The organism is Mycobacterium sp. IDUB_28, assembly GCF_055419285.1.
The window spans coordinates 554277-667137 of sequence record NZ_JBVAXK010000001.1 but is presented as its reverse complement, the minus strand read 5'-3'; the positions used below and the strand labels follow the sequence as shown (position 1 = coordinate 667137).

Below are 112861 nucleotides of genomic sequence, written 5' to 3'. Positions count from 1 at the left end.
GTGACCGCGATCATTTCCGTTGCCGTGCCGTTTGCCGCGGGTCTGGCGCTGTTGGGCACTGTGCCCACCGGCCTGCTGGCCTACCGGTACCGATTGCGGGTGTTGCTCACCGCGACGGTCGCCGCGTCCATCATCGCTTTCCTGATCGCCGGCGGCGGTGGGCTGGGCGCGGTGGTGCAGAGTGCGTACATCGGCGGGCTCACCGGGGTGATCAAACGCCGGAACCGGGGCACGCCGACGGTGGTCGTGGCCTCGCTGATCGCCGGGGTGATCTTCGCGGCCGGCAACGTCGGGCTGCTGATGATCCTGACCCGGCTGCGGCACCTGATGCGCGACGCCATCACCGCCAATGTGGACGGTCTCGCGTCCTTCCTGAACGGCGTGCATGGTGAGCGCCTCGGTGCCTGGCTGAAATCTGCCTACGCCTTCTCGTTGCATTACTGGCAGCTGGTGCTGCTCGGCATCGTGACGATCGGGATCGTGTTCATGTCGCTGATCGGCTGGTGGGCGCTGTCGCGGCTGCTGGAACGCATGCGCGGCGTGCCCGACGTGCACAAGCTCGACGCGGCCGTCGGCGACGCGCAGGATGCCGCCGTCGGGCCGGTCCCGGTGCGCTTGGACAAGGTGCGCTACCGCTATCCCGGTGCAGACCAGGACGCGCTGCCCGAGATCAGCATGGAACTCCGCGAAGGCGAACACGTCGCCATCACCGGGGCCAACGGTTCCGGAAAGACCACGCTGATGCTGATCCTGGCCGGCCGGGAGCCCACGTCGGGCACTGTGCACCGGCCCGGCGCGGTGGGTCTGGGCAAGTTGGGTGGGACGGCGATCGTGCTGCAGCACCCGGAAAGCCAAGTGCTGGGCACCCGCGTCGCCGACGACGTGGTGTGGGGGCTGCCGCCGGGCACCAAGATCGATGTCGAAAAGTTGCTCCGCGAAGTGGGACTGGACGACCTCGCTGAACGGGACACCGGCAGCCTGTCCGGCGGTGAGCTGCAGCGCCTCGCGCTGGCGGCGGCACTGGCCCGCGAGCCGGCGATGCTGATCGCCGACGAGGTCACCACGATGGTCGACCATCAGGGCCGCGAGGGTCTGCTCAACGTGCTGTCTGGTCTGACCAAACGGCACCGCATGTCGCTGGTGCACATCACGCACTACAGCAACGAAGCCGAATCCGCCGACCGCACAATCAAACTCAGCGACTCGCCGGACAACACCGGCATGGGCCAGGCGACCGAGGCCCCGGCGCCGGACGTGGGTGACACCCGCCATGCGCCAGCCCTGGAACTCGTCAACGTCGGGCACGAGTACGGCGTCGGCACGCCGTGGGCCAAGACCGCGCTGCGCGATGTTTCGTTCGTGGTCGAGCAGGGCGACGGCGTGCTGATCCACGGCGGCAACGGCTCGGGGAAGTCGACGCTGGCGTGGATCATGGCCGGGTTGACCACACCCACCAGCGGCGCCTGCCTGCTGGACGGGCGGCCCACCCACGAGCAGGTCGGCGCGGTCGCGTTGTCGTTCCAGGCGGCCAGGTTGCAGTTGATGCGCAACCGGGTGGACCTGGAAGTCGCCTCTGCCGCCGGCTTTTCGCACAAGGACGAAGACCGCGTGGTGGCCGCGCTCGGCGTGGTCGGGCTGGATCCGGCGCTGGCCAAGCGCAGCATCGACCAGCTCAGCGGCGGCCAGATGCGCCGGGTGGTGCTGGCCGGGTTGCTCGCGTGCTCGCCGAAGGCGCTGATCCTCGACGAGCCGCTGGCCGGTTTGGACATCGCCAGCCAGACCGGCCTGCTGCGCCTCTTGGAAGACCTGCGCCGCGACACCGGGCTGACCGTGGTGGTCATTTCGCACGACGCCGTCGGGATGGAGACGTTGTGTCCCCGGACGCTGCATCTGCGGGACGGCGTGCTGGAATCGGCGTCGGCGTCCAGTTCGGCAGGGGGTGCGTCGTGACGGTGGCGTCGTCTCCGGCGGGGCGGGAGAAGCGCAAACCCGGCCGTCCGGTCGTGCTGCTGGTGCCGATACCGGGCGGCTCGCCCATCCACGATCTGTGGGCCGGAACGAAGCTGCTGGTGGTCTTCGGGATTTCGGCGTTGCTGGCGTTCTACCCCGGCTGGGTGACGATCGGGTGCATGGCGGCGCTGGTACTGGCGGCGATCCGGATTGCCCGCATTCCCCGCGGGGCGCTGCCGTCGATACCCCGCTGGTTGTGGATTGTGTTGGCAATCGGCGGTATTACCGCCGCCCTGGCTGGCGGCGATCCGGAAATCCCGGTCGCCGGTGTCGAACTCGGACTCGGCGGAACGCTGAACTTCCTGCGCATCACCGCGCTGACACTGGTACTGCTGGCGACCGGTGGGCTGGTCTCCTACACCACCAATGTGGCCGAAATCGGTCCTGCGGTAGCCACTTTGGGCCGCCCGCTACGGCTGTTGCGGCTGCCGGTCGACGAGTGGGCGGTGGCGCTGGCGCTGGCGCTGCGCGCCTTCCCGATGCTGATCGACGAATTCCAGGTCCTCTACGCCGCGCGTCGATTGCGGCCCAAGCAGACCCCGAAGAGTCGCAAGGAGAAACGTCAGCAGCGCCGGCTGGAGATGATCGACCTGCTGGCCGCCGCCATCACGGTGACGCTGCGGCGCGCCGACGAGATGGGCGATGCGATCACCGCCCGCGGTGGCACCGGTCAGCTGTCGGCCAATCCGCGGGGGCCCAAGCTGGCCGACTGGGTGACGCTGGCGATCGCCGTCGTGGTGGGTGGCGCGGGCGTCGCAATCCAGACCATCCTCACCGCGGCCTGACGAGTTGGCGGCTACTTCGATCGGTCTCAAACAGCAGATGCTGCGTCGCCGGCCGGTGGGTGGTGCCCCAGTCGCTGTGGGCGCCGACTCCGGTCTGAAGCGAAGTTTCGGCACCTTCCAGCTGACCCTGTTCGGGGTCGGATCGACGATCGGGACCGGGATCTTCTTCGTGCTGTCCCAGGCGGTGCCCGAGGCCGGCCCCGGGGTGATCGTGTCGTTTCTGGTAGCTGGTGTCGCAGCCGGGCTGGCCGCCTTCTGTTACGCCGAATTGGCTTCGGCGGTACCGGTTTCGGGCTCGTCGTACTCGTATGCGTACACGACCATGGGCGAGGTGGTCGCGATCGTGGTGGCGGCGTGCCTGCTGCTGGAGTACGGGGTGGCCACCGCCGCGGTGGCGGTCGGGTGGAGCGGGTATTTGAACAAACTGCTGCACAACCTGTTCGGATTCGAATTGCCGCATGCACTGTCCGCGGCGCCGTGGGACAAGCCGCCGGACGGCGTCGCGCACGGTTGGGTGAATCTGCCGGCGGTAATTCTGATCGTGATGTGCGCCCTGCTGTTGATCCGCGGCGCCAGTGAATCCGCGAAAGTCAACACGGTGATGGTGTTGGTCAAGTTGGGCGTGCTGGGCATGTTCGTGGTCATCGCGTTCACCGGGTTCGACGACGGAAACCTCAAGGACTTCGCCCCGTTCGGGGTGGCGGGCATCGGCTCGGCGGCGGGCACCATCTTCTTCTCTTACATCGGCCTGGACGCGGTCTCGACCGCCGGCGATGAGGTGAAGGACCCGCAAAAGACGATGCCGCGGGCGTTGGTGTCGGCGTTGTTCATCGTGACCGGGGTGTACGTGCTGGTCGCGCTGGCCGCGTTGGGCACCCAGCCGTGGCAGAACTTCGGGGCGCAGGAAAACGCCGGGCTGGCAACCATTCTCGACAACGTCACCCGGGGCACCTGGGCCGGCACAGTGCTGGCCGGTGGCGCGGTGATCTCGATCTTCACCGTCACGCTGGTCACCCTGTACGGGATGACCCGGATCCTGTTCGCGATGGGCCGCGACGGGCTGCTGCCGGCGCGGTTCGCGAGGGTGAATCCGCGCACCATGACGCCGGTGAACAACACCGTGATCGTGGCGATCGTCGCGTCGGCGTTGGCGGCGTTCGTGCCGCTGGACAAGCTGGCCGACATGGTGTCCATCGGCACGTTGACCGCGTTCATCGTGGTCTCCACCGGGGTGATCATCCTGCGGGTGCGGAATCCTGACCTGCCCCGCGGCTTCCGGGTGCCGGGTTATCCCGTGACTCCGGCACTTTCGGTGCTGGCCTGCGGCTACATCCTGTTCAGCCTGCACTGGTACACCTGGCTGGCGTTCTGCGGCTGGATTGTGGTGGCGTTGGTCTACTACCTGGCCTGGGGCCGGCACCACAGCGCGCTCAACAAGGACGCACCGTGACCGTCGTCGTGGGGTACCGGGCCGGCAAAGTCGGCTTGTCCGGGCTGAACTTGGCCGCCGGCGCCGCTCGCACGCTCCAGACGTCGCTGACCGTGGCCACCATCGTGCCCAGGCCGTGGCTGACGCCGTCGCTGGCCCGGGTGGACGCTGAATACGAGCAGTGGGCGGATTCGTTGGCCGAGAATTCGGCTCGGGAAGCCGAGCGGATTCTGTTCCCGTTGGCTGAGGGGATCGACATCAGCTACCTGCATCGGGCGCATCGGTCGGTGTCGGGCGGACTGCTGGAAGTCGTCGCGGACGTCGACGCCGAGATGCTGGTGCTGGGGTCGCTGCCCAGCGGCGGGCGCGCACTGGTGGTGGTCGGCACCACCGCGGATTGGCTGCTGCACTCCTCACCGGTGCCGGTCGCGATCAGCCCGCCCGAATATCGTTCTCATGCAGCGGGTTTGACGCGACTTACCTGTGCGTATTCGGCTACCCCGCAGTCAACGGAGGTGGTGCGCCGCTGCGTGGAGTACTCGGAGCGGTTCTCGGTGCCGCTGCGGGTGATCACCTTCGCGGTGCGGGGTCGGACCATGTATCCGCCGGAGGTGGGGCTGGACGCCGAGGACGCCGTGCTGGAGGCGTGGGCGTCACAGGCGCGCGAGATCCAGTCTCAGCTGAGCGTCCCCGACGACGTCGACTTCGAGGTCGTCACCGCGCACAGTTGGGCGGAGGCACTGTCGAGCACCGTATGGGTGGACGGGGAGATCCTGGTGATGGGCACCTCGCCGCGCGGCGACATCCGGCGGGTGTTCCTGGGGGCGCGCAGCGGCAAGATCATTCGGCACAGCCCGGTGCCGGTGTTGGTGCTGCCGGGTTAGCGTTTCTGGCCGCTCTGTTGCGTTTTGCGGGCGTTGGCTGCGTCGAGCGTCACGCCAGCGTGGCTGCGGGCGTCGAGCGTCACGCCAGCGTGACGAGCCGGGGGCTGGCTGCGTCGAGCGTCACGCCAGCGTGGCTGCGGGCGTCGAGCGTCACGTCAGCGTGGCGAGCCGGGGGCTGGCTGCGTCGAGCGTCACGTCAGCGTGGCTGCGGGCGCCGAGCGTCACGCCAGCGTGGCGAGCCGGGGGCGGCGTTGCGTCGAGCGTCACGCCAGCGTGGCTGCGGGCGTCGAGCGTCACGCCAGCGTGACGAGCCGGGGGCGGCGTTGCGTCGAGCGTCACGTCAGTGTGGCTGCGGGCGTCGAGCGTCACGCCAGTGAGACGAGCCGGGGGCGGCGTTGCGTCGAGCGTCACGTCAGCGTGGCTGCGGGCGTCGAGCGTCACGTCAGCGTGGCGAGCCGGGGGCTGCTGCGTCGAGCGTCACGCCAGCGTGGCTGCGGGCGTCGAGCGTCACGCCAGCGTGACGAGCCGGGGGCGGCTGCGTCGAGCGTCACGCCAGCGTGGCTGCGGGCGTCGAGCGTCACGCCAGTGTGACGAGCCGGGGGCGCTGCCCGGGTGCGGTGTCCGTTGACGACGGTCCCCCGTCCGGCGGCCGATGTTTCCGTGCCCGGCTCGTAGCGACTTTCTCACCTACGCGCGACTTTCCTTGCCGCAGCGATGTTCTGCAGCATCCGTCTCGGCTAGCACCCTCTACAACGCTGCCCTGCCGGCTCGGTCAAAAGTCGCGCACGGTGAGAAAGTCGCTCGGAGGCGGGCTTTCAAGTAACCATTCCGGGCTCGTGACGGATGAGGCGCATGTGGTCCCGCCCGCCGTTCTTGGCCTCTTTGTGCCCGGCGTCGACGCACAGTCAGGTGCGGCGGAGTTAACGCCGGGCTGCGGCATTAGCCGCCACCTGCGCCTGCTGCAACGTCGTCGCGATATCGCCGCGGCCCAAGTACATGTCGTCGAAGTACGGCTGGAGCGCCTCGTTGCCGGCAGCGAACCCGGCCCCGCCGGGGGCCGGGATGCGCGGCCCGTCGAGCACCGTGAAGAACGGCGCCACGTCCACGCCCCTGGCTTTCCAGTAGGCGAAGTAGCCCGGCTGGGCCGACAGCACCGCCGGGATGGCCGCACCCTCGCGTCCCAGGTACGCATTCCCCTCGGCGCTACCCATCCAGGCCAGCACCTGACGTACGGCATCGGGATGCTTGGACGCCGAATTACCGGCTGCGGCAATGCCATTGGTGACACTCACCCGGCCGCGCGGACCGGTCGGCAGCAGCGCGATACCCCACCGGAAGGTGGCGTCGCGGGACACCGCGGCCAGGCTGTAGGTGCCGGACTGGAACAGCGCCATCTTGCCGGCCAGGAACTGGTTGAGCGAGAAGTCGCCGTTGTCGTTGGTGTCCGACGCCGGTGGCGCGACGTGGTCGTGGTTGATCAGGCCGACGAGGTAACCGAATGCTGCCGAGGCTTCGGGATTGTCGAACGCGAACTCGTTGCCGCGCTGGAACACCCCGCCGTTGGATCCGATGTAGTTGAGGTAAATGCCCTGCGGGTCGTTGGCGGCGTTGTACCCCCACTGGCGGACCCGGCGGAACTCGAAATCCGGTGCGTCGGCGCGATGCCCGTCGGCGTCGATGGTGAGCCGGGCCAGTAGCGGCCGCAGCGTGTCGTCACTACCGGGACTCCAGCGCATGTCGGAAAGTTCCGCGGGATCGACACCGGCGGCGGCCAGCAGGTCGGCGTTGTAGAACACCGCGATTCCCGCGTCGGTCAGCTGCGGCACCGCCCACAACGACCCGCTGTGGGTGAACTGGGTGACCACCGAGCGTTCCCAGTCCGCAGCAGGCTCGCCGATCCGGATCAGCCGACCGCTGTCGGCGTAGGCGTCGAGGTAGGCGTTGGAGATCCAGAAGATGTCGTCGGCACTACCGCCGGCCACGTCCGTGCGCAGGGTGTCGAAGTAGTTGGAGAACGCCACCATGTCCAGGCGCACCTCGATGTCGGGGTGGGCCCGGCTGAACGCGGCGAACGAATCCCGATACGCCCGCGCGATCGGCTCGGCCCACAATCGCACGGTGACCACGATCTTGCCGTCGTCGCTCGAGCGCCCCATCATCACCGCCGTCGTCAACAGCAGCGCCACCACCAACAGCAACGAACCGGCGAACAGAGTGGAGAACCGCAGCCGCTTCACTTCAGACCCGACACCAGGATCGACGAGACAATGTGACGCTGGAATACCACGAACAGCGCGATCAGCGGCACGATCGCCACCGTCGTCGCCGCCATCACCAGCGTCCACTGCGAGTTGTACCGGGACTGCAGATCCGCGGTGGCCACCGTCAGCACCCGCCACTTGCGCCCGCTGGTGATCACCAACGGCCACATGAAGTTGTTCCACTGGGAGACCACGGTGATCATCGTCAACGCGGCCAGCACCGGCTTGGAAGACGGCAGGATCACGTGCACCAGCACGTCCAGAGTGTTGGCACCGTCCAACGACGCGGCGTTGATCAGATCGTCGGGGATCAGCCGAAAGTGCTCGCGCAGCAGGAAGATGGCATACGGCGAGCCGAACATGAACGGAATCACCAACGCCCAGAACGTGTTCCGCAACCCGAGCTGGGCCATCATCAAATACAGCGGCACCACCGTCACGGTGCCCGGCACCATCAGCGTCGCGACGTACACCCAGAACAACCCGTCGCGGCCGGGGAAGTGCAACCGTGCGAACGCGTAGCCGGCCAGCACCGAGAAACTCAACTGTCCCAACAGGATCAGCGCCGTCATCAACGCGGTCACTGCCGCCGCCCGGCCGAACCCGCTGCCCACCAGGTCGGTGTAGTTGGACACCGTGAACGGCTCCGGCCACTGCAGCGGCGATCCGGTCGCGAACTGGTGTGCCGAGGTGAACGACGTCAGCAAGCCCAGGGCGAACGGCGCCAAAGTGATCACCGCGCCGAAAATCAGGCCGACGTAGATCAGCGCGTTACGTGAGTTCATAGGTGATCCGCTTGCGGAAATACATGTGCTGGACAAACGTGACGCCGACCAGGATGACGAACAGCACGACCGCCATCACCGCGGCCCGCCCGATCGCGGCCGCACCGAACGCCTCAGCGTAGATCTGATGCGCGACCAGGTCGGTGCTGCCTTCCGGCCCACCGCCGGTCAGCGCATAGACGGTGTCGAAAACCTGTGCGGTGCTGACGATCCCGGTCACCAGCACGAAGAACGTGGTGGGTCGCAGCATCGGCAGCGTGATGCGCCAGAACCGCTGCCAGGCGTTGGCGCCGTCGGTGCGCGCCGCACGGTGAATGTCCTCCGGGATCGCCAGCAGGCCGGCCAGGAACGACAACGAGACGTAGCCGACGTTGGTCCAGATAACCACCGCCGACACCACCGGCAGCGCCAGGTCGGGGTTGGTCAGCCATTCGATGCGCCGGCCCAGCAGGGTGCTGACCGCGCCGTCGGTCGGTGCCAGGATCCAGCGCCACATCACCGCGATCGCCAACGGCGCGCAGATCCACGGCAGCACATACAGGGTGCGGAACAGCCCGGTGCCGGGCAATTCCCGGGCCAGCATCATCGCGGCGATCAGCCCCAACACCGTCTGTGCCGGCACCACGATCGCCACGAAGATGGCGGTGACCACCAGCGAGTCGGCGAAGTCGCCGTCGTGCAGCACCGAACGCCAGTTGGCGAAGCCCACATAATGCAGTGGCCCCAGCAGGTCCCACCGGTACAGACTGAGCCACACCACCACCAGGATCGGCAGCAGCAGGAAGGCGATCACGCCGAACAGGCTGGGCGCCAACAGGGCGTACGCCAGCGCGGTGGAACGGCGCGGCGAGTCTGACATGAATGTATTAAAGCCGGTCGATACGGTGGACCCGTGACACCGAACCGGGGGATCGATGCCGACTTCCTGGACCTGCCGCGCCACCAGTTGGCGGACGCCGCGTTGTCGGCGGCCCGAGCGGCCGGGGCCAGTTATGCAGACCTGCGGATACACCGCATCAGCACCGAAAGCATCCAGCTGCGCGACGGCGAGTTGGAGACGGCGGTGCTCAGCCGCGAGGTCGGGCTGGCGGTGCGGGTGATCGTGGCCGGCACCTGGGGGTTCGCCTCGCATTCCGAGCTGGTGCCCGACGCGGCGGCCCGCACCGCACGGCACGCGGTGCAGGTGGCGACGGTACTGGCTGCGCTGAACACCGAGCAGGTCCGGTTGGCGGCGGAGCCGGTGTACGCCGACGTCAGCTGGACGTCGGACTATCAGATCGACCCGTTCGGCGTGCCCTCGTCGGAGAAGATCGGGGTGTTGCAGGACTACTCGGGACGGTTGCTGGACGCCGACGGTGTCGACCACGTGTCGGCCAGCCTGACCGCGGTCAAGGAGCAGACCTTCTACGCCGACACGTTCGGCTCCTCGATCACCCAGCAGCGGGTGCGGCTGCAGCCGTCGCTGGAGGCGGTCAGCATCGACGCGAAGGCGGGCGGGTTCGACTCGATGCGTACCTTGGCACCGCCGACGGCGCGCGGCTGGGAGGCCGTCGCCACCGACGAGGTGTTCAATTGGAGCGCCGAGCTCGCCGAGCTGCCCGACCTGCTTTATGAGAAGGTGCACGCGCCGTCGGTGATGCCCGGGCCCACCGATCTCGTGATCGATCCGACCAACCTGTGGCTCACCATCCACGAATCCATCGGGCACGCAACCGAATACGACCGGGCTATCGGCTACGAGGCCGCCTACGCCGGTACCTCGTTCGCCACCCCCGACAAACTCGGCAGCATGCAGTACGGCTCGTCAGTGATGAATGTGACCGCCGACCGTACCGTCGAACACGGCTTGGCCACTGTCGGTTTCGACGACGAAGGCGTGGCCGCGCAGAGCTGGGATCTGGTGCGCGACGGGGTGTTCGTGGGCTACCAGCTGGACCGGGTGTTCGCTCCGCGGCTGGGCGAGCAGCGCTCCAACGGCTGCTCGTACGCCGACTCCGCACACCACGTGCCGATCCAGCGGATGGCCAACGTGTCGTTGCAGCCTGGCCCGGAGGATCTGTCCACCGCAGACCTGATCTCCCGCATCGACGACGGGATCTACATCGTCGGCGACAAATCCTGGTCAATCGACATGCAGCGCTACAACTTTCAGTTCACCGGGCAGCGTTTCTACCGGATTCGCGACGGTGCCCTGTACGGGCAGCTGCGCGACGTCGCGTACCAGGCGACCACCACTGACTTCTGGAACTCGATGGAAGCAGTCGGTGGCCGCTCGACCTGGCGGCTCGGTGGCGCGCTCAACTGCGGCAAGGCTCAGCCCGGTCAGATCGCCGCGGTCAGCCACGGATGTCCGTCGGCGCTGTTCCGCGGCATCAATGTGCTCAACACCCGGACCGAGGGCGGCCGATGATCACACCTCAGCACGTCGTGAACATCGTCCTGGACGAGGCCGCCAAGAACGGCCGGGCCGACGAGACCATGGTGTTGGTGACCGACAAGGTCGAGGCAAACCTGCGCTGGGCGAATAACACGATGACCACCAACGGCGTCGCCGTTCAGCGCAGCGTGACGGTGATTTCGATTGTGCGCAAAGGAGACAGCGCCTACGTCGGCTCCGTGGTCTCCGGGGAGGCGGACCCGTCGGTGCTGCCCGGGCTGGTGGTGTCCTCGCAGGACGCCGCGCGTTCGGCGCCGGAGGCCGGGGACGCCGCGCCGCTGCTCGCCGACACCGGGGAACCCGCGGATTGGGATGCGCCGGTGCCCGGCACCGGGGTGGGGGTGTTCACCGGGATCGCCGGCCCGTTGAGCAAGGTGTTCCGGGGCCGCGACAAGCTGTACGGCTATGCGCACCACAGTCTTTCGACGACGTTCCTGGCGTCCTCGACGGGACTGCGGCGGCGCTACACGCTGCCGACCGGGGCGATCGAACTCAACGCCAAGCGGGGCGATGCCAGCGCCTGGGCGGGCGTCGGAACCCCGGATTTCGTTGACGTGCCTATTGATTCGCTACTGTCCGATCTGTCGACGCGGCTGGATTGGTCGTCGCGAACCGTGGAGCTGCCCGCCGGCCGGTACGAGACGTTGATGCCGCCGTCGACGGTGGCCGACATGATGATCTATCTGGCCTGGACGATGGCCGGGCGTGGCGCGCAGGAAGGGCGCACCGCGTTGTCGGCGCCCGGCGGTGGGACGCGGGTGGGGGAGCGGCTCACCTCGCTGCCGCTGACGTTGTTCTCCGATCCGATGGCCCCGGGCCTGGTGTGCACGCCGTTCGTGGCGGTGAGCAGTTCCTCGGAGACAGCGTCGGTGTTCGACAACGGCATGGAGATCGGGCAGGTCGACTGGATTCGCGACGGCGTGATCAACGCGCTGGCCTATCCGCGGGCGACCGCCGCCCGCTACGACGCCCCGGTGGCGGTGGCCGCCGACAACCTGGTCATGACCGGTGGCACCAACGAGTTGGCCGACATGATCGCGTCCACCGAGCGCGGGTTGCTGCTGACCACGCTGTGGTATATCCGCGAGGTCGACCCGACGTTGTTGCTGTTGACGGGCCTGACCCGGGACGGGGTGTATCTGATCGAGGACGGCGAGGTGACCGGCGCGGTCAACAATTTCCGGTTCAACGAGAGCCCGCTGGACCTGTTGCGGCGCGCGACCGAGGCCGGGGTCAGCGAGAAGACGTTGCCGCGGGAATGGGGTGACTGGGCGACGCGGGCGGCGATGCCGTCGTTGCGGATCCCGGACTTTCATATGTCGTCGGTGAGTCGGGCGCAGTAGCGTTGGGCTATGACCGGCCTGGATGCTGACTTTTTGGCGCGGTTCGTCGCGCTGTCGGCCGGGGACGGGCGCCTGGCCGGGATGGTGCGACGGGTGTGCGCGCAGGCGTTGGGTTTGCCGCCGCTGCCGTCGGGCCCGGATGATGACGGAGTCTCCGAGGCGGACGCGGTGGTCGCGGCGTTCGCCGAGCAATTCAGCGTCGACGTCTCGGTGATCACCGTTGAACAACGCTCGCAGTTGCTGAAGAACCTGGGGGACAGGGCTTTTCGAACCGTTGTCTCGATCTTCATTGCCGACTTCGTGCCGCGGGTGCGGGCCGGGTTGGAAGCGTTGGACGTCGGGTCGGAGTATCTGGGCTGGGTCGGTCAGCCGGTGGTGTGGGACCACGACAGCGACCCGTCCGCGGTGTTGCTGGGCGAGTTCGCGCCGGCGGTGGCGCGGCTGCGGGCGCTGGATCCGGTGACTTCGGAGCTGGTGCGGTTGCGGGTGGCTGGTGCGCACAACTGCCGGCTGTGCAAGTCGTTGCGCGAGGGCAACGCCCTGGATGCCGGCGGTTCGGAGACGCTGTACGACGAGCTTGCGCGGTTCGAGAAGTCCGCGGTGCTGGACGCACGCACAAAAGCAGCGCTGCGCTATACGGATGCGTTAATTTGGACCCCTGCGCACCTCGCCGTCGACGATGCCGCCGAGGTGCGCTCTTGGTTTAGCGAGGCCGAGGCTGTGGAGTTGACCTTCGACATCATGCGCAACTCGAGCAACAAGATTGCGGTGTCGTTGGGCGCGGACGCGGCGCGGGTGGAGTCCGGCACCGAGCGGTACCTGATCGATGTTGATGGCCAAACGGTGTTCAGCTGAGATCGTGGTGAGGCGGACGGTTTTCGCGCTGGCGCTGGTATGCGTGGTGAGCGGCTGTTCCGGCGGGGGCACGTCGGCCCGGCCTCCAGTTGCGCCGCACGACACCGCGACGTCTCATCTCGAGCCGATCTATCCGGGCACGACGGTGTCGATCCCGCCGTCGTCGTCGGGCACGTCGACGTCTTCGACGACCACGACGACGACGCCCGCCGGTCGCAGTCTGCCGGGGGACGGCACCTTCCGGATGGGCGTCGATCTGCAGGCCGGGACGTATCGGTCGCCGGGTGGCGAGTCCTGCTATTGGGAGCGGCTGCGCGGGTTCGGGGGACAGACCGCCGACATCATCGTCAACGGTGCGGGAATTCTGCCGCAAACGGTGAAGATCGCGCCGACGGACGCGGGGTTCCGGACGCAGGGATGTGGGCGGTGGACGCTGGATGAGGGGGCTTCGCCTTCGCCGGTTGCGTTGCCGCCCGGGGCGACGGCGTGCCCGTCGACGTCCGGGCCGGCCGGCGGGTTCGCGCACTCCGCGGTCGGGTCCGGTGACACCACGTGTCCGTTCGCCGAGGCGGTGCGGGCGGCGTATGGCGCGGGTGGTCCTGCCGGTTCGGCTCCCAGGCAGGTCGAGGCGGTCAGCCCGGTGACCGGCCAGCGCTACACGATGACGTGTGCGGCGAACGGGTCGCTGGTGGTGTGCAACGGTGGAAATGGGGCGGTTGTCTATGTCTACTGATGGGAGCGTGGGGTGATCGGGGAGATCCTGGAAACCGGGCACAGCTATTGCCTGCGGTGCCGTGCCGACGCCGAGTATCAGGTCATCGATGTATCCGGTAACGGCGACCGGATGGACCGGCAGTGGATGTGTCCTGGCGAGCACCGCGATACCCATGTGCAGGACGAATATCCGCAGCACACGTGGGAAGCGCGGCGCGAGCGTGCGAAGAAGGAGCAAGGTTGATGGCGGCGTTCCTGGGTACGGTCTAGCCGTGTCTTTTCGGCGAGAGAGTCGGGTTCGCGGGCGGCGGTTGCGCTTCCATGAGGCGCTCGGCGAGCGCCTGGCGATGAGTGCTGTGGGTTATCAGCTCGCGGTGCATCTGGCGCCGCATATCGACAAGGTGCTGATTCCCCGGACCAACGGCCGGCTGAGCTCGGCGGGGTTGGACCGGGCGGGGCTAGTGGTTTCTGTTGGCGCCAAGACCGGGCAGCGGCGGGCGACGCCGCTGGTGCTGGTCGAGGATGCGGACGGCCTGCTGGCGATCGGCTCGAACTATGGCGGACCGAAGCATCCGGGGTGGAGTGCCAATCTGAAGGCGAATCCCGAGTGCACGGTCGAGTACAAGGGGCCGCCGCGGCGGTATCGCGCTGAGTTGCTGACGGGTGCCGAGCGGGAAGCCGCGTGGGAGACCGCGGTGGACTTCTACGCCGGGTACGAGGCGTACCGGGAGAAGGCGGCGCCGCGGGAGATTCGGGTGTTCCGGCTGCGGCCTCTGGAGTGACTGGCTGTTGCTTGGTGGGGGCTGTTGCCGCGCTAGGGTGGTCGTGCTTCGCAGGGGCGGTAGCTCAGTCGGTTAGAGCCGCGGACTCATAATCCGTTGGTCGTGGGTTCGAGCCCCACCCGCCCCACCGCAAAAGACCTGCTAGACGCATACCAGCGAACACACGCGGGTACTTCACCCCGGCGTCACCCCGGCGCGGAGGTGAAAAGCACGCCCCGGGCGAGGCACTTCGTGCGTCAGTAGCCACACTGGCCTCGTGAGCCACTCGCGTCACACGGGGTCATCTATCAAAGCAGATTTTGCGCCAGAATCTGGGACGCGACCGGCGTGTCGCAGCAGGGAGTTGTCGGTGGGCGGAGTCATACTGGGATCGACCCGATCGAACATGTGATCGAGTCCGGTAGCGCCTGCACGCACTACCCACGCTCAACCGAACATCAGAAGGAAACTGATCAGATTGTTCCCTGCAACTGTACTGAAGGTGTTGATCGCCACGCCGGGAGATACCGGCGAAGAGGTCGATGCGATCACGAAGAGCATCCACAGCTGGAACGGGCGGCGCGCCGAAACGGTAGGCGTGATCCTGCTTCCGCGTCATTGGAAATCGGACGCTGTGCCGCTGGTCAACGCCACGGGCGCACAGAGCGTCATCGACTCCCAACTGGTGGACAGCGCCGACATCGTCATCGCCGTGTTCGATAGCCGCCTGGGCCAGGCGACCGAGGATGCGGTGAGCGGCACCGCGCATGAGATCGAGCGGACCACCGAGGCTGGCAAGCCCGTGCATGTCTACTTTTCGGACGAGCCGATAAGCCGAAACACCGACCCCAAAGAGCTTGCGCGGCTTAACAAGTTTCGCAAGGAGATGGAATCGAAAGGGTTGTTGGGCGTGTACGCCGACCCAATCGACCTCGGCCACCAGGTCCGCGAAGCCATTGAGCACGACCTCACTCAGATGGACCTCGGGGTAACACCGCTGCCCATCTCAGCCCCGGAGGAGCACGCCATGCCTCGGCTGACATACGACAAGGGAAACAAACAGCTGGTGGCCGAGAACAAGAGTGCAGCCGTAGGCGCAGATCAGCTCGTGTTGGAGGTCGAGGGTGCCCGGGGCGATGGCAGCGATCCATATCTCCTCGACTATGACGGCGAGCCCGTGAACCTGCTTCCGCTGTCGGAAGCGCAGTGGCCGTTGATTTTGTTCTGGCAATCGCCCAGGCAAGCCAACATCACAATGCGATGGATCGAAGGGAACACACCACGCCAAGAGAAGCAGACCGTGTACTTCTACTGACGGGGTTCTTGTGCACGCCGTGCACAACTACCGGCCGCGCTTCTTCTTGGGCGCAGCCTTGCTCTTCGCCCGGCGGCCGACCTTCGTTGCACCCTTGGCGCGGGCCTGCTTGGCGAACTTCGCGCGGGCGGCGGATTGCTTCTTCGTGGCCATCGTCGTGGTCCTCTCGGGTGGGGCAGCCGGTCGCGGGCCGGAAGGACGTCCCGCCCGCGACCGGGCCGACTAGGGGGTGTGCCGCCGTACGGCCTCGTTTGGCCGTAGGCACATGCGGGTGGTCATTCGGGCTCCCGCTTACCGCGCTACCCGGTCGCCGGGGTAGCCGCGTGCCTCGGTGCGCGAGCGCGGGTGTGGTCGGGGAGCGCCGACGCCGCTGGGCGGTGGGTCGACGCGTGGAGCCCTAGGCCGGTAGATCCCACCCTCTGACGGTGGCCGGCCGTTGAGATGCGGGGCGACCGGTCCCGGCCCGAACCCGAACTCACTACTGAGGTCGCCGCCTTGGTCACGGGCGAGCAGCAGTGGGTCTTGTGACCGGCGTTGATTCAGCGGTGGGTAGGGCGGTGGGTCCCGGTAGGGCTCAGGGTTGCGAATGTATTGGCTCACGGCGCAGTCCCTACGGCAAATCGAAGGTCGGCGGGGTGTAGGAACTGCTGGCGGTGATCTGCGCGACGACCGCTGCGGCCCGGTGGCGAACGCCGACGCCGAATGACCGGATGTAAAAGGAATCTTGCAGCGGATACGGGCCGCGACCCGGAATATGAAGTAACCCTTGATAATCCGGGTCGACATGTTCCCGAAATCCGACTGGGTTGAGGGTGCTGTTGGGTCCGCCGGTCGCAATGACCGCCACGTAACCCGCTGGAACGTACAGGCTTTTGATGACCAGGGCATTGCCGTAGCTGCCCCACACGTCCAAGTTGTTGAATTTGGGTTCGGGGACGCTGCCGTGCACAGTTTCGTCACTGATCCATGCCGGCATCAGCGTGCTCGGAATGAAGTCCCACTTCGGTTCCGGCCCGCTGGTGCGGTATTGCTCCCCGGCGCGCCACGCGGAGATCCGCGAGAGCTCAAAGTCCACATCGTTGAGCAAGATCAACATCGTTGTGCCGTAACGCCGCCCGTAGCCGTGCTCAGTCACGTGATTAATCAACGCTTCGATGTGTGTGCTGTCGAGAGTTGTTGAGGCTGAGGCCAAAAAATGGGTGTGATCGCCTGCGAAGGTTTTCCCCATAAACGGCGGTGGGATCATCGAGTCAGCGTTCCACAAGCCGTACACGGTGTTTCCCCAGTCGTTTACGCGTGTCTGGGGGTTGAAAATTCGATTCATGACGCTGTTGGTGCACAGCGACACGTCTGCTTCGAGGGCGCGGGTCACATGGGCAGTAACCTGCTCGGCCGTGGCATTTCTCAAGAATTTCCAAGTGAACGAGGTTCGCAAATCGTGGTCGTGGAATGGGTATCCGAGTCTCAAATAATCGGCGGGCGGCCTAATGGCACGTGGCAAGCCTATTTCAGTCGCGAGCTCGAATTTGTCTGTGGTCCAACTCTGCGGAACGACGTCCGCAACATGGACCGTGCGGAACGTCAATAGGTCGGTGATCTGCTTGCGCTCGGTGTTCCAGAGCCGCAACACATCTTGAATCTCCGCCCAGATTTCATTCAGGTCTACGCCGTCGGCTGTCTTGTTGACGAGCACGTCGCCGCTCGTGCTGATTCCGCCTTTACCGCCAGCGCCGCCCCATATGCGGAAAAGCTGCTTCGTGCCCATATTGCCTTGCCTCCTGTGCTCGCACTTACCGGCGAGGGTACGGAGGAAAGCCTTTGTTGGAGAAACAATTAGGGATGCGCTGGCATAATCGCGGCGGCTCGTGGTTAAGCAGAATCTAAAGCTTGGCGGATCGAGTCGACTAAAGACTAAAATCGGTCGTACGGCGAAATATGCTGCCAGTAAACTGATTAGAGAGATGCTGCAATGGCTAGATTGATACCACTAACCCATGAACCACCGCCCGGCGTGGTCTTGTCGGATGTGCCGACGATCCGGGGCCGCGCCGCTGCGCACCGGTGGCTCAACGACGTGCTCGGGGTGCCGGTGCGGTTGAACTACGTGCGGACCGCTGTCGCCAAAGGCGAGGTTCCCTGTACGATGTCTGGAGCGCTCTTCTTCTCAACGCAAAGCCTGTTCGACTGGATCATGCGGCTATCTGACGAGGCGACATCATGATCGGCGATGCGTTCCGCTGGCAACCAGAGGACAACCTGCACCCGATGGACCCCCGCGTCAGCACGCAGGTCCGCGCGATCAACCGGGCCGAGGACTTGGCGCAGCGGGCTTGGCCAGAAGCGGCGAAGGTTGCAGCGGTCCTATTCGATCCGGCGCGGGTACCGGCCCTGGCCCAGCGAGCCGACGAGGCAGTCGCAGAGTTCTATGCCCGGTTCGGCGAGGGCGGCGACCTGCACGCCGACGCCCATGACGACGATTGGGACCCTCAAGCCTCGCATGAGCAAGGTGTTGTCCGTGTGTGGGCTGTCGGAACGAACCACGTTGAGGTGATCCGGGACCGCTGGCTCGATAACCTCAACCGCGAAGGCAGGCCGGTCGGCTACTTCGTGCGCATGTACGGTAACCGCCTGCCCGACTACTTCGACTGCGCGAACCACGGCTGCACCGGCGACTGTGACCGGGCGTGCTCGGTGCGGTTGGCGAAGGCGTGCGCTGGGCCGACCCGAGCGATGCCGGCTACGCGGGGCACGCTGGTCCTGCTGTTCCGTTGCTGCCGGGAGTGTGAGGCCCTGGCCGGCAAGATCGCCGCCAACAACTACAAGACCGCCATCATCAACGCTCGCGCCGACCTACCTCGTCGATCGGTGATCATGCCTAACCCTGAGCCCCACGTGAACCCTGCCGCCTGGGTGTAGGTGCGCCGAGAATTTGTTGCGTGGACTTTTGGCCCGGTCTGACCCACCAAGCAGGCGCGTGGTCAGAAAGGCATTTGGTCCATAGGTTGTCTAAAGGTTTTGGTTCGGTTGCCACCGAACTATTTGCGGCGCAACGAAATTGTCGTAAGAAGTGCGTCGTAAATGCGTCGGCGCGACGGCGGAAGTTCGGGTAAGCTCCCTAATCGTGTAGGGCCGTGAGGTCCGACCCGCCCCCCGGAAGCCGCGCTTCTATTTAAACCGGGGATTGGACGTGGGCGCTCAAACCAAACCATTGATTGTCGTCGTTGGGATGCGTCCATGGAAGAGTTCGAAAAGCCGACCATGACCGAGCAAGAGCTCTGGGAATGGCTTCACTATGACGAGGGAATTCCCGTTACTCGTCGCGCTGTCAAGCATGCTGTCCTGCGTCGTGAGATTGAGCCGACGCGGCTCGGCAATTCCAACCTGTATTCGAGACAGGATGGCTGGGACTGGATCAAGTCGCGCAAGCAGGCCGGTGCGTATCGCGTGCCGAAAACTGCCGCCGCAAGCCAATAAACGTTGAATGCCGCTAGCCGATCTGGCGGGTGACTAGCGGCGACTTCAACACCTGACGACGAAGAACAGGAGCGATAGTGACTATACCCGCCGAGCGCCCTTTTGGAGGTGCTGCCGAGAAGTACCGTGCACGTGGACTTCTCGGGACACTGCCGCTTCCCAACGGCCAGAAGGCCTCACCGCCAGCGGGTTTCACAGGAGGGGGCAGACCCCACCCAACCGACGACCAGGTTGCCGAATGGGTCGGTCAGCGACCGCGCGGCAATATTGCGCTGCGCCTGGCGGAGGTGCCGCGCGAGTTCTTGAACAATCGGGACGATCGGACGCCGATCTACGCGGGTAACAATGTCGACGGGTGGGAACTGGTCGGCATCGACGTCGACAACTACTCCAAAGGTGACTGCGAGAAGCGCGGCGCGGAGCAGTTGTGCGAGTTGGAACTGCAGCTAGGCCAATTGCCCGCGACCGTGTTGAGCGGGGCCAGATTCGGCACCGGCAGCAGCATCGCCGTCTACTTGGTGCCGCAGGGATATCGGTTCGCCGGAAAAGCCGCTGACTCGATTGAGGTGATCCAGAAGCGCCACCGGTACATGGTGGTTCACCCCAGCACCAACCCGGATGCGCCGGGCGTCGGCGGCCAGCCGGCCATGTACGAGTGGGGTTGGGGTGCCCCGTCGAAGTTCGCGGACGCGGGACCGGACTCGTTGGAACGGTTCGAGGACGGGATGCCGAGTGTGGACCGGATAGCGGTATTGCCGGAGGCGTGGTTCACCCATCTCACGCACGGCGGGATGGGCGAAAGCGATGACCCGATCAGCGGGCTGACCGACGGCGAGTTGTGGGAGTGGTTGGAGGCACGTCCCGGTTACGGCGACGAGATGTGCTCGGTGATGCGAGCCGCCGCCGATGAGTTGGTAGCGGGAATCGAAACCAGTTCGAGTAGTCACGATGTGCTGACACAAGCCCACTGGCGACTACTGAAGTTGGCCGCCGAGGGTCACGCGGGCGTCGAAGCCGCGCTCGATGAGGTCACAGCAGCCGGTTGGCCCGCTGCGGCGGGGAAGCGCGACGTGGAGACGCTGAGCGCGGAGATGGGCCGCAGCATCGCCGGAGCGCTCGACAAGATCCAACCCGCCTACCGGGACTACGTGCCCGACGATTCGTGCGCAGTCGACCCTCGCAAGTTCGACTGCGACGGTTGGGCGGCACGGCTAGACACCCAGGGTGATACCGGCGTGACCGTTGACGATTTGACGGCGTTCTGGGCGGCGCGGCCGGAACTCACACGGCTGCAGCAATTTGCCCGATCGCGGTTGACGGGGCCGTGGTCGACGCTGGGCGCCGTCTTGGCGCGGGTGATCGCGACGATGCCGCCGAATGTGGTCCTGCCGCCGACGGTGGGAGACCACGCGAGCTTCAATCTGTTTGTCGCACTGGTGGCCCCGTCGGGTTATGGCAAGGGAGCATCCGAGGCCGTCGCCGAGGCATTTCTGGACATGGCGACGAATGTGTGGGAGGCGACGCCGGGGAGCGGCGAGGGCCTGCTGAAGCAGTATGCGTATAAGCGTCGCCCCGGTAAAGGCCAACCGCCGGAACAGGTCAACGTCCGCAACGCCGTCCTCTTCACCATCGCAGAAGTCGACACCCTCAACGCGCTCGCGGGCCGGAACGGGGCGACGTTGATCCCCGAACTCCGCAAGGCGTGGATGGGGGAGCGGTTGGGCTTCGGGTATGCCGACGCTGAGAAGGCGGTCGCGATCATGGCACACCGCTACCGGATGACGATGGTCGTCGGTGTGCAACCGGGCCGAGGAGCATCACTGTTGAGTGACGCGGACGGCGGCACGCCGCAACGGTTTCTTTGGCTGCCCACGACGGACCCTGATGCGACTGATGACTTGGTCGAAGCACCCGAGCCCTTTTCGTTGCCCGCGTGGCCGACGGCCAGACCCGCTGAGAACTCGTCGGCGGATGGGATCAGAGACGACGAATTTGCCGAACCCGCCGAACATGATGAACCCGCCGAAGATGATCAAGGTGAGCAGCCGCGTTTGAAGTTCGCGGTCGTGCGCGATGGCTTTCGGCTGGACGAGCCTGCCCAGCGGAGCGCCTTTCACGTTCTGGATCTGCCGCCGAGCGTGGTGGAGGAGATTCGCGCGGAGCACTTGGCGAAGCGGCGCGGCGACATGAGCATCAATCCGCTGGACTCGCACGCGATGCTGGCGCGGTTGAAGGTCGCGGCGGGGCTCATGTGGCTCAACGGTCGCACCGACGAAATCAACGAGGACGACTGGAAACTCGCGGGAACTGTGCTCGCGGTGTCGAATTCGACGCGGGCGACTGTGCTGGCGGCGATGCGCTCGAACGAGACCAAGGTTGCCGAAGCGCGTGGGCGAAGTGATGCCGTGCGTGAGGTCGTGAAAGAGGACGTGCTGCGCGACCGGAAGATCGCACGTCTGGCCGAAGGCATCCGCGAGAAGCTGCGCGTGGAGAACGACCAACCATTCAATCGGTTGAGCAAGAGGTTCCGAAGTCAAGATCGCAGCGTTGTGCGTCCCGCGCTAGACCTTCTGGTGAGCGTCGGAGATGTGGCGTTAAGGGCGATTGAGCACCACGGAAACGCGGGCGAGGTGGCGCATTTGAGGGAGGGTCGATGAACCCGCGCGAGACGGGGACGCGGGGACGATGGTCCCCGCCTGGCGTTCGACGCCACGAAAACGGCGAACCTAAAACCCCTGGTCGTCGGAAAAAGAAGAATCGCGGGGTACGCGCGAGGCGGCGGGTTCCGCGGCGCAGCCGGGGACGCGCGTCCCCGCGTCCCCGCCTGAAGGAGTCGAACGGCGATTTTGGATCGGAGAACCGTAACTATCTGAAACACCAAGGAGGAATGCAGAAAATGGACGCAAATTGGAGGCCGCCCGAGCCTTTGGAGTGGTACCGGCTGATACACGTAGCCGAGACTGTCCGTGCGTGGTGGCCATTAGGTCTGGCGAGTGTTTGGGCCCACATCAACGGCGGCGACTACGAGGCCGCGAAGCGTGAGATCCACCGGGTGTTAGTGGATGTCGAGCGCGGCGTTCATGGCCCGCCACATTCGACGCCGAAAGTAGAAGGCCTCGCAGTCACCCCGCAACATTGGCGGGAAGTCATCGCATACGCGCCAGAAGTGAAGCGCAACAATACTTTTGTGTGCATTAAGCAGGACTGCGGTAACACGCTGACTGTCGGCAGATCCAATGGTGACGGTCGATGTGTGGCGCGTGAGTGCGGTTGGTCGGTCGGCTCAGAAGACATTGGCGACGAAAGCGTTTGCCCGATGCACCGCGCGGAATGGGGCCGATGAGCACAGTCTTTACGCCGGTCGACCCGCCGTATTGGTGGTCGCCCCAAAAGCGCACCCGCCGTGGGCATCCCACGCGACCCCGACGAAACCCACGGGCCGGGTTACCAGCGCCACCAGAGGCGAGTTGGCGGCCGGGACAACGATGAAATTGCAAAGGAGACAACATGACCGACCCTACGAACAGCGAACCTATCGAACGGCCCTGGAAGCGGGGCGATCCGACGAGGCGGTGCGTTGCGCATAAGAAATCGGGCGAGCAGTGCCGACGATGGGCGATACGCGGCGGAGTCGTTTGCCGATACCACGGCGGCTCGGCTCCACAGGTGATCGCGAAAGCGCGCGAGAACATGGCCCTCGCCGCCAACCACAACCGCTCTAACGTCCAGCGATTGGCGGATGCTGCTGAGAGCGAACAGGTTCGGCTGCAAGCGAGCAACAGTCTGATCGACCGCGTTCTCGGCAGACCCACTACAACATTGGAACTTGGCCCAAAACAGCGCCAACCTTGGGAAGACGTTATCGAACACTCCACCGTCGAGGTCGCTCGCCTGACCAAGGCGCAGCACGACGCGATGAAGCGCGGGGAGCCGTTGCCGCTCGCCCCGGCGGCACTGGCCCCCGCCGACGACATAGGCATCCTCGACGCCGAGGTGGTCGACCCCGCCGACGACCCCGCGCGGGCCGCTCCGGTGGACGACGGCACATGCGAGGGTGCCGGCGGGGCCGGGAGCCCGCCCCCGGCGTCCGCGCACCCTACCGGCCCATCTAGCACCGCGCTCGTGACCCTAGAGGAAGCGAACGCTGATATAAACGACACCAACCGGCGCGCCAAGGTCGTGCCGATACGGCGCGGGCATTAGCCAGATAACCCAAAACCGTTGTCACACAGGCAGACGAAGTGTGCTAGCTGGCGTAGCGTAAACGCCGAACCGACCGGTTCGACGATTACCGAATGAACAGGAGGGAGCCCGTGACCGAAACGGGCAAGGCGCTGCGGGTGATTGGCTACGTGCGGGTCAGCACCGCCAAGCAGGGCGAGAATGGGCACGGGCTGGGTGCGCAAACCCAAGCGCTCCAACAGTTTTGCTCAGTGCGAGGCTATGAGCTGTTGACGATTACGAGCGATGTCGTGAGCGGCGGCGCATCAGATCGCATGTACGGCAGGGCAACTGCCATCGCCGCCTTGGAAGCGGGCATCGCCGACGCACTCCTGGTCCGCGCGTTGGACCGGGCGACCCGCGACCAGTTGGACGGGGCCAAGCTGTTCAAGCGCGCCGAGCAGAATGGTTGGCGGTTGCTCGACTGCGAAGGCGCGGACAGCGGGAACCACGACCAGCGACTCACCGCCGATGTGCGGATTGCGGTCGCCGCCGAAGAGAAACGAAAGATCAGTGCCCGCACCAAAGAAGGGCTCGCCAAGGCCCGCAGACAGGGCACCAAAAGCGGCAAGGCCATTGGTCGGCCAGTAGCCGTGGATGCGAAGTTGGCCGAGCGAATCGCCATAATGCATACGCGAGAGTTGTTGAGCGCCTATGCAATCGCGCGCCGTCTCACTGAGGCAGGCGTGCCCACCCCACGCGGCGGCATCCGTTGGCACCAGACGACAGTCCGCGACATCCTCGCCCGCGAGACGCGGCGGGAGCTGGAGGACGCATCGTGACCCTTCACCCACAGACGCGCGTGCTCATCACGAAGCCAAACGATCCGCCCTATACCGGCGAGGTCGGCACGGTCCAGCGGGTCACGGGCGACCGCGACGGGCTCGTGTACGTGGTGCGGTTCTGCGAAGGCCACCCGGGCGCACGCTGCCACACGGCCTACTTCCGGCGTGACGAATTGGCGGAGACCGCATGACCTTTCAGCGGCGGCCACTCGTGCGCCGTGCGCCCGACGGCAGGCCCTACATCGCCGCGAGCGACGTGCTGCCCCGGCCTCGGTACACGGCGGCGGTAAAGCCCGCGCAACTCGCGAGCGCGCCAGCGGCAACCTCGGAACCGGCGGCGAAAAGCAAGTACGCCAACCGGCTCACCGACGCCGACGCCGACGCGATCCGCGCGGACTATGCGACGGGCCGGTGGACCCAGGCGGACCTGGCCTACATCTATAGCGTCAGCAAGAACGCCATCAGTCAAATTGTCCGCGGCCTCAACCACGCGCGCGCCAAAACTCAACCACCCGAACAGGAGTCATGACATGGCGTACATACGCAGCTACGACACGAAGCAGAAGCGCAAGGGCAAGCCGGTAAAGCGGTACGAGGTGGTCTGGCGCGAACCAGCAACGGACGCAACTACAGGCCTGCCCACGGGCAAGATGCGGTCACGGCAGGAGAGCTACCCGACCCGAGAGACGGCGGAAGCTCGCCGCGACGAACTCAACAACGCGAAGCATACGACGGGTACGGCGACGCTGGGCGACCAACGAAAGGCCGGCAAGGAGACCTTCGGCTACTACGCTGCTGCGTGGCTAGCATCGCAGCGGACCAAGGCCGCTGCCAGCGACAAGCTGCGTGCTGAGACGGTGGACGGCTACGGGCGGCGACTGGCGGTGTACGCGCTACCGGCGTTCGGTGCGCGGCCCATCGCGTCGATCACGACCACCGACTGTGAAACGTACCTCGCGGAGTTGGTTGCGCGGGGGATGAGCCCGGCGACGCTTAAGCACCACTGGTCAGTGTTCAGCCATCTGTTCGCCTACGCCCGCCGTAGGCACGCGTTGGTGTCAAATCCCATTGAGGGTGTGGACTTCAGGGGCAAGAGCGCCGCACGGCGAAACAAGCGGCATCACCCGCTGACGGCGGAACAGGTTGCAGCCGTGGCGAAGAGCATCGGGGAGCGATACCCGGTGTACGAGTTGTTCACGTTGTTCGCCGCGTACACGGGACTGCGCGCTGAGGAACTGGCGGGCTGCGAAATACGGGACTTGGTGTTGAAGCCAGGCATCAACGGCGCCAGCGCCGAAATCTGCGTGCGCCGTTCCAAGAAGCGCTCAGGCGGCCAGTGGGTCGAAGACAAGCTCAAGAGCGCGACCAGCGCTCGCACGGTACCGCTGCCAGGATGGTTGGCGGGCCGGATGGCCGACTACCTGGCGGACGACCACGAACGTGCCGACGAGCCGACCGCGCCACTATGGCCCAACCGCGCACTCGGCGGGGCACGCAGGCGGGGTTGCCGTGCGGTCGCTCCGCTCGACTACTCGGAGTCGGTCGACACCGGAGCCTTCTACAAGAACCTGTTCCGGCCTGCCCTGGAGGCGGTAGGGCTGCCTGCGAGTCACCCCGCAACAGCCGATAACCCTGCCGTGCTCGGCATCCGTGTGCACGACCTCCGGCACACGGCGGCGACCCTGTGGTTGTCGGCGGGCGTTCACTTTATGCAGGCGTCGAAGTGGTTGGGACACAGCACTTTCACGCTCACGTTGGATGTCTACGGCGACTTCATCCCCGAGACTGACGGCGGTGCAATTAATCCGCTCCCCGAACCAACCGCCCCGGCAACGCAAGCCGACCTACCGAGGAACGTGGTGCCGTTATTTGGTCGGCAGGCGAACTAGGCCGAATTGTCACCCAACACACCAATTTCCCTGAAACCTTCGACCCATTCGTCATAGTAGTGCTGGACGCTCTGCATCTGCCGGACCCCCTCTCGAAGGTCTGCAGATGGCGTCTTTAAAGCCCTGCTGAGTTTTGCCAGGTCCTGGAATTCTTGACTCATCGTGGTTGCCGCGCCGACCGCTCCGATGCTTGCGTCGCGCATCTCCCGGATCGCCTCGGCCAGTATTAGAAACTCTTTCTGACCGTCTATCGACATGTCCTCGTAAGGTTGCAGGTTAATGAGCGCATCAATCCCGCCGTTCAGGTCAACCACCTGACCAACGTAGTCCGCCGCCAACTTTCGGAACTTCTGTGCTGGAGGCTTGAGCTCATTTGCGAACGTTTGCACGACTGCTAAGCGTGCAGACATGGTCGGCAAATTTCCAGCGGCAGCAACCTTCGGTGCATACGAATCGGTGATTTCTCCGAACTGTTCGAGGCAGACTGCCATCGCGTTGATCGTCGCATTCAGCTCCGGTAACCCGTCTTCGGTCGCCGCGATTAGATCGAGGGAACCTGGCTTGCCATCACCACCACCGCCATCCTCATCCCACTCCCCGCTATCGTCCGGCTCGGAGGGTTGAAGGACTAGTTGTTCCTCTGCCCGATCCAGGACTCGCATCAGCAGGCTCGCAACGGCGAGCATCTCAGCGGCTTCGTCCTCCGGAGTGTCGAGATGACCCCCGTGCCCCCGCGGATTTCGAAGTCCTTGCGCCGCGCCCATGAACAAGAATTTGTATCCCTCTCGCTCGTCCGCCTTTTGATCTTTGTCGGCGTTGGGCGAGGTAACGTCGAGCGTTGGCGCATTTTCGTTGAACACATAGGTCATTAACCGCTTACCGATTTCCGACTTGCCCGATAGCCGCTTTACGCGGTCTTCGACGGCCTTGAAAGCGTTGAAAACGGCATCGTCGTAGAGGCCGTTCGTAAACTGCCGACTGCTCGAAGCATCTATTAAGCGATGAAGGCGCGGCGCGCCTACAGGGTTTGGTCCATCGGGTGACTGCACCGTCGCCTTGCGGTTGGCCGCCATGTCGATGCGTTCCTTTCCCTGGGCCGATAGCACAAACGTTCGGGTTACCAGTGTAGGTCCTACCCCCGACAGGGTCCTCACGGTTTTGGCACCGTTGGCAGTCGCAACGAGCCTTAGTCTCGGCGGTCTACCCCGGCCTCACCCCGGCGACTGGGGGCGATTTGTAGCCGTACCGCGCTCGTACTCGACCCGTACCGGGCGACACCTAAAACACCGTCTAGCAGCCAATTTGGTGGCTCGCGGCTTTCCATTTGCGCAGGTCACAGCGCCGTTGAAAAGCGACTCATAATCCGTTGGTCGTGGGTTCGAGCCCCACCCGCCCCACACTGTGGTTGACCTGCGATGTTCGGTGCGTTGTTGCTTCGGGTGCCAAGTGACAGTATTTCGGCGGATGCTCGACAGTTGTTTCGGCTGATCCCTCACACTCCTTCGTATGAAGGGACGGAGTATGGCCGAGGTCGTGATGTTTGTCCGATTCCGGTTATCTGCTCGTCCTGTCCAAGCCGGTCAGCTCACTCCTCGAGGGCAGCCTGCTCGACGGTGGGCTTGGAACGCACCGGCGGCCGCGTCGACCGCCGCCTGGGAATGCGCTCGGTGATGCCACTGAGCGAGTTGACCATCCTGTTGAGGGTATCGACGGCAGACTCAAGGGTGTCCGCGGTGGGCGTCATCCTATCCATGGCGGGCTGTAGCCGGCTCAGGATTTCAGCGGCTTCGGTGAGTTGTTCAAGCGGTCCGTTCTTGGCGAGCAGCTTGTCGACGATGCCGTCCTCGGCAAACATCCGCTCGATGATGCCGTCCTCGGCGAGCATGCGCTCTATCGGTCCGTCCTCTGCGAGCAGCCGTTCTACGAGCCCGCCAGGCGCGAGGATCCGCTCCAGCGAGGCGCTACCTCCGACAGATGTCCGATCGAGTAACCCGCCGGGCGCGGTCAACAAATCGACCACCCCCCCGGGACGCATCAGCTTGTCCGCCGGCCCGCCGCGGACCAGAGCGCGCCCCATCGCCCTATCTTTTTCGGTGAATTCGGCGACTCGGTTCGCGCCTACGAGTGCGCCGCGTATTGGTAGTAGATCGGTAATCGGGTCTACCGATTTCGGGCCGTCCTCGCCCATCGATTGCTTCACGGCCCCGAGCGCCATGGTCGCAGCGGCGAGTCCCGCGTCGGCCACTTTGACGCCGGCCCGGACGGGGGCTATCACTACACCGACAAGGAGCTCGTTGATGTTCACTCGGCAACTTTATAGCTCAGTATTGTCACCGAGGAATGGCCCATTTTTTCGGTGACGTGACCCATGGGCAAAGAGCGGAACTCGGCTCGCGGGGAAGAAGGCGCGGTCAACCGATAGGGCGGGAACGGTGGGCAAGTACGGCGGGGGTGCAGCTGTCCGCGCCCCTGGCCTGGCGCGTCAGCGGGACAGGTTGGAATCCGCGAAGTCAACGGCAAAATCTTCGCGCAACCAGGGGCGACACGCTGTGGACTGCATTGCACCTAGATCCGCATTGCCCGAAGACAACCAAGCTGATCCCGCTGCACAAATGTCGGGGCCGCCACCCGCACGCCCCGCCCGAGCTTCCACCCGCACGTCGCCAACCAGCGCAAACCCCGGCGGATTTACCTCCCACAAGCACTTCACGCTAACGTCGCATGCGCGGCGCGCTGCCGCGTTTGCTCGGAGGGATTCACATATGCGCCTGTTCAACGTCGCCGTACTCGTCACGGCTGGCACCATCTTCAGTTCTCCTGCCCTCGCGGTAGCCGCACCAAAGGATTACTGCGCCGACCTCAAGGGCAACAGCACCGGCAGCTCGTGTGAGATCCAGGTCACCGACCCCGCGTACACCGTCGACATCAGCATCCCGCTCGATTACCCCAACCAGCAGCCGATTGCTGACTACATCTCCCAGACCCGCGAGACGTTCATTAACGCGGCCAAAGGCGCGCCCCAAGGCCAACCCGCCGAGCTGAAGATCAAGCCGTCGGAATACAGCTCGGCAATTCCGCCGCGCGGCACGCAGGCTGTGGTGTTCAAGGTGTACCAAAACGTGGGCGCACAACCGCGGACCACGTTCAAGGCGTTCAATTACGACCAGACCTATCGCAAGGAAATCCTCTACACGGCCAAGCCGGACGACAAGAAAAATACGCCGTTGTGGCGGGTCGACGATCCGCTGAGGGTCGTAGCGCCCGTCGTCCAAGCGGAACTGCAGAAGCAGCAAGCACCGCCCGCACCGCCCGCGCAACCGGGACAACCGGCCACGACCGCACCGGCGCCGGCATTGCCGATCTCACAAGCCGCGTTGAACGACCCCGCCAACTACCAGAATTTCGCGGTGGTCAACGAAGGGGTGATCTTCTTCTTCGACCAGGGCACCCTGCTGCCCGACGCGGTGCAGGTGTTGGTGCCCCGGTCGGCGATCGACCCGATGCTTGCTTGACGACCCACCTCGCACCCGCAGCACCTCAGTCCCGCTCGAACAAACTGAGGTAGCCAACTACTCAATCCCACCGCGATTCCCCTGGATACGGTCGAAATCTCGACGTCGTCCAGGTCGGCGAAGTAACCCCGGACACCGTCCCGGGCCGATACGCGGTAGGAGAACAGCAGTGTCGTACGTATTTGCTGTGCTGGATTGGGTGGGCTCGGCGGCCGCGGACATGGCGCGCATCGGATCGTCTCTGCAAACCGCGAATGCGTCCGCGGCGGTCTCGACCAGCACCGTCCTCAGTGCGGCCGGGGACGAGGTCTCCGCCGCAATCGCCGCCATGTTCTCCGATTATGGGCAGGAGTATCAGGCGCTCAGCGCCCGGTTGTCGACATTCCACGATCAGTTCGCGGCCGCTCTGTCCGGGGCAGGAACTGCCTACGCTGCGGCCGAGGCGGCCAGCGTAAACCCGCTGGAAGCCCTTGCGCAGGGCGTGCTGAACGTGATCAACGCGCCCACCAACGCTTTGCTGGGCCGTCCGCTGATCGGTAACGGCGCCGACGGCGCGGCCGGGACCGGTCAGAACGGTGGCGCAGGCGGATTGTTGGTCGGCAATGGCGGCGCCGGCGGCTCAGGAGTTGCCGGTGCTGGCACCGGCGGGCGAGGCGGCGATGCCGGGTTGTTCGGCGACGGCGGCCGCGGAGGGGCCGGTGGAATCGGGTCGACCGGAATCCAGGGCGCCGACACCGTCACGCGCAACGGAGGCATCGGCGGCACCGGTGGCCGGGGCGGGGCCGGCGGCACCGGCGGATTGCTGTGGGGCAACGGCGGTGCCGGTGGCACCGGAGGTGCCGGTGGCTGGGGAGGCTACGGCGCCACGGCCCCGAACGCCGGGGTTGCCGGGGGCACCGGGGGCAACGGCGGCACCGGAGGTATGGGCGGACCCGGCGGCGCCCACCTGTCCCTGCTCGGCCACGACGGCGCCGCGGGACAACTGGGCGACGGCGGCCGCGGCGGCAACGGCGGCAGTGGCTCCATCTACGGTGGCACCGGCGGCCTCGGCGGTGACGGAGGCATGGGTGCCAACGGTGGCCGCGGCGGCGACGGCGGCAGTGTCTCGGCCGAAGCGAGCGGCACGAATAGCACCGACATCACCGGCGGTATCGGCGGCAAAGGTGGCACCGGCATCGCCGGAGTTGGCGGAGACGGCGGCAACGGAGGCAGCGCGTACATCCGGGCCGGCAGCGGATCCGGAAACGCCGTCGGCGGCCAAGGCGGGATGGGCGGCACCGGGACCACCGTCGGCGGAGACGGCGGTGACGGGGGACCCGGCTCGCTCATGGGTTACGACTATGGCCCAGGCGGGGGAAGCGGTTATGCGATCGGCGGTGCCGGCGGCATGGGTGGAACCGGCCCTACCGGCGGCCGCGGCGGCGACGCCGCTTACGCCTTGAACTGGGGAAGCGGCACCGCCACCGGCGGCCACGGCGGCTACGGCGGTACGGGCAATCCTGGTCACGGAGGTAGCGGCGGAGAGGGCGGCGACGCCATGGCGACCACGCTGGCAAAAGCCTCCGCAGGCTCTGGTGGCATGCCCGGAACCGGGGGAGGCGGCTCAGTCGGCGAGTGGGGAACGGCCAGCAAGCTGTAGGTCCCGGACAACAGACGCGATTTACGTCATCGAAAACAGCTGCTGCATCACGATCACGCTCGCCACCCGCTGCAGGCCGCCTTCTACTGCGATCCGCTGATCGTCGGGCGACTCGAGCAATTGATCGAGCGCCGTGGAAACTCTGTTCATGTCGTAGATCGGCTGGTCTTTCGCCGCTTTCGAAGCAAAAGTATCCCGGTAGAAAGCGAGCATCGGGTCGTTCGGGTCGCGCGTCGGCGGCGTGGTGAACGGATGCTTCTGTCGGTCGTACACCTCGGGTATCAGCACGTCTTTCGCCGCTTCGCGCAGCACATGCTTTTCGCGAATTCCCTTGATTTTCATGCTGACTGGCACGCGGGCCGCGGCCTCGGCGACACGGTGGTCCAGGAACGGCACCCGCCCTTCGATGGAGTGCGCCATCTCCATCCGATCGGCCAGGTAATTCAGGATGAAGTTCGGCAGGACCGTTTTGGCGTTGATGTACAGCACCTGATTCAGGTGATCGCGTGCAGTGACGCGCTGTGCAATCGGCAACCGATCCAGCGACGACACCAGCGGCTGGTACGCCCGGACCCAGTCCGGCAGGTCGTCGCGCAATAATGGCGCCACGCTATTGGTCTGCGCCGCACCGACATTCAGCGTTGCCGGCAGCCAGCCGAGTCTGCGCTCCACCGCCTGCATCTCGGGGCTGCTCACCTGTTCGGGCATCATCAGCGCACGCGTTGCAGCATTGGCGCCGAGCATCTCATCGAGGAGTTTCAATCTCTGGTCGGCGCGCAATGTCTTGTCGTCGTTCAGCGCATCGACGCGGTAGTAGGGATACCCGCCCAGCATCTCGTCGGCGCCCTCACCGGTGAACACCACCTTGATGCCGGCGGCCCGGACGGCACGGCTCAGCAGATACTTGGCCACGCCGTGGCCGTTGAACATCTGCGTCTCGGCATGCCAGATCGCATCCGCGAAGGACTCGGCGATCTCACGCCCGGTGATCGGAATCGGGTGATACGTCGCACCGACCCGCTTGGCCTGTTCTTCGGCGACCCGGGCCTCGTCGTAAAGCGGATTCTCGAAGGTGAGGGTGAACGCGCGAATGGGCCGGTTCAGTTCCTGCTGCGCCAGCCCCAGGACGGCACACGAGTCGATGCCACCGCTGAGATACGACGCGACCTCGACATCGGCGACCAGCCGCTCCCGCACCGCGTCCTGCAGCGCGTGACGGAAGTCGGCGACGACCTCTGCTTCACTTCGTGTGTCTGCGCGCATCTGATCAGCCGTCGGGATCTCCCAATCCCAGTACGCATAGATGCGGACAACGCCATCTCGCGCAATCGCATAACACCCCGGCGGCACGGTGCTGATTCCGGCGAACTCGGTCTTCTCGTGGGATCTGCCGAACCCTCCGGTAGCACCCTCGAGGTCCCATCGGGCCGGCACGCCCAACGCCAGCAACGCCTTGATCTCCGACGCGAAGTACACGTCGCCGTCCACCGCCGCGTAGTAAAGCGGTTTGACGCCGAACCGATCCCGGATCGCATACATGGCGCGCTGCCGTTCGTCAGCGATGATCACCGCGAACTCGCCGCGCAGCTGCGTCGCCGCCTGGATACCCTGCTCGGCGTAGAGGTGCAGCGCGATCTCGCTGTCGCTGGCGGTGGAGAACGAATACCCGTTGGCACGAAGGCGCTCGCGAATCTCGCGGTAACCGTAGAACTCACCGTTGACGACCAGGTGCACCACGCCATCCGGGCTTGTCATCGGCTGAGTCCCGTTGTGCAGACCGATGATTGACAACCGTGTGTGTCCGAGCGTCCACTGCCCGTCGCGCGAGGTCCAGGTGCCACAGCCATCGGGCCCGCGGTGCTCCAACAGCTTGAGCGCGGCGTCACGCCGCTCGGTCGCAAGGCCGCGGCGCGTCATCGCAGCGAAGATTCCGCACATCGGTGTGCCCTTTCAAGACGTCCACGGTCACGCGCCAACTGGGCACGAACACACGTCACCGAGTCGGCAACGCTGCTGTTGGAGCCTAACGCCGCGGGCCTTCCGGCCAGCACATCAGTCGTGTTTCGCTGCGTACCGCAGCAGGACCGTGCCACCCGGAAAGGTGCGATTCTCCAACAGCCGCAACGAGATCCACGACGGCAGTGTCGGGAAGAACGGGATGCCGCCGCCCACCGCGGTGGGCGCCACCACCAGCCGGTATTCATCCACCAGTCCGGCCGCAACGATCGGTGCGGCCAGCGTCGCGCCGGCCACCTCCAGGGTGCCGTCGGTGTCGGCCTTCAGCTTGCGCACCACCTCGACCGGGTCGCCGCGTTCCAGCCGGGAGTTCCAGTCGACGGACTCCAGGGTGCGCGAAAACACGACCTTGGGCATATCGCGCCAGGTGCGGGCGTAGTCGACGATGAATGGGGTGGCGTCCGGGTCCTGGTCGGCGGTCGGCCAGTACGCGGACATCAGTTCGTAGAGTCGCCGCCCGTAGAACGACAGGGCGGTCTCCCGCTCGAAGTCGTTCCAGTACTGGTGCAGTTCGTCGCTTGGTGCAGACCAGTCGATGTTGCCCTGCGCGTCGGCGATGTACCCGTCCACCGACACGTTGAAGCCATAGATGAGTTTGCCCATGCAGATCAGACTGCACCGCAGGACCACATTCATCGCGGCGCCACGCGAGCGGGCAAGACTGCACGCAACGGGCAACTCCATTTACTCCGTCACTGTGCTATAGCAAATTGAGGAGCTCACACGTCATCAGGGAGGACTCGGCGTCATGTCAATCTCACGAGGCATCGTCACACTCGCCCTGCTTGCCGGGTGGGGGACCGTCGGGTCCGCCGGAACCGCGTGGGCGGCACCCGTAATGAGCGGACACTACCTGTCGACCGTGATTTCGGATTCGGGTGAGATCACCACGAGCGATTGGTATTTCACCCCGTGCGGGGAAGGGTGCGCGTCGGTCGCCAACACACCCGGCGCCCCAGCCTTCGGCAACGCGCGCATGGTCAACGGTCAGTGGACACTGGTCTGGCATTCGGACGCGTTCTGTCCGGGCGGATCGCGGGTTCCCGACGTGTACGTCAGCTACGCCACCTGGGATCCGATCACCCTGGAAGGCAAAGACGACTCAGGCATCGCCACCCCGATCTGCGGGTCGGGTGGTAGGCCGCCGCGCGTGACGCAGCATCTGCAACTCACTGCAGTCGGGTGAGCGGCTTGGGTTAGCCGTCGAGCCCGTACTTCGGCGGCACCTCGATGAGCTGGCCGGCGGCCAACAGGTCTTTCACCCTGGTGTTGCCGAGAAAGTACTGGTAGCCACCGCCCGGCTGGCCGGCGAAGTCTTTGATTTTCCCGTACTGGACCGTCAGCTCTTTCACGACGCAGTAAACGTGATAGTTGGCTTCGGGGGAGCCCTTGTAAGTGTTGAGGGATTGCGGCGGCAAACCCCGAGACGCGAACGGGGTGTGCTTCTCGTTGGCGAGGAAGTTCGCTTCGTCGGGTTTCCCGAACCGGTCGAACAAGTGACCCTTCTTCATGGTGAACGGCTTAGCTTCACCGGCGAACCCGAAGTTGGTCGGCCATTTCCACCCGTTGGTTTGGTCGTAGTACTTGTCCAGAAAAGCTTTGGGTTCCAGCGGCGGCGTGCCGAGTCGTTGGTAACCGACCAGCAGTCGCTTCACCGGCCCGGTGGGCAGAGTGTTGGGTCCCAGGATGTTGCCGGAATACGGGGCCGGGACGGGGAAAGGCTGGGAGTCTGCCGCTGCGGGTTCTCCGGTCCCGGCTTCCGGGCACTGCTGGTCCGCCTTCGCGGTAGCGGGAGATACGAGAGAAAGGCACACTGCGATCAACGCGCCGATGACCAGAGATTGGCTCCGCATCCAAAGCTCCTTCAGATTTGCTGTCTAGGCCCGAATATGGACCCTAGCGGATCGCTGCGTTGTCGTCCTCCGGTTCGCCCGGCCCCTACTTCTCCTCTTCCGCAATCCGCGGAATCAACCCACCGGCCAACACATCTTTCACCTGGCGCGGTGAAAGTCGGTGTCGCACAGTAAAAGTCGAGTCTCTATCGACGATCGAGACCTCGAAAGACTCCTCTTTCTCCAGCTGATCGAGCCCCTCGATGCGCAGTTTGTCGTCCTGGTCGACAGCGTCGTAGTCATCCGGATCGTCGAACTCGAGTGCCAAAATCCCGTAGTTGGCCAGGTTTTGCCAGTGGATGCGCGCGAACGACTTGGCGATCACCACCCGCAGCCCCAGATAGCGCGGTGCGATCGCGGCATGCTCGCGAGACGAGCCCTGCCCGTAATTCTCGCCGGCCACGATGATGTGCCCTGTCTCCTCAGCCTCCTGCGCCCGCTTCGGGTAGGAGTCGTCGACCCGCATGAAACTGAACTCCGCCAGCTTCGGGATGTTGGAGCGGTAGGGCAGCGCCTGCACGCCGGCCGGGGAGATCTCATCTGTCGAGATGTTGTCCCCGACTTTCAGTAGCACCGGCGCCTCCACCTCGTCGGGCAAGGGCGACAGTTCCGGCAGGCTGGAGATGTTCGGTCCCTTCACCGGCTCCACCTTGGCCGCCTCGTCGGGATCCAATGGGGGTACGAGCATGGCGGTATTCACCGAATTCTCTTCGGGCAGATCAAGTTTCGGGTAGTCCATGCCGACATCAGCAGCCCAGTCCCGCGGATCAGTGATCCGTCCCGTCAACGCCGACGCCGCAGCGGTTTCCGGCGAGCACAACCAGACCGCGTCTTCCTTCGTGCCCGACCGGCCCGGGAAGTTGCGCGGCATGGTGCGCAATGAGTTGCGACCCACCGCCGGCGCCTGGCCCATGCCAATGCACCCCATGCAGCCGGCCTGGTGGATGCGGGCGCCGCCCATGACGAGTTCCAGCGTCGCGCCCATCTTCGTCAGGTCCGCCAGGATCTCTCGGGACGTCGGGTTGATGTCGAAGCTGACCTCCGGGGCGGTTTGGCGCCCAGCGACCATCGCCGCCGCGATCGCGAAATCGCGCAACCCCGGGTTGGCGCTGGACCCGATCACCGCCTGTGCAATCTCCTCGCCGGCCACCTCCCGCACCGGCACCACATTGCCGGGCGAGGACGGCTTTGCGATCAGCGGCTCGATCTCGGACAAATCGATGGTGTCCTCGACGTCGTACTCCGCCCCGTCGTCGGCCAGCAACTCGACCCAGTCGTCTTCGCGTCCCTCGGCGCGCAGGAACGCCTTGACGGCGTCGTCACTGGGGAACACCGTCGTCGTCGCACCGAGCTCGGCCCCCATGTTCGCGATCACGTGCCGGTCCATCGCAGTCAGGTTCGCCAACCCCGGACCGTAGTACTCGATGATCCGATTCACCCCACCCTTGACGTCATGTCGGCGCAGCATCTCCAGGATCACGTCCTTGGCCGAGCACCACTGCGGAAGTTCGCCCTCCAACCGGATGCCCCACACCTCGGGCATGCGGATATGCAGCGGTCGTCCGCTGATGGCTAGCGCCACCTCGAGTCCGCCGACGCCGATCGCAAGCATGCCCAACGATCCGGCGGCCGGGGTGTGCGAGTCCGACCCCACCATGGTCTTGCCGGGGATGCCGAAGCGCTGCATGTGCGTGGGATGCGAAACGCCGTTGCCCGGTTTGGAGAACCACAGCCCGAACCGCTGGGCTGCGGTGCGCAGGTACTCGTGATCCTCGGCGTTCTTCTCGTCGCCCTGCAGCAGGTTGTGATCGACATACTGCACGCTCACATCGGTCTGCGCCCGGTCGAGTTTGAGTGCTTCGAGTTCCTGCATCACCAGCGTGCCGGTTGCATCCTGGGTCAATGTCTGGTCGATATGGATCGCGATCTCTTCGCCCGGTGTCATCTCGCCGTCTTCTAGGTGCGAATCAATCAGTTTCTGGGCGACATTCATGGACATGGTGGCTCCCTCCAGATGCGCGACAGTGCATTCAAAAGCGGAATACCCTCGAATGGCCGCGTCTAGCTCACCCGACGAAATCCTTCGTCACGTACAGGTAGTGGATGATCGTGGCCTGCGCGACGAGCATGGCCAGCGCGATGGTCACTACCACCACCCGCGCTGGTCGGTACTTCGCGTATATCAAAGCCAGGACAAGGTAAATACTCAAACATGGCAGCGCATAGCGGTGGACGGCCACCAAACTGCTGTTGATCGAAAAGAAGACGATCGAGCACAGGCCGAAAATACCGAGCGGAATGCCCTTGCCCCGGTACCCCCATAACAGGTAGATGGAGCAGGCGAAGAGCACGGTGAGACACAACAGGGGAATGGCGAAATTCACGGTGATGTCATTGTCGAAACCGCGCGGGCCGAAGACAGCTTTGCCGGCTTCCCGGAAGTTCCGGTAGAGGGTAAAGACGACGTTCGGTTCGAACGTCAGGTAATTCCACGATTTGTCCGTCTTGTAGGCACTGAACATGGCGAAAAAGTCTCGGCGCACATCCAGCAAATAAAAGCCGTACAGTAGAAATCCTGCAGGTGCCAGCAGAAAGTAGGCAAGGTTGCGATTGATCGCCGCGCGGACACGCCACCGGTAGGCGCGAAGGTATTCCAGTCCGCACAGCCCGACAAAGAGGAGCGACGGCAGCCGCGTTGCCGTCAGAAATGCCAGCATGACCGCCATCGGGAGCCAGCGTCGTTGCAGTGCAAAGGCATACGCCCAGAATGCGAGTGCGACAAAGACAGCCTCGGTATAGAACTGGTGCATGAAGATCGCGGCCGGTGCCGCGAGGAACATCACCACACTGACGAAGCGGTATTTCGTCAACCCGAATTCGCGGCAGATGGTCAGCAGCGCCGCAATGGCGAAGCCGAGAGCAACAGTATTGACCAGCAAACAGAGCTGAGGATACGGAATGCTGTGAAACGTGACGGCCGACAGGGCGCCGACGATCGAAGGGAACAGCGGATAGAAAGCGGGCGACATCGGATTCTGGGTGTAATGCTCGTGGAGGATATTCAGATACCAGACCGCATCCCACTTCATGATGTGCTCGAGGAAGCCAGTCCTATCCGGGAGCAGCAGGGCGCCGAGCAGCGTGGCGAACGTTTGCCACCCCAGCGCCACAATGAATGCGATCGCAATATCGGAAGCCAGGACCGCTTTCAGCCATCGGTTGCTCGCGGTGGGCGTGGGCGTCGGCGCAGCCGCTGAATCGGCCGCGTGCTGAGCGACCGAACGCTCAGCCACGACTTCTTGCGTCACCCGATCCTGCTTGCGCTCGGCCCGTACGTCATGCGCCCTCCTCGACAGGCGTCGCTGCAATGTGCCTGCGCCGCCGATTCGTGTTTACCTACCCACTTGCGCAGAAATTTCCACGCTGAGGTGGAAGCGCGCTATCGACGCTCAGGAAGCTTGCCCGGTCAGGCGCCTACGAGCAAAACGTGTAGCCGATGAACTGCCGGTCAGCGGTACCGGAGGGGTAGTTCGTATAGTGCGCCGCGGGCATTCCGTTGTACTGGGCGTTCATCTGCTGTACCGCTGGCGGGGGAACACCCTTACCGAAGGCCAGAATCAGATCCGCGAATATCTTGAGGCCCTCGCGGCAACCGGAGTTCGCCCGCGGCGGCTGCGGGTTCCACGCATGCACGACGACCTCATGGGTGACCTGGTAGCCGGCGGCGCAATTGGGATCGCAGATCTTGAAGACGGCCACGCCGGTCCCGTCGGCACCCTGGGACCCCCAGGAACTCCACACGACGTCCTGCAGTGCGACGGCGACGCTGGCGCACCCCACGATCTTGAGCTTGCCCGGCCGTTCGTCCGGCGGGACCGTGCGGCTGTAACAGCCGGGAATGGCGAAGGTCGTCGCCGGGGTCGCGGTGTGCACGGGCGTCCTATCCGGGTGGCGCGTCACCTGTGTGGCAACGACCCCGACACCACCGATCATCGCGACTACCAAAGCGAAGAAGACCGCTGCTCGGGTGCCGCGGGGTGCCGCACGCCCCCGGCTCGACCAACGGTCGGTGGATTTGACGCTCACGGCCAACAGGTTTACCGCGTTAGGCCACAATCACACCCGATTGCGCGGGACTGTTAACCGAGTCGTCATGCCGCGCGGGCCGTGCGACACCCACCACCGGGGCCCGGCATGCGCAGGAATCCCAGATCTTCTACTAACCTGGGGCATCAGCACGAGCCATCATCAAGGCGTGACGCGTTGATTCGCCGGCCGGTGGGATGGCGATAAGAAAGTCAGCGATCGAGCGGGGGGCTCGGTCGTCGATCAGACACCCGCCAGCAGTGCGGCGGAGATGTCTACTCAGCACAGGGGGACAAACCATGGCGATTACGGATGTGCCGGCCTTCGCCCACTTGACCGATGCCGACATCGAGAACCTGTCGGTCGAACTCGACTCCATCCGCCAAGACGTCGAAGACTCCCTGGGCGCGCGCGACGCCCGCTACATCCGCCGTACCATTGCCGCCCAGCGCGCACTGGAAGTCGCCGGCCGGGTGCTGCTGGCCGCCAGCGCGAAACGCGCTGGATGGTGGGCCGGAACGGTGACGCTTGGTCTGGCCAAGATCATCGAGAACATGGAACTGGGCCACAACGTCATGCACGGCCAGTGGAACTGGATGAACGATCCCGAGATCCACTCCACCACGTGGGAATGGGACATGAGCGCGGCCTCCAAACACTGGGTCGCCGCCCACAACTTCCAGCACCACAAGTTCACCAACATCCTCGGCATGGACGACGACGTCGGTTACTTCGTCCTCCGGGTCACCCGCGACCAACCGTGGCAGCGCTACCACCTGGGCAACATCCTGTTCAATGTGCTGCTATCGATCGCGTTCGAGTGGGGAATCGGCTTGCAGACCGTCGATGTGGAGAAGCTCTTGCGGTCCGGCCCGGAACGCGACACCACCTGGCAGCAGACCCGCGAGTTCACCACCAAAGCGTTCAGGCAGCTGGTCAAGGACTACGTTGCGTTCCCCGCGGTCACATCGTTGTCGCCGCGTGCGACGTACGCATCGACGCTGAAAGCCAACGCGGTGGCCAACGTCATCCGCAACGTCTGGGCCAACGCGGTGATCTTCTGCGGCCATTTTCCCGACGGCGCAGAGAAGTTCGCGAAAACCGACATGGTGGGCGAGACCAGGGGCGAATGGTATCTGCGCCAGATGCTGGGCAGTGCCAATTTCGAAGCCGGGCCGCTGCTGCGTCTGCTCAGCGGCAACCTGTGCCACCAGATCGAGCACCACCTGTTCCCCGACTTGCCGAGCAACCGGTTGCATGAGGTGTCGATCCGAGTGCGCGCATTGTGCGACAAGTACGACTTGCCTTACACCACAGGACCATTCGCGATGCAGTACGCCAAGACGTGGCGTACCATCGCCAAATTGTCGTTGCCGGACGAGTACCTACGCGACACCGCCGACGACGCTCCGGAAACCCGCAGCGAGCGGATGTTCGACGATCTGGAGCCCGGCTTCGGCGCCACCGATCATCGGACGGGGCGCCGCCGCGGACTGCGAACAGCGATTCAGCGTCGCCGGGGAGCCAAAGCTCAGATCTTCAGATAGCCCTTCTCGGCGGGAATCTGCGCTGCGGTGACCAGCGACGAGGCGTCACCGGCCAGCCAGACCACGATGTCGGACACCAGGTTCGGGTCGGCCAGCGCATCCGTCGGCAACGCGCCCGGCGAGAAGCTGTGGATGAAGGTCGGATGGTCCTGGAACAGCTGATACATCGACAGGTCGTTGCCCATCGGAGTATCGGTGCCGTACGGGTGCACCGAGTTGACCCGGATACCGAACTCGCCGAGTTCGACGGCCAGCGAATTGGTCAGACCGACCACGCCGAACTTGCTGGCGCAATAATGCCCGCAACCGGGCACGGCCTTGATCCCGGCCGCCGAGCTGATGGTAATGATTGATCCGCCATTTCCCGCTGAGATCATCGGCGGCACAACTGATTTGATGGTATTCCACAGGCCGGTCAGGTTGATGTCGATAATGTCCTGCCACTGCTGAGCCGAGATCTCCCACAGCCGGCCCCAATTGAGCACCGCCGCATTGGCCACCACGATGTCGAGCCGGCCGAACTGCTCGATCGCCTTGGACACCAGGCGTTGCTGGCCTGCCAGATCACGGACGTCGACTTCTTCGGCCAGGATCTTGCGGCCTTCGCCTTCGACCAGGCCCACGGTCTCAGCGAGATCCTCCGGGCTGGCCGGGGGATACCCGTTGTGCTCGGCCACCGGGGAACACGCATCGAGGGCGACGATGTCTGCACCGGCCCGGGCGAGGCGCACACAGTGCGACCGGCCCTGGCCGCGCGCGGCGCCAGTCACGTACGCGACCCGGCCCGCTAATGGGTATCCGCTCATCCCGGCAGCTCCTTTGCTTACGGCCTGTCAGCTGGCCGAAAGTGAATGGTAGCCGCCTGCCGCGCCGCGCCGCATGCAGCGACCTGCCGCGGAAATCACCGGGATGGCGCCAAGGCGGATCAAAGGTGTTGCAGCCCGTACGCTTTCAGAGGTCCGTCACCGACCGTGCGGGCCGCCGCCGACCTACCGCGACGGGGAGTTGCGGCTGTCCTTCGTCGTGACCAACATTCAGCAGAATGGCTCCATTCCGAATCTGATGTTCGTCAATGAGGACGGCAACTGCGGGTTGTCCAGTCCATCCGCGACACCGCTAGCGGGGAAGCACCTCCTCGATAGCGCTGATGACCTCGGGCGCGTCCGGTTCGGTACGGGGCCGAAACCGCTTGACCACTTCACCGTCCGGTGCGATCAGAAATTTTTCGAAGTTCCACTGAATGTCGCCGGCGTTGCCTTCGGAGTCGGCGGTCTTGGTCAGCTCGGAGTAGAGCGGGTGGCGGTTCGCGCCGTTGACGTCTGTCTTTTCCAGCAATGGGAACGTGACCCCGTAGGTCGTCGAGCAGAACGTCTGAATTTCTTCGGCCGTTCCCGGCTCCTGGCCCATGAACTGATTGCAGGGCACGCCGACGACGGTGAGCCCCCGGTCGCGGTAGTCCTTGGCCAGCTTCTCCAACGCCGCATACTGGGGGGTGAGTCCGCACTTGGAGGCGACATTCACGACAAGTGTTGCGCCGTCGGACAATTCGGTGAGCGTGGCCGGCTTGCCATCCAGGGTGGTCAGGGCGATATCTTTGAGGGTCACGTCGACGACGCTAACACCTGGCCCGCGGGCTAGATTGCCCGTATGCGCATTGTTCGCCTGTTCGCTGTCGTCCTGTCGATCCTCACCACAGGGTTGTTGCTGAGCACACCGGCCGGCGCGCAACCGCCGTCCAGGCTGGCCGATCACATCACCGACAACACCGGAGCGCTGACAGACTCCGATCGCGCGGCGGTCAGCGCCGCGATCGACCGGCTCTATCGTGATCGGCACATTCAGTTGTGGGTCGTTTACGTCGACAACTACTCCCGGTTCAAACCCGAGAACTGGGCCGACCAAACCCGCGGCGCCAGCGGCATGGGCCGCAATGACGCACTGCTGGCCGTCGCCACCAACACCAAGCTGTACTCGTTCACCGCGCCGAGCCTCTCGGCCGGTGAATTGAACAGCCTGCAGAGCGACCGGATCCAACCGGCAGTGATCGCGAAGAACTGGAGCGGCGCCGCGCTCGCCGCCGCTGACGGGTTGAGTAGATCCGCAAGTCCGGCGCAGCGGAACTGGCTGCCGTGGGTGATCGGTGCCGGCGTCGCCGTGGTTCTACTTCTGTTGGTATTGGTGATTATTCGGGCGCGACGGCACCGGCGGTCGGTTACCGCGGGCGGGCAGATGCCGGTGGACGGTTCACTGGGGCAGGCGCTGTCCACCGCCGACGCTCGTTTGCGTCAGATCTCGGACTACGTCGCCAAGCACCGCGCGCACATCGGCGCCGAAGCCCAGGGCCGATTCGAAGAGGCGAAGCGTTGCCTTTCCGCCGCGCACGACAAGCAGGCGAGCAACGAGCAAGAAGCAATTGCCTACGCCAACCGCGCGTCGACACTGGCCGCTCAGGCGCAGACGCTGGCCAACTCCGACGTGCTGGGGGCGCCCGGCAAGCGACGTCGAACTAAATAGCCGCCGGGCGTCACGGCGCGCTCGGCATCCCGAACGCCTGCTCGGCTGGTTCGAGCGGGACCTGAACTGACCGAAGGAGTTGGCATGCTTGAACTCTCGCTGCACCACGATCCGCTTCTCGTTCTCGGCGCCGAATGAGTGAGCGCGGAGTGTCGCACCCGCCGAAGCCTTTCGAAGTGTACGAATCCGGGGCGCTCCTGCACGGCACCAAAGCCGATCTCGCGGTCGGTGATCTGCTGGTGCCCGGACGTCGGTCGAACTACGACCCGAATCGAATCATGAATCACGTCTACGTGACCCGAACGTTGGACGCCGCGGTGTGGGGTGCCGAACTGGCGCAGGGGGAGGGGCCGGGCCGTATCTACCTGGTAGCGGCCCAAGGCGCTCTCGAAGACGATCCGAACGTCACGGACAAGAAGTTGCCCGGCAACCCGACTCACTCTTACCGCACCCGTGAGCCCGTGAAAATCATTGGCGAACTTACGGATTGGGTGGGGCATCCCCCCGAACAGCTGCAAGCCATGCGCGACGTCTTGGCCGACCTGCGCCGGCGCGGGCTTGACGTCATCTACGACTGACTCTGTCTGACGTCGGCTGTGCTGCCCGACCGGAGTCGCGCGGTTGGGGACCGAACAGATCAGTGCCCACCTCAGCGCGACTTTCCCACGCAAGCGCGACATTTGCACGTCGCCGCGCTCGGCTTCGCTGCGACGATCAATTGTCGCGCTTGCGTGGGAAAGTCGCTGTGAGGTGGGCTGCGGGGTGGGTATCTCCGCACTGTTACGCCTGGTGCGGATGTGACCCGTGGTACCTAGCGAAGCCACGTACGTTCTACGTGCCGGCACCGAAACCCCTGGCCACACGGTTTCGTCCCGCGCGCAGCTGGAGCCTGCGGGGAATAAATGGGCGGCCTTGGTGGGCTGCACACTCAGAATCGAGTGACAGGAGTAGCAATGAAGTTCGGGATCGCCACGTTCGTCAACGACGACAGCATCGACACGGTGTCACTGGCGCGCGGCATCGAAGAGCGCGGATTCGAGTCGCTGGTGGTCGCTGAACACACGCATATCCCGGCCAGTCGCCAATCGCCCTACCCGCTCGGGGGTGACTTGCCGTCGATCTACTACCGCACGCTCGACCCGTTCGTCACGCTGGCCGCAGCCGCGGCGGTGACGTCGAAGATCGAACTGTTCACCGGCATTGCGCTGCTGATTCAACGTGACCCGATCATCACGGCCAAGGAAGCTGCGAGCATCGACCTCATTTCCAACGGCCGCTTCGTGTTTGGCGTCGGCGCCGGCTGGAATCTCGAGGAAATGCGCGACCACGGCACCGACCCGAAGACCCGCGGTGCTCTGCTGGACGAACGCATCGAGGCGATCAAGGCGCTGTGGACCGAGGAACCCGCCGAGTATCACGGCAAATATGTGGATTTCGAACCGTCGTACAGTCGCCCCAAGCCCGTGCAGCAACCCCACCCGCCCATCTTCATCGGCGGCGACTCGGATGCCACTGTAAAGCGCGTGGTGCGGCATCAAGCGGGCTGGATTTCCAATCCCTTCCCGATCGACCGCATCAGCCGACGGGTCGACCAATTGCGCGACGCAGCCTCGCACGACGTTCCACTGGCGATGTTCGGTGCGCCGCAGGATCCCGAATATTGGCGCGCTGCAGAAGAATTGGGATTCGGGCAACTGGCGCTGTTGTTGCCGACAAAACCGACCGACAAGTCGCTGCGCCTGCTCGACGAATACGCCGAACGGGTGGCGCAATACCGCGCCTAGACGCGTGTGCCACGCCGAACCTTGGAGCGAGTGACGGGATTCGAACCCGTGTATACGGCTTTGCAGGCCGCTGCCTAGCCGCTCAGCCACACCCGCGCACCCCATGACCGTGCCAGACTGCTCGCCAACTGCCCAGGGTTTGACTCGCCCGAATCATTTCGGTCTAGCCTGCCCTTGTGAAGTCATTCGCGGCCGGCCCGGTCATCCGCCGCCAACTGAACATCTACGACTTCCGGGGCTGGCGCGGCTGGGCCGCTTTCTTGATGGATTACACCTGGGGCGCCGCGGGCACCGCGCTGGGATATGGCCTGCAACTGGTCAACGAGGTCATGCCGGATTCCGGATACGATGCCGTGCTCAGCCGGCGCGCCGGCGCTCATGTCTACCGCGGTGGCATCGGCATCCCCGGCTTCGTCACCACGTTGGGCAATGTCACCACCAGCCTGGGCACCGGTCCGGAGGCAGACAGTCTGATGCTCGATCACGAAATGGTGCATGTCTGGCAGAGCAGGCTCTTTGGCCCGTTGTTCCCGCTCAGCTACGCCGGCTGGATGGCCGCCGGATTCGTCGTCGCTACCGGGTACTGGCTGTTCCACCGAAACCAGAACTGGTCCAGCCTGGTCCAGGCAGCGGGCTATTACGACAATCCGTGGGAGGTGTGGGCCTACGCCAACCACCGCAACTGGCCACCGCCGGGCGCTGACCCGACGCTGCTCTGGTGCACAACAGGCGCACTCGAGCGCCGGTGAGGAGGACATTCGATGCGCCTCGGACTGATGGTCGGTTCCGACAAAGAGCGGACCCGCGCCGACCGCCTGGCGGGCCTGCTGGCTGATGCCTCAGCCGCCGAGGCGGACGGCTTCGCCTCATTCTGGATGCCGCAGGTCCCCGGCTATCTGGATGCGATGACCGCTGTGGCACTGATCGGTCAAGTGACTGCACGCATCGAACTGGGCACGGCAGTCGTCCCGATCCAGACGCGGCATCCGATGATCATGGCGCAGCAGGCGTTGACCACCGACGCCGCCTGCAACGGCAGATTCACCCTCGGTCTGGGCCCGTCGCACCACTGGATCATCAGCGACCAACTCGGGCTGCCCTACGACCGGCCGGCCCGTCTGGTGCGCGACTACCTCGACGTGCTGCACGCGTCATTCGCGGGACCCGGACCCGTGCAGATCGTCAACGACACCTACCGGGTCAACGCTTCTATCGACGTCGCGGACACACCTGGGATGACGGTTCTGCTTGCCGCACTGGGTCCGACGATGCTGCGGCTGGCTGGCGAACGAGCTGGCGGCACCATCCTGTGGATGGCCGACGAACGTGCCATCGGCGACTATGTCGCCCCCCGAATCACTGCCGCCGCCGAAGGACGTCAACCGCCGCGCATCGTGGCCGGCATCCCGGTCGCCGTGTGTGAGAACAGCCGCGTCGACGATGCCCGCGCTTACGCCAGTGAGATCCTCGGACACGCGGATTTCTCCCCGAACTACGTTCGACTGCTCGAGCAGGGCGACGCCCAGGACGTCGGCGACACGATGGCCGCAGGCGACGAAGCGGCCGTCGTCAAACGGCTGAACAGCTATCGGGACGCCGGCGTTACCGACCTGGCCGCCCGGATCGTCCCGCTCGGTGACGATCCCGCATCCAGGACCGAATCCCGGCTACGAACCCAACGGTTCCTCGCGTCCCTGTGCCCCGAACTCTAGATCGCGGCTGCGGGCGATGTTCTCGGTGATGATTTGGCAGGCCGTGTCGTAGAACGCGCTGATCAGGGTGGAGAACGACAGCTCGAACGGGTAGATCATGTGCACCGGCAGCGGGTCCAACGTCCACTGCGGCAGGATCGGCACAAGGCTGCCCTCGCGCAGTTCCGCGGTGCAGATGATCTGGGTGGGCATGGCGCCGACGCCGAGGCCCTGCCGAATGTACTGCTTGCACACCTGAAAGTTGTTGGCCCGGGCGCGAACTGGCGGGGACAGTTCGCAGCGCTGCTCGTCCCTGACCACGGTGAGCTTGCGCGGTCCGCCGAAGCCGAAGTCGATGAAGGGCAACTCGTTCAGCTGGGCCGGGTCGGTGATGGGCGCACCGAGTTCAGCCACGAAGGCGGGTGCTGCGCACAGAAACAGTTCAAGGTCGAACACCTTGCGTGCGATCAGTGTCGAATCCTGCAGTGGCCCAGGGCCGAACACCACGTCGAAACCGTCTCTGACCGGGTCGACCATGGTGTCGACCAGCCGAATGTCCAACCGCGACTGCGGATAACGCTGCAGAAAGCTGGCGCCCACCCGGGATGCGTAGTCGATGCCGACGAACACCGGTATCGCGACGCGCAGCTCACCCTGTGGTTCCTGCCTGCTCGCTTCGACCAGGGCGCGTACGCCGTTGGCTTCGCCAAGAATGTTCGTCGCATGGGCGTAGATCTGCTCGCCGAGGTCGGTGACGGTGAGTTGATGGGTGTTCTTGCGCAGCAGCTTGATGCCGAGGTCGGATTCCAGCTTGGTCAACTTGCGGCTCACGGTCGACTTCGGCATACCCAATAAGGCGGCTGCCTTCGACAGGCTGCGACTCTCCACGACCCTGCCGAAAATCAGCAGGGCATCGAGGTCGAAGGTCAGGTTCTGCTCCATGGGTTCGTTCCAACTATGCAACAGGGTGTTGCGCTTTTGCATCTGTTTGGAGCATTTCGACAGCTGTTACCGTCGGCGCGAGGAGGGCCTCATGAGTCACAACAGCCTGGTGACCAAACCCGCAAGCGGACACTGGACCGACGCCTACCCCGAACTCGGGCGCGGTCCGGTCTCGCTGGAAGACTGCGTGTCGACAGAGTTCTACGAAAAAGAACGCGAACACATCTTCAAGAAAACGTGGCTCTACATGGGCCGCGTCGAGCGCGTCCCGCGTTCGGGCAGCTACTTCACCCGCGAGCTCAGATTTCTGAACACCTCGATCATCATCGTGCGGGGCAAGGACGGCGTGGTCCGCGCTTTCCACAACATCTGCCCGCACCGTGGCAACAAAATGCTGTGGGAGGACGATCCCTTCCAAGAGGTGTCCGGCCGCGCGCCGTTGCTGTACTGCCGCTTCCACGGATGGCGTTATAAGTTGGACGGCACGCTGCACGCGGCCACCCGCAAGGATCTGCTGCTGGACTTCGACGCCGACAGTTGCCGGGTGCCGGCGGTCCAGTGCGAGGTATGGGAAGGCTTCATCTTCATCAATCTCAACCCCGATAACACCGAGTCCCTGCGCTCCTACCTCGGTGAGCTCGCCCACGGCATCGAGGGCTACCCCTTCGAAGGTCCGCACCAGGTCTACAAGTTCACCGCCGAATTGCAGTGCAACTGGAAGATATTCGTCGATGGCTTCGCGGAAAGCTACCACGGCCCGTATCTGCACGCGACCTCATTCGGCAGCGTCACCGCGGAGGCCAGAGACGCCCTGGACAAGCCCAACCCGTTTACCGACGCGCTGGCCTATCAACTGAACGGCCCGCACCGGATGTTCTCCTTCTCCGGTGAGCCGTCGCGAAAGACGGAGTACTCCAAGCCAATCGAATGTGTGATGGAAGCCAGCGCGGCTGGGCCGTGGAACAAGAAACTCGATCGGGGTCCGATGCCGGAGGGCATCAACCCCACCAAATCCGAGAAATACGGCTTCGATTCGTTCCAGTTCTTCCCCAACTTCGTGATCATCTTCGGGTCGTCGGGATTCAGCACCCATGCACACTGGCCGACGGGTCCGCACTCGCACATCTTCGAGGCCGAGATGTACTACCAGCCACCGACATCGCACAAGGAGCGACTCGGCCAGGAACTCACCGTGACCTACCTCAACGACATCATCCTGGAAGACGCCAGTCCTTCCGAAGGGTTGCAGGCGATGCTCAACAGCGGTGTCCTCACGCATTTCACGATGAACGACGAGGAGATCTTGTTGCGGCATCTGCACAAAGTGGTCGGCGACTATGTCGAGGCCGGCGAAAAGGCAAAGATCAAGTGAAAAGCATCCTGCCGGAGGGATTCTCACATCTGGAACATCTGGTGCCGGAGTGGGCGATCGAAGACGGGCACCAGCGCTACGTCAAACGGGTGAGCAGCTCGATGGATCAGATCCGGACGTTCTATGACGAAATCTTCCCGTATGCCGAAGAGGCGGTCGCCTACGTCGACAAGTTCGACTACGCCGAGGAGTTGCCCGAAGACGTCGCGAACCTGCGCAACCTGCTCTATTCGCTGATCACCGTCTCGCTGGCCGTCGAGTTGTGGAAGCAGCCGCGGGTCAAGCATTCGGCCACCACGATCCTCACGAGAGTGAGCTGAAGCTCATGGGCCTCAGCTCCGCGCAGCTTGAAATCGTCGACGCGACAACGACGATCGGCAGCGAGATCAGAACCGACCTCGACACGCTGCTCAGCGGCCGCGAGGCCGCCTCGATCCGCGAGATCCTCGAACAACGCGGCGTGGTGTTCTTCCGCGGGCTGGACATCGGCGACGAGCAGCAAGTGGCTATCGCCAACACACTCGGCACTGTGGTCGCCAACGAAGGTCAGGGCGGCATCAACAAGATCTCACTCGACGAGAAGGTGAACCAGCGGGCCAAATACCTGAAGGGATCCATGTTTTGGCACTTCGACGGTTCCCTGCAGCCGCTGCCGAATCTGGCCACGCTACTGCGGGCGGTCACGCTCTCCGACACCGGCGGCCAAACCGAATTCTGCAACACCTACGCGGCCTACGACGACCTGCCGGAGACAGACAAGCAACAGATCGCGCAACTGCGCGTCGTGCACAGCGCGGAACGCTCGCAGTACTACGTGACGCCGGAGATGAGCTACACCGAAGTGGCATTCTGGCAACAGTCGTCCACCAAGACCTGTCCGCTGGTGTGGACCCATCAATCTGGCCGCAAGTCACTGCTGCTGGGCGCAACCGCCGATTACGTCCTCGGATTGTCGGTCGAGGACAGCCGCGCGTTGCTTGCGCGCCTTCGTGATTGGGCCACCCAGCCCCAGTATGTCTACCAACACCAGTGGCAGCCCGGCGATCTGCTGATCTGGGACAACACCGGCACCATGCACCGGGTGCTGCCCTACCCGGAGGACAGCGGTCGCCTGATGCACCGCACCATCCTGGCGGGCGAAGAGCCGTTGCGGTGAAACTCGGCATCGCCACCCCGGTCGTCACCAATGTCGGTGGGGCGCCGCTGCAGTGGGAGAAGGACGCAGGTATCCAGGAAATCGGACGGGTCGCAGAGGTCGCCGACCGACTCGGCTACCACCACATGACGTGCAGCGAGCACATCGGGCTGCCCTCGACCGAGACGGCGCGACGCGGCGCGCGCTACTGGGATCCGCTCGCCACGTTCGGCTACGTTGCGGCGCGCACCACGCGGATCCGCTTCGCCACCATGACCCTGGTGCTCGGCTATCACCACCCGCTGGAAATCGTCAAGCGTTACGGCACACTCGATCACGTCAGCGCGGGACGGGTGATCCTCGGGCTGGGCGTCGGGTCCCTGAAAGAGGAGTTCGACCTGCTGGGCGCCCCGTTCGAAGACCGCGGCGCCCGCGGCGACGACGCTTTGCGCGCACTGCGAGTCGCGCTGCCGAGCAACGAACCCACCTATGCAGGCGACTACTACTCATTCCGCGGACTGACGGTCGACCCGTGTGCGCTGCAGCAGCACCTGCCGCTGTGGATCGGCGGCCGCACCCGACGCTCCCTGCGGCGGGCGGTCACCCTCGCCGACGGCTGGTGCCCGTTCAACGTCTCCATCGAGACAGCAGCCCAGTGGCTGCCGAGGTACGAACTACCCGCCGGCTTCGAGGTCGTCATGCCTGCCGAGCATCCCCTCGATCCCGTCGCGAAACCGGACGCGACAGCGGAGACACTGCTGGCCCTGGCCGCCGGTGGCACCACCACAGTGTCGGCGCGCTTCGTCCATCACTCGCTGGAGCACTACCTCGAGCAGCTGCATGCGCTGCGCGAAGTGCAGCGGGCGGCGTTCGGCGCCGACGACGGGTAAGCAACCCGAGTAGTCGATTACTCACCCGCTGCGGCTCGGCTCGGGGCCCCGCGCGCCACGACGATTCCAGCGTTGAGCAAGAACCACCCACCCAGGGTTTAGGTTGTTTCTATGACCAACCACCGGGGAGAAGCTGCTCTCGCCTGGCTGGGACGGCGTGACCTGGTTACCCGCATGCATGAACAGCTCGATGAGCTGGTGGCGGCACGGGACCAGATGGAACAACTGGTCCGGGTCATCGTCGAGATCGGTTCGGATCTTGACCTGAACGTGACGTTGCACCGGATCGTCAACGCGGCGATGGAACTGACCGGCGCCCCGTACGGGACCCTCGCTATCCGCGCATCGGATGAAGCGCTGACAACGTTCGTGCACAACGGCCTCGACGACACCACCGCGCGGCAGCTGGGCGCCCTGCCGGTGGGCGAGGGTATCCGCATCGACGACCTGGGCACTCACCCGCAGGCCGGTGCCCTAACCGCCTGCGACCCGCCACTGCGGGCACTGCTCGCAATACCCATCACAGTGCGGGGCGTCGACTTCGGCAGCCTCTACCTCGCCGACGACCGGCCCGGCCGGGTGTTCAATGACTCCCACGAAGGTGCCGTGTGGGCCTTGGCCTCCGCCGCGGCCGCCGCCATCGATAACGCGCGACTCTTCGAAGGGGAACGTGAGTCGGCGAAATGGACGAAGGCCAGCCGCGAAATCACCACCGCGCTGTTATCCGGCGACCCGCAGACGGGCCCGTTGCAGCTCATCGTGAACAGAGCGCTGGAGCTGGCCGACGCCGAGCAGGCGATTCTGCTGGTCCCGGGGGAGCCCGACCTGCCGGCCGACGAGGTGGACACGCTGGTCGTGGCCGCTACCGCCGGCCGGTACGCGTCGGAGGTGATCGGTCGGCAGGTCCCGATGGAAGGCTCCACCACCGGTGGCGTGGCGCGGCGCGGCCTGCCGTTGATCACGGATTCCTTCGCCTACCCGATCGAGGGGTTCACCGACGTCGGCGAACGCCCGGCGATCGTCATGCCGTTGATCGCCCAGGATGCCGTGCTGGGCGTGATCGCGGTCGCCCGGCACCCGCAGCAGCCGCAGTTCGGCGCCGACTATCTCGACCTGGTGAGTGACTTCGCCCGCCACGCGGCCATCGCCTTGGCCCTGGCAGCCGGCCGCGAACATGCGCTCAACCAGGAACTCGCGCAAGCAGACACCCTCGACGACGCACTTCGCGCCGCGGCTGAGGAGTTGCGCCGGCAGTGGCGCGCCCGTCGTGTCCTGGCGGTCACCTTTCCCGCCGGCAGCTCCCAGCCAAACCCCGGCTACACCCCTCAGGTCGTGGCGGTCGGTGAGTCCGTGCAGTGGGCCGATCTTCCGGCGCGCACCCGCCAACTGCTGAACGCGTTACGCGAGGGCGACCTGCTCACGCCGAACACCACCGAGCCGGGTACCGCAGGCATCGCTCTGCAGCATCCCGAGGGCGTGCTGGTCGTCTGGATCGATCTGGACGACCGTCGACGGTTCACCCTCGAGGACCAGACGCTGCTCACGGTGCTGGCCGGCCGTCTCGGACAGGGCCTGCAGCGGGTGTACCAGGTCGACCAGCAGCGCGAGACGGCCCTGGCGCTGCAGCACGCGATTCTCGGACCGGCCCACCTGCCGGGCGGATTCGTGGTGCGATACCAGGCCGCCAGCCGGCCCCTGCAGGTCGGTGGCGACTGGTACGACGTCGTCGAGCTGGACGATGGTCGCATCGCGATGGTGGTTGGCGACTGCGTGGGCCACGATCTGACCGCCGCGACGGTGATGGGTCAGGTGCGCAGCGCGTGTCGCGCGCTGCTCTTCGACAACCCCAGTCCCGCCGCCGCCCTGTCCGGGATGGACCGCTTCGCTGCGCGGCTGCCCGGCGCCCAGTGCACCACCGCCGTGTGTGTGGTGCTCAACCCCGGGACCGGTGAGTTGGTGTATTCCAGCGCCGGCCATCCGCCGCCGATCCTCGTCCATGCCGATGGCACCGTCCAGATCCTCGACGATGGGCACACCATTGCGTTAGGGGTGCGACGCGACTGGTCTCGTCCCGAAGCGTCAGTGATCATGCCGGTCCGTTCCACACTGGTGCTCTACACCGACGGTCTGGTTGAGCGCCGCCGCGTCCCGCTGGAGCACGGTATCGCCGAGGTCGCCGCCGTCGTGCAAGGCGCCCAAACCGCCGAGCTGGATCAGCTGGCCAATGAGATCATGTCCCGCGTCGAACCGACGGGTGGTTATCAGGACGACGTCGTCCTGCTGCTCCACCGCCACCCGGCCCCGCTGGAATTGAAGTTCCCCCCCGATGCCAGCCACCTGGCTCCGACGCGTAGCGCTCTGCGCCGCTGGTTGACCAGTACCCGCATGCGTCCAGAGCAGACCACGAACGTGCTGATCGCCGCCGGCGAAGCCGTCTCCAACGCCATCGAGCACGGCCACCGCAACGATTCGCCGGGCACCATCTGTCTGGATGCGGTCGCGCTGGTCGACGAAGTGCAATTGACCATCACCGACACCGGTTCCTGGAAACCCGCCACCGAGCCGTCGGTCAAATCCGAGCGCGGACGCGGAATCGCACTGATGCGACGCCTGATGCAAGAGGTGACCATCGACACCGACAACGCCGGAACCATCGTCCGCCTATCTGCGAGGATTGCCTGATGTCCACCCTGCTGACCCTCGATACGGCGCGTACCGACGGCGGAAGGCTGGTGCTGCTTGCGGTGGGGGAGATCGATCTGAGCAATATCGATGCTTTCAACCAGGCTTTGGCCAATGCAACCGGCCAAGCCGCGGAGGAAAAGCTGACCGTCGATCTCAGTGCCGTGGAGTACCTGGACAGTGCCGCGATCAACGCGTTGTTCGCCCATGCCGACGACATTCATCTCATCGCCCACCCCCTGCTGATGTCGGCCCTCACCATGAGCGGTCTGGCCGAACTGGTCAGCATCGACACCGCTTCTCCGGCAGCGGAAATCTGACGCATTGTGGATCACCATCCTGGTGATGGCCCTGGCCGTCAGCCTGGAACCGTTCCGGATCGGCATGACGGTGCTCATGCTCAACAGACCGAAACCGACCCTGCAGTTGCTCGCGTTCCTGTGCGGCGGCTTCGCCATGGGAGTCACCGTGGGTCTGGTCGTGATCTTCGTGCTGCGACGACGGGTAATTGCCGTTGGCCATCTCTCCTTGCCCAACGTCCAGGTCTTTCTCGGCGCATTGGCCGTGCTGGCCGCCGCTGTGCTGGCCGCGACCGTTCTCTGGCGTCGCGTCCGTGGCCCGGCCGCAGATGCTGACCGGCGTGAGTCCATCGTCCAAAGACTGCCGGCGCGGGTTCGGCAGCTCCTGAACGGCGAAGCGCTGTGGGTCGCGACGGTGGCCGGGCTGGGGATCGCCCTGCCGTCGGTGGACTACCTGGCGGCGCTGGCCGTCATCCTGGCCTCCGGCGCCGCCGCGATGACCCAGGTGGGTGCGTTGTTGTTGTTCAACGTCGTTGCTGCTGCGGCGGTGGAGATCTCGCTCGTCGCCTGCTTGCTGGCGCCGGATGCCACCCGCCGAACGATGACCGCAGTGAACAACTGGGTGGGCTCGCGTCGGCGCCTGGAAGTCGCCGGTCTGCTTGCTGCGGTGGGGTGCGTCCTGCTCGCCGTGGGCGTCGCAGGGCGCTGATCAACGGCCAAACTTCCGATGTTTCGAACAGGTGTGCGACGGCTATCCCTCCCGGCGGAGGTGGGATGACATGAACGAAGAGAGCCGACAGGCGCCGCTGGAGAACGCGGAGAAGGATACGTCCGAGTGGGTCACCGGAGATGAGCCGATGACCGGAGCCCAGCGCAGTTATCTGGACACGCTCGCCCGGGAAGCCGACTACGACGTACCAGATGAGCTGACCAAGGCGAAAGCCTCGGACCTCATCGACGAATTGCAGCAGCAGACGGGCCGCGGCTCACGCTGACGAATCCGGTTGATTCGCAACGATGTTCACGAGGTCGACCTGAGCAGTTCGGCAATTTTCTTGAGGCGCTTGGCGACCAGTGCCTCGAGGTCCACGGATCGGTCGGGGGAGCAGCCGACGATCTCCGAAATCACATCGGCTTTGGCGATCACGGCGAATTCGCAAGTCCATTGCTGCCCGGCCAGGTTGGTGATCCACTGTGCAACATCGGGCGGACTCTGCATCAACGGCGTCGGGTTGACGGTGCTCTTGCGTCCGCTGTCACCCCAGGCGGTGACGGGGTGATGGCAGTCGGTCACGGTTTTGCGCACCGAGTTCAGGAAATCGGCGGCGTTGAAGGTGGCCGGATAGGTGGCCGAAACCTCCAGCAGCTGATGCTGGTCTAAGCGTCGGTCCTGCTGGGTGCGGGCTTCGCGTCCGGTGTACGTCGCCGGGAACAGGGGATAGCGGCCGAAGCCGACCACCCCATGACATGCCGCTGGATCAGCGCCGATGAACAGCGCCGATTGCATGTCCTCCTCAGAAAGCGGATTGCCGGGCACCACGGAAAACGACCCCGACGGCGTCAACAGGTCGTCCAGTTGCGACGGCTGGATGGGTCCGCTCGACGATGTCGAGCCCCGCTCGGCGACCTTCGCAGTGCCCGGTACGACGTGGCTGCACCGGCTAGGGCGACACTGCACACGAGCGCCAATCGGACAAGACCCGGCGCTGTCCGCCGTGGGTGGCGTCGGGCGGGCGAATCGCGACCGTCGGCAGCAGGCACGATCGGCTCTCCTTCGCAGAACATGAATGGCCTTCCTAGCATCCACCATGCGAACCGGAAATTCGCGACCTGAGCACCAACATTGACAGTGTAATGCTAACAGTGTCACTATCGACTTATGCCCGACAGTCCGTCGTGGACCCTGGATGAGCTGGTCGGCCGGGTGGCCGCCGCGCTGGACAGTCCTGCATACCCGGGTGCGCGCAACGGGCGGGTCCGCGACCTGCCTGATCGACGCGTCGTGCGCTGGTACACCACCACCGGGCTGGTGGACCGGCCGGCCATGCAGGGGCGTAACGCGGTCTACACCACCCGCCAACTACTCCAGATCGTCGCCGTGAAAAGACTGCAGGCACAGGGATTTTCGCTGGCAGACATCCAGGCCGAGCTGGCCGGGGCCGGCGAGGACAAGCTGCGGGCCATCGCCGGCGTGCCCGACCACCTGCTGGGCGTGCAGGCAGTATCGACACCCACGCCGGAGCCCGCCCGCAGAGCCCGGTTCTGGGCCGAACCGCCCACCGAGGCCGCAACCAACGGCACAAGCGATGCCGACGTCACCACGCTGACCGCGGTGAGTCTGCCCGGTGGCACGCTGCTGCTCGTCCCCGGTCAGCCTGACCACGACGACATCCACGCGATCCGGGCGGCCGCCGCGCCGCTGATGCAACTGCTGGCCGATCGCGGTCTGCTGGCCCTTGATGAACGGAGCTCACCATGACCGTCCCCAACGTCACATCAGCGACCGCGGCGCAGCACGCCGACAGCCCCTCCGGGTTGGGCGCGCTGCGCACCGAGCGAGGCAACCTCCCGCTCGATCGCATCGACGTGCGGGTCGAGATCACCGGGCTCACCAGCCAAATCGAGGTGCGCCAGGAATTCGTAAACACCTTCGACATTGCGCTGGAGGCCAGCTACGTCTTCCCACTGCCCGCACACGCCGCGGTCACCCGGATGCAGGTGACGGTCGACGGCCGGCCCGTCGCCGCCGAGTTACGTGAGCGGGAGGCTGCTCGCCGGGCCTACGACGACGCGGTCGCGGCGGGCCGGGTGGCCGCCGTCACCGAGGAGGAGCGACCGGACATCTTCACCATGCGGGTCGCCAACTTGAAGCCGGGTGAGCGGATCGGCGTCGCGATCACGCTGGTCAACCCGCTGAGCTACCGGGACGGCGAGGCAACGCTGCGCATTCCACTCGTCGTTGCGCCGCGATACGTGCCCGGCAAGCCGCGCACCGGCCTCCCGGTCGGCGACGGCTACGCCGACGACACCGACGCGGTTCCCGACGCGTCGCGCATCACCCCGCCGGTGCTCTTGCCCGGATTTCCCCATCCGGTTGCACTGAGCATCGAGGTCGGGATCGATCCCGCCGGTCTGGATCTGTCCGAGGTGCGCTCCAACCTGCCCACCGTGGCCTGCGACGATGGACGCTTACGGGTGCAGCCCGGCGAACGAGCTGACCGGGACTTCATCCTGCGGTTGCGTTATGGCACCGACGACCACACCGCGACGCTCGTCCTGGTTCCCGACGCCGACGGTGACGAGGGCACCTACCAGCTCACCGTGTTGCCGCCGGACGACGGCACACCGCGGCGTCCGCTCGATCTGGTGCTGGTGCTGGACCGCTCCGCCGGCATGGCCGGATGGAAGATGCCTGCCGCGCGGCGGGCCGCTGCACGCATCATCGACTCCCTCCGCAGCGACGACCGGTTCGCGGTGCTCACCTTCGCCGACCGCTTCGACCACCCGCAGGGCTTCCCCGACGAACTGGTCGAGGCCAGCGACCGCAACCGGTACCGCGCCGTCGAGCATTTCGCCCGCGTTGATGCCGCCGGCGGCAAGGACCTCCTCGCGCCCCTGCGCCATGCACTCGAACTGCTATGCGGGACTGCGGATGCGCGTGACGCCGTCGTCGTCCTGGTCACCGATGGACACGTGGGCAACGAGGACCAGATCCTGCGCGGCGTCGCCGATGACCTGAGCGCGGTACGGGTGCATGCGGTCGGCATCGATCAGGTTGCCAACGGGGGATTCCTCGGCCGGCTGGCCGGAATGGGCGGCGGCAGCGCCGAATTCGTCGAAAGTGAAGACCGCCTCGACGAAGCGATGGAATCGATTCACCGCCGCGTCCAAACGCCCGTCGCGTACGCGCTCACCCTGAGCGCCGAGGGGTTGGCGACCATCGACGACACCGCCAGCCCGGCCCGGCTACCCGATCTCTATCCGGGCATCCCGCTGGTGGTGGCCGGCCGGTACCGCGGGGATGCGACGGGGTCGCTGACGGTCAGTGGTGTCAGCGGTTCGGGCGAGGCGTGGTCCAGGACTGTGACGGCAGAGCGCTGTGACGCCGTCGGGGTCACCGCCCGCTGGGCGCGGGCGCATCTGCGCGACCTCGAGGATCTGTACGTCTCAGCATTCGCCGGCAACGGTCACGGCTCGCGCCTCGAACTGGCACAACGGATCGTCGACACCTCGGTGCGGTTCGGCGTGCTGTGCCGGTTCACCGCCTACGTCGCCAGCCGAGAAGGCCGGGTGATAGCCGAGGGGCAGATCCCGCACCGCGTGCTGCAACCCGTCGAAGCGCCGGCCGGTTGGGACCGGGTCGCCGACTCAGGTCTTCCCGTCGCGATCACGTCCAGGTCCGCACGCGAGCCCCGAACAGTCAAGCTGCGCAACGTCATTGCGGTGGCGGTGGCGGGCCTGCTGGTGCTGGCTACCGGATGGGTCTGGTCGCTCGGCCGTGAGGACTCCGCCGCCGCCACGCGCAATGGCGCGGTGGCAGGCAAACCCGCGCCGTCCACGATGGCGGGCCGGCCGGCGATAAGAGGTGGAATAGCGGAAAACACCGTCGTCCCAGCACCTTTGGGGTCACCAGAAGCCCCGCAAGATTTCTCCACACCCCGCGATGTCGTCACCAACGGATCGCTGCGGCTGCGGGTGGCCGAACCCGCGGCGGCCGCCGACCGGCTGGTGTCGTCCGTCAGCGATGCCGGTGGACGGGTCGACTCCCGAGCCGAGCACTCGACGTCGTCGTCACCGATGGTTGATCTGGTGTTGCGCATCCCGGCAGACAAGGTGGATGCCATCTTGGCTGACGCCAAGAAACTCGGTGCAGTGCAATCGATGTCGATCCGCTACACCGATGTCACCACGCAGCGGGTGGACCTGGATGCGCGCATCGACGCGTTGCAAACCTCCGTCACCCGGCTGCTGGAACTGATGGCGAAGGCAACCAACACCGCCGACCTGCTCTCCGCCGAGTCCTCACTGACGCAGCGGCAGGCCGAACTCGACTCACTCAAGGCTCAGCGCACCGCGCTGCACGACGACGTCGCCTACGCCACCATTACCGTCAACCTCTCGGCCGAGCCGACGGTGGACCGTGCCGGTTTCCTCGGCTCGCTCGAACGTGGTTGGCATTCCTTGCTATCGACCGCTCACCGCGCTGTGTTGATGGTCGGATTCCTCATCCCGTGGCTGGCCGTGCTGGCGGTGCCGGTCTTGCTCGGGGTAGTGGTGGTGGTGCGCCGCAGGTATTCCCGCCCGCCAGGCTGAGCGTGTTTCAATTGTTTAAATTAGCGGCGGTTCGGATAGGATGGGTCGCATGTCTCCGATGAGCACGCTCGTCAGCCAGGTCGAGGAAAGAGTTCGGCGCGATCCCGGTTTCGCCAAGCTGCTCGACGCCATGCTGGGCGCGCCGACCTCGCCCATGGGGGAGCTGGAACGTGCCGCCGCCCGCACGCTGAACAACGAACGCCGCCAGGGACTGATGGACGACTTTCGGGCCGGGGCCATCTCCACGCGCGAAGTCCAGTCGCGCCTGGGTTACGAGACGCCGCAGGCGGTGCACGAGTTGCGCCGACGCGGCAAAGTGCTCGGCGCGACGGTCGGCAACAACACCTGGTTCCCGTCCTGGCAGTTCGCCGATGGCCGGTTGCGCACCGACCTGCCCCAGATCCTGGAATTGCTCGCGCGATTCACCTCCGACGCGGTGGCTGCTGACCGCGTCATGCGCATCAGACGCGACGAGTTGGCGGGCGCGTCGATCTCCGAAGGTTTGCGCCGCAAGAAGACCGCCGCCACGGCATGGCAGCTGCTCGCCGCCGTCGGTGCCTAGCGTTGCGGCCGGGTATCGCGGCCCGTTGCCCTGGCAGCGACCGGCCGGACTGGCCAGTCGCACCCTGTCCGCCGGCGTCGTGTTGTGGCGGGTCGAGGCCGCCGAACCTGCGCAGTGGACCTGGGGCGGATTTCCCCAGCCGCGCTTCAGGTTCGACCCGTCGTCGGGAGGATTCCGTACCCGCTACGCCGCGACCGCCCACGAAGGCGCCTTCCGCGAGCGCTACCGCGACACCGGACGGGTGATTCCCGCCGACCACGTCGATCAGCACGTGGTCCGTCTGGTCTCGAATCGACCGTTGCGGATTCTCGACCTGCGGACCCAACGCAACCTGGATGCCCTGGACGTCGACGACCAGATCAGCACGGGGCAGCAGGCCCGCGTCTGGCAACAGTGCCATCAGCTCGCCGACGCCGCCCGACGCTGGTGGCACGATCTGGACGCCATCGTGTACCGCTCGCGAACCACGCCCGAAACATCCACCAATTACGCCTTTTTTGCGCACGACGCGTTCACGATCGAGTCATGGTTACTCGCGGATCGCACCGATATCCTGGTCGACTTGGTGCTTCGGCATGACTTCACTGTCGACTGGGAGCTTTGAATCGTGACCGCAACCGCGTCGCGGCTGCGCACTGCGTTGCGGGCGATCGTGCGCGCTTCGGCGTCTCGCCCTTATGCGGCCCGACGCGCCGCGCGGGACTTCACCAAACCGCTGTTGCCGGCGGTGTGGGCCGAGATCCGCTGGGCGTTCCAGCCGCCGTGGACCTGGTTGTCCGGCGTGGTCGCCAACCTCGTCCTGGCTGCGGTCTGGTTGCTGGTGCAACCGCTGACCACCGTCTACGACCACCACTCCACCCGTCACTTCCATCACCATCAGCTCGACTGGGTGGTCCTGGTCAGCACCTACTTCTCCTCGTTCGTTCTCGCCGATGTCACCACCACGAATCTTCTTGGTGCCGACCACTTTCGGGTCACGAAAGGGTTGTCCGACGGGGTTGCGCTGTGGCGGGTCCTGGTGATCAAGAATCTGGCGCTGATAGCGATCGTCGGGATACCGACCCTTGCGGCGGCGGCGGCGTTGACGGTGTGGAAGGAGGGAATACCCCAACTGGCGATGACGATTCCGAACGTCGCGGTGCCCATCATGTCTTGGATTGGCGTGGGCAACGTCATCTCGGTGCTGCATCCGGTCTCCGTCGAGCCCCTGTTGCGGCGCTGGCGGCAACGCCACAATCTGCGCCGCAGCATCGGCTGGCTGACGGCGATCACCCTTCCCTACGCCCTCTACTACGTCGCCGACCCGATGGACGGCGTCGAGCACCGCTTCCTGTGGACCCAGATTCCGGCCGCGATCGGACCGGTGTTCGGGCGCGACACGAAAAGCTTTGTCCATCTCGGCATGGCGCTGCTGGTGTGGGTGATCGGGACTTCGGCCGCGGTGGTCTGGGCGCGCAAGCGCGGCCTGCGATTCGGGTGAGGTGAGAAACCGTCCGGTACCGCCTCTTCCCTCGAAGGTCCCGGTAGGAGGACAATCGCTCGTTACCGGTTGGCATACAGGAGGTGGGTGATGAACCGTTCTGTGCGGCGTTTCGCACTCGGCGCTGTCGCCCTGACGACAACGATGGTTCCCGTGGTGATCACTCCGGCGCCAAGCCGCGCCGACGACTGCGCACCCGGTTGGGCGTGGAGCGTGGAACTGAATGAATGCGTGTTCGTGCTGCCCGCAGTGAACGGCCCAGGAGGGCCGGGTGGTCCCGGTGGACCGGGCGGACCGGGTGGACCCGGCGGGCCCGGGGGCCCAGGAGGTCCCGGCGGCCCGGGGCGACGCTGACGCTGCACCTCCGCGCCGGCCGCTTATTAACCTAGCTAAGTGTTATACTGGCTAAGTATCACCGGTTGGATGAGGGGAATGCTTCGTGCCACGTACCGACAACGACACCTGGGACCTGGCCACCAGCGTGGGCGCCACCGCCACCATGGTGGCCGCGGCCCGCGCGATCGCGACCAATGCCGACAGCCCGGTGATCGACGACCAGTTCGCGGAACCGCTGGTCCGCGCCGTGGGCGTCGACTTCTTCACGCGCTGGGTGTCCGGCGACCTGGCCGCCGCTGACGTCGACGACGACGAATCGAGCTGGAAGCTCGAGCACATGCCGGACGCCATGGCCGCCCGCACCCGATTCTTCGACGGGTTCTTCCAGGACGCGGTGCAGGCCGGTGTCCGGCAGGCGGTCATCCTGGCCTCCGGGTTGGATGCCCGCGCCTATCGGCTGGACTGGCCGGCGGACATGACCGTGTTCGAGATCGACCAGCCAGAGGTGATCGCGTTCAAGACCACCACCCTGGCAGGCCTGGGCGCTGCTCCCAAAGTCGACTTGCGCACCGTCGCCATCGATCTGCGACAGGACTGGCCCACCGCGTTGCGCGAGGCAGGCCTGGACACGAACCGGCCGACGGCCTGGATCGCCGAAGGACTGCTCGGATACCTTCCGCCGGAAGCGCAGGACCGCCTGATGGACAACATCACCGCGCTCAGTGCGTCGGGCAGCCGGTTGGCGGTCGAAGCCATCCCGGACCGGCCCGAGCGCGACGTCGAGCAGGCGCGCGAGATGATGCGCCGGTCCACCGCCAAGTGGCGTGCGCACGGCTTCGAGTTGGACTGGGAGAACCTCGGCTTCGAAGGCGAGCGCAAGGATGTCGCCGAATACCTGCAACGCCTGGGTTGGCAGTCCAGCGGCACCCAGATGAGTGAGTTGCTGGCCGAGCACGGGCTGGACCTGGTTCCGCAGGCCCACGACTCGGTGACGATGGCCGACACCATCTACTACACCTCGGTCCTGACTAGGTGAGCGCACCGCGCTGGCGTCAAAAGCTGAGCTGACCGGCCCTTCGGTGCCCGGTCGGTGATCGAAACCGTCGGGTCACGCCCTAAAGCACTGGGGGACTGATCACATCAGGTGTATCCGCCCCACCTATGGGGTAGCCCACAGCCCGTGAGCGGTACGACGTCCAGCGATCAGGTCGGTTTCAGTGAAGCCGACCAGCTCTGGCTTTCGCACACCGGGACCGCTGACCCGCACACCGTGGCGATGTTCCGGCGCGACCTGAACGACTGGCTGAGCCGCAACCTGGAACTCGACGAGGACCGCTCGGCCGACATCGTGCTCGCCGCGGACGAAGCCCTGTCCAATTGCGCCGATCACGCGTACCAGGTCGTCGAGCAGGTCGGCAGCATGACGCTGCAGATCACCTACAGCCCGGTGACCACCGAACTCAAGGTCTGCATCAGCGACTACGGCCGGTGGATCGAACCCAATCCCGCGGCCATCAACGCGGTACGCGGTCGCGGCATCATGTTGATGCGCTCGTTGGCTGACGAGTGCTTTATCGACGGCGGGCAGGCTGGCACGACAGTCTGTCTGCGTTTTCGCGGCTGTCCGCCTAATAGCTACGTGCTGAGCCAAGCCAGCTGACATGCGGCGTGAACCCGGGCAGATGCCCACCCTGTCTGCACGGAATGGAGGAGCGCAGCATGAGCCTGGCCGTCACTGAAGTGTTTGCCGCGCCGGTGCGGTTGACGCCCCGCCTGGTTGCCGAACTCGGAGCTGAACACAGCACGCTGCGTGCGGCCGTGCAGGGCTTCGACGCGGCGGTGATCGTCTACGTCGGCGGCGAGATCGACGCCAACAACGACGAGACCTGGCGTCAACTGCTCGCCGAAGCCTCGGCGTTCGCGACTGCGCCGCAGCTTTTCATTGTCGACGTGAACAGCGTGGACTTCATGTCGTGCTCGTCCTACCTGGCGCTGGCTGACGCGGCGCGCTGGTGCCGTCAACGCGGGATCGAGTTGTGCCTGGTCAGCCACCAAACGTCGGTGGCCCGCACGGTCGCCGCGTGCGGCCTCGCTGATGTCCTGACGGTGCATTGCGGGGCACCGCACAGTCTGCAGCTGACGGACCCGCCCCAGAACCAGGCGTGCTGACTCAGCTTCCAGGTCATCTGAAAGTTGCGGTGCTGCATCAGCCGCGCCACCGGGAAGCCGGATCGCCGTGGACATGGCCGCCGCCCCCGGATTGCCTGCCTTGCGGAGGTGGTCGACGAACTGGTTGCCGCCGGGCGACCGACGACCACCGACTGTTAGCCGCCACCCGAGGCTGACCGGCGGATCGCGTCTCGATACATTCGGACGCGATCGACACGTCGGAAGGAAACTCATGAACGCGCAGGTCGAGCAGCTGGAATTCCAGGCCGAGGCCCGGCAACTGCTGGATTTGATGGTCCACTCGGTGTACTCGAACAAAGACTCGTTTTTACGGGAGTTGATCTCGAATGCTTCTGATGCGCTGGACAAGGTGCGCCTCGAAGCGCTGCGTAATAAGGATCTGGACGTCGACACCTCCGACCTGCACATCGAGATCGACATCGACAAAGATGCCCGGACTCTCACCATCCGGGACAACGGCATCGGCATGACCCGTGCCGAGGTGGTGGATCTGATTGGCACACTGGCCAAGTCGGGGACCGCCGAACTTCGCCAGCAGCTCAAAGAAGCCAAGAACGCCGAGTCCTCCGAAGAGCTCATCGGCCAGTTCGGCATCGGTTTCTACTCGTCGTTCATGGTGGCCGACAAGGTCGAATTGCTCACCCGTAAGGCCGGTGAGAGCGAGGCCACCAAGTGGGAATCCACCGGTGCAGGCACCTACACCATCGAAGCCGTCGAGGGTGCGCCGCAAGGCACGTCGGTGACCCTGCATCTCAAGCCTGAGGACCTCGAGGACGAGCTGCACGACTACACCTCGGAATGGAAGCTCAAGAGTCTGGTCAAGCAGTATTCGGACTTCATCGCGTGGCCGATCCGGATGGAGGTCGAGCGCACGATCCAGGTCCCCGTTGCAGGTGCTGACGAGGGGTCCGACGAGACCCGCGAAGAGACGGTCACGGATACCGAAACGCTCAACTCGATGAAGGCGCTGTGGGCGAAGTCCAAAGACGAGGTCACAGCCGAGGAATACAAAGAGTTCTACAAGCACATCGCGCACGCCTGGGACGACCCGCTGGAAGTCATCGCGATGAAAGCCGAAGGAACCTTCGAGTACCAGGCATTACTGTTCATCCCGTCGCAAGCGCCGTTCGACCTGTTCAACCGCGACGTCAAGACCGGTGTGCAGCTGTACGTCAAACGGGTGTTCATCATGGGCGACTGCGACGAGCTCATGCCCGAGTACCTGCGGTTCATCAAGGGTGTCGTTGACGCACAAGACTTGTCGCTCAACGTATCTCGCGAGATTCTGCAGAAGGATCGGCAGATCAACGCAATCCGCCGGCGGCTCACCAAGAAGGTGCTCGCCACGATCAAGGACATTCAGTCGGAGCGGCCCGAGGACTACCGCACCTTCTGGACCCAATTCGGGCGGGTGCTCAAAGAGGGCCTGATGTCGGACTTCGACAACCAGGAGACCCTGCTGACCATCTCCTCTTTCGCCTCGACGCACAGCGAGGAGGAGCCGACGACGCTGGCCGAATACGTGGCACGGATGAAAGACGGCCAGACGCAGATCTTCTACGCCACTGGTGAATCCCGCCAGCAGTTGGAGAAGTCACCGCATCTCGAGGCGTTCAAGGCCAAGGGTTACGAGGTGCTGTTGCTCACCGACCCGGTGGACGAAGTCTGGGTCGGCACCGTCAGCGAGTTCGACGGCAAGGCACTCCAGTCGGTGGCCAAAGGCGAGGTGGACCTCGGTTCCGACGAGGAGTCCTCGTCGGCCGAGCGCGAAGAACAGGAGAAGGATTTCGCCGACTTGCTGACCTGGCTCAAGGAGACATTGAGCGAGCACGTCAAGGAGGTACGGCTGTCCACTCGGCTGACCGAGTCACCGGCCTGTCTGATCACCGACGCCTTCGGTATGACTCCGGCGCTGGCCCGGCTGTACCGGGCCTCCGGGCAGGAGGTGCCGGTCGGTAAGCGGACTCTGGAGCTGAACCCGAATCACCCGCTGATCACCGGGTTACGCCGGGCGCACGCCGACCGTCCGGACGACGCTGCGGTCGCCGACACCGCCGAATTACTGTACGGAACAGCGCTTCTCGCAGAAGGGGGAGCGTTGGAAGATCCGGCGCGCTTCGCCGCACTGCTCGCTGAACGGCTGGCCCGCACCGTCTAGACAGGCGATTGAAAGCTGTCCGCAGCGGTTATCCGGTCCGCATGACGGTGTTCAGAGCCCTCAACCCGTGCGGCGAGGTCGTGGCGACCAGCAATTTCGACACCGCGGAGGCAGCGCACCGGTGGTTCGCCGAGTCCGTCGCCGGCCGATATGCGTCGGGTTGGCGGATGCAGGTCGACGACGACGGGCAGTGGGCGAACTTCGACGACACCGGCGGCTTCACAGCTCCGCTGAGTCGCCGCCGCGTGCCCGGTTAGAACGGCAGCTTTTCGCGAACCAGGTCGGTCAGGAAGCGGCCTGCCGACACCGGTCGGAACGCGCGGGCCGCGGCCGTCAGTGCGTCGTGTGAATCCTTGCTCAGTTCGATGTCGGCGGCGGCGACATTGAATTCCAGCTGTTCGACGCTGGATGCGCCGGGAATGGCGACCACTCCCGGCAGGTTGATCAGCCAGGCCAGCGCGACCTGGGCAGGCTTGGCGTCCACCTCGGCGGCGACGTCGCGCAGCGTCTGTAGCAGCGGCTCGACCCGCCGGAGGTTCTCGGTGCCGAACAGGTAGTTCAAACTCCGCACACCGCCGGGGCGATTGTCGGGACCGTACTTGCCGCCGAGCAGGCCCTGCGACAGCGGGCTGTAGGCGATGACGATCCGATTCTCCCGCTCCGCGAACGGGACCATGTCGTCCAACGCGCCCGGGTTGGCCAGTGAGAAACTGACCTGGTTGCTGATGACCGGGCGCCCCAACGCCGCATCGGCTTTCTTCCAGCGCTCGAGGGAATAGTTCGAGACGCCGGCGGCGCCGATCCTGCCGTTATCGAGCAGGTCCCGCATGCCGGGCATGATCACCGTGTCGGGCACCACCGGGTTGGACTGGTGGATCTGGTACAGCGGGATGCGGTCCAGTTGCAGACGTCGCGCGCTGGCCTGTTCGCGCTGCTTGATCACTGCCGGGAACGGCGCGACCGGGAAGACCTTGCTCGCCACCGCCACCTCGGCGCGTTCCTCGCCGAGTGCCTCGCCGAGGATCCGTTCGCTCTTGCCCAGGCCGTACACCTCGGCGGTGTCGAACAGGGTGACTCCCAGGGCACGGGCGCGCTGCACGATGTCGCGTGCGGCCCCTGAGGCGTAGTTTTCGCCGTACCCCCACTCGCGTGAACCGAACTGCCAAGTACCCAGACCGATCCGGCTCACCCGTCCGACGCCGTCGACGTCAACATATTTCATAAGCCCACCGTATACGGCCGTATTGTCCGGCTCACCCGCGGTGCGGCTGCTCTGGCACGAAAAGCGTTGGCCGCAAATCGTTTCCGCCGATAAACCCCGCGCGACGGAATGGCACCGCGACCTGTGGTCAACTGGCGGGCGGTGGGGCGGCGTCGTCGGAATGCGCGTGGTGCCATTGCAACTCCGCGGCACGAACCTGCTGGTGAGTGTGGCGTAACCACACCAGACCGGCGGCACCGACCGCGAGCGCAACGAGCACCGCCGCCACCCCGACCGACGTGTGGTGCGTGGCGAACGCGGCCAACCCTACGACCAGCGCGATCACACCAGCGGCAACCGCGATGATGCCCGGCGCATTGGCACCGTTCTTCATTGACTCGCCGGCGTGCCGGCGGGTGGTTCGGTAGTGGTCGACCGGGTCGATCTCGGGCTGGCTCATTTCTTTCCTCCTGAGAAGGAGAACTACCCGTCAGTTAGCGGAGCTAAACGGTGACGGGCCCGACCGGCCCACCCGTCCGCGGGCGGTGCGGCGGTCGCGGCAACGACATGCTGCGAAACCGGTAACCCCGTTCTCGTCCGGCCTCGGGCGTATGTCATGCTCTGTCGCGGAGGTCGATATGGCGAAAACGGTGGTGATCGGCGCCTCGAGCGGGTTGGGGCGCTGTATTGGTGTCGGATTGGCACAGCGTGGGGATCGGGTGGCGCTGCTCGCCCGACGGCGTGAGCGCATCGAAACAGCTGCGGCCGAGGCCGGGCACGGTGCGATCGCTGTCGAATGCGATGTGACTGATCAGGCATCGGCGCAGTCGGGAATCGGCGCGGCAGCCGAGGCGCTGGGCGGCATCGACAACGTCGTCTACGCACCCGCGATCAGCCCGCTGGTCCCGCTGGCCGATACCGACGCCGCGACATGGCGGCAAGTGTTCGACACCAACGTGATTGGAGCGGCGTTGGCGACCGCGGCGGCGATTCCGCACCTGACATCGGTGGCGGGCAAAGTGGTTTACCTGTCTTCGGATGCCGGCACTTTCGGACCGCCGTGGCCCGGACTCGGCGCGTATGGCGTCAGCAAGGCAGCGCTGGAGCGTCTGGTCGAGGCGTGGCGCGCTGAGCACCCCGACGTCGGCTTCACCAACCTGATCGTTGGCGAGTGCGCCGGCGGCGAGGGAGACGCCCAGACGGGGATGAATGCCGGCTGGGATCGGGAATTGGCCATGCAGGCATATCCGCTCTGGGTGTCCCGGGGCTGCATGCCGGGCAAGTTGATGCCCGTCGACGACCTCGTCGACGTGGTGCACACCATTCTGCGCACCAACGCATCGACGTCGATGCCCGTGGTGGTCGCCCGCGGGGCGCCGGCCGCGGCGGGAGCCGTGCTGGAATACGGCAAACGCTGAGCGGCGGGAGCGGGGTGGCCTCCGATGGTGACGCTGCGCTGGCGGCGGGGCTCTCTCGCACTTCGCCGCCGTGGGCGCAGAGCCGAGTAGCCATGCGCGCAGCGTCAACGCACCCTAGGTGCGCGGATGGATGAAAACCCCTTCCGCTGAGACCAATACGCCATCTGCGCCGCTGATCTGCCCGACGGCGAATGTCTTGACGCCTTCGCTCCGGTCGACCCACGCGTCGGCGCGCAACGGCTGATTCAACGGGGTGCGCTGGTGATAGCGCAGCGTCAGCGTCCCGGTGTACGCGGGCCGTCCCGGCCGGTGCGCGGTGGCACCGAGAATGTGGTCGAGAATCATTGCCGAGATCCCGCCGTGCACGTGCCCCATCGGGCCCTCGAACGCGGCGCCGAGCACAAACTCCGCCCATACCGATCCGTCGCTTTCGTGATGAACCACCAGCGGCGGAGCAGACGGATTGCGCACTCCGATAACGACATTGCCCGACGCGATGCCCTGCCCATCGTTGATGTCGCGTTCGCCGAACGTACCGGGCATCAGCTCGGCGCTGAGTTCGCTTGTCACGCTGTCGATCTTGGCCGTGGCGGCGGCGATGATGTCGTGGCCCACCTCGGTGCGAATCGTCGCGTCGATCAGGCGTCGCACCGACATCGCCAGCGACTCGTACACCGGCAACGAATCAGTCATCGACGCAAACGAATCCACCATGTCGCCACCATAGAACAGTGACCCGGCCGCGCCGGCAACGCCGTGTCCCAATCAGCGGTCATCGCAAGCGAGTCGGTGCACCCGGTTGTTAGTCTGGCGCAGTGGAGCAGACCAGCGACAAGGGCAAGCCGGCACTTGCCGCCACCAGCTGGGCGTTGCTGGGCATGATGTCCTATGAGGAGGAAGTCTCCGGCTACGACCTGAAGAAGTGGATCGACTGGAGCGTCGACCTCTACTACTGGAGCCCGTCGTACAGCCAGATCTACACCGAGCTGAAGAAGCTGGAGAGCCTCGATCTGGTGACGTCGCGCGTCGAGCGTGACGAGGGCACCCGCAGCCGCAGGCTCTACAGGATCACCCCGGCCGGGATGGCAGCGATCACCGACTGGACCAACAATGCGCCCCTGGACCCGCCGGTCCTCAAGCACAGCATGCTGTTGCGGGTGACATTCGGGCACCTGAGCAACCCGACCCGGCTCAAGGAACTGCTACACGAACACGTGGCGTACGCAGAAGCCCGATATCGCAAGGCGATTGAGGACGCTGAGGGGGCGGAGGCCGAACCCGCTTGGGCCTACTCGGTGATGGCACTGCGGTGGGCGGCAAAGTACTACGCTGCCGAGCGGGAGTTCGCCCTGGAACTCATGAAAGACATCGACGAAGCCAACGCCATCATCGAGCAGGCAGCCAAGGGCGGGTTCGGTAAACCGCGGCCCACCCCGGGATACTGGCGTGAAATTGAAAAGCAGGTCGACGCCAAGCGCGCCGCCGACTAATTCGACGCGTCGCAGGCGGCGATGTAGCCGTAGACCAGGCCCTGTGCGATCGTGGCGCCTGCGCCCGGGTAGGTGGTGCCGAACGCATTGGCGGCGGCATTGCCGATCGCGTACAGACCGTGGATCGGGGTGCCATCCTCGCGCAGCACCCGCGCCCGCCCGTCGGCTTTGACGCCACCGCAGGTACCGAGGTCGCTCAGCACCATCTTCACCGCGTAGAACGGCCCGTTGCGCAACGGGCGCAGGTTCGGGTTGGGCCGGATAGTTGGGTCTCCGTAGTAACGGTCATAAGCGCTGCGGCCCCGACCAAAGTCCGGATCCGCACCGGCACAGGCATTTTCGTTGAACCTGCTCATCGTGTCGGTGAACTCCGCGACCGGCAGCCCGATCCGCGCGCCGAGTCCGGCTAAGGTGTCGGCGCGAGCGGCGATGCCGGCGTCGTACCAGGCCTGCGGCACCTTCATCCGCGGAAACAGCTCGGCGCCAAAGACATAACTGTTGCGGTACTGCTGGTCTAAGACAATCCACATTGCCTCAATCGGGTTGCCGGAACGCTCGAGGGCCAGCAGTCGCTGCCCGAAGGACATGTAGTCGGCTGCCTCGTTGGTGAACCGGCGACCGTGCTGGTTCACGATCAGGCAACCCGGCAGTGATCGTTCAGCCAACATCACAGCGGGCGACTTGCCGGGCAGCGGCGCGATCGCAGGGAACCACCACGCCTGATCCATCAGGTCGATGCCGGCGCCCCGATCCTGCGCTGTGCGAATTCCGTCGCCGGTGTTGCTGTCGGCGCCCAAACTCAGATGCGCGCCCAGCGATGCGGACTGAAACTTCCACCGCATGTCCATGTTGTGGTCGAAACCCCCGGTGGCCAGGACCACCCCGCGGCGGGCGGTGATGGTGATCTCCCGGCCCCGGTGCGCCACGACCGCACCGGTGACCCGGTCTGCCTCGCCGTCGAGCCGCACCAGCGGGGTGTCGGTCCAGATCGGGATGCCGGCGCGCAGGACACCGGCGAACAGGCCGGCCATCAGACCCTGCCCGCCCGCTGCGTACCGCCTGCCCACCGCCAACCCGGCCACGCCCTGCGCGATCCGCTTACCGAAGGTGGGAATTCCCTTGCGCGGCACCCGGGTTACCAGATTCATCCAGCGGTAGTCGGCACCCGTCGTCGGGATCGCGAACGCGGCTTCCAACACGCCGGGTCGCAATCGGTCCCGATAGGGACCGAGCATCGAGGTGTTGAACGGATAGCACTCACAGGTGCGGCCCGCCGCACTGCCGCCCGGTTCCTCCGGGTGGTAGTCGGAGTAGTCCCGGGCCCAGAACAGCCGCAGCGGGGTGGTCCGCCGCAGCATATGGACCGTCGCAGGAAGCTGGTCCAGGAAGCCGGCCGATCGCTGCGGGGGTGCCGATCCTGCGACCACCGCGTCCAGGTAGGTGGCCGCCTGCGCGGCGGAGTCCCCGGCGCCGGCCTCGTCCAGCACCGGCCCGCCCGGCAGCCACAGGGCACCGCCCGAGCGGGCGGTCGATCCGCCGACGTAGGACGACTTCTCCACGACCAGCACCGACAGCCCGAGCTCGTGGGCGGCCAGCGCCGCAGCCAGCCCGGTGCCGGACCCGACCACCAGCAGGTCGACGCAGGTGTCGTCGACGGGAAGTCCGGCCGGGATGGTCGTGCTGGGTGCGCTCACCCCTGGGACGCTAGGCCGGTGCGGCACCGTACCGGAAGAGGTCTCCTGATCAGTGGAACAGGTGATCCCCCATCGCCGGCCGGGAGGCGTTCAATGGGTCCTATGAGTTCGCACACCGACGCCGATGAAATCCGGCTCATCGAAGCGCAGGCCGCGCCGACCCGGTTCGCCCGCGGCTGGCACTGCCTGGGTCTGGTCCGGGACTTCGGGGACGGCACACCCCACGCGATCAACGCCTTCGGTCAGAAGCTGGTGGTATTTCGCAGCGGGGACGGCGACATCAATGTGCTCGACGGATACTGCCGTCACATGGGCGGTGACCTGTCGAAGGGCGAGGTGAAAGGCAACGAGATCGCCTGCCCGTTCCACGACTGGCGGTGGGGCGGGGACGGTCGGTGCACACAGGTCCCGTATGCCAAGCGCGCGCCGCGGCTGGCCCGCACGGCGACGTGGACCACGCTGGAGCAGGACGGCATGTTGTTCGTCTGGAACGACCCCGAACGCAACCCGCCGGCACCGGATGCCACCATTCCGCGCATCGAAGGCGCCTCCAGCGACGAGTGGACCGACTGGCATTGGTACACCACCGTCGTCGACAGCAACTGCCGCGAGATCATCGACAACGTCGTCGACATGGCGCACTTCTTCTACATTCACGGCTCGCTGCCCACCTACTTCAAGAACATCTTCGAAGGGCACGTGGCGACGCAGTACATGAACGGCGACGGCCGGCCGGACATGGGCGGCACCGAGGGTGCGCGCATGCTCGGCACCACCTCGGTGGCGTCCTACTTCGGCCCGTCGTTCATGATCGACGACCTCACCTACCACTACGAGGACGGCGACCAGCAGACCATCCTGATCAACTGTCACTATCCAATCGACGCGAATTCCTTTGTGCTGCAATACGGCATCATCGTCAAGAAATCGGCGTCGCTACCCGACGAGCAGGCCATGCAGACCGCGATCAGTCTCGGCGACTACGTCAAGATGGGTTTCGAGCAGGACGTCGAAATCTGGCGGCACAAGGCGCGCATCGACAATCCGCTCCTGGTCGAAGAGGACGGACCGGTCTATCAACTGCGGCGCTGGTATCAGCAGTTCTACGTCGACGCCGCCGAGGTGCAGCCGGATATGGTGGACCGCTTCGAGTTCGAGTTGGACACCACCCGGCCCTACGAGGCCTGGATGAAGCAGATCGAGGCGAATATGGCGGCCAGGGCGGGCTCGGTCCCATGAGCCTGTCGTCCCGCGCCGACAACCGCCTCGACGACATGCCGATGGCGTCGGTCGGCTGCCACAGCTGCGGTGCGCAGGTACTGGTCCGCAAGAGCAGCTGGAACCAGACCAGCGTGCAGTGGGACGCCGACGCATCAGCGCGATGCCTCGAGCGCCGGGCCGCCATGCAGATCGCCGGCCACCATCGCGGACTGTTCCTGGTCTGTTCGGCGCTGCGGGACTCGATCGAGGCGGCCGTTGCGGCGGGGGAGTTGGCGATCGTCGACGACGGCTGAGCGCCATGCCGGGGGTGCCGAACAGCCGGCCGCACCCGTCCTACAATTCGCTTCGATGAATGTTGCGGTGGTCACCGGGGCCAGTCGCGGTGCCGGACGCGGTATCGCGGCGGCATTGGCCGCCAAGAACTGGCGGGTGTATGCCACCGGTCGCACCATCACCGATGCTCCGCCCGGTGGGATTGCGGTGCGCCTCGATCACCGTGACGACGACGCGGTGGCCGCATTGTTCGAGCGGGTTCGTGCCGATCATGGCGGCCTGGACCTGCTGGTCAACAACGCCGCGGCGGTGTCCGATGATTTGGTGAACCCAAAGCCGTTCTGGGAGAAGCCTCTTGAGCTTGTCGACGTACTCGATGTCGGCCTGCGATCGAGTTACGTCGCGTCGTGGTATGCCGCACCCCTGCTGGTCGCACGGGGCCGCGGGCTGATCGCGTTCACGTCGTCACCAGGCTCGGTGTGCTACATGCACGGTGCGGCCTACGGCGCCCAGAAGGCCGGGGTGGACAAGATGGTCGCCGACATGGCAGTGGATTTCGGCGGCACGGGCGTCGCGACGGTCTCGATCTGGATGGGCATCTTGCTCACCGAGAAGCTGCGCGGCGCCTTCGCAGCTAACCCGAAGGCGCTGGCCAAGACGGCAGAACACGCCGAAACCCCGGAATTCACCGGGTATTTGATCGATGCGCTGTACGGCGATCCGGAACTCGGCGCGCTGAGTGGCCAGACGTTCATCGGCGCCGAACTCGCCGAGCGGTACGGCATCACCGACGAGGACGGCCGCCGACCGCCGTCGCACCGTCACCTCGGTGCGCCGCGCACACCCAGCACGGTCGTGGTGCGCTGAAGCTCAGGCCAACTGAAAAGCACTGATGGGCGCCGCCTCTGGATACTGCGCCGGACCGCCGATGTCGAAAGCGGCATTGAGGGCGGCGATGAACTCCGGATTGTGCAGCGGCTCGCTGGGTATGTCGAGCTTGATGCCCCTGGCATTGACGTCGTCGACCATGATGTCGACGGCCTTGTCTGCGGTCAGGTCGTCGGTGCCCTCCATGTTCTTCTTCAGTTCGTCGAGGTCGGAGAAGACCTCGGCCGACCAGTGCACCAAGAAACGGAGTTCGTCGGTGTGGTGGCGGCCAATCACCTCGTGCCCATTCTTGAGCAACCACTGATCGCGGTCGCCGGGGTCGCCGGTGAACACGGTGTCGAACGCCAGCCCGGCCGGAATCTGGTGTTCCAGCGGGCCGTTGGCCTCGCCGCGGTGCACCATCATTTCGTTCTGCACCACCACGCCGCGGTTGTAGATCGGCGGCAACACCCGCTGAGGTGCCTTGAGCGGACCGTCGGGCCAGTAGGTGAATCCGCTGGTGCTGTCGAGGGAAAACCACGTGATCACCTGCGCCGTCTTGATCAGGTACTCGGTGAACAGGCCGGACTTGCCCATCACACTGGTGAGCCAGGTAGGTGCGTTCTCGTGCCGCACGCCGCGGAAGCTCGGCGAATCCAGGTGCCCCGGATCGCGATTGGCGCAGGGGCCGTTGATGTTGAACAGCATCAACTGCGGCTTGGCGTATTCGGCACCCCAGTAGCTCTTGGCCATCTCCAGGAACCGGGCGTGATAGAAGCAGTCGTGCAGTTGCGGGTAGAGCACCGCGCCATAGTTGGCCAGGTAGCCGCGGAACGTCGGGGTCAAGAAGAGGTCCAGGGACGGCGTGTAACCCTCGTGGAACAGACCGCTCATCGTCGCGATCAACTCATCGGCGGAGGCGAAATGTTGGGAAATGATCAGCCGCCATGGACCTTCGGTGCGGACCACGTCGAGTAACCGCTCGCGTTGATCATCGGTGTAGACGTCAGCGACTTCGCGGGGCGGTGCGGCGGGACGCAGCACATCCGATAGCTCCTCGCGCCGCTGTGCGGAATGCATCACGTGTCTCCTTGTCGCAGTTGCTTGTTCAATCGTGTGGGGTGCGCGCCCGGGCAGCGTCCGGGGTGTCCGGTGACCGGGACGTTAGAAGGGAACGCCGTTGGCGAGTTTGGCGCGCAGCAAGGCTCCGAGTTCGGCGATGGCCAACCGGCCCCGCGCGGTCACCCCGGGCCGCATCAGGAAACCGTGATACATCCCGGGGTAGCGGGTCAGGGTGGTCTGCACGCCTGCGTCGCACAGCCGGGCCGCATAGCGCTCTCCCCAGTCGCGGATCGGATCGCAACCTGCGGTGACCACGATGGCCGGTGGGAGACCGGACAGGTCAGCTGCGTAGGCCGGAACCAGGTACGGGTCACCGGGTGCGCCGGCGTCCCCGTCGGCCACCGCGTGCAGGAAGTCGATGTCGTCGCGGCTGAGCATCGGTGCGTCAGCGAGCGACGTGATGGACGGAACGGTCATGTCGCGATCCAGACCGGGATACAACAGCACCTGAGCGCAGAGCCGTGGCCCGCCGCGGTCGCGGGCAGCCAGGGCGACCCCGGCCGCCAGTGATCCACCGGCGCTGTCGCCGACGACGACGAGCCCGTCGACCCATGGCTGACGTGCGGCCCACTCGGCCGCGGCATAGGCGTCGTCGAACTGGGCAGGGGGCGGGTATTCCGGCGCGAGCCGATATTCGACCGACACGACCGTTGCACCGGAGGTCGATGCCAGCGCGCGGGCGAGCGGTTCGAAGGAATGGTTGGAACCCATGACCATGCCGCCGCCGTGGAAGTAGACCAGCGCCGGTCCGACGGAATCGCTTGTCGGCCGGTAGATCCGGACCGGAACGGAACCGGCGAAAGCGTCGTCGATGCAGACCATCTCGGCCATGTCGTCGGGCAGCGGAGCAGCTTCGATCGCGGCACGCATCGCGGCCAGGCCGCGCTGCCGCATCGGCGGCAGCGGACCGAACGACGCCACCCGTGCGGCCGCGTCCGGATCCAGACTCATGTCAGCTCTGGGCAACGTTGTGTGGCAAGGGATTCGGCGCGGTCGCGCATGGCGTCGACGACCGACGGTTGGGTCACCAGATAGAAGCGTCCCTGGGCCGCCTGCTCGAACAGCGTCGCGGCGGCCGCCCACGGATCCATGGCCGTGGCTTTGACGTCGAGCATGGCCCGCCGTTGCTTCTCTGCCATGCCCACATCGCCGTTCAGGTCGACCCCGCCGGCCGACTCGAAGATGTTAGAGGTCACCGCACCCGGCAGGACAGCCTGGACGTGAATGTGGTTGTCGTGCCCGGCGGTTGCCACCTCCAGACGCAGACATTCGGTCATTGCCAGCACGGCGTGTTTGCTCATGATGTAGGGCGTTTGCAACGGGATTGCCACCACCGCACCGACCGACGAGAGATTCCATACCCACACCTGTTGCCGGGTTGCCATCATCTTCGGCAGAAATGCTCTGACGCCGTGGAAGACTCCGCTGATGTTGACGTCGACGACGCGCTGCCAGTTGGCCAGCGGTGTGTCCCACAGGTAGCCGAATTGCTCGACCCCGGCGTTGTTCACCAGTAGCCGGACCGGACCCAGCTCCCGGTAGGTGCGGTCGGCCAACTCCTGAACAGCACCCGCGTCGCGGACGTCGCACACCACGTCGACGGCGCGGTCGCCGAGTTCGTCGCGCAGCGACGCCACCGCCGCGGCATCGATGTCGGCGAGCACCACCGTCATGCCCAGGTGGCTCGCGTACCGCGCCAGCCCGGCGCCGATTCCGGCACCGGCCCCGGTGATGACGGCAACGCCGCCGGCGAAAGTGTCGCGGGCGCTCACGACCCCGTGGCGGCATGCCGCTCGGCGAGCAGCACCGAGTTGGTGGTGTCCAGCACGACGTCGATGTCGGTGAACTGCAACCCGTCGGCCGTGCGGCGGACACCCACCTCAGCGACGCCGCTGGACACCGCGAACGGCACGAAGTTCGCGACTTGGTTGACGAAGATGTAGAACCGCGCCCGGTCGACGGCGGTCCGGTGCACATTGGTGGCGTGGTGCCGCAACGGGTAGGGGCTCTGCTCTCGGTGTTGGGACAGCCACTCCATGACCGCATCGCGGCCACGCAGCTCCGGCGACATCAGTTCCTCGAAAGGGCTTGCGCCACTGTCGCTTCTGCTGACATAGCGGATGTCTTCGGTGAAGCATGCGGTGAGCTCGTCGTAGTGCGCCTCGTCGTAGTGGTACCAGAAGCCGGCGATGAACTCCTGCAATTCCGGCAGCGTGATGTCGTTGCTCATGGGGCCAGTCAACCCTGCTGAATCAGGGATGAGACCCGGCTTGTCCGGTCAGTGGAACACCATCAGCACCCCGTGATCAGACCCCACAGCCCGCCTGCACTCGCATACAGGGCCGCGTCGGTCACCTGATCGTCCCAGTACCGCAGCGAACCGAACTCCGAGCGCCAGGCCAGCGCGGCCCGGGTGAATTCGTGCAAACGGTGCTCACGGGTGGTACCGATGGCGCCGTGCACCTGATGGGCATTGCGCACCGCCACCGAGGTCGCGTGCCCCGCACACGAACGCGCCACGGCCACCAGGAACTCCAGGTCGGGCGCCGTCCAATCGCTGGCGACCCCGGCGGTCGACGCGGCTTCGGTCGCTGCCCGGGCGAGCGCGGCTTCGGCGGCCAGGTCGGCGACGAGATGTTGTACCGCTTGGAATTTGGCCAGGGGGCGACCGAACTGGGTACGGGCAGTCACATGCTCGATGCACAACTGCAGGATTCGGTCGAGTGCGGCGCACACCTGAATCGCACGCACCAACCCCGATCTCAGCCGCAACTGGGTGATCTGGGCCAGGGTCACCGGTAACCCGGGCAGGTCGGTGACGTCGACGGTCACCTCGTCCCGTGGCTCACCGACCAGGTTGCTGCCAGGCATGATGTGCAGGTCGTCGACCGGGAGATCGGCGGCACGGTATCCGCCCTGCGCCCGCCACACCACCACGACGTGATCCGCCGCGGCCGCCCACGGCACACCGCTGGCGCGTCCGTGCTTGTCGAGCATGCACACCGTCCGCACCGCCGCGCCGGCCGGCGCCCCCAGTGCCGCCAACAGCCAGCACGCCAGTAAATCGTGCTCCGCCAACGGGATTCGAACGCCATGGGACGCCGCGGCGCTTAGCAATTCGGCCGCTTCGTACCACCCGGCGCCGCTGCCCCCGTCCTGCTCGGCGCCGGTGAGTCGCACCAGGCCCAGTTCGTCGAGTTGCTGCCACAGCGCGCGATCCAGTTCGACCGTCGTCGCGGGCGCCGGCTTGGCGCGGTAGTCGGCGAAGACGGAGTCCATCATGTCGACCAGGTCCCGGTCGACGACCGTCCGGCCGGTCACCGTAACCCCAATCCGCGGGCGATGACCCCACGCAACACCTCGTTGGTGCCCCCGCGCAGCGTGAAACCCGGTCGCTGGTCGACCGCCGCCCGGACCAACTCCGTGTAGATCGCGTCGGGGGCATCCAGCACGTCGGCGAACTCCGCGATGTCTCCCTCGGTCGTGGTACCCAGCACCTTGACCACCGCGGCCGGGATGTCGGCCGGATCGTGGCGCTCGAGGGCGCCGGCCACCGCGGTCGACATGTGATGCAGGCCCGCGACACGGGCCACCAGCCGCCCCAGACCCGCATCGCGGGGAATCGCGTTGGCGGCCATCCGATCCGCGCAGACCGCCAGCAGCGGGAAGGTGGACAGGAATCGCTCGGGGCCACTGCGTTCGAAGGCCAGCTCGGACGTGACTTGCCGCCAGCCGTCGCCGATCTCACCGAACACCATGTCATCGGGCACCACCGCACTGTCCAGGATGACCTCGTTGAAATGGTGGGCGCCGTTCATCGAGATGATCGGGCGGATCTCGATGCCGGGACTGCGCAGGTCCACGATGAACTGGCTCAGGCCCGCATGCCGGTGCTGCGGGTCCACCGGTTCGGTACGGGCCAGCGCGATGAACGCTTCGGCGACATGGGCGCCGGAGGTCCACACCTTCGTGCCGGACAGCGACCAGCCGCCCTCGACCCGCTCGGCTCGGGTACGCACGCTGGCCAGGTCGGAACCGGAATCGGGCTCGCTCATCCCGATGCCGAAAAAACATTCCCCGCGCACGATCCGCGGCAGAAAACGCTGCTTCTGCGCTTCGGTGCCGTATTTGAGCAGCGACGGGACTATCTGACGATCGGCGATCCAATGCGCCGCGACCGGGGCGCCGGCGGCCAGCAGCTCCTCGGTGACCACGAAGCGGTCGGTGAAGGTGCGGCCGTGCCCGCCGTACTCGGTCGGCACCGTCATGCCCAGCCACCCGCGTTCAGCCAGCGCGGCGGTGAAGTCCTCGTCCCACCGCGACAACCAGGCGTCGACCGACGGGACGAATGTGCCTGCGGCCAGCTGCTCGGCGATGAACGTGCGCACCTCGGCCCGCAGCGACGCGGTCTCGTCGGTCTCGATGCCGGCCGCAGGCACCAACCGCGGGGGCGCGGTAGCCATCAGCTTGTCCGCCACTTGGCGATGCGCTGCTCGTGCTCGGGATCGCGGTGCGCCAGCGGCTGCATGGCAGCGGCCATTCCCAGCGTCGACTCGAGCGACCCGGTGCGCGACTCCTGCAGCAGCCGCTTGGCCATCCGCAATGCGTGCGGCGGGTTCTTGGCGATCCGTTCGGCCAGCTCCCGCGCTGCCGGGAGCAGGTCTTCGTGCGGTACCACCCGGGTGACCAGACCCCACTCCAGCGCGGTCGCAGCGTCGATCCGGTCCCCGGTGAACGTCATCTCGGCGGCCCGTTGGTACCCGACGACGCGCTGCAGGAACCAGCTGCCGCCATCGCCGGGGATGAGGCCGAGTTGGACAAAACTCTCCGCGAAAGATGCACGCTCAGAAGCGATCCGGATATCGCACATGGTCGCCAGGTCACAGCCGGCGCCAATGGCGGCGCCGTTGATCGCACCGATCAAGGGGACTTCGAGCCGGGCCAGGGCCCGGGGGATGCGCTGAATTCCGTCGATATAGGCATGCCGTTGGTCAAGGGGACTCAGCCCGAACATGCCGGCCTGGTCGGCCATCTCCTTGACGTTGCCGCCCGCCGAGAAGATCTTGCCTGCAGCGGTCAGAATCACGGCGCGGACCTCGGTGTCGGCGTTGGCGTCGTCGACCGCAGTCTCGAACGCGGCGATGACGTCCTTGCCGGTGATCGCGTTACCCACGCTGGGCAGGTTGATCGTCCAGGTCCGGATCGGTCCGTCGGAGGCGATGTCCAAAGCGTTGCTCATGCTGGCCACTGTAGGGAGTCCGATTTCGGGCTCGTGTCCCGCTCAGAGGAAAGACTCGTCGTCGACCTGCTCGCCGGCTCCGATACTGACGGGCATGCCCACGCTCGATCCCGGAGAACTCCGGCGCAACCTGCAGCAGGCTGACCCGGGCGTCCTGGTCGCCGTGCTGGCTCAGCTCACCGGCGACCCGTCGGTGGTCGACACATTCGGCCCGCGCATCTCACACATCCCCGACCCACCGGAACGCGCCGGGGTCGCCGATGCGGCCACCGCGCAGGCATTGGTCACCGCGGTGATGGCTGCCCTGGATCGGCCCGCCGCGCCGGTCGCGGACCCGGCGCTGTTCCAGCGACTGTTGCCGGTGGCGCTGGGCAGTGAAGTGGACGACGAATTCGTGCCGCTGCTGCTCGAACAGGGTGGTTTTCAGCCTTCCCAGCCGACGTTGCCGCGCACCGTGCCGATTCCGTCGTCGACGACGGTGGCGATCGTCGGCGCGGGCCTGGCCGGCATCGTCACCGCACTAACCGCCACCGACGCCGGCGTCGCCTTCGAGATCTTCGACCGCAACGACGAGGTCGGTGGCACCTGGCTGACGACCACCTACCCAGGCATCGGCGTCGACACACCGTCGGCGTACTACTCGTTATCGCGCGAGGTGAATCCGGAATGGAGCAGCTACTACCCGCAGGGCGCCGAGTACCAGGCGTATCTGGTGGCGCTGGCTGACAAGTACGGGCTGCGTGCCCATACGCGGTTCGGCACCGAGGTCGAAGCGCTGTGGTGGGATGAGGACAATTCCCGGTGGCAGATCCACGCCGTCGACCGGCACGGCAACCGCTTCGTCAGCCACGCCCGGGTGGTGGTCACCGCGGCCGGTTACCTCAACCGCCCCCGCTGGCCGGACCTACCGGGCCGAGAAACCTTTGCGGGCAACAGCATTCACTCAGCACAGTGGGACCCGGCGCTGGAGCTGACCGGACAGCGGATCGCCGTCGTGGGCGCTGGATGCACCGCCGTGCAGATCGTCGATGCCTGTGTCGATCAGGTCGCGCACCTGACACTGTTCCAGCGACAACCGCATTGGGTGGCGCCGCGTAAGCGACCGACCGACGACGTCCCGGAATACCGCCGATACCTCGGGCGCCATCTGCCGCATTACGCGAAATGGCACCGGCTGAAGTCGTTCTGGGGCACCGCGGACAACAACTACCCGGTCATTCTGCGAGACCCGGACTGGGCTGGATCGCATCTGTCGATCTCACCGGCCAACGACGTGCTGTTGCAGATGTGTCTGGACTACATCGACCGGACCTTCGGTGCGGGAAGCGAATTGGCGAAGAAGGTCACGCCTGACTTCGCGCCCTACGGTAAGCGGATCATCCGCGATCCCGGCGGCTACTACGCGGCGCTGACCCGCGACCATGTCGACGTCGAGGCCCGCGAACCCGCGGCGGTCAACCCCGCAGGCATCGTCACCCAGGACGGCAGACAGCTCGATCTCGACGTCATCATCTACGCCACCGGATACCACCTCGACTTCTTGTCCACCATCGACATCCGCGGGCGGGACGGGCGCAGGCTGGCCGACGAGTGGGGCGACAGCCCGGCTGCCTACCGCGGCGGCACTGTGCCGGGCTTTCCCAATCTGTTCATCAACTCTGCACCTAACTACAGCCCCGGCCACGGCGCAGGCGCCAATTTCTCGATGGAGGTGATGGCGCACTACATCGTCGAGTGCCTGCAACTGATGGCGCTGCGCGCGGCGACCACGATGGAAGTGACCCGCGAGGCGTACGAGGAGTATGTGGCCGGAATCGACGAGGCGATGGCCGGCACGGTCTGGTGCCACACTCCCAACGCACACACCTACTACCGTTCCGGTTCGGGCCGGGTCGTGGTGGCCACCCCGTACCGGTTGGTCGACCTCTGGCATCAGCACCGCGCGCCGGTCGAAGAGCATTTCGAGTTGCGATGACGGGATTACTCTGCGACCGAACGGCTTTGGTGACGGGCAGCAGTCGCGGGATCGGCCGCGCGATCGCCCGGCGACTCGCCGCCGAGGGCGCCACCGTCGTAGTGACGGCGCGCTCGCTGGAGCCCTCGCAGTCGGTGCGTGGCGGGATCGGCTCGGCGCTGCCCGGAACAATCGGTGAGACGATTGCACTGATCGAGGCCGCGGGGGGTCGGGCGATCGGCGTGGCGGCTGACTTGGAAGATGCCGCGCAGCGCGACGGACTCATCAATGCGGTGCTCGACCGCACCGGCCGTATCGACATCCTGGTGAACAATGCGGGTTTCGCCGACTACGCGATAGTGGAGGACATGTCGCTGCAGACTTTCGACCGAACGGTCGACCACTACCTGCGGATACCGTTCTTGTTGACCAAAGCCGCTGTCCCGCAGATGCGTAACCAGGGCGCCGGCTGGATCGTCAACATCGGGTCGGTCACCGGGGTGGCACCGGTGCGTCCTTTCCGGGATTACAACAAGACCGCCGGCGACGTCGTCTACGCAGCGTGCAAGGCTGCGCTGCACCGCTTCACGCAGGGGGTGGCGGCCGAGTTGCTGGACGCCAATATCGCGGTCAACTGTGTGGGTCCTTCGACGGCAGTGCGCACTCCCGGTGCCGCGCAACTGATTCCGGAGACGTTCCCGACCGAACCGGTCGAGTACCTGGCCGAAACGGTGCTGGCGATGTGTCAGCTACCCGCTGCCGAGCGCACGGGTGTGGTGGCGTTCAGCCTGCATTACCCGTGGTCACACAGCCTGCCGGTGCATTCGCTGGACGGCCTGTCAGTGCTTCCGTCGCTCGAGCCCCCCGCGACCGCCAGCCCCAATATCCCCGTCGGATAACCGCTCCCAGTGCACAGTCGCGGGCAGCGTGCAGAAACTGTGGCACACCCGATCGCGAACGATGGCCTCGGGGCATTCCGGGTCGAACCACCGGTCCACCACCGCCCAGTGGATCGGATGCATCAGATAGGGACCGACCAGACCGTCGGCGTCGGTAAAGGCCTGCTCGAACACGTGCGTCCACCGCGTCTCGCCGACCGCTTCGTCGACCCTACTCAGCTGCCATGCGGTGATGGTGTTCACGTAGCGCGGCATGGACCGGAGTTCGTCCTCGAACCGCGCGATGGTGTCACCGCCGGTGCCGGGTGTGACCCGCAGCAGCAAAGTGCGGTAAACCGTACCGCGGGTGCAGTGGGTGCGGACCGGGTGACCCGGATAGTTGGCCCCGTTGATTCGCGTCACCCCGGGATCCCCGACGGCCGCCGTGAAATCTGCTGCGAGTGCGTGCCATTCGTCTTCGGAGGCAAAGCGCAGGTGAATGAGAACATCGCCGCCGTTGCGGGAACCGGGCATCGTCGGCTGTGCGATCCAGTACGGCGCGCGAGCCGCGACCGCCCGCACGTCGGCGATGATCCGGTCGCGGTCACACGCGGCTACGTCCAGCAACCTGGTGACGCTATACATCGCAGAGACCGTCGATGTCCTGCGGGGCCGCGGCGAAAGACCGCGACCGTTGCTCCACCAAGTCGGCTATCCGCGACCACCAATGGGCGAGAGCGGGATCCGATCGCCCCTGCCAGGTCATCTCCCACCAAGCCTGCACACTGGGCAAGGACCAGGTGATCGTGACGGTGTTGACGTCGTCGTCGAACCAGATCGGCGGGCTCACCAGGACGTCGCGCAGTGTCATGCCCCGATTCCGCGCGCCCGGGGCATAGTCGGCGAGGTAAGCAGCCACGAATTCGCGGGCACACCCCCGCCGGGTGACCACCCGGTCGATCACCACCACTTCTCCGTCAGGCATGGGACGACGCCACAACCGCGTGCAGCGCCGCGCAGGCCTGCTGCCGAGCAACAATTGCGATGTCCAGAGCAGGCATGCTCATGAAACCGTGTATGCCGCCGTCGAATTGAGTCCGCATCACGGTTACGCCAGCGGCCTGTAGGGCGTCCGCATAAGCCGATGCCTCGTCGCGCAGCGGATCGTGTCCGGCGATCACCAACACGGCGGGCGGCAGACCCCGCAGGTCGGCGTGCAGCGGCGCGGCGTACGGGTGGGTGCGATCTGCCGGCTGGGGCACGTACTGGTCCCAATACCACTGCATGGCCGGCTTCGGGTTGTAGTAACCGCTTCCGAACAGCCGGTAGGACTCGGTATCGAAGTCGGCCGCCAGCACCGGATAGATCAGCAGCTGCGCGGCGAGCGCCGGTCCACCGCGATCACGTGCCATCAGCGTGGTCACGGTGGCCAGGTTGCCGCCTGCGCTGTCTCCGCCAACCGCGATACGGCCGGTCTTGGCGCCGAAGGCTCCGGCGGCCGCCGCAGCGGTGACCGCGTACATGTCTTCTGCCGCGGCCGGCCAGCGATGTTCCGGCGCCAGTCGATAGCCTACCGAAATAACAACGGCTGGAACCAGATTGGCGAATGCACGACACAGGCCGTCGTGGCTGTCCAGATCGCAGAACACGAACCCGCCGCCGTGGGCGTACACCAGCACCGGCAGATCGTCACCGTGTGGCCGGTAGATCCGCACCGGGATGTCGCCGCCGGGGCCGGCGACGAGGTCGTCGCGAACGTCGGCTACGTGTTCGGGCTCGATTGGTGGAACGAAGCGCGCCCGGATCGCCGCTCTGGCTTGGGCGCCGGACATGGTGTGCACCAGCGGAAATCCCGCGTCGAGCGTCTCCAGCAGCGCGGCGATCTGCGGATCGAGGATCACGCGTATTGCAGCGCGGGGCGCAGCGGTCGCAGCGGCTGCAGGGTCGGAGCGACGCGTTGCGGGCCGTCCTCGACATTGCGCCAGATGCCCATCGCGATCATGCGGACCGGGGCGGCCAGCCGCTGGTCGAACATCATGCGGTTCATGGGACCACACACCGACACCGCCGCTACGGCTTCGGCGGCGGTACCGATCGGGGCGGCGACGCAACCGAATCCGAGTAACGATTCCTCCCGCTCGTAAGCGACGCCGTGAGCGCGCACCTTCGCCAATTCGACCGCGAGCTGGGACCCGGTGGCGATGGAGTACCTGGTCTTACGCACCCGCAGGTCCACGGTGGAGTCTCCGTCGCGGTAGGCCAGCATCGCCTTGCCCACTGCCGTGCAGTGCGCCGGCTGACGACCGCCAACGCGGGTGGGCAGCGCGCTCCCGATGCGCTCGCCGACCTTGTCCAGGTACACCACGTCGGTACCGTCCAGCACTGCCAGATGTACGACAAGACCTGTGGCGCAGTGTAATTCAGCTAGCAGCGGTTTGGCGGCGCGGACCAGCCGATCCTGGTGGACCGCCAGCGAACCCAACTCGACCAGCCGCATTCCGAGTTCGTAGTCCCGTCCGCTGCGCCGCAACCACCGCAGCTGTACCAGTCGCTCGAGCATCCGGTGCGCCGACGATCGGGGCAGACCGGTGCGGCGCACGATCTGGGCCAAGGTGAGCCGCCCGGGTCCGTCGAAGGCGTCCAGAACCAGGGAGATGCGGTCGATGACGGCGCTGGGGGTTTCGACGGTGCCCGACATACAACCTCCTACATGGAATATTCCTAATAGGAATACCACACGAGTGTGTCGGCTGTCACCCTCACCTGCCGAGCAGACGCAGAATCGTCCAAATCATTGCCCCGTGATGCGATTCTGCGTCTGCTCGCGCCACCTCGCGCCACTTACATCCGCATCGCCGCGGGCGGCTCGTCGATCCACTGGTGCCCCCAGTAGCTGTCGGCGGTGATTTCCTCTGCGGTGTAGGAGGTTTCGTCGACGCGCATACCCTCGGTGCCGAACTCGATGTCCCAGTCGCCGGGGGCACGCACATAGAACGACACCATCTTGTCGTTGGTGTGGCGTCCCAGCGTGGACGACACCTGGAAGCCGTCGGCATTGACGCGGTCTAGTGCCTGCCCGACAGCGTCGAGGGTGTCCACTTCGACCATGACATGGACCAGTCCCGGGTCGCGCTGATGCATCGCGGGAGCTATGGCCAAACTGTGGTGGCGGGCATTGATGCCCAGGAATCTGACCCGGATCGGTCCGAACTCGGCGGGCAGCGGTATCCGAAACGCGCCACGCGACCGGAATCCCAGCACCTCGGTGTAGAAGTCGAACAACCCGTTAGGGTCCCGCGCCGGTACGACCACATGACCCAGGCCCTGGTCGCCCGTCACGAACTTCGCCCCGAACGGTGTGACGACCGGGCTGTGGTCCAGCACGGCGCCGTGAAACACCTCCAGGGTGGTGCCGGCCGGGTCCTCGAAGGTGATGACCTCTTCGACCCGGCGGGCGTCGGCTTCCCCGACTGACAACTCCTTGACCGGGACGCCGGCGCCGTCCAACGCGGCCTTGACCCGCCGCAACGCGGCACGGTCGCGGACCTCCCAGCCGACGGTGATCACCCGGTCGGTCTCGCCAGGCACGACGATGATGCGGGCGGCCCGCTCATCCATCCGCAGGTACAACGCATCCGGGTCGGGGCCCTTCCCCTCGGCGAACCCCAGCACGCCGAACGCGAACTTGCGCCATCGCTCGATGTCGGCGGTCGAAACTGTAATGTAGCCAAGGCTTTTCAAGTCACTCACGGACAACTCCTCAGATCAGATCAGTGCGCGCAGCGGCCCCATCGGCGGTTCCACGCCGAACGAGCTGAGCGCCGAGGCGTGGTAGGTGGAGCCGGGTACATGGATGGCATGCATCTGGCCGACGTGCACGTCGCGCCAATAGCGTTGCAACGGCTTGTCCATTCGCGAGGCGTTGCCGCCCGAGCGGGCGAAGATCTCGTCGACGGCCGACACCGCCCGCCACACCGCGCGCACCTGGGTGCGCCGGCCGGCGGCGCGGTCGGCGAAGGACACCTCCTTGCCGGCGGCGACCATGTCATAGATGCGGTCGGCGTTGGCCAGCAGCTCCTGGCGCGCGGCGTTGATGTCGGCAGCGGCTTCGCCGATGGCGTACATGACGTAGGGATCGTCCTTGATTGCAGTCCCGGTCGCGCCGACCCGCTCCCGCTGGTAGTCCAGGTGCGCAGCCAGCGCCCCTTCGGCGATCCCGATGGTGGCCGCGGAGATGCCCAGCGGGAACATCGTCGACCACGGCATCAGGTAGAGCGGTTCAGTCATCCCGGCCTCGCGCTGCGCGGTGCCGTCCATCACCTTGGTCGCGTCCATGGTCCGGTACGTCGGCACGAATGCGTCGGAGACGACGACGTCCTTGGACCCGGTCCCGCGCAGCCCCACCACATTCCACGAGTCGTCGACGATCTGATAATCCTTGCGCGGCAGGATCATGTGAATCATCTTCGGGGGCATCAGCGGTACGCCCTCGGAGTCGGCCAGCATTGCACCCAGGATGATCCAGTCGCAGTGGTCGGTGCCGGAACTGAATTGCCAGTGTCCGTTGAACAGGTAGCCGCCGTCGACCGGCTTGGCCACGCCCTGCGGCGCGTAGGGGGATGCCATCCAGGTGTCGACGTCGTCGGCCCAGATCTCGGCGGCGACCTTCGGGTCGGCGTAGGCCAACTGGTAGGGATGCACGCCGACCACGCCGACGATCCAGCCGGCCGCCGGATCCAGTGCCGCAGTTGCCATCGTCGTCTCGGCGAATTCGCGGGGATGCACCTCGAAGCCCTGGTACTGCTTGGTCTGCAGCAGCCGGATCAACCCCACCGACTTCATCATCTTGACGGTGTCGTCGGTGAGCCGGCCGATCCGCTCTGCCTCGGTGGCCTGCTCGCGCAGTTGGTCGGCTAGCTCTACTACTCGGTCAAGTACCCGCTCGCTCATGCTGTCGTCCTAACGTATGTGGGGCTGCATCTGTGTCTACTCCACTGGGCGCTGCGACTCACCGGCAATCCCGGTCAGCGGACCAGATGCGTCGCAACCCCGGCGGAGGTCCTACGGTGAACGGTGTGGACGATGAGCAGACCCTGGATGCGGTCGTGGTCGGGGCCGGATTCGCCGGTCTGTACGCCCTGCACAAGCTGCGTTCCCAGGGGCTGTCGGTGCGGGTGATCGAGGCCGCGCCGGCGCTCGGTGGTACCTGGTACTACAACCGCTATCCGGGCGCGCGCTGCGATGTGGAAAGCGTCGACTACTGCTACTCGTTCTCCGATGAACTGCAGCAGGAGTGGGACTGGACCGAGAAGTACGCCACCCAGGCCGAAATTCTGCGCTACCTGAACTGGGTCGCCGACAAGCTCGACCTGCGCCGCGACATCGTATTCGAGACTCGCGTCGTCTCGGCCGTGTTCGACGAGGCGACGTTGCGTTGGACGGTCAGCACCAACACCGGGGAAACATTCACCGCGCGGTTCTGTCTGATGGCTACCGGACCGTTGTCGGATGCGATGATCCCCGACGTCAGGGGTCTGGACACCTTCGCAGGCGAGGTCTATCACACCGCACACTGGCCGCACGAGCCCGTGGACTTCGCCGGAAAGCGGGTCGCGGTGATCGGCACCGGATCCTCTGGCATTCAGACGATTCCGATCATCGCCGAGCAGGCCGCACATCTCTACGTCTTGCAGCGCACCCCGAACTTCAGTGTGCCGGCCGGCAACGCGCCCTTGTCCGCAGCAGAACTCGCCGAGATCAAGGCCGGCTACGCCGAACGCCGCCGCCTGTCCTGGCTCAGCGGTGGCGGCTCGCCGCACCTCACCGCGGCGAAGCCGACGATGGAATTCAGCCCCGACGAGCGGCGTGCTGCCTTTGAAAAGCGTTGGCAGCTGGGCGGTGTGCTGTATTCAAAGACATTCCCGGATCAGATGACAGACGTGACGGCCAACGACGAGGCGCGCCGATTCTACGAGGAGAAAATCCGCGCCGTGATCGACGATCCCGCGACAGCAGAGTTGCTGATTCCCAACGACCATCCGATCGGGACCAAGCGAATCTGCACCGACAGCAACTACTTTCAGACCTTCAATAAGCCGAACGTATCGCTGATCAGCGTGCGCGCCACCCCGATCGAATCGATCGACCCCACCGGCATCAACACCTCAGCCGCCCACTACGACCTTGATGCGATCGTGTTCGCCACCGGTTTCGATGCGCTGACCGGGGCGCTGGGCAAGATCGACATCGTCGGTCGCGACGGAGTGTCGTTGCGCGATAACTGGGCACACGGACCCCGTACCTACCTCGGCCTGGGCATCGACGGATTCCCCAACCTGTTCGTGATTTCGGGCCCCGGGGCTCCCGCCGTACTGGCGAACATGGTGTTGCACGCGGAGGCGCACGTGAACTGGATCGCCGACGCCATCGGCTACCTCGACGACCACGCCTATGCCGCAATGGAACCCACCCGGGATGCGGTGGACGGTTGGGGCGTGGAGTTGAAGCGACGCGCCGACGCGTCCCTGTTCGTCAAGGCCGACTCCTGGTACATGGGCGCCAATGTGCCCGGAAAGCCACGCGGTTTCATGTTGTTCGTCGGTGGGTTCGCCACCTACAACCAGATCTGCGCTGAGGTCGCCGATGCCGGCTACAAGGGATTCGACCTCCTCAAGGCGCCATGAGCACAGGTTTGGCGGGCCGGGCCGTCCTGGTCACCGGGGCATCGCGGGGGACCGGCCGGGTGCACTGCCTCCGGTTCGCTGAGGAAGGCGCCGACGTGATCGCGCTCGACTTCCCGCAGGCCGCCGACGAATTACGCGTCACGGCAAGCGAAGTCGAGGAACGTGGTCGCCGTTGCGTGACGGGCCTGGCTGATGTCGCCGATCTCGCTGCGCTCACCGGTGTCGTCGACGCCGCGGTCAGCGAGGTGGGTCGGCTGGACGTGGTGATCGCTAACGCCGGGATCCACACCGCCGGCGCGCCGTCATGGGAGCTGGACCCGCAGGTATGGCAACGCACACTCGACATCAACCTCACCGGGGTGTGGCACACGGTCCGGGCGTCGGTGCCGCACCTCGGCCCGGACGGGGGATCGGTGGTCATCATCAGCTCCACCAACGGAATTCGGGGTACCGCCAACACCGCGCACTACACCGCCAGCAAGCATGCCGTGGTCGGCCTGGCCCGCACGCTGGCCAACGAGCTCGGCGCGCGCAGGATCCGGGTCAATACGGTGCATCCCGGCGCCGTGGCGACCCCGATGGTGCTGAATGACGATACTTTCCGTCGCCTGCGTCCAGATCTGGAGAATCCGACGGCAGCCGACGCCGCCGAGGTGCTGATGGCGCGCAACCTGTTGCCGGTGCCGTGGGTCGAGCCGGTCGACATCGCCAACGCCGTGGTCTTCCTCGCCTCCGAGCAGGGCCGATACATCACCGGCACCCAGCTCGTCGTGGATGCCGGTCTGACGCAGAAGACCACATGAGACTGGCCGGTAAAGTTGCCCTGATCACCGGTGCGGCGCCGAACGCTGAAGCGACCGGCTTCCCCGGCGTTGACACTGCGCCGGCGGTGTCGTGCTCCCGCAGTTTTGCGCCCTGCACGCAGAGTGATGTGTCGTCGGCCGGGGCCCATGACTAGCGGGACAGGAACGCCAGCACTGTGCTCTCGAACGCGGCCTTGGCTTCAATCATCGCCCAGTGCCCACAGTTGGGGAATACGTGCAGTTCGGCATTGGGAATGGTGCGCATCGGGATCAGCGCCATGTCGAGCGGGCTCACCCGGTCGTCGCGTCCCCAGGTCAGCAAGGTCGGTGCGGTCACCTTGTGCATCACCGCCCACGGCATCGGTCGGTCGGCGGCGCTCATCGCCGCCATCATCGCCGCATACGCGGCCTTCCCGTACATGCGGCGCGCTGCGGCCAGGGTCTGGGGATCGATGGCCAGTTGCCAGCGTTCCTCGACGAGTTCCTCGGTCACCAAGGCCTGGTCGTACACCATCGACTTGAGCCAGTCGACGAGTCGTTGCCTGGTCGGTTCTTCGGTGAACTCCTGCAGCAGTCGGATTCCCTCGCTGGGACCGGGACTGAAGGTGTTGGTGCCGATGCCGCCGATGGTCACCAAACGGTCGATACGGTCGGCGTGCCGGATGGCGAAGTTGATCCCCACCCCGCCCCCCATCGAATTGCCGATGATGTGTACCCGCTCAATATCCAGCGCATCCAAGAACGGCGCCACCACCCCCTGGGCGGTGATCATCGGGTGGCCACCGAGATCGTCGGTAACGCCGAAACCGGGGAATTCCAGGATGAGGCAACGGAAGTGGTCCGCGAAGGCGGGCAGTACACCACAGAAGTTGCGCCACCCGGTCACGCCGGGGCCCGAGCCGTGTAGGAACAGCAGGGTGGGTGCGCCGTCGTTGGCCGAGTCGTAGTAGCGCAACACACCGGCGGAGGTGTCGATGTCGCGGAGGTCAGAAGTGTTGGGCACCACCGTCACCCTGCCATGCTGTTGCAGACGCGCGGCGGCGGTGTACCGCTGAGCGGGTATGTCGGTGTTGGAGAAGTGTGAGGAAGGAATGAGATGAACGCATCCGTCGAGCGGCAGGGCTTGGTCGTGGGAGTTGACGGGTCGCCGTCATCGAACGCTGCCGTTGTCTGGGCGGCCCGTGACGCGGCGCTTCGCAATGTCCCGTTGACCCTGGTTCACATGCTCAATGCCTACGTGCCGACGTTTCCGCAGATACCGCTGCCGGGCGGGGCGGCGGTATGGCAGGAAGACGACGGCCGCCGGATACTCGGTCAGGCAGTCGACCTTGCGCACGAGGCCGTGGGCGCGGATCGGACGATTCAGATCGCGAGCAAACTGAAGACCTCGCCGCCGGTCCCGACACTGGTCGAGCTGTCCGAGCGGGCCGAGCGGATCGTCGTCGGCAGCAACGGGCGGGGCGTGGTAGGGCGGGTCCTGCTGGGTTCGGTGAGTTCCGGTGTCATGCACGGCGCCAAGTGTCCTGTCGTCATCGTCCGCGACGAGGAGCCCGCGCCTGCCGCCGATGCTCCGGTGGTGGTCGGAATCGACGGGTCGGAGGTCTCGGAACTGGCCACCGACATCGCGTTCGACGAGGCGTCGCGTCGTGGTGTCGAGTTGGTGGCGGTGCACGCCTGGAGCGACGGCGAGGTTCTCGACCTCGGCGGGTTCGACTGGGCGGAGCTGGAGTCACAAGCGGGACAGATCCTGGGCGAGCGGCTGGCCCGGTGGCAGGAGCGCTATCCCGATGTCACCGTGCGACGCCGGGTGGTCCGGGACCGGGCGGCCCGCGAGCTGATCGATCAGTCCCGCTCGGCGCAACTGGTGGTGGTCGGAAGCCACGGCCGCGGCTGGATCGCCCAGCTCATGCTCGGCTCGGTCAGCCACGCGGTGGTGCATTCGGTGCACACGCCGGTGATCGTGGCGCGGCCCAGGTAATCCGCCGGGTCAGCAGGCCACGGCGGGTGGGTCTCGGTACCCGACGGTGGCAGCAGTCAGGACGGTGCCCCAGGCCCGCGCCGCGCCGCGCCGCATCGCCTCCGGGTCGCCCGAGGTGAGGAAAAGTCGGGTGGCCGGCGCCGCCTGCTGCAACTGCGGATACCGCGCGGCGATCGCGGCGGCCATGTGTTCGGCCGGATCGATCAGCCGGGTCTGCGGTAGCGCGTCCGCGAACCAGCGGGCGGCAGCGGGGTAGTGCGTGCAGGCCAGCACCAAGGCGTCCATTCGACGAAGCGGCGCCAGGATTTTGGCCAAATCCGCCCGAAACCGCGGGGAGCCGGTGTGACCGGCTTCGATGTGCGCGGACAGCGGCTGTGCCACTCGGGACACCACCACCCGCCCGGATCGGGCGAGTCCGCGGCGGTAATGACCGGCGGTGATGGTGCGCCGCCCGCCCACCACCCCGACGCGGTCCAGCTCGTTGGGAACCGAGGCCAACCCATGAGTGATGATTCCCCGCACCGGAACCGTGGCGGCGCCCAGTCGGTGCGTCACCGTGCTGGCAGCGTTGCAGGCCAGCGCCACCTCGGTCACGCCTCGCTCGGCCAGTGCGCTGACCACTGTCAACAGCCGATCGGTCAACTCATCGGCGGTCATCCGGCCATACGGCAGCACACCGGCATCCGACCAGTACAGCACCGGCAGGCCGGGCACCGACCGGTCCAGGGCTTTGAGCAGGCCGACACCGCCGATACCCCAATCGACGATGCCCAGGCAGGAATTCGGGCTCATGGCGTCACGGGTAAGACAAGGGCGCGGTCTGCCCCTTCGTCAACGGTCCGGAGTCGAAGGCCAGCACCCGCGCGGACATGGTGGCTGTCAATGTGTGCAGTCGGCTGTCGGGGAAACGGCTGCCGAAATACCACCGGTACTCGTGCTCGGCACGAATTGGGTTGTGTTGCAGCATGTTCTGCCAATCCGGGTGGGTGGTCAGGGAGGCCAGATCGGTGACGAACTGAGGCCGGGTGCGTCGGGTGCGCACGTGTGCGGCGGCCGAGCGGGCCAGCACCGGTAGATCGCGCATCCGGGCCGGTTTTTCGACCATATCGACCACCCACAATCGACCACCGGGAGCCAGCACCCGGCGGATCTCGGCCATCACCGGATCCCAATCCAGGTAGCGGAACGAGAGGAACGAGACCACCACGTCCACGTGATCGTCAGGCACGTCCAGCACGGGTCCGTCGACCTTGCCGAAGCGCAGCCTGCCGCGGCCGTGGCTGCGCTCGCGTGCCCGGGCGAGCATGCCAGCCGAACTGTCCACGCCGACGGCGAAGTCGATGTGGCCGTTGTCATCCAGGGCGCGCAGCAGAGCGCCGTTGCCGCAACCGATCTCGAGCACCCGAACGCGGCGGCCGAGGTCGTCGTGGACCGCGGCAATCCGATTGGCCACCCACTTCCACTCCGCGTCGCGGACCCGGATGTCGGCGTAGGCGCGGTCGTAGAGTTCAGCCACCCGGTCGTACGAACGCTCGGGATGGGTTGCGGCGGGCCGACTTTCCATCATCGGTTCGGCGGCGCAACCCAGATACTTGCGCATACTTCCGGACCACCCGTGCGACTTCTTGCCCGGAGCCGCGATCAGGTAAAGATTCGGGCGAGCCGCCGGTTGACGGCCCGCCCACGCAAACCGGTCCCTGCGAGCGGACACGGTGGTGTAGTTGTGGTTGCCGAACGCGGACACCCCGAACACGTCGGCGAAGAACGGGGCGAACCAGCGCGCGGTTCGGCAGGCGTGGAAGTAAGCCCGTCCGTCGGGGGTGAACGGAATGGTGATGGCCCGCCATTCGTGCGGTGAGAACTGCTCAGGCCACTCCGTGGAACCGAACATGGGGCCGTACATGCCCGCATGGCCGATCAGGTGCAGTTGACTGAGCACCCGACCGCACAGCGCCAGCCAGGCGAGTTCGGTTTCAAACTCAGTCTTGTGGCGCAGACCGGAGACGATCACTTCGGCCTCGGGGTGTGCGGCGGACAATTCGCGTCCCATGGTGGCGGCCGCCACGGCGAACTCCGCCGAACCGCCGCGGTAGTGGGTGGTGTATCCCACCCAGATGACCGGCTTGGTCTGAGTTTTCGGCGCGATGGCGGCGAACGGGATGCGGGGATGGTCGCCTGCTGGGATCCAGGCGCCGTAGTCGCCGACGAGTTCGAGCGCCTCGCGGTACTCCATGTCGAACACTCGCATGCCGGCCGGTGGCGGGCTGTACAGGTGCAGCGTGATGCCGTCGGTCTCGGCCGCCATGTCGTGGATGACGTCGGGCGAAATCGTGATCGCCGCCGCCGGCTGCCGCGTGGTCTCCTCGGTAGCCGCGAGTTGTGTTCCCGCCCAGTCGAATCGGCGTTCGTGGAACCGCCCGGTGACGGGGATGACGATGCCGCTGGAGCCGCCGTGGTCATGGGGGGCGCACCGGTGGCCCGGTCGCCAGCGGGCGAGCATGATCTCCACCCGGTCGTCGACGCGCAAAATCGACCGCGAGTAGGGTTCGCCGTCGTTGGGGTCCTGCGCCAGTGCAGACAACAACGGTCTGGCTGCCGCGGTGGCGGCCAGCAGTTCAGGTCCGGGGACCTCGCCGCTGATCGCGGCCGCGGTGAGCGCGTCGAGCAGCGGTGCCAATTCGGCGAGTCGCTCGCGCAGGTCAGGAGGCAGCGGGTGCGCGATATCGGTCATTTCAGGTTCCCTTTTCGACGAAGCCGCCCGAAGTGGCCGTCGTAATGGCGTGGGTAGATGAGTCGTTGCGATGTTGTTATCGACGCAACGTTCTCGCCGGGACCTAAAAGGATTCTTGAAAGATTCTTGGAGCGCCTGGCCGGCGCCGAGATGTCAGGCCGAAGCCGGGGCTGCTGCCGAGGTCATGCCGGCCAACCGGCCCGAAATCAGTTCCTCTGCTTCGCTGACGATACGCGTCACCAGTTCGCCGACGGTGGGGATGTCGTTGATCAGACCCATGGCTGTACTGACGCTCCAGATGCCGGCGTCGACATCACCGTCGTCGAATACCTTGCGGCCCCGGGTGCCGGCCACCAGGTCCTTGATGTCCTCGAACTGGCCGCCGTCCTTCAGGATTTCGACGACTTCGCGGGACACCACGTTGGAAGCCACCCGTGCGGTGTTGCGCAGGCTGCGGAAGATCAACTCGGTGCCGCGCTCGTCGCCGGCCACGATGGCCTCCTTGACGTTCTGGTGGATACACGATTCGGCGGTGCACATGAAGCGCGAACCCATATTGATGCCGTCGGCACCCAGCGCCAAGGCGGCGACCAGGCCGCGGGCATCGGCAAAACCGCCGGAGGCGATCATCGGGATCTCGATTTTGTCAGCCGCCGCTGGGATCAGCACCAGGCCAGGGATGTCATCCTCGCCGGGGTGGCCGGCGCACTCGAAACCGTCGATGCTGATGCCGTCGACGCCCAGGCTCTGCGCTTTGACCGCATGGCGCACCGAAGTGCACTTGTGCAGCACCTTGATTCCGTTGTCGTGGAACATCGGCAGATGCGGTGCCGGGTTGGAGCCGGCAGTCTCGACGATCTTGATGCCCGCCTCGACGATCACCTGGCGGTATTCGTCGTACGGCGGCGGGTTGATCGCCGGCAGGATCGTCAGGTTCACCCCGAACGGCTTGTCGGTCAGGTCGCGGGTCTTGGCGATCTCATTGGCCAGATCTCCCGGTGTCGGCTGGGTGAGCGCCGTGATGAAACCCAATGCGCCCGCATTGGCAACGGCGGCAACCAATTCCGCGCGCCCGACCCACTGCATGCCGCCCTGGGCGATGGGGTGCTCGACGCCGAACGCCTCGGTGAACTTCGTAGTCAGTGCCACTCTGCTGTCTCCTGTTGTGTGCTGCTCCCGCAAGTTACGGTAAGCGGCGCCGATGCGTTCGGTGACAGCGGGCTACCGAATCCGGTGGCTCCGAGCCAGGTGACAGACTGCCGAGGTGCCTGACGTCGAATTCACCTCAGTGGCGCCGATCGTGCCCGTGCGCGACCTCGCGGCCGCCTTGGACCGCTACCGCCGGCTCGGTTTCGACACCCGCGCCTACGACGGCCCCGACCGCTACGGCTTCGTCGACCGTGGATCGGTGTCCCTGCACCTGACCGAGTGGGCCGAACACGATCCGCAGACCACCGCCGCCGGTGTCTACCTGTACGTCAGTGACGCCGATGCCTTACACGCGCAGTGGAAAGCGTTGGACGGTCTCGGCGGCCGGCTGCACCCGGTGCGCGAAACTCCGTACGGATTACGAGAGTTCGCCTATGTGGACCCGGACGGCACCCTGCACCGCGTCGGGTCGCGAACTTAACTGTTGCGGTAAACCTTGAGCGCGGTGGTGATCATCGGAATCTGCAGCGGCAGACGGGCAATGGCGAGGGCTCGCATGTACCACGGCTTGTCCCACCACAGCCGGACCATGTTGACATTGCCGGGAAAGACCCCGAGAAACAGCGCGACGGCCGCCAGCGCCCCGAGTTTCCGGGTTTGCGGCGCAAGCAGTAAGGCCCCGATGCCGACCTCCGCGACGCCGGAAGCGTGAGTGTAGAACCGCGCGGTTCCGGGCAGTTCGACCGGGATGATCTCGTCGAACGGTTTGGGTGCGGCGAAGTGCAGGATCCCCATGCCGACCAAACCCGCACCCATCCGGGATGCGGTTTTCTGGGCTGAGTCACGCTGAGCTATTGCAGTGGAGGTCATGCACCCAGTGTGACCGACCGACTAGCCATACAAACTTGGCATGGCTGTATTCCCTAATCGGTATTACCGACCGCACCGCTCTGGCTCTATCGTCGGCCGTGTGCCCTCCATCGATCAGGTGCTCGGCGAGGCCCGCGCGCAGACCGGCCTGAAAGACTTCGGTGCAGAATCATTCCGCGACGGTCTGGCTATCCTGCTGTCCGCACTCGACCGCGAAGCTCGGCTGAACGACCGGGGACAGGCGTTTTTGCGGCAGCGCATCGTCGGTTATCTCGCACAGCGTCTGCAGGTCGAGGACTGGTATCGGCGGCACCCCGAAATCGACGACGTGCCGCTGGTGCAGCCAGTGATCGGACTGGGGCTGCCGCGTACCGGCTCGACGGTGTTGTCGATGTTGCTGGCCCAGGATCCCGAGGTGCGCTATCTGCGCCGGTGGGAGTCGTCGCAGCCGTGCCCGCCGCCCGCGACGGTGCGGGGACCCGACCCACGCATCCCGCCCGACAAGGGCGAAATGGTCGGCACCCGTTACCACGTGCCGGCCGCAGTCCACGGTCCGATGGAATGCCACGAGCTGATGGCGTTGAATTTCACGTCGCACATCTTTCAGTCGTTCGCCGAAATACCCTCCTATTCATCGTGGTTGGTCGACTCGGCGGATCTGACGTCCACGTACCGCTATCAGCGTCGGGTGATGAAACTGTTGCAATTCGGGGAGCCGCACCGGCCTTGGCGGTTGAAGTGTCCGTCGCACGTGCTGTGGCTCGACGCCTTAAATGCGGTTTTTCCCGACGCACGGTTTGTGATGACACACCGCGACCCCACCGACGTCATCTTGTCGGTTGCCGACCTCTACGCCGACATCATCGGGTCGTTCAGCGACGACGTCGACCTCAAGTACATCGGCCGGCTCAACGTCGAACACTGGTCGCGCGGCATGCAACGGGTCCTGGAATTCCGCGCGGACGATGCCGACGAGCGCTTCTACGACATCGATTTCGTTGCCATGCAACATGATCCGATCGGTGTGGTCACCGAGTTGTACGGTTGGCTGGGGTTGCCGGTGGGGGAGGAGTTCGAAGCGCGCATGCACAGTTGGTGGGCGGCAGCGGCCGCCGAACGCGAACCGCCGTCGCACGCAGACCCGGCGGCGTTCGGCATCGACTTCGACGAGCTGCGAGCACTTTTCGCCGGATACGTCGGCGCCGCGCGGAACTGGACCGCCAATGTCAAGGATTCACATGTCCATTGACCTGACCGGCGGTATCGACCCGGCCCGCGAACTCGTCTTCGCGCAACGCCCCGACGACCCGGAGATGCGTGACTCGGTCAGCTTGTGGGTGGTCGACGACCGCGGCGAACTGGGCTTGCCGCGTATCGGTATCGAAGCGGTCGCCGCCAACTGGGACGCCCATGACATTCAGGTCAATGTCGCGTTCCCCGACGGGCGCGTGTACCGGCTGCGGACCAATGGCACGTCGCTACCGGCGCTGGACAATGCCGGCCGACCCACGGTGCTCGGCGCCGGCGGCTTGGTGTTTCAGTGCATCGAACCGTTCAAGACCTGGACGATGAGCTACGACGGGCCCGCGGTGCAGACTTCGTCCGCCGATCTGGTCCGAGGCCGCAAAGACGGCCCGACGGTCGCTATCAGCTTTCACGTCGAGGCCACCATGGCCGTTCCGCCTTGGGTGCAGGGTGCGCTGCGGACCGACGCCGCGCTGCAGCTGCAGGACTCGATCGGCAACATGATGGGTGGCCCCCGCTACGAACAACTGTTCACCGCTGTCGGGCGGGTATCGGTCGCTGCAACCGAAAAACGTTTCACCGGAAGCGGATTGCGGATCCGCAGACAAGGGGTGCGCAAGCTCGCCGGATTCTGGGGGCACTGCTGGCAGTCCGCGGTCTTCCCCAGCGGCAAGGCATTCGGTTACATCGCCTACCCGCCGCGGCCGGACGGCCAGCCGAGCTACAACGAGGGATTTGTGTTCAGCGGCTCCGGCACGCTGATACCGGCACGCGCGGTGCAAGCACCCTGGCTGACCCGACTCGAACCGGGGCCCGACGACGTGTCACTGGTGCTGGAGACAGCCGAAGGAACCGTCGCAATCGACGGGCAAACGGTGTTCACCACCCACGACATCCACCACAACGACGATATGTATTCGATGCAGGCGCTCAAGCAGGAGACGTCCAGCTTTCCCGCGGTGCAGCAGGCGGGGGTGCGCTATCGCTGGGACGGCGAGGAAACCTTCGGCATGCTGGAACGGTCCAACCCGCTCGACAAGCTCACGCGTTAAACGCCGGTGGCGCGGCGGTTGATCTCGCGCAGCATCCAGGTCGGCGCGGCGTTGGCGATAGTCATCAGTGCCTTGGCCTGCCTGCCGACCGCATAGTGCGGCCCATGCGGCAGCCGGGGCCGGCCCTGCGCGATCTTCAAAATCGTGTCGGCGACGTCGTCAACGGTGAGCGAAATTCCCATCGTGCGCGTGCTGCCGGTGTCCACACCGTCCACCATTCCGGTGTCGACGAACAGCGGCCACACCGCACACACCCGGATGTCGTCGGCGGCCCATTCCAAATCGAGCGCTTCGGTGAGTCCGCGGATCGCGAACTTGGAGGCCGAGTACGTCGCGAGTTCGGCCTGACCGTACATGGCGGACGCAGACGACACGTTGATGACCTGAGCGTTGGGCGTCGCGCGCAGATATGGATATGCCGAATGGCAGCCGTTCAGCGTTCCACCCACATTGACGTCGATGATGCTGCGCTGATCCGGCAGTGATATGTCCACAAAGCGGCCGGCCTTGAGGATGCCGGCATTGTTGATCAGCACATCCAACGTGCCGCCGGTGTGTTCGGCCAGTTCGCGGAGCCGGGTGGCCCAGGCGTCCGGGTCCTGCACCTCGAGGGAGTCCACCACCGCCTCGGGCCGCAGCTGTTCCCGCAGCTCGTCGAGCGCCTTGCGGTTACGGCCGTACGCGGCAACCCGGTAACCCGCCTCGTCGAACTTGAGCGCCGTGGCGCGGCCGATGCCTGCGGTCGCGCCGGTGATGGCGACGGTTTTGCTGCTCACGGTTCATGTCGTTCCCCCCTGGCGCAGGGTGTAACCGGAATCGGCAAGGGTAAATGCCGTTGCACCAGCGGGCAATAGCCGGGCAGCGCCGGCGTTTAGCATGAGTGGCCATGGTCGAAATTCGCGTGGAACGCCGAATCGCCGCACCCGTGGAACAGGTCTTCGACTGGCTGGCCGACCCGGCGGCCCTGGTCGCGGCTCCGCTGGTGATCACGTCGGGGTGGGCGAAGAACTCACCGGCCGAGGGTGCGGGCGCGGTCCGGGAAGTGTGGGGGGCCGGTATGTGGTTCCGCGAAGAGATCACCGCCTACGACCGGCCGCACAGCTACACCTACCTGATCGTGCGCTCGGTCCCCGGATTCGATCACGAGGGCGGCACCTTGACCTTCACCCCCTCCGGCGATGGCACCCAGGTGGACTGGCTGACCAACTACACCCACCCGGTGTATGCCGGCGGCAAGCTGATGGAGAAGGTCAGTCGCCCGCTGCTGCGGCTGAGCTTTCAGGCGATTCTGAATCGCTGCGCCAACGACCTGGAGAGCTGACGATGCCGGATCGAGCACGCTCGCGCACATTCGTCGTGACGGGGGCCGCATCGGGCATCGGGTTGGCCACCGCGCGGCGACTGCTCGACGAAGGGGGCACTGTCGTCGGCGCCGACCTGGCGGCACCGCCGGATCTGGGACCGCGGTTCTGCTTCGTCGCCGCCGACGTGAGTGACGAGGCCGCGGTCGCCGCGGTATTCGCCGCCGTGCCCGACCGCCTCGACGGTGTGGTCCATTCCGCCGGTGTCGCGGGTGGCGGCCCCGTTCACCTGCTTCCCCGATCCGAGTGGGACCGGGTCATCGCGGTCAACCTCACCGGCACATTTCTGGTGGCCAAAGCGGCATTGGCCAGGATGATCGAACAACCCCGGGTCGACGGCGAGCGCGGTTCGATCGTGACGCTGGCCAGTGTCGAGGGTCTGGAGGGCACCGCGGGCGGCAGTTCCTACAACGCCGCCAAAGCCGGCGTGGTGCTGCTCACCAAGAACATCGCGGTCGACTACGGGCCCAGTGGGATCCGGGCCAACGCGATCTGCCCGGGCTTCATCGAAACCCCGCTAGCTGAAAGCGTTTTCGGTATGCCGGGGATGGAGGGCCCGCGCGCTTCGATCACCCGTGAGCACGCTCTGCAGCGGCTGGGCCGGCCCGAGGAGGTCGCGGCAATGGCGGCTTTCCTGGTGTCGCCGGACGCGTCGTTCGTGACGGGTCAGGCCATTGCGGTCGACGGCGGCTACACGGCCGGCCGCGACCACGAGGTGGTGCAGATGTTCGGGTTCCCCGAGTAATGCTGATAGGACAGACGAATGACCGCGATCAAGAGTGAATCGGTGCTGGCGCAGGCGCAGCGGATGCGCGAGTTGGTACAAGCCGAAGCTGCGGCGTCCGAACGGAACCGCACCCTGACCGACGCGATCGTCGACGAGCTGTGGGCCAGCGGGCTGATGACGGCGTTGAGTCCGCCCGAGGCCGGTGGCAGCGAGCCGTCACTAGCCGAGATGATCGAAACGTGGATCGAAATGGCCTGGCAGGATGGGTCTTTCGGTTGGATCGGGATCGCCAATCTGCCGTCGCGGTTCGCTGCGGCCACCTATCTTCCCGACGACGGCTTCGCCGAAGTGTTCACCGCCCACGACAACCACGTCACGATGGGCGGCCAGTTCTTCCCCAACGGACAGGGCATCGTCGTCGACGGCGGGTACCGGGTGAGCGGGGCCTGGAGCTTCGGTTCGGGCACCGGCCATGCACAGTACGTGGCGGCGGGGTTCTTCCCGATGGACAACGGCGAGATGCGCTGGATCGGCGACGGCATCCCTGACATGCAGGTGGCTGTCATGCCGCGCGCGGAGATCCGGTTCAACGACGGCTGGCACGTGCAGGGGCTTAAGGGCACCGGGTCCTATGACTACAGCGTCGAGGACGTGTTCGTGCCGGCCGGACGCACGTTCGCGCTGTTCGAGCGGGTGCCGCAGCGCGGAACCTCGCCGGCTGCCCGGATGGGGCTGATGCCGGTGACCGCCGCCGGACACGCCTCCTGGGCACTCGGGGTTGCCAAGAGCATGCTCGACGACGTCACCGATCTGGCTGCGACGAAATTCCGGATGAGCGACATGGCGTCATTGGCCAGCCGACCCACCTTTCAGAAGGGGTTGGCACACCACGTCTCGGCCTGGCGTGCGGCGCGTCTGCTGGTTCTCGACTCTTTCACCGCCGCCGAATCCGCGGTTGCCGCCGGTGCCGACCTCAGTCCGAGCCTGCGCGCGGATATGCGCGCGGCAGCGGTGTACGCCACCGACACGGCCCGCGAGTGCGCCGAATGGGCTCACCTGGTCGCGGGCACCAGTTCGATCCGCGAAGGCAGCCGCCTGGAACGTGCTTTCCGCGATATCTACACCGGCACCCAGCACGCGTTCATCAGCGAAAAGGTGGCGATCGACGCGGCGCAGATCTGGCTGGGCGTCATCGAAGACCAGTTCGGGCTCTGAGAGCGCTCACGCGTAGACAGGTAAAGACGGTTAACATTGCCAACATTTCCCTGTTGAGAAAGCTGGTGGCATGAACGATCATGACCTGGCCGCGCAGTTGGCCACCGACGCAGGCCAATTGCTGCTCGGCGTGCGTGCGGAGTTCGCCGACGCGGAGGCCGGTGAACGGAAGGCCGCGGGGGACAAGCGATCTCACGATTTTCTCATGACGGCACTGAGCCGTGAGCGCGGCGACGACGCAGTGCTCTCCGAGGAGGGCGCCGACGACCCGGTCCGGTTGCGGTCGCAGCGGGTGTGGATTGTCGACCCGTTGGACGGCACCCGCGAATTCTCCGAACTCGGGCGCACCGACTGGGCGGTCCACGTCGCCCTTTGGGAGGCCGGTGAGCTGGTGGCCGGCGCCGTCGCGCTGCCGGCGCAGGGCGTTACCCTGGCAACGCCCGAGGTCGTGCCACCGCCCGCCACCCCCGACAAGCCCCGCATCGTGGTGTCGCGCACCCGTCCGCCTGCCATCGCGCTGGCCGTGCGGGATGCGCTGGACGGCACCCTGGTCGAAATGGGTTCTGCCGGAGCAAAAGTAGCGTCGATCGTGCAAGGTTTGTCCGATGTGTACGTGCACGCCGGGGGCCAGTTCGAATGGGACTCCGCAGCGCCGGTGGCCGTCGCCAGGGCAGCAGGTCTGCACACCTCGCGTATCGACGGGTCGGCGCTGGCTTACAACCAGTCCGATCCGAGACTGCCGGACCTGGTGGTGTGCCGTCCCGAGTTCGCCGCGGCGGTGCTCGCCGTCACCCGGAACTCGTGATCGACGAACGACTCGCACCGGCTGCAATTCAGCGGCGCTCGCGCACCGCTCGTCCCATCCGCGAAACCGCTTCGGTCAGAATAGCTTTCGAGGTAGCGAAGTTGAGTCGGACGTGACCGGATCCACCGGTGCCGAACACGTGTCCGGAACTGAGCGCGACGCGGGCCCGGTCCCGAAACCAGCGTGCCGGCCCGGACAGGTCGGCCACCACTTTGACCCCCGCGCTGTGCGCGTCTTCGATGCCGAGTTCGCGACAGTCCAACCAGGCCAGATACGTGCCGTCCGGGCGCAGCAGCCGCACTGCGGGCAGGTGTTCGGCGACCAGATCGCCGAGCAGCGAACGGTTTTCGTCTAACCCGGTCAGGAGTGCGTCGAGCCAGTCGCCGCCGGTGCTGAAGGCCGCGGTATGCGCGATGAGCCCCAGGTGACTGGCGCCGTGGCCCACCTCCTCGGGCATCCGGCGCAGGTCGGCGGCCGATTCCGGCCCGGCGATGGCCAGTCCCGCTTTGATGCCGGCCAGATTCCAGGCTTTGGACGCAGACGTCAGCGCCAGAGCGTTGTCCGCTCCGGGCACACTCAGATAGGGGGTGAAGCGCGCCCCGGCCAAGACCAACGGAGCGTGAATCTCGTCGGACACCACGCGGATATCGAACTGGCGGGCAAGTTCGGCGACACCGCTCAGCTCGGCGACGGTGTGTACCGCACCCGTCGGGTTGTGCGGGTTGCACAACAGAAAAGCGACTTTCCCCCTCGCCCCTGCCGACTTACGCGCCTGCGCAAAAGTATCCGCCAGCACATCCGGGTCGATTCGGCCCTGCGGGCCCAGGGGCGCTTCGACCACGCGCCGGCCATCGTGCGAGATGAACGCGTAGAACGGGGCGTACACCGGGGAATTCACTATGACGGTGTCACCCCGGTCGGTGACCAGTCGCAGCATCTCAACGGCGCCGAGCATGACGTCGGGGACGACGCGGGTTCGGCCCACCGACAGCCCGGCCCACTGCCAGCGCTGCGCGGCGAACTCGCTCACCGCCTCGGCGTACGCCTTGCCGTGCGGGTATCCGGTGTCGCCGGCGTCGACCGCCCGCCGGATAGCCTCGGCCACCGACGGCGCCAGCCGGACGTCCATCTCCGCGACCCACAACGGCAACACATCGGCCGGGTGGGCGCGCCATTTCATGCTGGTGCGGTGGCGCAACTGCTCGAGAGTCAATTCCTCCAGCGGGTTGGCCGTCACTCGCGGCAGTTTAGTTGAACGCTTGCCCGCCCCCTCGGCTCGCGGGAGCCAGGCAATGCTGAACAAATGTCAGGTTGACGGCACGGAACAGCGGCTGCAGTTTCTCACCAGGAAAGGATCGACGTGGTGTCCACGACGTCGACGGCGATGCGCGTCGTCAACGCCGTGCCCTACGTGGTCGCCGCTGAAGCGGGCCTGCTCAGCTCGCTGGACGTGCCGATGACCCTGCCGCGGAACGCATTCGACTGATCAGGCCAGTTGAACGCGGCCGGTGATCAGGTCCATGATCGCCTTGCCGGGCGCGAACGATCCGGTGATCGACGACATGGCGTGGCCCTGGTCGACGTTGAGCGTGATGCCGTTGATAGAACCCGACGCGGCGCTGTTGAGCATGATCATCGCTTTGCCGATGTCCTCGGGTGTCAGCGTCGCGCTGCCGGTGTCGTCGCGGTAGTCCTGCGCGAAAGTCAGCCACAGGTCGGCATTCGCGCGGGCCAGCGGGGTGTCGGTGGGACCGGGGCAGACAGCGTTGATCCGCACACCCTTCTTCTGGAAGTGGTAGCCCTGCCATGCGACATAGCCGTTGATCGCCTTTTTGCTGAAGCCGTAGTGGATGATGCCCTGCGGTTCGCGCTCCTGACACCAGTCGTGCGCCGACTTGTAGTCGGGCGTGGCCAGGAAGTCCTGCACCAGCTCCAGGTCGTTCTCCCAGCCCATCCCGGCGACCGACGAGATGAAGCAGATGGCCGAGCCCCGGGGAAGCAGATCCTTGGCGAACAACCGCTCGATGAGGTGGCGGTGCCCGATGAAGTTCACCTGCATCAGCTTCGGTCCGTCGGCGACGCCCGCGGCAGAAAACAGAGAGTGGACGGGCCCGTCGAGTTCGTCGACCGCCCGGTCGATCGAGTCCTGGTCGCTGAGGTCCAGCGAGATCACTTTGTCGGCGTCGTAGTCAACGGACGCGAAGTCCATCACCGTGACATGCGCGCCGAGGTCCTTGGCGATCTGTGCGGCGGCTGCGCCCATGCCGGTCGCTCCACCGACCACCAATACCCTTTTGCCCTTGTAGCCTAGTAAGTCTGACGCCGTCGTCATCTTTCCTCTTTTCCCAGGTGGTTGCTCGATGGACGTTACAATATCCGGACCAGATGTTAGTTTCAAACTAGCTGTTGACCCCGTTCGCCAGACCGACGTAGCGTACGTGGCACAAATATTAGGTTGTCTAGGAGATGGCGTGTACACGCTGCGCTTCGACATGCGGGCTCCGGCGTTCGGGGCGAATCCGACGGCACTTTATGCCGCCGCCCCAGCGATGTGCGCCTGGGCGGAGGGTCACGGCGCCCTGGCCGCTGTGGTCTGCGAGCACCACGGTTCTGAGGACGGGTATCTGCCGTCTCCGTTGTTGCTCGCCTCGGCGATAGCGGCGCGCACCGAGCGGCTGGCGCTGAGCCTGATCCTGATCCTGCCGTTCTACGACGCGGTGCGACTGGCCGAAGACATGGCAGTCCTCGACATCTCCAGCGCCGGGCGGGCGTCCTACATCATGGCGCTCGGATACCGGCCCGAGGAGTACGAGATGTTCGGGTTGGCACTGGGTGACCGGGGCCGGCTGGCCGACGAGAAGCTGGGTCTGCTGCGCCGTCTGCTCGCCGGTGAGACGGTCGTGCAGGACGGGCGTCGGATTGCGGTGACTCCGCAACCGCTGACACCCGGCGGCCCAGCGATGATGTGGGGCGGCGGCAGTCTGGCCGCCGCGCGGCGCGCCGGGAGGTACGGGCTGGGCATGCTTGCCAACGGCAATGTCCCGGGTATGCGGGAGGCCTACGAGAACTCCTGTCGCAAGCACGGTTTCGAACCGGGGCCGGCGTTCTTCCCCGATCGCAATACGCCGTCGGTTACCTTCGTCGCCGATGACGTGGACCAGGCGTGGTCGGAGCTCGGAGAGCACCTGCTGCACGATGCGCGCACCTATGCCGCGTGGAATCCCGGCAACGAGACGTCGGCTGGCTTCTCGCATGTGGACACCGTCGACGAGCTGCGCGAGACGGGTAAGTCGCACGTGATAATAACGGTGGAACAAGCGGTTTCGCGAATCCGGTCCGGCAAGATGCTGACCCTGTCGCCATTGTGCGGCGGGGTGCCGCCGGACGTGGCGTGGCCATATCTGAAGCGGGTCGGTGAGGTCGTAGTGCCCGAAGCCGCTCGTCCGCTCGCCGCGGGGACTGCATGACGACGACCGAGATCTATTACGATCCGTTCGATTTCGACATCGACGACAACCCGTATCCGATCTGGAAGCGGATGCGCGACGAGGTTCCGCTGTACTACAACGACAAGTTCAACTTCTATGCGCTGAGCCGGTATGAGGATGTCGCCCCCGAATTGACGAACTGGGAGACCTACCGGTCGGGCCGTGGTACCACGATGGACATCATCATGAGCGGTATCCAGGTACCGCCCGGTGTGATTCTGTTCGAGGATCCGCCCCTGCACGATCTGCATCGCCGGTTGCTGTCACGGGTTTTCACACCGCGGCGGATGGAGGCGATCGAACCGCTCACCCGAGACTTCTGTGTGCGGGCGCTCGACCCGCTGGTCGGTTCGGGCCGCTTCGACTTCATCGCTAACCTGGGGGCGATGATTCCGATGCGCACCATCGGCTACCTGCTGGGCATCCCCGAGGAAAGTCAGGCCGATATCCGCGATCGGGGTGGGAGGGCGATTAACCTGCGCGAGGGCACATTTCGGGCGATCGACGACGATTTGTTCGAGAAGAGCTATGAGGTGTTCTCCGAATACATCGATTGGCGGATGGAGCACCCTTCCGACGACGTGATGACCCAGTTGCTCAACGCCGAGATCGAGGAGAACGGGGTGGTGCGGCGGCTGGATCGCACCGAAGTGCTGATGTACACCAGCATGATCGCCGGAGCGGGCAACGAGACGACGACCCGGCTGATCGGCTTCATCGGTCAGCTGTTGGCCGAACATCCTGACCAACGTCGCGAGATCGTGGCGGATCCGTCGCTGATTCCGGGAGCGATCGAGGAGGTGTTGCGCTACGAAGCGCCGTCACCGGTGCAGGCGCGTTACGTGGCGCGCGACGTCGAGTGTCACGGGGCCCTGATCCCTGAGGGCTCGATCATGTTGCTGCTCAACGGTTCTGCCAACCGCGACGAGCGCAGATTCCCCGATGGTGAGCGGTTCGATATCCATCGCAGTGGGGGACACCTGAGCTTCGGTCACGGTCTGCACTTCTGCCTGGGTTCGGCGCTGGCGCGCATGCAGGCGCGGGTGGCACTCGAAGAGGTCATCAAGCGGTGGCCGACATGGGAAATCGACTATGCCGCCGCACAGAAGGCGCACACGAGCAGTGTGCGGGGATGGTCAAGTTTGCCGGTGATCACCGGATAGGTCCCCGCACCGGGGACCGCGCCGTCACTCGCGTCCCAGTACTCACCGTCCGGCTGTGTGCAGACGATTGCCCGGCTCCGAGCGACAATCCCACTCCAGCGCGACTTTGCGGGTCAGCACACGCGTCTGGTCACACTGCTGTGCCACGGTGACATCATGACGCCCGAGTGGGTTCAAGCCGTGACTGGGGCGACGCTTGTGACGGCGGGGACGGTGCGGCCAGCAAAGGGCCTCCGCGTGATTTCAGCGATGCCCAGCACCTAGTTAGGCTGTGCTAAGTGAACGGCGTGTTTATCGGCACCTTCCTGATCGGCCTGCGCGAGGGCCTGGAGGCGACGCTCATCGTGAGCATCGTCGCCGCTTTCCTCAAGCGCAACGGCCGGTCGATCCGGCCGATGCTTGCCGGCGCGGCCCTCGCGGTTCTGCTCAGTGTGGGCGTCGGGGTCGGGTTGGATCTGCTGTCGGCGGCGCTGCCGCAGCGACAGCAGGAAATGATGGAAACCGTCATCGGGGCGGTCGCGGTGGTGTTCGTGACCTCGATGATCATCTGGATGAACCGCAACCCGGGCCGGCTCAAGGGCGACCTCGAACGTGAGGCCCGAGACGCTCTCGGCCGGGGCAGTTTCCTGGCGCTGGCGCTGATGGCCTTCCTGGCGGTCCTGAAGGAGGGCTTCGAGACGGTGGTCTTTCTGCTGGCGACGGTTCAGGCGTCGCACGACAGCCACTGGGCGGCTGTCATCGGCGGGTTGACAGGGATCGCGGTGGCAATCGCACTCGGTGTCGGCCTGTACTTCGGCGGCCTGACTCTCAACTTGAGCCGTTTCTTCCGTATCACCGGTACGTTCCTCGTCTTCATCGCCGCAGGGCTGGTGCTCAGCGCATTGCGGACCGCCCACGAGGCCGGCTGGGTGGCGATCGGGCAGCAGCAGGTACTCGACCTGTCGTCCTGGATCCCGGGCAGTTCGGTGCGTGGCGCGTTGATCACCGGGTTGTTCGGCATACCCGCCGATCCGCGGCTCGTCGAGGTGCTCGGCTGGCTGCTCTACGCGGTACCGGTGCTGACGATCTTCCTGTGGCCCGCCCGCAGCGTCGCCAACGCCACTGCCCGTCGCAGGCTGCTGGTGGCCACCGCCGGGGTGCTGATCATCGTCGCGGCGGTGCTGCTGATCGCGGTGCCGGCCCGAAACTCCACACCCGCCGCGCACGCGCGCACGGTGACCGACCATCGCGGCCGCCCCGGCACCGTGTCGCTGGCCGGGACGCTGAGTGGTCGTTCGCTCTCGATCACCACTGACGGCGGACCGGCAGGTACCGTCGCGCTCGTCGCCGCCGGCACGGATTCAGTGGACGGCGTGCCGGTCCGGGTGTGGCAGGCGACACTGCCCGCACCCGCCGACGGCGCCCCGACCGCCACGCTGGCCGAGCTGGCGGGTCTGACCGGCGGCCGCCTTCCAGTGGGAGTATCCGCATCCCGCACCCCGGGCCCGTTTCAGGTCCGATGGGCCACCAGTACCGTGTACACCGTTCGCGCTCAGGATGATTCGGTACTGAGCGCGCAGGCGACAAGCAACCGCACCGCCGTCCTCAGCGGCGGCGGACTTGCAGCGCCGAAGACAGTCAGCCTCGGCGGGCTACCCACCGACTGGGTGACTATTGACGACGAGTCGGTCACCGCGCAACTCAAAGCCAACTCTCAACTGCACGCCGAACGTCTTCTGTGGCGGCTCTGGCTTCCGTTGGTGCTGGCGGTCTTCGCGTTGGGTTGTATAGCCACCGCGCTGCGCAGCCACCGCACCGAACACGCGCAAGGAAAGGGAAGAGTCGCCAATGCCGAAGCGCACCAGCCGGTCTAGCGCGGCCATCGCGACCGCCGCAGCAGTGCTCATGACTGGGTGCAGTTCCGGCGACGCCGACCCGCCCAGGTCCGGGACCCACCAGGTCTCGGTGACGATGACCAACGACAGCGGCAAGGACCGTTGCGTGCTGAGCACCACCACGGTGCCGGCCGGACCGGTGACATTCACGGCGTCGAACACGAGTGCACCGGGCATCTCCGAAGTGGAGTTGCTCAAAGATCAACGCATCGTCGGCGAAAAAGAGAACCTCGCCCCAGGGTTGGATTCGGTCTCGTTCACCGTCACCCTGGACGGCGGCTCGTACCAGATCTATTGCCCGGGCGCTGAAATCGAGTACCAGACCCTGACAGTGACCGGGCGGGCTCCGGCGCCGGCCACCGGCACGGTGGCGACCATCCTGGGCCAGGGCACCAAAGATTATGCGGCCTACATCGTCAATCAGATCGAGCAGTTGAACGACGCCGTGCAGGGGCTCAATGGCGCCGTCCAGGCCGGGAATCTCGACGGGGCCAAGACGGCCTACGCCAGGGCGCGGCCGTTCTACGAACGTGCTGAGACCAGTGTCGAGGGGTTTGTGCTGCCCGGGTTTGCCGTCGGCGACAACGCCGGCAACCTCGACTATCTGATCGACATGCGCGAGTCCACTCCGGTGGATGCGAAAGTCGGTTGGAAAGGCTTCCACGCCATCGAACGTGACCTGTGGCAGGCCGGGGCCATCACCGCCGGCACTAAGGCGCTCAGCACCGAATTGCTGGGCAACGTGGGCAAGTTGAAGGACACTGTCACCAGCCTGCAGTACCGGCCTGAGGACCTGGCAAATGGGGCGGCGGACCTGATCGAGGAAGTGCAGAACAATAAGATCACCGGCGAAGAAGAAGCCTTCAGTCACATCGATCTCGTCGACTTCGCCGCGAACGTGGAGGGTGCTCAGCAGGCCTACGCGGCGCTGCGACCGGGGTTGGACAAGATCGACAGCAATCTGGTCAAGCAGATCGACCAACAGTTTCAGGATGTACTGACCGTGCTGGCCGGGTATCGCGACCCGACAGCGTTGGGCGGCTACCAAACTTTCGTCTACGAACTCCAGGCCCGTGACGCACCGAAGTTGACCGCGGTCATCCAGCCGTTGCACCAGAGCCTGTCCGTGGTAGCCCAGAAAGTGGTCACGGCGAACTGACATGACCGACGACGACAGCAACGAACCGCCGAAACCGTCTGGCAGCATACCGGTTTCGCGGCGACGAGTGCTCGGCGGCACGATGCTCGCCGGACTGACCGGTGCCGTCGGGGGCGGGGCGGCCGGTTACGCGATGGCCGAGCGCGGTGACCGAGACGATCACGACACGGTCGATCTAAGCCGCCGCTACCCTTTTTACGGGCAGACGCACCAGGGCGGTATTGCGACGCCCCCGCAGCGCTATTGCGTATTCATGTCCTTCTCGCTGGCCCCCGGCGCCGGACGTCCCGACCTGCAGGCGTTATTGGCCCGGTGGTCCGCGGCGGCCGCGGTGTTCCAGCAAGGCAATCCCGTTGGCGCAGTGCAGCCGTCGGTCGAAGTGCAGCCACCGGCCGACACCGGCGAGGCCTTCGGGCTCAGTCCCGCGGGTCTGACCGTCACCGTCGGGCTGGGACCGTCGGTGTTCGGCGACAGGTTCGGACTTGCCGGCAAGCGGCCGGCGTTGTTCGCCGACCTGCCGCCGCTCAACGGTGATTATCTGGACCCACGGCTACGCGGTGGCGACGTGTCGGTGCAGGCTTGCGCCGATGACCCGCAGGTCTGCTACCACGCCACCCGCAACCTGACCCGCCTGGGTCGCAATATCGCCGCACCGCTGTGGCAGGTGCTCGGTTTCGGTCGTGCCTCGGCCGGCCCCGGCCAGGCCACTCCGCGAAATCTGATGGGGTTCAAGGACGGAACTCGCAACGTGATGACCGCCGAGCAGTACCGCCGGTTCGTGTGGGTCGACAACAGCGATCAGGCCTGGATGAACGGCGGTACCTACCAGGTCGCGCGAAAAATCCGCATGCTGCTGGAAACCTGGGACACCGACCGAATCGGTGACCAGCAGCAGGTCATCGGTCGCAGCAAACAGGAGGGTGCACCGCTGGGCGGCAACGCCGAATTCGACACGCCGGATTTCGCGGCAACGGGACCGGACGGAAAGTCGGCGATCGACCCGCTGTCCCATATCGGCTTGGCCGCACGGGAAAACAACAACGGCATCATGATCCGCCGTCGCTCCTACAACTACACCGACGGACTGGACGCCACCGGCCAGCTCAACGCCGGGCTGCTGTTCATCTCCTATCAGAATGATCCGCAGAACTTCATCCGGCTGCAGAACCGGTTAGGCGCCAACGATTTGCTGAACGAGTACATCCGGCACATC

The 112861-nt window shown here is 65.7% G+C and carries 113 protein-coding genes, 2 tRNA genes and 1 pseudogene (2 of these 116 only partly in view); 72 read left to right on the top strand and 44 right to left on the bottom strand.

The window, feature by feature from the left end; genetic code table 11:
• The 4 genes in view from ACZYZ9_RS03125 to ACZYZ9_RS03110 are tightly spaced (at most 37 nt apart) and all read left to right on the top strand, a layout consistent with a single transcriptional unit that may run on beyond the window.
• Positions 1 to 1950 carry the 3' portion of an ATP-binding cassette domain-containing protein gene (locus tag ACZYZ9_RS03125; protein ID WP_463824726.1) on the top strand. The gene continues 96 nt to the left of window position 1, outside the view, so 1950 of the gene's 2046 nt are visible here — the last part of the coding sequence; its start codon lies off the left edge, out of view; its stop codon occupies positions 1948 to 1950.
• The gene (locus ACZYZ9_RS03120) at positions 1947 to 2795 is read left to right on the top strand and encodes a CbiQ family ECF transporter T component (protein WP_463824725.1); all 849 of its coding nucleotides are present in this window, start codon (positions 1947 to 1949) and stop codon (positions 2793 to 2795) included. The genes ACZYZ9_RS03125 and ACZYZ9_RS03120 overlap by 4 nt, the downstream gene beginning before the upstream one ends.
• Positions 2796 to 2832: 37 nt before the next feature.
• A complete protein-coding gene (locus ACZYZ9_RS03115; protein ID WP_463824933.1) occupies positions 2833 to 4245 on the top strand; it encodes an amino acid permease in 1413 nt (470 codons plus the stop codon).
• Positions 4242 to 5108 (top strand): universal stress protein, encoded by an 867-nt coding sequence (locus tag ACZYZ9_RS03110; RefSeq protein WP_463824724.1) that lies wholly within the window; start codon positions 4242 to 4244, stop codon positions 5106 to 5108. Before ACZYZ9_RS03115 ends, ACZYZ9_RS03110 begins: the two co-directional genes overlap by 4 nt.
• Before the next feature lie 150 nt (positions 5109 to 5258).
• On the opposite strand, the gene ACZYZ9_RS03105 is transcribed toward ACZYZ9_RS03110, so the two are convergent.
• From ACZYZ9_RS03105 to ACZYZ9_RS03090, 4 genes are all read right to left on the bottom strand, one after another.
• The gene (locus tag ACZYZ9_RS03105; protein ID WP_463824723.1) at positions 5259 to 5549 is read right to left on the bottom strand and encodes a hypothetical protein; all 291 of its coding nucleotides are present in this window, start codon (positions 5547 to 5549) and stop codon (positions 5259 to 5261) included.
• 479 nt (positions 5550 to 6028) lie between these two features.
• Positions 6029 to 7345 carry an extracellular solute-binding protein gene (locus ACZYZ9_RS03100; protein ID WP_463824722.1) on the bottom strand — a complete coding sequence of 439 codons (1317 nt, stop codon included), beginning with the start codon at positions 7343 to 7345 and terminating at the stop codon, positions 6029 to 6031.
• Positions 7342 to 8154, bottom strand: coding sequence for a carbohydrate ABC transporter permease (locus ACZYZ9_RS03095; protein ID WP_463824721.1), 813 nt, complete (start codon positions 8152 to 8154; stop codon positions 7342 to 7344). The genes ACZYZ9_RS03100 and ACZYZ9_RS03095 overlap by 4 nt, the downstream gene beginning before the upstream one ends.
• Positions 8141 to 9013: a carbohydrate ABC transporter permease gene (locus tag ACZYZ9_RS03090; RefSeq protein ID WP_463824720.1), complete on the bottom strand. Its 873-nt coding sequence runs from the start codon at positions 9011 to 9013 to the stop codon at positions 8141 to 8143. Before ACZYZ9_RS03090 ends, ACZYZ9_RS03095 begins: the two co-directional genes overlap by 14 nt.
• A 33-nt stretch (positions 9014 to 9046) precedes the next feature.
• Between ACZYZ9_RS03090 and ACZYZ9_RS03085 the strand changes: the two genes are divergently transcribed.
• From ACZYZ9_RS03085 to ACZYZ9_RS03050, 8 genes are all read left to right on the top strand, one after another.
• Complete coding sequence (locus tag ACZYZ9_RS03085; RefSeq protein ID WP_463824719.1) at positions 9047 to 10564, top strand: TldD/PmbA family protein; 1518 nt, start codon at positions 9047 to 9049, stop codon at positions 10562 to 10564.
• Positions 10561 to 11934, top strand: a complete 1374-nt coding sequence (locus ACZYZ9_RS03080; RefSeq protein WP_463824718.1) for a metallopeptidase TldD-related protein — start codon at positions 10561 to 10563, stop codon at positions 11932 to 11934. Before ACZYZ9_RS03085 ends, ACZYZ9_RS03080 begins: the two co-directional genes overlap by 4 nt.
• A 9-nt stretch (positions 11935 to 11943) precedes the next feature.
• Positions 11944 to 12789, top strand: coding sequence for a carboxymuconolactone decarboxylase family protein (locus ACZYZ9_RS03075; protein WP_463824717.1), 846 nt, complete (start codon positions 11944 to 11946; stop codon positions 12787 to 12789).
• A gap of 7 nt (positions 12790 to 12796) precedes the next feature.
• Positions 12797 to 13522 (top strand): hypothetical protein, encoded by a 726-nt coding sequence (locus tag ACZYZ9_RS03070; protein WP_463824716.1) that lies wholly within the window; start codon positions 12797 to 12799, stop codon positions 13520 to 13522.
• A gap of 12 nt (positions 13523 to 13534) precedes the next feature.
• Positions 13535 to 13747, top strand: a complete 213-nt coding sequence (locus ACZYZ9_RS03065; protein ID WP_463824715.1) for a hypothetical protein — start codon at positions 13535 to 13537, stop codon at positions 13745 to 13747.
• A 28-nt stretch (positions 13748 to 13775) separates the two neighbouring features.
• Positions 13776 to 14285 carry a nitroreductase family deazaflavin-dependent oxidoreductase gene (locus ACZYZ9_RS03060; RefSeq protein ID WP_463824714.1) on the top strand — a complete coding sequence of 170 codons (510 nt, stop codon included), beginning with the start codon at positions 13776 to 13778 and terminating at the stop codon, positions 14283 to 14285.
• 53 nt (positions 14286 to 14338) lie between these two features.
• Positions 14339 to 14412, top strand: a tRNA-Ile gene (locus ACZYZ9_RS03055).
• A gap of 354 nt (positions 14413 to 14766) precedes the next feature.
• Complete coding sequence (locus ACZYZ9_RS03050) at positions 14767 to 15579, top strand: hypothetical protein (protein WP_463824713.1); 813 nt, start codon at positions 14767 to 14769, stop codon at positions 15577 to 15579.
• A gap of 27 nt (positions 15580 to 15606) precedes the next feature.
• On the opposite strand, the gene ACZYZ9_RS03045 is transcribed toward ACZYZ9_RS03050, so the two are convergent.
• Positions 15607 to 15732, bottom strand: coding sequence for a hypothetical protein (locus ACZYZ9_RS03045; protein WP_463824712.1), 126 nt, complete (start codon positions 15730 to 15732; stop codon positions 15607 to 15609).
• A gap of 457 nt (positions 15733 to 16189) precedes the next feature.
• Positions 16190 to 17344, bottom strand: coding sequence for a hypothetical protein (locus ACZYZ9_RS03040; RefSeq protein ID WP_463824711.1), 1155 nt, complete (start codon positions 17342 to 17344; stop codon positions 16190 to 16192).
• 204 nt (positions 17345 to 17548) lie between these two features.
• Here ACZYZ9_RS03040 and ACZYZ9_RS03035 point away from each other — a divergent pair, with 204 nt between their 5' ends.
• The 10 genes from ACZYZ9_RS03035 (at position 17549) to ACZYZ9_RS02990 (ending at position 25948) form a co-directional block, all read left to right on the top strand.
• Entirely contained in the window at positions 17549 to 17800 is a 252-nt protein-coding gene (locus tag ACZYZ9_RS03035) for a hypothetical protein (protein WP_463824710.1), read from the top strand.
• The gene (locus ACZYZ9_RS03030) at positions 17797 to 18495 is read left to right on the top strand and encodes a hypothetical protein (protein ID WP_463824709.1); all 699 of its coding nucleotides are present in this window, start codon (positions 17797 to 17799) and stop codon (positions 18493 to 18495) included. Before ACZYZ9_RS03035 ends, ACZYZ9_RS03030 begins: the two co-directional genes overlap by 4 nt.
• Before the next feature lie 318 nt (positions 18496 to 18813).
• On the top strand, positions 18814 to 19053 hold the full coding sequence (locus ACZYZ9_RS03025) for a hypothetical protein (protein ID WP_463824708.1): 240 nt from the start codon (positions 18814 to 18816) through the stop codon (positions 19051 to 19053).
• Positions 19054 to 19130: 77 nt separating this feature from the next.
• On the top strand, positions 19131 to 21710 hold the full coding sequence (locus ACZYZ9_RS03020; RefSeq protein ID WP_463824707.1) for a bifunctional DNA primase/polymerase: 2580 nt from the start codon (positions 19131 to 19133) through the stop codon (positions 21708 to 21710).
• A gap of 230 nt (positions 21711 to 21940) precedes the next feature.
• Positions 21941 to 22396 carry a hypothetical protein gene (locus ACZYZ9_RS03015; RefSeq protein WP_463824706.1) on the top strand — a complete coding sequence of 152 codons (456 nt, stop codon included), beginning with the start codon at positions 21941 to 21943 and terminating at the stop codon, positions 22394 to 22396.
• A 323-nt stretch (positions 22397 to 22719) separates the two neighbouring features.
• On the top strand, positions 22720 to 23256 hold the full coding sequence (locus ACZYZ9_RS03010; protein WP_463824705.1) for a hypothetical protein: 537 nt from the start codon (positions 22720 to 22722) through the stop codon (positions 23254 to 23256).
• A 110-nt stretch (positions 23257 to 23366) separates the two neighbouring features.
• A complete protein-coding gene (locus ACZYZ9_RS03005) occupies positions 23367 to 24056 on the top strand; it encodes a recombinase family protein (protein WP_463824704.1) in 690 nt (229 codons plus the stop codon).
• Positions 24053 to 24250 (top strand): hypothetical protein, encoded by a 198-nt coding sequence (locus ACZYZ9_RS03000; RefSeq protein WP_463824703.1) that lies wholly within the window; start codon positions 24053 to 24055, stop codon positions 24248 to 24250. Before ACZYZ9_RS03005 ends, ACZYZ9_RS03000 begins: the two co-directional genes overlap by 4 nt.
• Complete coding sequence (locus ACZYZ9_RS02995; protein WP_463824702.1) at positions 24247 to 24588, top strand: hypothetical protein; 342 nt, start codon at positions 24247 to 24249, stop codon at positions 24586 to 24588. Before ACZYZ9_RS03000 ends, ACZYZ9_RS02995 begins: the two co-directional genes overlap by 4 nt.
• A gap of 1 nt (position 24589) precedes the next feature.
• Positions 24590 to 25948, top strand: a complete 1359-nt coding sequence (locus ACZYZ9_RS02990; protein WP_463824701.1) for a tyrosine-type recombinase/integrase — start codon at positions 24590 to 24592, stop codon at positions 25946 to 25948.
• Here ACZYZ9_RS02990 and ACZYZ9_RS02985 read toward each other — a convergent pair.
• Both ACZYZ9_RS02985 and ACZYZ9_RS02980 read right to left on the bottom strand, forming a co-directional pair.
• A complete protein-coding gene (locus ACZYZ9_RS02985; RefSeq protein WP_463824700.1) occupies positions 25945 to 27021 on the bottom strand; it encodes a TIGR02391 family protein in 1077 nt (358 codons plus the stop codon). The two genes, ACZYZ9_RS02990 and ACZYZ9_RS02985, sit on opposite strands and share 4 nt — an antisense overlap.
• Positions 27022 to 27533: 512 nt before the next feature.
• Positions 27534 to 28253 carry a hypothetical protein gene (locus ACZYZ9_RS02980; RefSeq protein ID WP_463824699.1) on the bottom strand — a complete coding sequence of 240 codons (720 nt, stop codon included), beginning with the start codon at positions 28251 to 28253 and terminating at the stop codon, positions 27534 to 27536.
• Positions 28254 to 28710: 457 nt separating this feature from the next.
• Between ACZYZ9_RS02980 and ACZYZ9_RS02975 the strand changes: the two genes are divergently transcribed.
• A complete protein-coding gene (locus tag ACZYZ9_RS02975) occupies positions 28711 to 29460 on the top strand; it encodes an esterase (protein WP_463824932.1) in 750 nt (249 codons plus the stop codon).
• A gap of 169 nt (positions 29461 to 29629) precedes the next feature.
• Positions 29630 to 31099 (top strand): PE family protein, encoded by a 1470-nt coding sequence (locus ACZYZ9_RS02970; protein ID WP_463824698.1) that lies wholly within the window; start codon positions 29630 to 29632, stop codon positions 31097 to 31099.
• A 21-nt stretch (positions 31100 to 31120) separates the two neighbouring features.
• Here the strand turns inward: ACZYZ9_RS02970 and asnB are convergent, their stop codons facing one another.
• Together asnB and ACZYZ9_RS02960 are read right to left on the bottom strand one after the other, a co-directional pair.
• Positions 31121 to 33037, bottom strand: coding sequence for an asparagine synthase (glutamine-hydrolyzing) (asnB, locus tag ACZYZ9_RS02965; protein WP_463824697.1), 1917 nt, complete (start codon positions 33035 to 33037; stop codon positions 31121 to 31123).
• A gap of 114 nt (positions 33038 to 33151) precedes the next feature.
• Entirely contained in the window at positions 33152 to 33718 is a 567-nt protein-coding gene (locus tag ACZYZ9_RS02960) for a dihydrofolate reductase family protein (protein ID WP_463824696.1), read from the bottom strand.
• Between the two features lie 145 nt (positions 33719 to 33863).
• On the opposite strand from ACZYZ9_RS02960, the gene ACZYZ9_RS02955 reads away from it, so the two are divergent.
• The gene (locus ACZYZ9_RS02955) at positions 33864 to 34301 is read left to right on the top strand and encodes a hypothetical protein (RefSeq protein ID WP_463824695.1); all 438 of its coding nucleotides are present in this window, start codon (positions 33864 to 33866) and stop codon (positions 34299 to 34301) included.
• 10 nt (positions 34302 to 34311) lie between these two features.
• Here ACZYZ9_RS02955 and ACZYZ9_RS02950 read toward each other — a convergent pair whose 3' ends face one another.
• From ACZYZ9_RS02950 to ACZYZ9_RS02935, 4 genes are all read right to left on the bottom strand, one after another.
• A complete protein-coding gene (locus ACZYZ9_RS02950; protein ID WP_463824694.1) occupies positions 34312 to 34968 on the bottom strand; it encodes a TNT domain-containing protein in 657 nt (218 codons plus the stop codon).
• An 85-nt stretch (positions 34969 to 35053) separates the two neighbouring features.
• A complete protein-coding gene (locus ACZYZ9_RS02945; RefSeq protein WP_463824693.1) occupies positions 35054 to 37006 on the bottom strand; it encodes an aconitate hydratase in 1953 nt (650 codons plus the stop codon).
• Positions 37007 to 37073: 67 nt separating this feature from the next.
• A complete protein-coding gene (locus tag ACZYZ9_RS02940) occupies positions 37074 to 38315 on the bottom strand; it encodes a hypothetical protein (RefSeq protein ID WP_463824692.1) in 1242 nt (413 codons plus the stop codon).
• Positions 38316 to 38481: 166 nt separating this feature from the next.
• Positions 38482 to 39000: a hypothetical protein gene (locus tag ACZYZ9_RS02935; protein WP_463824931.1), complete on the bottom strand. Its 519-nt coding sequence runs from the start codon at positions 38998 to 39000 to the stop codon at positions 38482 to 38484.
• 392 nt (positions 39001 to 39392) lie between these two features.
• On the opposite strand from ACZYZ9_RS02935, the gene ACZYZ9_RS02930 reads away from it, so the two are divergent.
• Positions 39393 to 40640: a fatty acid desaturase family protein gene (locus ACZYZ9_RS02930; RefSeq protein ID WP_463824691.1), complete on the top strand. Its 1248-nt coding sequence runs from the start codon at positions 39393 to 39395 to the stop codon at positions 40638 to 40640.
• Here ACZYZ9_RS02930 and ACZYZ9_RS02925 read toward each other — a convergent pair.
• Together ACZYZ9_RS02925 and ACZYZ9_RS02920 are read right to left on the bottom strand one after the other, a co-directional pair.
• Positions 40625 to 41446: a mycofactocin-coupled SDR family oxidoreductase gene (locus ACZYZ9_RS02925; protein WP_463824690.1), complete on the bottom strand. Its 822-nt coding sequence runs from the start codon at positions 41444 to 41446 to the stop codon at positions 40625 to 40627. The two genes, ACZYZ9_RS02930 and ACZYZ9_RS02925, sit on opposite strands and share 16 nt — an antisense overlap.
• A 310-nt stretch (positions 41447 to 41756) precedes the next feature.
• A complete protein-coding gene (locus tag ACZYZ9_RS02920; protein ID WP_463824689.1) occupies positions 41757 to 42245 on the bottom strand; it encodes a glutathione peroxidase in 489 nt (162 codons plus the stop codon).
• A 42-nt stretch (positions 42246 to 42287) separates the two neighbouring features.
• On the opposite strand from ACZYZ9_RS02920, the gene ACZYZ9_RS02915 reads away from it, so the two are divergent.
• The 3 genes from ACZYZ9_RS02915 (at position 42288) to ACZYZ9_RS02905 (ending at position 44938) form a co-directional block, all read left to right on the top strand.
• Positions 42288 to 43154, top strand: a complete 867-nt coding sequence (locus ACZYZ9_RS02915) for a TPM domain-containing protein (protein WP_463824688.1) — start codon at positions 42288 to 42290, stop codon at positions 43152 to 43154.
• 134 nt (positions 43155 to 43288) lie between these two features.
• Positions 43289 to 43732, top strand: coding sequence for an NAD(+)--rifampin ADP-ribosyltransferase (gene arr / locus ACZYZ9_RS02910; RefSeq protein WP_463824687.1), 444 nt, complete (start codon positions 43289 to 43291; stop codon positions 43730 to 43732).
• A 375-nt stretch (positions 43733 to 44107) separates the two neighbouring features.
• Complete coding sequence (locus ACZYZ9_RS02905) at positions 44108 to 44938, top strand: LLM class F420-dependent oxidoreductase (protein WP_463824686.1); 831 nt, start codon at positions 44108 to 44110, stop codon at positions 44936 to 44938.
• Between the two features lie 22 nt (positions 44939 to 44960).
• On the opposite strand, the gene ACZYZ9_RS02900 is transcribed toward ACZYZ9_RS02905, so the two are convergent.
• A tRNA-Cys gene (locus ACZYZ9_RS02900) sits at positions 44961 to 45034 on the bottom strand.
• Between the two features lie 80 nt (positions 45035 to 45114).
• Between ACZYZ9_RS02900 and ACZYZ9_RS02895 the strand changes: the two genes are divergently transcribed.
• Together ACZYZ9_RS02895 and ACZYZ9_RS02890 are read left to right on the top strand one after the other, a co-directional pair.
• Complete coding sequence (locus ACZYZ9_RS02895; protein WP_463824685.1) at positions 45115 to 45687, top strand: hypothetical protein; 573 nt, start codon at positions 45115 to 45117, stop codon at positions 45685 to 45687.
• Between the two features lie 12 nt (positions 45688 to 45699).
• The gene (locus ACZYZ9_RS02890) at positions 45700 to 46650 is read left to right on the top strand and encodes a TIGR03564 family F420-dependent LLM class oxidoreductase (protein WP_463824684.1); all 951 of its coding nucleotides are present in this window, start codon (positions 45700 to 45702) and stop codon (positions 46648 to 46650) included.
• Here ACZYZ9_RS02890 and ACZYZ9_RS02885 read toward each other — a convergent pair.
• Complete coding sequence (locus tag ACZYZ9_RS02885; protein ID WP_463824930.1) at positions 46606 to 47571, bottom strand: LysR family transcriptional regulator; 966 nt, start codon at positions 47569 to 47571, stop codon at positions 46606 to 46608. The genes ACZYZ9_RS02890 and ACZYZ9_RS02885 overlap by 45 nt on opposite strands.
• 91 nt (positions 47572 to 47662) lie before the next feature.
• Between ACZYZ9_RS02885 and ACZYZ9_RS02880 the strand changes: the two genes are divergently transcribed.
• From ACZYZ9_RS02880 to ACZYZ9_RS02845, 8 genes are all read left to right on the top strand, one after another.
• Positions 47663 to 48943, top strand: coding sequence for an aromatic ring-hydroxylating oxygenase subunit alpha (locus ACZYZ9_RS02880; protein ID WP_463824683.1), 1281 nt, complete (start codon positions 47663 to 47665; stop codon positions 48941 to 48943).
• Positions 48940 to 49263: a hypothetical protein gene (locus tag ACZYZ9_RS02875; protein WP_463824682.1), complete on the top strand. Its 324-nt coding sequence runs from the start codon at positions 48940 to 48942 to the stop codon at positions 49261 to 49263. Before ACZYZ9_RS02880 ends, ACZYZ9_RS02875 begins: the two co-directional genes overlap by 4 nt.
• Before the next feature lie 5 nt (positions 49264 to 49268).
• Positions 49269 to 50099 (top strand): TauD/TfdA dioxygenase family protein, encoded by an 831-nt coding sequence (locus ACZYZ9_RS02870; protein WP_463824681.1) that lies wholly within the window; start codon positions 49269 to 49271, stop codon positions 50097 to 50099.
• Positions 50096 to 50968 (top strand): TIGR03619 family F420-dependent LLM class oxidoreductase, encoded by an 873-nt coding sequence (locus ACZYZ9_RS02865; RefSeq protein ID WP_463824680.1) that lies wholly within the window; start codon positions 50096 to 50098, stop codon positions 50966 to 50968. The genes ACZYZ9_RS02870 and ACZYZ9_RS02865 overlap by 4 nt, the downstream gene beginning before the upstream one ends.
• Positions 50969 to 51079: 111 nt before the next feature.
• Positions 51080 to 53650, top strand: a complete 2571-nt coding sequence (locus tag ACZYZ9_RS02860; protein ID WP_463824679.1) for a SpoIIE family protein phosphatase — start codon at positions 51080 to 51082, stop codon at positions 53648 to 53650.
• Complete coding sequence (locus ACZYZ9_RS02855; RefSeq protein WP_463824678.1) at positions 53650 to 53970, top strand: STAS domain-containing protein; 321 nt, start codon at positions 53650 to 53652, stop codon at positions 53968 to 53970. Before ACZYZ9_RS02860 ends, ACZYZ9_RS02855 begins: the two co-directional genes overlap by 1 nt.
• A gap of 4 nt (positions 53971 to 53974) precedes the next feature.
• A complete protein-coding gene (locus ACZYZ9_RS02850; RefSeq protein WP_463824677.1) occupies positions 53975 to 54658 on the top strand; it encodes a GAP family protein in 684 nt (227 codons plus the stop codon).
• 70 nt (positions 54659 to 54728) lie between these two features.
• Positions 54729 to 54944, top strand: a complete 216-nt coding sequence (locus ACZYZ9_RS02845) for a DUF3072 domain-containing protein (RefSeq protein ID WP_463824676.1) — start codon at positions 54729 to 54731, stop codon at positions 54942 to 54944.
• Positions 54945 to 54970: 26 nt separating this feature from the next.
• Here ACZYZ9_RS02845 and ACZYZ9_RS02840 read toward each other — a convergent pair whose 3' ends face one another.
• Entirely contained in the window at positions 54971 to 55627 is a 657-nt protein-coding gene (locus tag ACZYZ9_RS02840) for a sensor domain-containing protein (protein ID WP_463824675.1), read from the bottom strand.
• A 201-nt stretch (positions 55628 to 55828) separates the two neighbouring features.
• On the opposite strand from ACZYZ9_RS02840, the gene ACZYZ9_RS02835 reads away from it, so the two are divergent.
• The 10 genes from ACZYZ9_RS02835 to ACZYZ9_RS02790 all read left to right on the top strand — a co-directional run bounded on the left by ACZYZ9_RS02835 (position 55829) and on the right by ACZYZ9_RS02790 (position 66245).
• A complete protein-coding gene (locus ACZYZ9_RS02835; RefSeq protein ID WP_463824674.1) occupies positions 55829 to 56428 on the top strand; it encodes a MerR family transcriptional regulator in 600 nt (199 codons plus the stop codon).
• Positions 56425 to 59262: a DUF4349 domain-containing protein gene (locus ACZYZ9_RS02830; RefSeq protein ID WP_463824673.1), complete on the top strand. Its 2838-nt coding sequence runs from the start codon at positions 56425 to 56427 to the stop codon at positions 59260 to 59262. The genes ACZYZ9_RS02835 and ACZYZ9_RS02830 overlap by 4 nt, the downstream gene beginning before the upstream one ends.
• Before the next feature lie 58 nt (positions 59263 to 59320).
• Positions 59321 to 59824 carry a hypothetical protein gene (locus ACZYZ9_RS02825; protein WP_463824672.1) on the top strand — a complete coding sequence of 168 codons (504 nt, stop codon included), beginning with the start codon at positions 59321 to 59323 and terminating at the stop codon, positions 59822 to 59824.
• On the top strand, positions 59817 to 60428 hold the full coding sequence (locus ACZYZ9_RS02820) for an RES family NAD+ phosphorylase (protein ID WP_463824671.1): 612 nt from the start codon (positions 59817 to 59819) through the stop codon (positions 60426 to 60428). The genes ACZYZ9_RS02825 and ACZYZ9_RS02820 overlap by 8 nt, the downstream gene beginning before the upstream one ends.
• 48 nt (positions 60429 to 60476) lie before the next feature.
• Complete coding sequence (locus ACZYZ9_RS02815) at positions 60477 to 61304, top strand: hypothetical protein (RefSeq protein WP_463824929.1); 828 nt, start codon at positions 60477 to 60479, stop codon at positions 61302 to 61304.
• A gap of 439 nt (positions 61305 to 61743) precedes the next feature.
• Positions 61744 to 62676 (top strand): SAM-dependent methyltransferase, encoded by a 933-nt coding sequence (locus ACZYZ9_RS02810; RefSeq protein WP_463824670.1) that lies wholly within the window; start codon positions 61744 to 61746, stop codon positions 62674 to 62676.
• Between the two features lie 144 nt (positions 62677 to 62820).
• Positions 62821 to 63300: an ATP-binding protein gene (locus ACZYZ9_RS02805; protein ID WP_463824669.1), complete on the top strand. Its 480-nt coding sequence runs from the start codon at positions 62821 to 62823 to the stop codon at positions 63298 to 63300.
• Between the two features lie 59 nt (positions 63301 to 63359).
• On the top strand, positions 63360 to 63809 hold the full coding sequence (locus ACZYZ9_RS02800) for an anti-sigma factor antagonist (RefSeq protein WP_463824668.1): 450 nt from the start codon (positions 63360 to 63362) through the stop codon (positions 63807 to 63809).
• Between the two features lie 232 nt (positions 63810 to 64041).
• Positions 64042 to 65988 (top strand): molecular chaperone HtpG, encoded by a 1947-nt coding sequence (htpG, locus tag ACZYZ9_RS02795; RefSeq protein ID WP_463824667.1) that lies wholly within the window; start codon positions 64042 to 64044, stop codon positions 65986 to 65988.
• Between the two features lie 41 nt (positions 65989 to 66029).
• Complete coding sequence (locus tag ACZYZ9_RS02790) at positions 66030 to 66245, top strand: hypothetical protein (RefSeq protein WP_463824666.1); 216 nt, start codon at positions 66030 to 66032, stop codon at positions 66243 to 66245.
• Here ACZYZ9_RS02790 and ACZYZ9_RS02785 read toward each other — a convergent pair.
• A complete protein-coding gene (locus ACZYZ9_RS02785) occupies positions 66242 to 67210 on the bottom strand; it encodes an aldo/keto reductase (protein WP_463824665.1) in 969 nt (322 codons plus the stop codon). The genes ACZYZ9_RS02790 and ACZYZ9_RS02785 overlap by 4 nt on opposite strands.
• Before the next feature lie 127 nt (positions 67211 to 67337).
• Complete coding sequence (locus ACZYZ9_RS02780; protein ID WP_463824664.1) at positions 67338 to 67649, bottom strand: hypothetical protein; 312 nt, start codon at positions 67647 to 67649, stop codon at positions 67338 to 67340.
• A gap of 190 nt (positions 67650 to 67839) precedes the next feature.
• On the opposite strand from ACZYZ9_RS02780, the gene ACZYZ9_RS02775 reads away from it, so the two are divergent.
• Positions 67840 to 68607 carry an SDR family oxidoreductase gene (locus ACZYZ9_RS02775; protein WP_463824928.1) on the top strand — a complete coding sequence of 256 codons (768 nt, stop codon included), beginning with the start codon at positions 67840 to 67842 and terminating at the stop codon, positions 68605 to 68607.
• A gap of 114 nt (positions 68608 to 68721) precedes the next feature.
• On the opposite strand, the gene ACZYZ9_RS02770 is transcribed toward ACZYZ9_RS02775, so the two are convergent.
• A complete protein-coding gene (locus ACZYZ9_RS02770; RefSeq protein ID WP_463824663.1) occupies positions 68722 to 69321 on the bottom strand; it encodes a PaaI family thioesterase in 600 nt (199 codons plus the stop codon).
• A gap of 164 nt (positions 69322 to 69485) precedes the next feature.
• Here ACZYZ9_RS02770 and ACZYZ9_RS02765 point away from each other — a divergent pair, with 164 nt between their 5' ends.
• The gene (locus ACZYZ9_RS02765; protein ID WP_463824927.1) at positions 69486 to 70097 is read left to right on the top strand and encodes a helix-turn-helix transcriptional regulator; all 612 of its coding nucleotides are present in this window, start codon (positions 69486 to 69488) and stop codon (positions 70095 to 70097) included.
• On the opposite strand, the gene ACZYZ9_RS02760 is transcribed toward ACZYZ9_RS02765, so the two are convergent.
• Entirely contained in the window at positions 70094 to 71791 is a 1698-nt protein-coding gene (locus ACZYZ9_RS02760; protein ID WP_463824662.1) for a 3-ketosteroid-delta-1-dehydrogenase, read from the bottom strand. The two genes, ACZYZ9_RS02765 and ACZYZ9_RS02760, sit on opposite strands and share 4 nt — an antisense overlap.
• A gap of 102 nt (positions 71792 to 71893) precedes the next feature.
• Between ACZYZ9_RS02760 and ACZYZ9_RS02755 the strand changes: the two genes are divergently transcribed.
• From ACZYZ9_RS02755 to ACZYZ9_RS02745, 3 genes are read left to right on the top strand one after another with little or no spacing between them, the layout of a single operon-like run.
• Positions 71894 to 73030, top strand: coding sequence for a Rieske 2Fe-2S domain-containing protein (locus ACZYZ9_RS02755; protein WP_463824661.1), 1137 nt, complete (start codon positions 71894 to 71896; stop codon positions 73028 to 73030).
• Positions 73027 to 73305: a ferredoxin gene (locus tag ACZYZ9_RS02750; protein ID WP_463824660.1), complete on the top strand. Its 279-nt coding sequence runs from the start codon at positions 73027 to 73029 to the stop codon at positions 73303 to 73305. Before ACZYZ9_RS02755 ends, ACZYZ9_RS02750 begins: the two co-directional genes overlap by 4 nt.
• A gap of 55 nt (positions 73306 to 73360) precedes the next feature.
• The gene (locus ACZYZ9_RS02745; RefSeq protein WP_463824659.1) at positions 73361 to 74152 is read left to right on the top strand and encodes an SDR family NAD(P)-dependent oxidoreductase; all 792 of its coding nucleotides are present in this window, start codon (positions 73361 to 73363) and stop codon (positions 74150 to 74152) included.
• Between the two features lie 3 nt (positions 74153 to 74155).
• Here ACZYZ9_RS02745 and ACZYZ9_RS02740 read toward each other — a convergent pair whose 3' ends face one another.
• The 7 genes from ACZYZ9_RS02740 to ACZYZ9_RS02710 form a co-directional block, all read right to left on the bottom strand.
• Positions 74156 to 75232, bottom strand: a complete 1077-nt coding sequence (locus tag ACZYZ9_RS02740; RefSeq protein ID WP_463824658.1) for a hypothetical protein — start codon at positions 75230 to 75232, stop codon at positions 74156 to 74158.
• Between the two features lie 84 nt (positions 75233 to 75316).
• Positions 75317 to 76225: an alpha/beta hydrolase gene (locus tag ACZYZ9_RS02735; RefSeq protein WP_463824657.1), complete on the bottom strand. Its 909-nt coding sequence runs from the start codon at positions 76223 to 76225 to the stop codon at positions 75317 to 75319.
• On the bottom strand, positions 76222 to 77046 hold the full coding sequence (locus ACZYZ9_RS02730) for an SDR family NAD(P)-dependent oxidoreductase (RefSeq protein ID WP_463824656.1): 825 nt from the start codon (positions 77044 to 77046) through the stop codon (positions 76222 to 76224). Before ACZYZ9_RS02730 ends, ACZYZ9_RS02735 begins: the two co-directional genes overlap by 4 nt.
• Entirely contained in the window at positions 77043 to 77504 is a 462-nt protein-coding gene (locus tag ACZYZ9_RS02725) for a nuclear transport factor 2 family protein (protein ID WP_463824655.1), read from the bottom strand. Before ACZYZ9_RS02725 ends, ACZYZ9_RS02730 begins: the two co-directional genes overlap by 4 nt.
• Before the next feature lie 62 nt (positions 77505 to 77566).
• Positions 77567 to 78556, bottom strand: coding sequence for an acyl-CoA dehydrogenase family protein (locus ACZYZ9_RS02720; protein ID WP_463824926.1), 990 nt, complete (start codon positions 78554 to 78556; stop codon positions 77567 to 77569).
• A gap of 35 nt (positions 78557 to 78591) precedes the next feature.
• On the bottom strand, positions 78592 to 79737 hold the full coding sequence (locus ACZYZ9_RS02715) for an acyl-CoA dehydrogenase family protein (protein WP_463824925.1): 1146 nt from the start codon (positions 79735 to 79737) through the stop codon (positions 78592 to 78594).
• Positions 79737 to 80513 carry a crotonase/enoyl-CoA hydratase family protein gene (locus ACZYZ9_RS02710; protein ID WP_463824654.1) on the bottom strand — a complete coding sequence of 259 codons (777 nt, stop codon included), beginning with the start codon at positions 80511 to 80513 and terminating at the stop codon, positions 79737 to 79739. The genes ACZYZ9_RS02715 and ACZYZ9_RS02710 overlap by 1 nt, the downstream gene beginning before the upstream one ends.
• Positions 80514 to 80607: 94 nt before the next feature.
• Between ACZYZ9_RS02710 and ACZYZ9_RS02705 the strand changes: the two genes are divergently transcribed.
• Both ACZYZ9_RS02705 and ACZYZ9_RS02700 read left to right on the top strand, forming a co-directional pair.
• Positions 80608 to 82488, top strand: a complete 1881-nt coding sequence (locus ACZYZ9_RS02705) for a flavin-containing monooxygenase (RefSeq protein WP_463824653.1) — start codon at positions 80608 to 80610, stop codon at positions 82486 to 82488.
• Entirely contained in the window at positions 82485 to 83366 is an 882-nt protein-coding gene (locus ACZYZ9_RS02700; RefSeq protein ID WP_463824652.1) for an SDR family NAD(P)-dependent oxidoreductase, read from the top strand. Before ACZYZ9_RS02705 ends, ACZYZ9_RS02700 begins: the two co-directional genes overlap by 4 nt.
• Here ACZYZ9_RS02700 and ACZYZ9_RS02695 read toward each other — a convergent pair.
• The 6 genes from ACZYZ9_RS02695 to ACZYZ9_RS02670 all read right to left on the bottom strand — a co-directional run bounded on the left by ACZYZ9_RS02695 (position 83307) and on the right by ACZYZ9_RS02670 (position 88295).
• Positions 83307 to 83990 carry a Dabb family protein gene (locus tag ACZYZ9_RS02695; protein ID WP_463824651.1) on the bottom strand — a complete coding sequence of 228 codons (684 nt, stop codon included), beginning with the start codon at positions 83988 to 83990 and terminating at the stop codon, positions 83307 to 83309. The two genes, ACZYZ9_RS02700 and ACZYZ9_RS02695, sit on opposite strands and share 60 nt — an antisense overlap.
• Positions 83983 to 84330, bottom strand: coding sequence for a hypothetical protein (locus ACZYZ9_RS02690; protein WP_463824650.1), 348 nt, complete (start codon positions 84328 to 84330; stop codon positions 83983 to 83985). Before ACZYZ9_RS02690 ends, ACZYZ9_RS02695 begins: the two co-directional genes overlap by 8 nt.
• Positions 84323 to 85246, bottom strand: coding sequence for an alpha/beta hydrolase (locus ACZYZ9_RS02685; RefSeq protein ID WP_463824649.1), 924 nt, complete (start codon positions 85244 to 85246; stop codon positions 84323 to 84325). Before ACZYZ9_RS02685 ends, ACZYZ9_RS02690 begins: the two co-directional genes overlap by 8 nt.
• On the bottom strand, positions 85243 to 86043 hold the full coding sequence (locus ACZYZ9_RS02680) for an IclR family transcriptional regulator (RefSeq protein ID WP_463824648.1): 801 nt from the start codon (positions 86041 to 86043) through the stop codon (positions 85243 to 85245). The genes ACZYZ9_RS02685 and ACZYZ9_RS02680 overlap by 4 nt, the downstream gene beginning before the upstream one ends.
• Positions 86044 to 86186: 143 nt before the next feature.
• A complete protein-coding gene (bphC, locus tag ACZYZ9_RS02675; protein WP_463824647.1) occupies positions 86187 to 87095 on the bottom strand; it encodes a biphenyl-2,3-diol 1,2-dioxygenase in 909 nt (302 codons plus the stop codon).
• Positions 87096 to 87110: 15 nt separating this feature from the next.
• The gene (locus ACZYZ9_RS02670) at positions 87111 to 88295 is read right to left on the bottom strand and encodes an acyl-CoA dehydrogenase family protein (RefSeq protein ID WP_463824646.1); all 1185 of its coding nucleotides are present in this window, start codon (positions 88293 to 88295) and stop codon (positions 87111 to 87113) included.
• 86 nt (positions 88296 to 88381) lie between these two features.
• Between ACZYZ9_RS02670 and ACZYZ9_RS02665 the strand changes: the two genes are divergently transcribed.
• Together ACZYZ9_RS02665 and ACZYZ9_RS02660 are read left to right on the top strand one after the other, a co-directional pair.
• Complete coding sequence (locus ACZYZ9_RS02665; protein WP_463824645.1) at positions 88382 to 90028, top strand: flavin-containing monooxygenase; 1647 nt, start codon at positions 88382 to 88384, stop codon at positions 90026 to 90028.
• Positions 90025 to 90831 (top strand): mycofactocin-coupled SDR family oxidoreductase, encoded by an 807-nt coding sequence (locus ACZYZ9_RS02660; RefSeq protein WP_463824644.1) that lies wholly within the window; start codon positions 90025 to 90027, stop codon positions 90829 to 90831. The genes ACZYZ9_RS02665 and ACZYZ9_RS02660 overlap by 4 nt, the downstream gene beginning before the upstream one ends.
• A gap of 151 nt (positions 90832 to 90982) precedes the next feature.
• Here the strand turns inward: ACZYZ9_RS02660 and ACZYZ9_RS02655 are convergent, their stop codons facing one another.
• Positions 90983 to 91834, bottom strand: a complete 852-nt coding sequence (locus ACZYZ9_RS02655) for an alpha/beta fold hydrolase (RefSeq protein ID WP_463824643.1) — start codon at positions 91832 to 91834, stop codon at positions 90983 to 90985.
• Between the two features lie 93 nt (positions 91835 to 91927).
• Here ACZYZ9_RS02655 and ACZYZ9_RS02650 point away from each other — a divergent pair, with 93 nt between their 5' ends.
• Positions 91928 to 92809 (top strand): universal stress protein, encoded by an 882-nt coding sequence (locus ACZYZ9_RS02650; RefSeq protein WP_463824642.1) that lies wholly within the window; start codon positions 91928 to 91930, stop codon positions 92807 to 92809.
• 9 nt (positions 92810 to 92818) lie between these two features.
• Here ACZYZ9_RS02650 and ACZYZ9_RS02645 read toward each other — a convergent pair whose 3' ends face one another.
• The 3 genes from ACZYZ9_RS02645 to ACZYZ9_RS02635 form a co-directional block, all read right to left on the bottom strand.
• Entirely contained in the window at positions 92819 to 93601 is a 783-nt protein-coding gene (locus ACZYZ9_RS02645) for a glutamate racemase (protein WP_463824641.1), read from the bottom strand.
• Between the two features lie 4 nt (positions 93602 to 93605).
• Positions 93606 to 95540: a methyltransferase domain-containing protein gene (locus ACZYZ9_RS02640; protein WP_463824640.1), complete on the bottom strand. Its 1935-nt coding sequence runs from the start codon at positions 95538 to 95540 to the stop codon at positions 93606 to 93608.
• Between the two features lie 153 nt (positions 95541 to 95693).
• Complete coding sequence (locus ACZYZ9_RS02635; RefSeq protein WP_463824639.1) at positions 95694 to 96689, bottom strand: NAD(P)H-dependent flavin oxidoreductase; 996 nt, start codon at positions 96687 to 96689, stop codon at positions 95694 to 95696.
• 115 nt (positions 96690 to 96804) lie between these two features.
• On the opposite strand from ACZYZ9_RS02635, the gene ACZYZ9_RS02630 reads away from it, so the two are divergent.
• Positions 96805 to 97170 (top strand): bleomycin resistance protein, encoded by a 366-nt coding sequence (locus ACZYZ9_RS02630; protein ID WP_463824638.1) that lies wholly within the window; start codon positions 96805 to 96807, stop codon positions 97168 to 97170.
• On the opposite strand, the gene ACZYZ9_RS02625 is transcribed toward ACZYZ9_RS02630, so the two are convergent.
• The gene (locus tag ACZYZ9_RS02625; protein ID WP_463824637.1) at positions 97167 to 97559 is read right to left on the bottom strand and encodes a DoxX family protein; all 393 of its coding nucleotides are present in this window, start codon (positions 97557 to 97559) and stop codon (positions 97167 to 97169) included. The two genes, ACZYZ9_RS02630 and ACZYZ9_RS02625, sit on opposite strands and share 4 nt — an antisense overlap.
• A 100-nt stretch (positions 97560 to 97659) precedes the next feature.
• Here ACZYZ9_RS02625 and ACZYZ9_RS02620 point away from each other — a divergent pair, with 100 nt between their 5' ends.
• Together ACZYZ9_RS02620 and ACZYZ9_RS02615 are read left to right on the top strand one after the other, a co-directional pair.
• Positions 97660 to 98808 (top strand): sulfotransferase family protein, encoded by a 1149-nt coding sequence (locus ACZYZ9_RS02620; RefSeq protein ID WP_463824636.1) that lies wholly within the window; start codon positions 97660 to 97662, stop codon positions 98806 to 98808.
• Entirely contained in the window at positions 98798 to 99856 is a 1059-nt protein-coding gene (locus tag ACZYZ9_RS02615) for a hypothetical protein (RefSeq protein WP_463824635.1), read from the top strand. Before ACZYZ9_RS02620 ends, ACZYZ9_RS02615 begins: the two co-directional genes overlap by 11 nt.
• On the opposite strand, the gene ACZYZ9_RS02610 is transcribed toward ACZYZ9_RS02615, so the two are convergent.
• A complete protein-coding gene (locus ACZYZ9_RS02610; protein ID WP_463824634.1) occupies positions 99853 to 100632 on the bottom strand; it encodes an SDR family oxidoreductase in 780 nt (259 codons plus the stop codon). The two genes, ACZYZ9_RS02615 and ACZYZ9_RS02610, sit on opposite strands and share 4 nt — an antisense overlap.
• 110 nt (positions 100633 to 100742) lie before the next feature.
• On the opposite strand from ACZYZ9_RS02610, the gene ACZYZ9_RS02605 reads away from it, so the two are divergent.
• The 4 genes from ACZYZ9_RS02605 (at position 100743) to ACZYZ9_RS02590 (ending at position 103964) form a co-directional block, all read left to right on the top strand.
• A complete protein-coding gene (locus tag ACZYZ9_RS02605) occupies positions 100743 to 101177 on the top strand; it encodes an SRPBCC family protein (protein WP_463824633.1) in 435 nt (144 codons plus the stop codon).
• Between the two features lie 2 nt (positions 101178 to 101179).
• Positions 101180 to 101962, top strand: a complete 783-nt coding sequence (locus ACZYZ9_RS02600; protein WP_463824632.1) for an SDR family NAD(P)-dependent oxidoreductase — start codon at positions 101180 to 101182, stop codon at positions 101960 to 101962.
• Between the two features lie 18 nt (positions 101963 to 101980).
• A complete protein-coding gene (locus ACZYZ9_RS02595) occupies positions 101981 to 103159 on the top strand; it encodes an acyl-CoA dehydrogenase family protein (protein WP_463824631.1) in 1179 nt (392 codons plus the stop codon).
• 70 nt (positions 103160 to 103229) lie between these two features.
• On the top strand, positions 103230 to 103964 hold the full coding sequence (locus tag ACZYZ9_RS02590) for a 3'(2'),5'-bisphosphate nucleotidase CysQ (RefSeq protein WP_463824630.1): 735 nt from the start codon (positions 103230 to 103232) through the stop codon (positions 103962 to 103964).
• A 28-nt stretch (positions 103965 to 103992) separates the two neighbouring features.
• Here ACZYZ9_RS02590 and ACZYZ9_RS02585 read toward each other — a convergent pair whose 3' ends face one another.
• Positions 103993 to 105201, bottom strand: coding sequence for a MalY/PatB family protein (locus tag ACZYZ9_RS02585; RefSeq protein ID WP_463824629.1), 1209 nt, complete (start codon positions 105199 to 105201; stop codon positions 103993 to 103995).
• Positions 105202 to 105339: 138 nt separating this feature from the next.
• Between ACZYZ9_RS02585 and ACZYZ9_RS02580 the strand changes: the two are divergent.
• Positions 105340 to 105450 (top strand): annotated as a pseudogene (locus tag ACZYZ9_RS02580) (dihydrodipicolinate reductase); the annotation flags it as partial.
• On the opposite strand, the gene ACZYZ9_RS02575 reads toward ACZYZ9_RS02580, so the two are convergent.
• Entirely contained in the window at positions 105451 to 106296 is an 846-nt protein-coding gene (locus tag ACZYZ9_RS02575) for an SDR family oxidoreductase (RefSeq protein WP_463824628.1), read from the bottom strand.
• Positions 106297 to 106435: 139 nt separating this feature from the next.
• On the opposite strand from ACZYZ9_RS02575, the gene ACZYZ9_RS02570 reads away from it, so the two are divergent.
• From ACZYZ9_RS02570 to efeB, 5 genes are all read left to right on the top strand, one after another.
• Entirely contained in the window at positions 106436 to 107431 is a 996-nt protein-coding gene (locus ACZYZ9_RS02570) for an LLM class flavin-dependent oxidoreductase (RefSeq protein WP_463824627.1), read from the top strand.
• Positions 107428 to 108615 (top strand): cytochrome P450, encoded by a 1188-nt coding sequence (locus tag ACZYZ9_RS02565; protein ID WP_463824626.1) that lies wholly within the window; start codon positions 107428 to 107430, stop codon positions 108613 to 108615. The genes ACZYZ9_RS02570 and ACZYZ9_RS02565 overlap by 4 nt, the downstream gene beginning before the upstream one ends.
• 278 nt (positions 108616 to 108893) lie before the next feature.
• Positions 108894 to 110468 (top strand): iron uptake transporter permease EfeU, encoded by a 1575-nt coding sequence (efeU, locus tag ACZYZ9_RS02560; protein ID WP_463824625.1) that lies wholly within the window; start codon positions 108894 to 108896, stop codon positions 110466 to 110468.
• A gap of 31 nt (positions 110469 to 110499) precedes the next feature.
• The gene (gene efeO, locus ACZYZ9_RS02555; protein WP_463824624.1) at positions 110500 to 111648 is read left to right on the top strand and encodes an iron uptake system protein EfeO; all 1149 of its coding nucleotides are present in this window, start codon (positions 110500 to 110502) and stop codon (positions 111646 to 111648) included.
• Position 111649: 1 nt separating this feature from the next.
• Positions 111650 to 112861 carry the 5' portion of an iron uptake transporter deferrochelatase/peroxidase subunit gene (efeB, locus tag ACZYZ9_RS02550; RefSeq protein WP_463824623.1) on the top strand. It continues 72 nt past the right edge of the window, so only the first 1212 of its 1284 coding nucleotides appear in the window; it begins with the start codon at positions 111650 to 111652; the stop codon falls past the right edge of the window.

What these genes read in the sequence shown, in the direction of transcription:
- ACZYZ9_RS02690 (WP_463824650.1), bottom strand. Translation starts at nt 84,330, where the DNA reads ATGCCTGACGGAGAAGTGGTGGTGATCGACCGGGTGGTCACCCGGCGG.
- efeO (WP_463824624.1), top strand. Translation starts at nt 110,500, where the DNA reads ATGACTGGGTGCAGTTCCGGCGACGCCGACCCGCCCAGGTCCGGGACC.
- ACZYZ9_RS02645 (WP_463824641.1), bottom strand. Translation starts at nt 93,601, where the DNA reads ATGAGCCCGAATTCCTGCCTGGGCATCGTCGATTGGGGTATCGGCGGT.
- ACZYZ9_RS03075 (WP_463824717.1), top strand. Translation starts at nt 11,944, where the DNA reads ATGACCGGCCTGGATGCTGACTTTTTGGCGCGGTTCGTCGCGCTGTCG.
- ACZYZ9_RS02565 (WP_463824626.1), top strand. Translation starts at nt 107,428, where the DNA reads ATGACGACGACCGAGATCTATTACGATCCGTTCGATTTCGACATCGAC.
- ACZYZ9_RS03015 (WP_463824706.1), top strand. Translation starts at nt 21,941, where the DNA reads ATGCAGAAAATGGACGCAAATTGGAGGCCGCCCGAGCCTTTGGAGTGG.
- ACZYZ9_RS02935 (WP_463824931.1), bottom strand. Translation starts at nt 39,000, where the DNA reads ATGATCGGTGGTGTCGGGGTCGTTGCCACACAGGTGACGCGCCACCCG.
- ACZYZ9_RS02785 (WP_463824665.1), bottom strand. Translation starts at nt 67,210, where the DNA reads ATGAAATATGTTGACGTCGACGGCGTCGGACGGGTGAGCCGGATCGGT.
- ACZYZ9_RS02975 (WP_463824932.1), top strand. Translation starts at nt 28,711, where the DNA reads ATGCGCCTGTTCAACGTCGCCGTACTCGTCACGGCTGGCACCATCTTC.
- ACZYZ9_RS02960 (WP_463824696.1), bottom strand. Translation starts at nt 33,718, where the DNA reads ATGGGCAAACTCATCTATGGCTTCAACGTGTCGGTGGACGGGTACATC.
- ACZYZ9_RS02575 (WP_463824628.1), bottom strand. Translation starts at nt 106,296, where the DNA reads ATGACGACGGCGTCAGACTTACTAGGCTACAAGGGCAAAAGGGTATTG.
- ACZYZ9_RS02710 (WP_463824654.1), bottom strand. Translation starts at nt 80,513, where the DNA reads ATGAGCAACGCTTTGGACATCGCCTCCGACGGACCGATCCGGACCTGG.
- ACZYZ9_RS02665 (WP_463824645.1), top strand. Translation starts at nt 88,382, where the DNA reads ATGCGTCGCAACCCCGGCGGAGGTCCTACGGTGAACGGTGTGGACGAT.
- ACZYZ9_RS02640 (WP_463824640.1), bottom strand. Translation starts at nt 95,540, where the DNA reads ATGACCGATATCGCGCACCCGCTGCCTCCTGACCTGCGCGAGCGACTC.
- ACZYZ9_RS02715 (WP_463824925.1), bottom strand. Translation starts at nt 79,737, where the DNA reads ATGGCTACCGCGCCCCCGCGGTTGGTGCCTGCGGCCGGCATCGAGACC.
- ACZYZ9_RS02720 (WP_463824926.1), bottom strand. Translation starts at nt 78,556, where the DNA reads ATGATGGACTCCGTCTTCGCCGACTACCGCGCCAAGCCGGCGCCCGCG.
- ACZYZ9_RS02945 (WP_463824693.1), bottom strand. Translation starts at nt 37,006, where the DNA reads ATGTCCATGAATGTCGCCCAGAAACTGATTGATTCGCACCTAGAAGAC.
- ACZYZ9_RS02705 (WP_463824653.1), top strand. Translation starts at nt 80,608, where the DNA reads ATGCCCACGCTCGATCCCGGAGAACTCCGGCGCAACCTGCAGCAGGCT.
- ACZYZ9_RS02995 (WP_463824702.1), top strand. Translation starts at nt 24,247, where the DNA reads ATGACCTTTCAGCGGCGGCCACTCGTGCGCCGTGCGCCCGACGGCAGG.
- ACZYZ9_RS03030 (WP_463824709.1), top strand. Translation starts at nt 17,797, where the DNA reads ATGATCGGCGATGCGTTCCGCTGGCAACCAGAGGACAACCTGCACCCG.
- ACZYZ9_RS02695 (WP_463824651.1), bottom strand. Translation starts at nt 83,990, where the DNA reads ATGTATAGCGTCACCAGGTTGCTGGACGTAGCCGCGTGTGACCGCGAC.
- ACZYZ9_RS02740 (WP_463824658.1), bottom strand. Translation starts at nt 75,232, where the DNA reads ATGCATTCCGCACAGCGGCGCGAGGAGCTATCGGATGTGCTGCGTCCC.
- ACZYZ9_RS02780 (WP_463824664.1), bottom strand. Translation starts at nt 67,649, where the DNA reads ATGAGCCAGCCCGAGATCGACCCGGTCGACCACTACCGAACCACCCGC.
- htpG (WP_463824667.1), top strand. Translation starts at nt 64,042, where the DNA reads ATGAACGCGCAGGTCGAGCAGCTGGAATTCCAGGCCGAGGCCCGGCAA.
- ACZYZ9_RS02660 (WP_463824644.1), top strand. Translation starts at nt 90,025, where the DNA reads ATGAGCACAGGTTTGGCGGGCCGGGCCGTCCTGGTCACCGGGGCATCG.
- ACZYZ9_RS02750 (WP_463824660.1), top strand. Translation starts at nt 73,027, where the DNA reads ATGAGCCTGTCGTCCCGCGCCGACAACCGCCTCGACGACATGCCGATG.
- ACZYZ9_RS03090 (WP_463824720.1), bottom strand. Translation starts at nt 9,013, where the DNA reads ATGTCAGACTCGCCGCGCCGTTCCACCGCGCTGGCGTACGCCCTGTTG.
- ACZYZ9_RS02990 (WP_463824701.1), top strand. Translation starts at nt 24,590, where the DNA reads ATGGCGTACATACGCAGCTACGACACGAAGCAGAAGCGCAAGGGCAAG.
- ACZYZ9_RS02930 (WP_463824691.1), top strand. Translation starts at nt 39,393, where the DNA reads ATGGCGATTACGGATGTGCCGGCCTTCGCCCACTTGACCGATGCCGAC.
- ACZYZ9_RS02605 (WP_463824633.1), top strand. Translation starts at nt 100,743, where the DNA reads ATGGTCGAAATTCGCGTGGAACGCCGAATCGCCGCACCCGTGGAACAG.
- ACZYZ9_RS02835 (WP_463824674.1), top strand. Translation starts at nt 55,829, where the DNA reads ATGCCCGACAGTCCGTCGTGGACCCTGGATGAGCTGGTCGGCCGGGTG.
- ACZYZ9_RS02950 (WP_463824694.1), bottom strand. Translation starts at nt 34,968, where the DNA reads ATGCGGAGCCAATCTCTGGTCATCGGCGCGTTGATCGCAGTGTGCCTT.
- ACZYZ9_RS02890 (WP_463824684.1), top strand. Translation starts at nt 45,700, where the DNA reads ATGCGCCTCGGACTGATGGTCGGTTCCGACAAAGAGCGGACCCGCGCC.
- ACZYZ9_RS02955 (WP_463824695.1), top strand. Translation starts at nt 33,864, where the DNA reads ATGTCAATCTCACGAGGCATCGTCACACTCGCCCTGCTTGCCGGGTGG.
- ACZYZ9_RS03045 (WP_463824712.1), bottom strand. Translation starts at nt 15,732, where the DNA reads ATGGCCACGAAGAAGCAATCCGCCGCCCGCGCGAAGTTCGCCAAGCAG.
- ACZYZ9_RS02905 (WP_463824686.1), top strand. Translation starts at nt 44,108, where the DNA reads ATGAAGTTCGGGATCGCCACGTTCGTCAACGACGACAGCATCGACACG.
- ACZYZ9_RS03095 (WP_463824721.1), bottom strand. Translation starts at nt 8,154, where the DNA reads ATGAACTCACGTAACGCGCTGATCTACGTCGGCCTGATTTTCGGCGCG.
- ACZYZ9_RS02790 (WP_463824666.1), top strand. Translation starts at nt 66,030, where the DNA reads ATGACGGTGTTCAGAGCCCTCAACCCGTGCGGCGAGGTCGTGGCGACC.
- ACZYZ9_RS02725 (WP_463824655.1), bottom strand. Translation starts at nt 77,504, where the DNA reads ATGAGCAACGACATCACGCTGCCGGAATTGCAGGAGTTCATCGCCGGC.
- ACZYZ9_RS02590 (WP_463824630.1), top strand. Translation starts at nt 103,230, where the DNA reads ATGAACGATCATGACCTGGCCGCGCAGTTGGCCACCGACGCAGGCCAA.
- ACZYZ9_RS02765 (WP_463824927.1), top strand. Translation starts at nt 69,486, where the DNA reads ATGATGTCCTATGAGGAGGAAGTCTCCGGCTACGACCTGAAGAAGTGG.
- ACZYZ9_RS03025 (WP_463824708.1), top strand. Translation starts at nt 18,814, where the DNA reads ATGGAAGAGTTCGAAAAGCCGACCATGACCGAGCAAGAGCTCTGGGAA.
- ACZYZ9_RS02680 (WP_463824648.1), bottom strand. Translation starts at nt 86,043, where the DNA reads ATGTCGGGCACCGTCGAAACCCCCAGCGCCGTCATCGACCGCATCTCC.
- ACZYZ9_RS02915 (WP_463824688.1), top strand. Translation starts at nt 42,288, where the DNA reads ATGCGCATTGTTCGCCTGTTCGCTGTCGTCCTGTCGATCCTCACCACA.
- ACZYZ9_RS02595 (WP_463824631.1), top strand. Translation starts at nt 101,981, where the DNA reads ATGACCGCGATCAAGAGTGAATCGGTGCTGGCGCAGGCGCAGCGGATG.
- ACZYZ9_RS02870 (WP_463824681.1), top strand. Translation starts at nt 49,269, where the DNA reads ATGGGCCTCAGCTCCGCGCAGCTTGAAATCGTCGACGCGACAACGACG.
- ACZYZ9_RS02600 (WP_463824632.1), top strand. Translation starts at nt 101,180, where the DNA reads ATGCCGGATCGAGCACGCTCGCGCACATTCGTCGTGACGGGGGCCGCA.
- ACZYZ9_RS02885 (WP_463824930.1), bottom strand. Translation starts at nt 47,571, where the DNA reads ATGGAGCAGAACCTGACCTTCGACCTCGATGCCCTGCTGATTTTCGGC.
- ACZYZ9_RS02855 (WP_463824678.1), top strand. Translation starts at nt 53,650, where the DNA reads ATGTCCACCCTGCTGACCCTCGATACGGCGCGTACCGACGGCGGAAGG.
- ACZYZ9_RS02880 (WP_463824683.1), top strand. Translation starts at nt 47,663, where the DNA reads ATGAGTCACAACAGCCTGGTGACCAAACCCGCAAGCGGACACTGGACC.
- ACZYZ9_RS03040 (WP_463824711.1), bottom strand. Translation starts at nt 17,344, where the DNA reads ATGGGCACGAAGCAGCTTTTCCGCATATGGGGCGGCGCTGGCGGTAAA.
- ACZYZ9_RS02700 (WP_463824652.1), top strand. Translation starts at nt 82,485, where the DNA reads ATGACGGGATTACTCTGCGACCGAACGGCTTTGGTGACGGGCAGCAGT.
- asnB (WP_463824697.1), bottom strand. Translation starts at nt 33,037, where the DNA reads ATGTGCGGAATCTTCGCTGCGATGACGCGCCGCGGCCTTGCGACCGAG.
- ACZYZ9_RS03115 (WP_463824933.1), top strand. Translation starts at nt 2,833, where the DNA reads ATGCTGCGTCGCCGGCCGGTGGGTGGTGCCCCAGTCGCTGTGGGCGCC.
- ACZYZ9_RS02745 (WP_463824659.1), top strand. Translation starts at nt 73,361, where the DNA reads ATGAATGTTGCGGTGGTCACCGGGGCCAGTCGCGGTGCCGGACGCGGT.
- ACZYZ9_RS02625 (WP_463824637.1), bottom strand. Translation starts at nt 97,559, where the DNA reads ATGACCTCCACTGCAATAGCTCAGCGTGACTCAGCCCAGAAAACCGCA.
- ACZYZ9_RS02825 (WP_463824672.1), top strand. Translation starts at nt 59,321, where the DNA reads ATGAGCACGCTCGTCAGCCAGGTCGAGGAAAGAGTTCGGCGCGATCCC.
- ACZYZ9_RS02755 (WP_463824661.1), top strand. Translation starts at nt 71,894, where the DNA reads ATGAGTTCGCACACCGACGCCGATGAAATCCGGCTCATCGAAGCGCAG.
- ACZYZ9_RS02985 (WP_463824700.1), bottom strand. Translation starts at nt 27,021, where the DNA reads ATGGCGGCCAACCGCAAGGCGACGGTGCAGTCACCCGATGGACCAAAC.
- ACZYZ9_RS02670 (WP_463824646.1), bottom strand. Translation starts at nt 88,295, where the DNA reads ATGAGCGAGCGGGTACTTGACCGAGTAGTAGAGCTAGCCGACCAACTG.
- ACZYZ9_RS02860 (WP_463824679.1), top strand. Translation starts at nt 51,080, where the DNA reads ATGACCAACCACCGGGGAGAAGCTGCTCTCGCCTGGCTGGGACGGCGT.
- ACZYZ9_RS02615 (WP_463824635.1), top strand. Translation starts at nt 98,798, where the DNA reads ATGTCCATTGACCTGACCGGCGGTATCGACCCGGCCCGCGAACTCGTC.
- ACZYZ9_RS02735 (WP_463824657.1), bottom strand. Translation starts at nt 76,225, where the DNA reads ATGAGTCTGGATCCGGACGCGGCCGCACGGGTGGCGTCGTTCGGTCCG.
- ACZYZ9_RS02770 (WP_463824663.1), bottom strand. Translation starts at nt 69,321, where the DNA reads ATGGTGGATTCGTTTGCGTCGATGACTGATTCGTTGCCGGTGTACGAG.
- ACZYZ9_RS02650 (WP_463824642.1), top strand. Translation starts at nt 91,928, where the DNA reads ATGAACGCATCCGTCGAGCGGCAGGGCTTGGTCGTGGGAGTTGACGGG.
- ACZYZ9_RS02925 (WP_463824690.1), bottom strand. Translation starts at nt 41,446, where the DNA reads ATGAGCGGATACCCATTAGCGGGCCGGGTCGCGTACGTGACTGGCGCC.
- ACZYZ9_RS02845 (WP_463824676.1), top strand. Translation starts at nt 54,729, where the DNA reads ATGAACGAAGAGAGCCGACAGGCGCCGCTGGAGAACGCGGAGAAGGAT.
- ACZYZ9_RS02830 (WP_463824673.1), top strand. Translation starts at nt 56,425, where the DNA reads ATGACCGTCCCCAACGTCACATCAGCGACCGCGGCGCAGCACGCCGAC.
- ACZYZ9_RS02800 (WP_463824668.1), top strand. Translation starts at nt 63,360, where the DNA reads ATGAGCCTGGCCGTCACTGAAGTGTTTGCCGCGCCGGTGCGGTTGACG.
- ACZYZ9_RS03080 (WP_463824718.1), top strand. Translation starts at nt 10,561, where the DNA reads ATGATCACACCTCAGCACGTCGTGAACATCGTCCTGGACGAGGCCGCC.
- ACZYZ9_RS03035 (WP_463824710.1), top strand. Translation starts at nt 17,549, where the DNA reads ATGGCTAGATTGATACCACTAACCCATGAACCACCGCCCGGCGTGGTC.
- arr (WP_463824687.1), top strand. Translation starts at nt 43,289, where the DNA reads ATGAGTGAGCGCGGAGTGTCGCACCCGCCGAAGCCTTTCGAAGTGTAC.